This is a genomic window from Paucibacter sp. DJ2R-2, from assembly GCF_025717675.1.
Taxonomy (GTDB): Bacteria; Pseudomonadota; Gammaproteobacteria; order Burkholderiales; family Burkholderiaceae_C; genus Paucibacter_A.
Window position 1 is genome coordinate 1 of sequence record NZ_JAJIRT010000007.1, and the last position, 115,343, is coordinate 115,343.

A 115,343-nucleotide genomic window follows, 5' to 3' on the forward strand; every position below is an offset into this window, starting at 1 on the left:
GATTGATGACTTCGAGAACCACCAATCTTGGCGCATTGACGCCGTTTGCCCGAAGGTGGGAAGTCCCTTCGTATTCGTTCGAGCCGACTCGCAACGGCTGGTCACTTCAGGCCCCCATTTCATTCTGGGCCTTCCGTGCCCAGCCGTCGCTCGCGGCTCAGCTTCAACGTTGATATGGCTTCTCTCTGTCAAGAGGCAAGACCTGACCCTCTGCGATGCAGATGATGAACGGTTGAACCCGTTGCCGGACGGGGAACGTGGCGGAGCCCGTTGAGTGCCACCCGATGTGGATGCGCGACGGTTGCTCATGCTGATATGCGAGGGTTGGGTACCTCAAGACAAGTGTTCGTCGCAGGGCTGCCTTCGGTCTAGGGGCTGAGGTCGCGATGGCTTTCGCCGTGCGCTCAATAACGTTGCCGAGGATTCCCTTGATGGCCGTGGCTGCGCCACGTTCCCGATCCGGCCGCTGGTTGGTATTGGTTTGACTGTCCTTCTTGCTCGCGTGTACGAATGTCGAGACCAGTTCAGTGCTCGGCGGGTGTGGTCTTCAAGCCTTGCCAGCCCGAGAGCTGCACCTCGCGACCGATGGCCCACACAAAGCCAGCCAGTTCTCGCGCCACAGCGACCACCACCTTGGTCTTCATCACCCGGCGGGCGCTCAGGCGCTTGACTTGTTGCTCAGACGCAGCTGTGCTTTCCAGGCGATGTCCGTGACGGCTTTGGGCAGGCCATCCTGACGCACCGCGATCACGGGGCTGACTCTGGCGTCGAAGCGATAGTGCCAGGCGACCTCGACGAGCATGCGTCGAGCCGCGCTGTTGCCGGCCTTGGTGATGGCGCCTTGCCGTCGCTTAGGGCCGGAGGAATGCTCGGTGGGAACCAAGCCCAGATAGGCCATCAGTTGACGCGGGGAGTCAAAGCGCAGGAAATCCTGAAGCTCGGCCACCAGGGTCATGGCCGCGATCAACTGCACACCCCTCATCGCCTGAAGAGCTTGCACGATCGGCATCAAGCCCCAATCAGGCAGGGCATCACGCAAAGCTTGCTCCAAGCGGGCAATGCGAGCGCCGGCCTCGGTGATGGAATGCAGGTACTCCTGGAAGGCGATTTGCTGGGCCGCGTAGGCCAGCTTGACCTTGGCCAGCCAGCGCAGGTGGGCGGCCGTCCAGGAGGTCTTGCCGGTGTACGCAATGCCATTGCGCAGCAGCAAGGCCTTCAGACGGTGGCGGCCGTTGCGCTGCTCGCGCACAGCGTCCTCGCGGGCGCGCACCAGGTCGCGCACCGCCTCATCCACGCCGTCGGGCACACGCACGACCGAAAGGTCATCCGAGCGGGCCAACTTGGCCAGCAGCATCGCGTCGCGGAGGTCGGTCTTGATGCGGTCGCCACTGGGCCGCGCAATCGACGACGGGGCAACCACCTCGCAGTGCAAGCCTTGGGCTGTGAGGTGGCGCCAGATGACAAAGCCACAAGGTCCTGCCTCGTAGACGATGTGCAGGGGATGCCCGCGGCTGAGGAGTTTGCGCAGCGCCTTGTCCAGCGCAGCCAGGTCGCCGCCAATGCTGCCGATGTGGCGGATCTCGCCGTCACGCGGCGCATCCGCCACGGCGATGTCGATACTGTCCTTGTGGACGTCCAATCCGACGAACAAGGTGCTAGATTTGCTCATGGCCCGACTCCTCACTAACTTGCAACGCCCCGGCAGCCCGTCCGCCGGGTGCATTGGTGTAGCTCTACAGGCCTTGTGCCTGCAACCTACGGCATCGCAGGAGTCGGGCCGCCCGAGTTCGCGAAGCCATCTTGTCTAGCCCGCATGTAAGACGACCGATAGACTGCGACGATCAAACTCAAAACAATAGCGGGAGGAAAAGACAATGAATTTGAGCCCAGGAATACTTTTCTCGCTGGCAGGCTCCGTTTTTCTGCTGATCATTGCGCTCTTGCTGCTCCGGTCATTGTTGGTCGCATTTCGGCCTGAGCCAGGTGAGGTTGAGTGCTCTTGGAAGTTCCGTACTGTCGTCTACGTGGCGCTTAGCTTGGCGGTGCCGCTTTGGCCGCTTACCTTCCCCCTCTTTCTTCTGCTTGCGCATCGCTCATACCTTGCTGGTGCGCCGCGAGTCGGCATCGTTTCCTAGGTTCCGACATCATGCGGGCTAACCAGTCTAGAAGGACTTCCCACTGCTTCAAGCCCCAATAGCAAGACCTGACCCTTCGGGGCCTTTTCCATTTCTAGACCTGTGTTCTGAACAGCGGCAACGCAACGAGGAGCAGACTGAACATCTACAAACGGGCGTGATGCGGACCATGCCGCTACCCCAGATACGAACCGCTCAGCAAAACCCCATTCGTTCGTCGTTGTTGGATCAGCGCACCGAGCGTGCAACGGACGGGTTATCGGGTTCACCTGCTGCCGGTCTGCCTTGCAGGCCGCATCGAGCCGGAGTCTCGTCCCTTCACCAGACACAAGCCGTCCTCAGGACGCCTTGTGTCCGGGTTCAGCCTGTGCTTCGCTTCTAAGCACGTGAGTCTGTGATTCAGTGAGTGCGTGATGGGCCTCAGGCTGGCTGCGGCTCCTTGATCGCCGGCAATTTACACTGAGGAACAGGCGGCACATGCTCGGGGTCGAAGTCGATCTCCCGCGTCAGCACCGCCCACAGAATGCGGGCGTTCTTGTTGGCCAGCGCCACAAGTGCCTTCTGCCATCCGATACGGTCGCGCAACTGCAGCAGCCACTGCGAGATGCGGTCATTGCGTTTGGGCGCTGCCAGCAGTGCGGACTTCGCGCCCTGGATCAGCAAGGTGCGCAAGTAGTCATCGCCGCGCTTGGTGATGCGGTCCAGCCGGTTCTTGCCGCCACTGCAGTTCTGGCTCGACACCAAGCCCCCCCCAGGCACGTGTATTGGAACTTGCTCGGTCAAAAAGTGATGGGCTTGATCGAGCACACGCAATGCGACAGGAAAGCTGCTTGGCACTTCGGACGGAGGCTCAAGAGATTGCTCGGGAATTGCGCTTCCTCGCGCGGTTGCCTCCGCCCAGTTGGCTTCTGGTGAGCAAACTTTTAACAGAGGCTGCGTTTGAAAATATCAGGAAACCAATGGAGGAACGGAGGAAAGTTCCTGACGACAAACGAGTCGACAAGCGGGGTCGCCGAGTTCATTACAAAGACTACAAAAAACCCATGGTGAGCTGGGCGAAGGGCGATCAGCAAACGCTCTTGGGGTTACGACCCCAGTGCCGTCATGCGGCGTCTTCCTTGCAGTTTGTTGTCGAGGGCCACAGGGGAAACAGCCTTCCCGTCATTGCCCACCTCAGCGCGTAGAACAGCAGGGTGAGCGCGATAGCGCCTAGGGTCGAAAAGAAGTACCAGGACTTGGCGCTTTCGGCGCTGCTGTAGACATCAAACTTGTGCAAGTCGTTGTCCGTCACATCGAGCACGCTTCGAGAGCTTTCTATTGGCCTGCTGCGGATGCAAGCCGCTTGGTCGCCCGCAATGCATTCCTTCTCGGCTCGCTGCTTGGCCGCCACTTCTGCCTGCATTTCATCAGATGCAGCCTCTGAGTCGTGCGAGTAGTACGCCCCTGTTCCCCAACCAATGAATAGCGTCGCAGAAAGGGCCAAGAGAAAGAGCCTGAACAACCGAATTTCAGTCATATGCATCCCTATCAATGCTCTCGTATCAGGACTTCCACCAAAGGACAATTGGCCATACTCGCTGCCAGTTTCCGTCGAGACTCATTACTGAAGCTAATTCAGATCGATGGGCACCGCGCTTGACCAAGCGGCTGACCGAACTTGCTATGGGCTCTTTGTTCCGCCAGCACTGCACTGGTTGGACAACGCCAACGCGATGTAGGCAGCCATGGTGCCTCGGTCCTTCGCGGCTGATTTGGTTGTTTCTGAAATTTTCGGCTGCTCAGTAAGAATCCGAACGATCTGCCCTGCCCGATCGCGTGGTTGGACTAGGGCGCCTTGAAAACAAGGATCTGGTATGGGTGTCTAGGTCTGCTTCTTGGACACAGCAGCCAAGATTCCGTCGAGCACGCCGAGGCAGTAGGCAGCGTGAATTGCATCCGCTGGCGTGGCGTCCTTTTGCATGGCCGCAATGACCTTGCAACCACGAATCAGATCAGGGGCGAAGGCAGAGGCTGCCGGTGTGAAACAGAGAATTGCGGTAGCGGACAGGCCTGCGAACAGAGTTGATTTCAAAAGAGATCCTCGCAAAGGGCAGATGTTGATTCAGCAGTTGCCAAGTAGGCCTGGACACTCGCAACGCGAGTTCAACGCTCACCCTGACTTCGTCGTACAGCGTCGCCGCCCCTCCAAGCACTGAGTTCAGTGGGTTGTCTCGACAGTACTTGTCGAGGTTGGACAGAACGTCAGCGGCCTGAAGGTTCACAATCTCCGCCCTCTTCGCTCGTTAGTTGACTGCTGAGAAATACCCGCGGCCCCAGGTGTAGGTGAGGTGTTCCATAGTCTAGTTCCGCTCCGCGCGTCACTCGAGGTACTGTCCGCAACTCAGGGTTGCCTTCCACCATGACGGAGAACGCGCTCTTTGCTACCTTTGCCTGCACGCGTGATGGCCCAGTTCGGCAATGTCGAAACTTCGCACTTGCGGACCGCTATGCAGCGGTTGCGGTCGGTCGGTGTCGTCCTTCGTCTGCCTAGTGATAGCCAAATTGCGGACATCGGAGCGTGAGCAGGGCGGAAGGTGGAGTGACCGGTTTGCAGGCTCCTGCTGCCGTTCGCTGCACCTCACACATACATATTCAACCTCAGCATCAGCTGTCGGATGGTTTCTATCACGGGACGCTAGCAACGCGGTGACTGGTTAGCATATCTGAGGGCCCATATAACCCCGCGTCATCGTTGTGTGCGATGATTTCGTCGCCCAGTCGTGATTCTGGCGCACGGTAGGCCCGAGGATGCAGAACTACGGGAGCAGGCACTAGTCGCCATCAGTACATGGTGATCGTCGGCTTATTGAAGTAAGCGGCGCAGCCAGCCCAGAGCAGATGAAGGTGCCTTCTTAGACGGCGACGCTTCCTCGCGTGCAGGAGCCACCTCTTCGCTCGTTAGCCTCCCCGCGGACGACGGGCTCTTAGCGAAGTGCGCCGCTTTTGAGGCGCGATCCCTAAGCCGTCCCCGTTGAATCGCAGCATCAGACATGCTCGCGGCCCACTGAACCTTGCTGCCCCTGATGAAGTAGTGTGAGCGGCAAGGAAACGACCAATTGCCGATGGACGGATCGAGGGACACGTTCTCGCCATCAAAAATCAGCTTCCAATCCGTCGGCGACAGTGGCGTCACCACCTCTCGGCCGCATCCGCAAGCGCATCGGTGCGCGGCAACGGCGTATGACATCGACACATACAAGATACCAGGACCGATGTCGTCTGGCAGGAACTCAACGAACTGTGGTGCAAAACGGGCCTGACTCATAGCCTGACCTCGCTGTTCACGATCCTGTTGAGACTGCTGGTGAAAGTGCAGTCATGGTCGCCGCTGTCATCCAGCAGATAACCACACATCCTCTTCCAGCGCAGCACTGCCAGGACGGCATTCATGGCATTTAGCTCGGCGATCTGAATGTTGCTGCGATACAGATCATCGCCCTCCCGATCCGCCATGGACACTCTGGATGCGACGTGATCCCGTGTCTCTGCTGTGCTAGCAGTCACTCTGCATGTGCCCCACAGCTGTCCGGTTCCGTCAACCGCCTGGACATCCATGCCCACATCGATGAACGGCACCGCCGTCGAGCGCAGGAAGTTAAGGATAGCTCGCCGCGCAGAGCCGCTGTCAACGCAGACGAAGACGAAGCTGAACTGTGCAAGTTGGGCGACGTTGGCCTCCGTGACGAATTCTTCGTGCCCGATGATGCCGCGCCGCATCGGCGCGTATTTCTCGACCAGATAGCCGACCTTGGAAAGGCCTCGCTCCAGGTCTGCGCGTGACGCCGCGCCGGGCGCGCGGAACGCGTTGTGCTGCCTGAACTTGTCGCCGTCAAACAGATGAACTTCGCTGACGTGTGTCTTGGCAACGAGGTCAAGGATGTAGGCGCCGGTCCCGCCCAGGCCGACGATCGCAATTTTCTGCCCTCTAAGCCTTTGCGCGAGCACCTGGATGCCTGCGCGGCTTGACGCCGTGTCCTCGTACTGAAAGGCCGAGTCGGACTCGAAGGAGTCGACCAACCTGAACGTCTTCGGATCACACGCCGGATGGCGTGCCTTTGCCTGATGCCAGATGACGTTGATATAGCTGACCATCTTGTCGTAATAGTCAGTGAATCCGCCGGAGCGCGGCTTGTTCGAGAACGAGAAGTTAGGCGCCAGGCCTTCGGCCCACTGGTAGGGACCGGTGCCATGCTCGATCGCGGTGATCCGGGTTCCGTCGACGTTGTGCGGAAAGTCACCCACGAAGTAGGCAACATGCGTTCCCGGCGCGGCGGTCTTCTCTGGCGACTCCAGCGTGAGTTCGCTGGCCAACGTGCCAAGGTGCAGGCCGCCGGCCGGGTCCAGATACGGCACGGAATGCACCAGCAGGTAGCCGGCTCGAACCTCCACCTCGTAGCCGGCGTCATGCAGCCGCTTCAGATCCGGACTACGACTTATCAGTAACCGTGACATAGAACGTCATCCCGTTTTTCACCAAGACTTGCTGGCCTTCGACCATTGACCCTTCAGGATTGCTGTCGGGGCCGCGTGCGTAGGTAATGGAGTACACCGTGTTCGGCGCCGGTGCGGCGTCGGGGAACGCAAGCTTCACCACATCCCAGTACGCGAGCAACCGCTTGTGCACCTCGCGCGGCCGCGCGTTGACGATCACACGGATGGAGATCGGCTTGACCACGAAGCGTTCGACGCCAGGCGTTGACAGGTCAACAAAGTGGTCGTCTGTCACGAGAATATCCTCGCCAGACGGCAGCACCTGCCAGACATCGTGCGTGAAGGTCTTGATGCCCACCAAGCGCTTGATAGTTCCGCCCGTGATCCGAACGGCGCCCCAGTCGACCGTTCGGTCGTCGACAAGGATCCGGAAGATCCTGTCGCTGCGAAAGACAACGAACTTCTCGGCGCCCGCTGATCGAAGGTCCACGCTCTCTTCGGGTCTCAGGCTCTCCAACTGGCCGCCCTGCAGGACTTGAAACGCGACATGCTCGATCGAGCCGCCCACGCCCGCGGCCGCGAGAATCTGTGCACCGGAAACCATCGCAGAGTGCACGACCTCGGCGCGATAGTTGAGCCGCTCGTCACCGATCAAGATGCCGTAGGGCCCATCGTCCCTGACCCTACGACCGTTCCCGATGGCCATCGCCACGTCTTCAATCCCGTTTTCAAACTTGTGTTGCATCTGCCACCTCGATCACTCGTCCTGCCGCCACGCCGCTCTGTCTTTCCACGCTGGCTTTAGGCGCCAGCAGGTTCAATGTAGAGGCGAGTGCTAAGAATGTCAAGCATGCTGCATGAGAGTTATCTGATGGTCGCGCCATCCGCACGCCTCCTCTGGGGGGCGACCCAATCCTGCCTTACCGCCACGGCAGGTTCGTCGGCCGCCTTGGCCATTTCCCAATACGAGTATGGATACGTGCTTAGTGGATTAAATTCATGCTTGATAAACTTAGCGCCAGGATTCATACTTCACCCATGGCCGAAACAAAAGAAGATACCGCTCGCGCGTCGAGTCTGTTGGGAACGCATCTGGCCGCCGTCCGCAAGGACCGCGGCTTCTCGCTTCGGCACGTCGAGGAACTGACGAAGAAGGCAGTGTCGAACGCATACCTGAGCCAGGTCGAGAGCGGCAAGATTCAGCAGCCTTCGCCGAACATCCTTCACGCTTTGTCGGCGGCCTACAAGATCAGCTACGAACAGCTCATGGCGATGGCTGGATACATCTCGGCGGGCAAGAAGCGGGGCGCCGATGCTCCCAAGCCAAGTGCGCTGACCGAGCTGAACCTGACCACCGAGGAAGAAATAGAACTGCTGGAGTACCTGCAGTTCCGGCGTGCGCAGAAGGAAAAGTCCAGCAAGTAGACCCGCTAGATGGCGGTTGTGGAGGAAAAGAAGATGAGTGCTGTCCCCGCATCCAACGACAACGCGGCATTCGACCTGGTGGGTCAGGTCGTTGCCGACGGTTGGAAGATCACGCAAAGACTGCCCCGGAAGAACGAGCCGGGAGGTGAACACCTCACGGGCGGTCACTTCTCGATCGGCTACATCGCCGAGAAGGGCAGCAAGAAGGCCTTCGTCAAGGCGATCGACGTGCAAGGCGTTATCGAAGATCGCGACAGCGGCTTGAAGCTGATTCCGCGGCTCAAGCGCATGACGGACAGCCATTCTTTTGAGAGCACGATTCTGGATGTCTGTAAGAAGGCCAAGCTGGATCGCGTGGTGGAAGTCATCGCGAGCGACGAAATCGAAGTGCCGAGTTCGCGTCACGGGATCCCGGTGCCGTACATCATGTTTGAACTGGCGAACGGCGATATCCGCAAAGCGATCGACGCCAGTGAGAAGATTGACGCAGCTTGGAAGCTCAGGGTCCTGCACAACGCTGCGGTTGGCATCCAGCAGCTTCACCGCAATAACATTTCCCATCAGGATTTGAAGCCATCCAACGTGCTGCTGTTCGGGCAGGATTCCGCGGTGGCAAAGATTGGCGACATGGGACGGGCATCACGGCGCGGCCTGGCTGCTGAGCACGATGAGTACGATGTACCTGGGGCGGTGGCCTATGCGCCACCGGAGCAGATTTTCGGCGTCCGGCCGGAGCGCTGGGAGGACAGGCGTGAGGGGTGCGACATCTATCACCTGGGCGCGATGGCCGCATTCCTCTTCACCGGCGTGACGTTGTCCGCGCGACTGTCTCAAGCGCTGCCGCCCGAGATGCTGCCTCATTTGTGGGGAGGCCAGTCTGGCTGCGACTACGACATGGCCTTGCCGATCCTGAAGAGGGCGCTGGCCGAGTTCGTCGCGGACAGCCAGTCCTGTTTCCCCGTCTGGATCGCTGAAGAGCTGAGTCAGATCATCATGACAGCCTGCGAGCCTGATTGGCGGACTCGCGGCGACGCGAAGGCTCGTCAGGCGCTCGGCAACAAGGTTGGCATTGACGCCTATGTGTCTCGCTTTGACCGACTGGCCAAGGCTGCATCCGTGAAGACGAGGAGCTAGGGTGCTGCGCGACAAGAACCAGCCACGTCGGATCGTCCCTCGGTGGCGGCCGTCGGCGGTGGCAGCGTCCTCCGCTGGATTCGCGTCCTTGAAGAAGAGCGAGGCGCGTAATGCTCGAGCTGCAGAGGGCAATGGCACGGCATTCTTGGCCTTCAGTGAAGATCGAAGCCTGGGATCGGCGTCCGAAGCCCTGTCTGAAGCGATCCTTGAGCGCAACGCCGAGGCTGCCAAGCATGTGGCCAACTACGTTCTTCAGAATAAGTCCAACGCGCCGGCGCCGTTGGTTCGCCTGGCCAGCGATACGTTGGCGGGCGACTCGTCAGCCGCCGGAGTGCTGCCGCCTCCAGGTATCGGCGACGTCGCCCACTGGCGCTCGTTGCTAAAGCTGGCACCCAACAACCCGGCTGTGTGGGCGGACATGGCCAGGCACTACTCCAGCCTGGGGGACAAGAAGCAGGCGCTCAGGTGCATGAAGTCCGCGCTGCAGCTAGCGCCGGACCATCGATGGATGCTGCGCACCGCGTCGCGGTTGCTGGTTCATCAGGAAGACGCAGCTGCTGCGCACAAGCTGCTGGCCAACCATCCTCGGACCAGGGTCGACCCCTGGCTGATGGCGGCCGAACTTGCCTGTGCCCACATCGCGGGCAAAGCGCCGAAGTCCTGGAAAGCTGCCAACGACGCTCTCAGGTTTGATCGGTTCCCTGCTGCTCACATCTCTGAATTGGCGACCGCCGTCGGCATGATGGAGTTGGAGGGCGGGCAACGCAAGCAGGCGCGCAAGTTGGTGCAGCGGGCGCTGATTGCGCCGACCGAGAACACCCTGGCCCAGGTCCTTTGGGCAAAGGAGGCCAAGCATCTGGGCGATGGTATCCAAAGTCTAGACAAGCTCATCGGTGCTCGCCGAGACGCCTATGAAGCCGCCTACAGGGTCCGGCTCAGGCGCGGTGATATCCAGGATGCCCTCAAGGCATGCCAGCAATGGGGCAGCGACGAACCGTTCGCTGCGAGGCCAAGAGTCGAGGCAACCTTCGTGGCTTCACTACTGGATGACCACTCGCTGGTCATCAGGACCGCGGATGAGGCGTTGCGGATTGATGGCAAGCTCTCTTACCCCCTTGAGCTGAACCAACTGTTTGCCCGACTCAGCTCGGGCCAGTTCCCAGTTCACGATGCGGACGCCGGGCAGAAGACGGAGGCGCGGCTGCTCGCACTAATCGAGCTGGGTGGGCCGGTCGCGATGCACGCCACTGCAAATCTTGCACTGCTTCGATACCGCAGCGGCAAGGTTGAACCTGGCAAGGAGCTCTACCGCAAGGCCATTGACATGGCTCGCAAGATCGAGGGCTTCGAGAGTGCCGCAATGGCTGCGACCTTCGCGGCACGAGAGGCGATCCTGGCTGGCGCCCCTGGTTCAGACATCTTGCTCGCAGAAGCCCTCCATTTGGCCGAGCGATCAGGCAGCGAGTCCGCGAGCTTCTACAACAGGAAGTTGCAGGCGCTTGCAGCGGCGCCGGACCGGGCCTCTCTCATCCTTTCGCCGAGCGCAACATCCCAGTTCTTGAAGCCGATGAAGATCATCGGTGTATCCAAAGATCAGGGCGGTTTCGTGCTCACGGTTGGTCGCAGCGAACCCCCCACAGTTTTTCAATGCAAAAGTTGATCGTGAACCTTGAGTCACCGCGGACGCCGGGCCGCTCAAGCTAAGTTCACCGGCCAATCACGGTCGCGCAGTGCAGCCGCGGTCGCTCGGTAGTCGATGTACTGTTGCGGGCAGCGGGCGGCTGCTATCTGACGCAAAGCTGCCGGCTAAGTCGCCTTTGTTCAGTGGTCGGAACTAGCCGAAGCGGACGCTCACGCGCTGCGCCACGAACGACTCACATCAGCCTATTGCTGAAATTCGACGGACTTCCGCTCCGGGCACATTGCTGACAGCCCAATCCGCAGAGCGAGCGGCAGCAATCGCTGCGTAGCACAGGCACGGCCACCTTCAGGAGTCGGCTGGCTCCTACCATTTGCTTCAGGCCAGAGCGCTGGCCGCAATGCCCAATACCAACCGAGCGAGTTGAGACACCCGTGCTCAGGCTGCACCATTGCTTCGCAGCGGCACCACGTCCGCACCTTTGCGGATCTTGTCCAGATAGTTCGCCCACGACTGCATCATCTTCCTCCGCTGATCAAGGAACTGCGTGCGGTTGTAGGCGCGACCTAGAGAGTCAGCTACGGCGTGCGCGAGTTGAGCCTCGATGATCTCAGCGGCCACATTGAGTCGCTCGGCGATCATCGTCCGCGCCGTTGCCCTGAAGCCATGCGCCGTCATCTCATCGTTGCCGTAGCCCAGCCTACGGAGGGCACTGCGCACCGTGTTGTCACTCATGCATCGCTGCCGCGTCGTCAGCGCCGGAAACACGAATCGGCCTGCTCCCGTGATCTGATGCAGTTCCCGTAGGATTCGCAAGGACTGCGCTGCCAAAGGAACGATGTGAGGCGGCCCACCCGCCTTGTCTGCCTTGCTGCGCTTCATCGTCACGGCGGGCACTGTCACAGTCGCACTTTCAAAGTCGATCCACGCCCACTCCATGTGTCGCAGCTCGCCGGGACGCAACAACAGCAATGGCGACAAGAGCAAGGCTGCGCGGGTGACGGGCTGCCCGGCATACGCGTCAATGTCGCGCATCAGCTTTCCGACCAACTTCGGCTCCGTGATCGCTGCATGGTGGCTGACCTGAACCGGTTTCAGCGCATCCTGCAGGTCGGCCGCCGGGTTCCGTCGGCATACCCCCGTCGCGATTCCATAACGAAAGACTTGACCGCAGGCATGCTTGATTCGGTGCGCTGTCTCGATCGCGCCGCGGGCCTCGACCCGACGGAGGCACTGAAGGAGTTCCGGTGGCTCGATCTCCCCTATCGGGCGCTTGCCGATCCATGGAAAGGCATCCTGCTCAAGACGAATCTGGGTGCGCTTGGCATGGCCCTCACTGACCTTGGCCTGGTGGACGGTAGCGAGCCATTCTCGGGCGACGGCCTCGAACGATCCGATTGCAGGCAAACCGGCATCGCCACGCAACTCCGCATCGCGCTGACGTGAGGCCTCGACCTTAGCCTCCATCCGTGCCTCACTGGGGTCCACGCCCTGCGCCACCAGGCGCCGCGCTTCGTCAGCCTTCTGCCGAGCCAACGCCAAACCGGTATCCGGATACGTGCCCAGGCTCAGCGTTTTGCGACGCCCCTGGAAGCTGTAGTCCAGGCGCCAGCCATGCGAGCCGCCGCGAACAAAAAGAAGCAGATACAGGCTGTCACCATCGCCCAGACGCTTGCGGGGATCGCCCGGCTTGATGGTCCGGATCGACAGATCAGAGGGGATCAGGTTGCGAGCCATACAGTAACTCCTGACGCACATCGCGTGCTCTTTTCAGGTTACTGTAAAAGTTACTGTATTGCCAATCGGAGGTTGAGGGACATCACGAGATGCCTTGGGCAAAAGAAAAAGTCCTAAGTGCTTGATTCACTTGGGCCTTTTGGTACTTTCGGGACCGTCTTGCACGTCCTGAAATCGTTAAATGGTGGAGCCGGGGGGAATTGAACCCCCGTCCGCAAGCCATCACCGGGCAGTTCTACATGCGTAGCCGTCTGATTTGAATCTCACGGTCAGTTCGCGCAGCGGCACGCTAACTTTCCCGCCAGTCACTGAATCTTGTTGCCTGCCGAGTGACCCGGCGGACAACCAGCCAATGTGAATGACTTCTCAGCTTTCAGCCTTGCGGCTTAAACCCGGCCCATTGGCCAACCGTTGAGAAGCTCACGCGCAATTAAGCGGCGAGTGCGAACGTAGAGTCGTTTGCAGTTACTTTGTTTCCAGTGGTTTTACGAGCGGACTGGTGCTCGGCATGCCCTACTCCGGATCCGCACCCACGTCGAAACCTGGTCGGCCCCAGAGCTTGCTATTTTAGGCCAGGCCAAGCACTTGCAAGAGCTCGATCGGCGAATTTAGAACAATATCTGCATTCCAGGCCTCGACCGGCTCGCCCTGACCGAGATAGCCCCAGGCTGCAGCCACCGTACGCATGCCTGCAGCGCGCCCCGCCACGATGTCTCGCTCGTCGTCGCCCACATAGATACAAGCCTCGGCAGCAATGCCACCGCGGCGCGCCGCTTCGAGCAAAGGCGCAGGGTGAGGCTTGGCGTGAGGCGTGCTGTCTCCACCCACCACCGCCAGTGCGCGCTGCTTCAAGCCCAGAGCTTCGGTCAAAGGCAGCGCGAATCGCTCGGCCTTGTTGGTCACCACACCCCATGCGAAACCGGCCGCCGACAGGCTTTGCAGCAACTCATTCACCTGATCAAACAAGGCAGTTTCCTGCGTCAGCCGTGCCTGATATCGATCCAGAAACTCAACCTTCAGCGCTTCAAAATCAGCATCTTGCGGAGAAACACTCAAGCCCACCGCCAACATGCCTCGAGCGCCAGACCCCACCATGGGCCGCAAAGCCGTCAATGGCAGTGGCGCCATGTGCCGAGCCAGACGCATTTCATTGAGCGCCCCAGCGAGATCCGGCGCACTGTCGACCAAAGTGCCGTCGAGATCAAACAAGACTGCCTTCGCTCCCAACCAAGGAATGCCCGGACGAAGATCCACCATGCAGGAACTCATGAAGACTTGCGGCAGGCCAACATGTAGTTGACGCTGGTGTCCGCGCTCAGGCTGTATCGCTGATTGAGCGGGTTGTAAGCCAGCCCGCGACTGGCCTGAAGGTCCAAACCGGCATCACGGCAAAACTGCGCCAACTCCGAGGGCCGTAAAAAGCGTGCGTACTCATGCGTGCCGGCAGGAAGCATCTTGAGGACGTACTCCGCCCCAACGATGGCCTGGACAAAAGCTTTGGCATTGCGACTCAGGGTGGACAGGAACACCCAGCCGCCCGGCTTGACCAAATCCGCACAGGCCTGAACCACGGAAGCCGGATCGGGTACGTGCTCGAGCATTTCCATGCACGTCACCACGTCGAAACTAGCCGGTCGCTCCAGGGCTAGCGCTTCCACTGCGATCTCGCGATAGTCAACACCTTCAGTTCCAGCCTCCATCGCATGCAACTGCGCCACTTTGAGGGCTTTGGTGGCCAGATCGATACCGAGCGCCTTGGCGCCCCGGCGAGCCATGGAATCGGTCAGGATGCCGCCGCCGCAACCCACATCCAGCACCTGCTTGCCAGCCAAGGGGCAATAGGAAGAAATCCAATCCAATCGCAGCGGGTTGATCTGGTGAAGCGGCTTGAATTCACTTTCGGTATCCCACCAGTGATGGGCGAGGTCGCCAAACTTCGCGAGCTCTTGAGGGTCAGCATTGATCATGACGCAGATGGTAGCAACAAAGAATTACCGGCAGCCTGGCGGGCACGAACCAAGCCGGCATAAAAAAACCCCGCAGAGGCCATAGCGCTGCGGGGTTGATTTGAGGGGCGCAGAAAGCGCCCAGCTCAGGACTTACTTGTTGCGCGTACCGACAACTTCGATTTCCACACGGCGGTTCTTGGAACGGCCTTCAGCGGTCTTGTTGTCAGCCACAGGCGACTTCTCGCCCTTACCTTCGGTGTAAACGCGGTTCTTTTCAGCGCCCTTGCTCACCAGATAGGCCTTGACGGCTTCAGCACGAGCCACAGACAGCTTCTGGTTGTAGGCATCCGAACCCACCGAGTCGGTGTGGCCGACAGCGATGATGACTTCCAGGTTCACACCGTTGGTCTTGCCATACAGATCATCCAACTTGGCCTTGGCTTCGGGCTTCAGAACAGCCTTGTCGAAGTCAAAGAAAGCATCAGCAGCGTAAGTGACCTTCTCGCTGACCGGCTTTGGAGGCACAACGACGGGCTTCGGTGCCGGGGGAGCGACCACAGGCTCAGCGGGCTTAGGAGCAGGCGGCGGCTCAACCTTAGGTGCGGGCTTCAGTGCGCCATCGCAGTCCTTGGCGGCAGTAGCCGGGGTCCAGTTGGCATCGCGCCAGCAGTGTTCATTGCTACCGTTCTTCCACACGGTGCCATCGGTGGCGCGCCAGTTGTCGACGGTCTGCGCCATTGCGCCAGACGCAGCAAAAGCGGCGACGGCGAAGAGCGATGCCACGCGGTTCAATTTCTTCATGAATTCTCCTCTCAAGGAATGCCGCAGTTGCACTGCGAGTGCCCAGTACTTGAACAAAAACCTCAAAGATACCCGAATACGGGTTTCTCCTAGGGACTCATCGATTGTGCCATAGGGCACCGATAGCGCCGTATTGTGGCGGGCTCCTATGCAGTGTCAGTGACGAATGTTGCAAAGCTACGACATCGCCCATGCCTTTAGAATCCACCGCTTCTGTCCTCAACGATGCAGGCCCATCTGATGGGTGAGCCAAGCACAAGCGCATGACCCAGTTCGCCAAGGAAACACTGCCGATCAGCCTCGAAGAGGAGATGCGGCGCTCATACCTCGACTACGCCATGAGCGTGATCGTCGGCCGCGCTCTGCCCGACGCTCGTGACGGCTTGAAGCCCGTGCATCGGCGCGTCTTGTTCGCGATGCACGAGCTCAACAACGACTGGAACCGGCCGTACAAAAAATCGGCCCGTATCGTTGGCGATGTGATCGGTAAATACCACCCGCACGGCGACACCGCGGTGTACGACACCATTGTCCGCCTGGCGCAAGATTTTTCCATGCGCCATATGTTGGTCGATGGCCAAGGCAATTTCGGTTCGGTGGACGGCGACAACGCCGCAGCCATGCGATACACAGAAATTCGCCTGGACAAAATCGCCCACGAAATGCTGGCAGATATTGACAAAGAAACTGTCGATTTCGGACCCAACTACGACGGCTCGGAAAAGGAACCGCTGGTTCTGCCCAACCGTATTCCAAATCTGCTGGTCAACGGATCCACCGGCATTGCCGTGGGCATGGCCACCAATATTCCGCCGCACAACCTCAATGAGGTGGTGGATGCCTGCTTGCACACGCTGAAGAACCCGGACACCAGCATCGATGAGCTGATGGAAATCATCCCGGCACCGGATTTCCCGACCGCCGGCATCATCTACGGCCTGTCCGGCGCACGCGATGGCTACCGCACCGGCCGCGGCAAGGTGGTGATGCGCGCCAAGGTCCACTTTGAGGACATTGACCGCGGCAACCGCCAGTCCATCATCGTTGACGAGATCCCCTATCAGGTCAACAAGAAGACGCTGCTCGAGCGCATTGCCGAACTGGTGCACGAGAAAAAGATCGAAGGCATCAGCCACATCCAGGACGAGAGCGACAAGTCTGGCATGCGCGTCGTGATCGAGCTCAAGCGCGGCGAAGTGCCCGAGGTGGTACTGAACAATCTGTACAAGCAGACTCAGCTGCAAGACACCTTCGGCATGAATATGGTGGCGCTGATCGACGGTCAGCCCAAGCTGTGCAACCTGAAGGACCTGATCGTCGTCTTCCTGGAGCACCGCCGCGAAGTGGTGACACGCCGCACCGTCTATGGACTGCGCAAGGCACGCGAACGTGGTCATGTGCTCGAAGGCCTGGCCGTGGCCTTGGCCAATATCGATGAGTTCATCGAGACCATCAAGACCTCGCCCACCCCGCCCGTGGCCAAGGCCGCACTGATGGCCAAGAGCTGGGACTCGTCCCTGGTGCGGGAGATGTTGTCGCGCGCTGAAGGCGATACGCCCGGCGGCCGCAATGCCTTCCGTCCGGACGGTCTGCCCGCCATGTTCGGGATGCAGGATGACGGTCTCTACCGCCTGTCGGAAGACCAGGCCGGCGAAATTCTGCAGATGCGTCTGCAGCGCCTGACCGGGCTGGAGCAGGACAAGATCGTCGGCGAGTACAAGGAAGTGATGGCCCAGATTGCCGATCTGCTGGACATCCTGGCCAAGCCGGCTCGCGTCACCGCCATCATCAGCGAAGAGCTGGTGCAGGTTCGTCAGGAGTTCGGCCAGACCAAGCTCGGCGCCCGTCGCAGCGCCATCGAGCACAACGCACAGGAACTGGGCACGGAAGACCTGATCACGCCCACCGATATGGTCGTGACCTTGTCCCACACGGGTTACATCAAGAGCCAGGCCTTGAGCGAGTACCGGGCGCAAAAGCGCGGCGGGCGCGGCAAGCAGGCCACGCAGACCAAGGAAGACGACTGGGTCGACCAGCTCTTCATTGCCAACACCCACGACTGGATCCTGTGCTTCAGCAATCGCGGTCGTGTCTACTGGCTGAAGGTGTGGGAAGTGCCGCAGGGCTCACGCAATTCGCGTGGCAAGCCCATCGTCAATATGTTCCCCTTGCAACAAGACGAGAAAGTCACCGTCGTGCTGCCGCTGACCGGTGATTTCCGAACCTTCCCGGAAGGCCACTTCATCTTCATGGCCACCGCCCTGGGCACGGTCAAGAAGACCTCGCTGGAAGACTTCTCCAATCCGCGCAAGGCCGGCATCATCGCTATCGCGCTCGACGAGGGCGACCACCTGATCGGCGCCGCGCTGACCGACGGCAAGCACGACGTGATGCTGTTCAGTGATGGCGGCAAGGCCGTGCGTTTCGACGAAGACGATGTGCGCTCGCTGGGCCGCACCGCTCGCGGTGTGCGCGGCATGATGCTGGAACCCGAGCAGCGTCTGATCGCCATGCTGGTGGCCGAGGATGAATCGCAAAGCGTGCTCACCGCCACCGAGAACGGCTACGGCAAACGCACCAACATCCTTGAGTACACCCGCCATGGCCGCGGCACCAAGGGCATGATTGCAATCCAGCAGAGCGAACGCAACGGCCGTGTCGTTGCCGCCACCCTGGTCCGCCCGGACGACGAAATCATGCTGATCACCGACCGCGGGGTGCTGGTGCGCACCCGCGTTTCGGAGATCCGTGAACTGGGCCGCGCCACCCAAGGCGTGACCCTGATTGCCCTGGACGACGGCAGCAAGCTCTCCGGTTTGCAGCGCATCGTGGAAAACGATGCGGTTGACAACAGCAACGCCGACGCCAGCTCCAACCCCGAAGACGGCGAATCCACCGGCGCCGACGACGCCGCCGCCAGCGACGACACCAACAAGGAATAAGCTTGAACTCCAAGTCCATCAAGGCCCTGAAGGCCATCCAGGCCGTGGCTGCTGCAGCCACTCTGCTCGTCGGTGTCAGCGTGAGCCACGCCCAAAGCGCGCCAGCGGCCGCTTCTTCGCCCGCCAAGAAAGAGCTGATCGCCAAGCTGCTGCAAGTACAGCAGCCCGGCATCGAAAACCTGTCGCGCGCCGTGCTCCAAGGCCCGCTGGGCAATCTGATGCAAGGCGCAAGTGCCGCCTTGCAACAACTCCCGCCTGAGAAGCGCGAAGCCACTGCCAAGTCCATTGAGGCCGAAGTCAAGAAGTTCGCCGAAGAGAACGCACCGATGCTGCGCGACCGCGCCATCAAGCTGGCCCCCAGTACCGTGGGCGCCATGCTTGACGAGCGTTTCAATGAAGAAGAGCTCAAGCAATTGCTCGCATGGCTGGAATCGCCAGTGAACAAGAAGTTCAGCCAGATGGGCGGCGAAATGCAAAAGGCGCTGACCGAAAAGCTGATGGCCGATACCGGCAACACGTTGGACACCCGCTTCAAGGTTCTGCAGCAAAGCGTGGCCAAGCAGTTGGGCATTCCGGCCAAGCCCGCCTCGGCGACGGCTGCCCCGGCGCCTAAGAAGTAAGCATTCAATCAAAGAACGGCGGGCGCATCGCACGACTCACCGTGCCCTGCGCCCAGCCATGATTGACGACCGATGTGGCGACTTTTTCGCCCACATCGGCACCATGAACTCGCTGTTGACCCGACCAGGCCCGATCCGATGAGCTCCCGCCCGTTCAATTTTTCCGCCGGCCCGGCCGCCTTGCCCGAAGCTGTGCTGCAGCAAGTGGCCGGCGAGATGCTGGACTGGCACGGCTCCGGCATGAGCGTGATGGAGATGAGCCATCGCGGCCGCGAGTTCACCGAAATCGCCGAGGCTGCCGAACGTGACCTGCGCGAGTTGCTGCAAGTCCCCAGCCATTTCCGAATCTTGTTCATGCAGGGCGGCGGCCTGGCAGAAAACGCCATCGTGCCCATGAATCTGGCGGGTCGCCAGGGTCTGGGCAAGGTGGATGTGGTGATCAGCGGCTCCTGGTCCAAGAAAAGCGCCCAGGAAGCACGGCGTTATGCCGATGTGCAGATTGCCGCCGACAGCGGCCCAGGCGGCTACCGCAGCCTGTCTTCGCCCAGCAACTGGCAGCTGCGCCGCGATGCGGCCTATGTGCACATTTGTTCCAACGAGACGATTGACGGGCTGGAGTTCCACGAGCTGCCCGATCTGCGTGCGCTCGGCAGCGAGGCGCCGCTGGTGGTCGATTGCTCCTCCCATGTGCTTTCGCGCGCCATCGACTGGTCGCGCGTGGGCCTGGCCTTTGCCGGTGCGCAGAAGAACATCGGCCCGGCCGGCCTGACCCTGGTATTCGTGCGCGAGGATCTGCTGGGTCACGCCATGGCCATCTGCCCCTCGGCCTTCGATTACAAGACCGTGGCTGAGGCCAAGTCCATGTACAACACGCCGCCAACTTTTGGCATCTATGTGGCCGGCCTGGTGTTTCAGTGGCTCAAGGATTTCCGGCGCGGCGATCTCAACGGCGTGGCCGCCATCGAACAGCGCAATATCGAGAAGGCGGCCCTGCTCTACGCAGCGCTCGATGCCTCTTCGGTGTTTGAAAACCGCGTGGCGGCCGCCTGCCGCTCGCGCATGAATGTCCCGTTTTACTTGCGCGGCGCGTACGACACGCCGCAGCTGAACGAATCCTTCCTGAACGGTGCGAAGGCGCGAAACCTGCTGCAACTCAAAGGCCACAAGTCTGTGGGCGGCATGCGGGCATCGATCTACAACGCCATGCCCCTGGAGGGCGTGCAAGCCCTGGTGGCATACCTGAAGGATTTCGAGGCTCAATATGGCTGATACGGACGGCAGCACCCCGCTGCCCGAACTGGGAACACTGCGTCAACAGATCGACGCACTGGACCAGCAACTGCTGGACCTGTTGAACCGCCGCGCCCATGTGGCCGAGCAGGTCGGCGAGGTCAAGCGCCGCGAGGGTTCGCCCTTTTTCCGCCCCGACCGCGTGGCGCAGGTGATCGAGAAGATCCGACAAGCCAACCGCGGTCCACTGAAGGACGAACACGTCAGCGCCATCTGGCGTGAAATCATGTCGGCCTGCTTGGCCCTGGAGTCGCCACAGCGTGTGGCCGTGCTGGGCCCCTTTGGCACCTTCTGTGAGCAAGCGGCCATCGAGTATTTCGGTGGTGCGGCCGACCTGATTTACTGCAACAGCTTCGACGAAGTCTTCCATGCCACCGCCTCGGGCAGCGCTCAATATGGCGTGGTCGGCGTGGAGAACATGACCGAAGGCGTTGTCACCCGCTCGCTGGACCTGTTCCTGCACACCCCCACCCACGTGGTCGGCGAAGTCAGCTTGCTGATCCGCCACAACCTGCTGCGCAAGGACAACAGCCTGCAGGACATCGAGGCCGTGCTGGCCCACCCGCAAGCCCTGGCCCAATGCCAGAACTGGCTGAACAAGCACCTGCCGAACGCCGAGCGCCGCGCCGTCTCGAGTAACGCCGAGGGTGCTCGCCTCGCGGCTGCCAACCCGGCTTATGCCGCCATCGCCAGCGAGCGCGCCTCCACCCTGTTTGGCCTGCACATCGTGGCGCACGCAGTGCAGGACGAGGCCTACAACCGCACCCGCTTTGCCGTCATCACCCTGCCGCAGACCATGGCCATGCCACCGGCCACCGGCCGCGACTGCACCAGCCTGATCGTGTCTGTGCCCAACCGGCCGGGCGCCATGCACGACCTGCTGGTGCCGCTGAAGACCCACGGCGTGTCAATGACGCGCCTGGAATCACGCCCGGCCCGCACCGGTCAGTGGGACTATTACTTCTACATCGACCTGGACGGCCACCCGTCCGAACCCCATGTGGAGGCCGCACTGGCCGAGCTTCGTGAATCCTGCGCCTTCTTCAAGGTCATCGGCGCCTACCCCTTGAAAGCCTGAGGGAGCCAGCACCCATGTTCAACCAACTCGGCGTGATCGGTTGCGGCCTGATGGGCGGCTCGTTTGCCCTGGCCATGAAAAAAGCCGGCCTGGTCAAGCATGTGGTGGGCTACAGCAAATCGCCCTCCACCACCGAAATGGCTAAGCGCCTTGGCGTGATAGACCAGGTGGCCGAGTCGGCTCTGTTGGCCGTCTCGGGCGCCGACATCGTGCTACTGGCCGTGCCAGTCTCGGCCACCGAAACCACACTCAAGGCCATCCGCCATCTGATCAGCCCCAAGGTCTTGCTGATGGATGTGGGATCGACCAAATGCGATGTGGTCAGCGCCGCGCAGCAGGCCCTGGGCAAGCACATTGACTCCTTTGTGCCGGCCCACCCGATCACCGGCAAGGAATCGGGCGGCGTGCAGAACGCCGACGCCAACCTGTACCAAGACTGCCAGGTCATCCTGACCCCCCTGCCCCAGACCCGACCGGCCCTGGTGCAAAAAGCCACCGATGTCTGGTCGGCCCTGGGCGCACAGGTGCTCAAGATGACGCCGCAGAACCACGACGCGGCCTTTGCCGCCGTCAGCCATCTGCCGCATCTGCTGGCATTCGCCTTTTTCCAGTCGGTGGCAGCCCAACCGGCCGGCCGCGACTACCTCAGCCTGGCTGGCCCAGGCTTCCGTGATTTCACCCGCATCGCCGCCAGCGAACCCACGGTCTGGCGCGACATCCTCATGGCCAACAAGGCCGAGGTGCTGGTGCAGTCGCAGCGCTTCCGTCAGGCGCTCGACGCGCTGGAAGCACTGCTCAAGAATGACGACGCCGCCGCGCTGGAGGCCCGCATCCGCCTGATTTCGGATGCCCGCAGCCAGTGGCAATTGGCCGCGCCGCGCCCTCCTAAGTAATCGGCTGGCCCGCGTCGCGGGCGGCCCCACCGCTTTTCTCGTCCGTCCGCCATGTACAAGATCCCTTTCCTCGACCTGCCGCCGCTGCGCAGCGCAGCGGGCACCGTGCGCCTGCCCGGCTCCAAGAGCATTTCCAACCGCGTGCTGCTGCTCGCCGGTCTGTCCGAGGGCACGACCGAAGTCCACGACCTGCTGGACAGCGACGACACCGCCGTCATGCTCGATTCGCTCAAGGCCCTGGGTTGCCGGCTGGAGACCTCGGACCACGGCGTGCTGCAGGTCACCGGCATCGGTGGCCAGTTGAAGGTCGACGCCGCCCAGCTCTTCCTCGGCAATGCCGGCACGGCCATGCGGCCGCTTACGGCCGCCCTGGCCCTGCTGGCCGCCACCCAAGGCGGCAGCTTCGAGCTGAGCGGCGTGGCGCGCATGCACGAGCGCCCGATCGGCGACCTGGTCGTTGCCCTGCGCGCGCGCGGCTGCCAGATCGACTGCCTGGGCCAGGAAGGCTACCCGCCGCTGCGCCTGAGCGGGCCTTCGGCCCTGGACTTCAGCGCCCCGGTGCAGGTGCGCGGCGATGTCTCCAGCCAGTTCCTGACCGCCCTGCTGCTGGCCCTGCCCCTGGTGGCACAGCAGCAGCCCATCGTCATCGAAGTGCTGGGCGAGCTGATCTCCAAGCCCTACATCCACATCACCCTGGAATTGCTCAAGCGCTTTGGCATCGCGGTCGAGCGCGAGGGCTGGCAGCGATTCACGATTCCCGCCGGCAGCCGCTACCGCTCGCCCGGCGCGGTTCATGTCGAGGGCGACGCGTCCTCGGCCTCCTATTTCGTGGCCCTGGGCGCGCTCGCCGCCACCGAAGCACCGTTGCGCATCGAAGGCGTGGGCAGTGCCTCGCTGCAAGGCGATGTGCGCTTTGTTGAAGCTGCGCAAGCCATGGGCGCACGGGTCGAGGCCGGCCCCAACTGGCTGGAGGTTCGCCGTGGCAGTTGGCCGCTGCGCGGCATCGAGCTCGATTGCAATCACATCCCCGACGCGGCCATGACCTTGGCCGTGATGGCGCTCTACGCCGACTCGCCGACCACCCTGCGCAATATCGCCAGCTGGCGGGTCAAGGAAACCGACCGCATCGCCGCCATGGCCACCGAGCTGCGCAAGCTGGGCGCCACAGTCGAAGAAGGCCCCGACTGGCTGCGCGTGCACCCGCTGCAGAGCTGGCAGGCCGCCGCCATCCACACCTACGACGACCACCGCGTGGCCATGTGTTTCTCGCTGGCGGCATTCAATGGCCTGGTGGCGGGCAAGACCACGCCCTCGGTGCCGGTGCGCATTCTTGAGCCGCACTGTGTGGCCAAGACTTTTCCGGACTATTTCGAAGCCCTGTTCAGCGTCGCCAAGGCACGCAGCAAGGACATCCCGGTCATCTGCATCGATGGCCCCACCGCCTCAGGCAAGGGCACGCTGGCCGATGAAGTGGCGCAGGCCCTGGGCTATGTGGTGCTTGACTCCGGCATGCTTTACCGCGCCAGCGGCCTGGCCGCCCAGCGGGCCGGCGCGGATCTGGACGATGGCCAGACCGTGGCGGCCATCGCCGCGCGCCTGGACCTGCATTTCAGCCGCGGCCGCGTGCTGCTGGGCGACGACGACATCACCGACGCCCTGCGCCTGGAAACCACCGGTCTGCTCGCCTCCAAGGTGGCGGCGCATTCCGAGGTGCGCCACGCCCTGCATCAGCTGCAGCTGGATTACCGCCGTCTGCCCGGCCTGGTGGCCGATGGCCGCGACATGGGCACGGCCATCTTCCCCGACGCGCCGCTCAAGGTTTTCCTCACCGCCAGCGCCGCCACACGGGCCGAGCGGCGCTACAAGCAATTGATTTCCAAGGGAATTTCGGCTAGTATCGCGGGCTTGCGTCAAGATTTGGAGGCGCGTGACTTGCAGGACAAATCCCGCAAGGCATCGCCTCTGAGTGCTGCCGCAGATGCGCGCGAGCTCGACAACTCGGCCCTGTCCATTGAGCAATCAAAGGATCTGGTGCTGGCTTGGTGGGCCCAAGCGGGGCCGTTTTCAGACCAGCGTTGATCTGCAAGCGACTCAATTCCAAGCCGGACCGGTCTTCCCTTCCGAACGTCAGTTCATCGAGACCGGTCTTGTCCACAACCTAACCCGCGAAGCCGCAAGGCCCAGCACCCATCGTCCGCTGGTCAAACGCCTTGACCCGCCGGCACAGGAAACACCATGTCCCAAACCCAAACCGCAGCCTTCGCTCCCGACTCTTTTGCCGCCATGTTCGAGGAGTCGCTGCAGCGCTCCGACCTGCGCGCCGGTGAAGTCATCTCGGCCGAAGTCGTGCGCGTTGAGCACAGCTTTGTGGTTGTGAACGCAGGCCTGAAGTCCGAAGCCTACGTGCCAATCGAAGAATTCAAGAACGACCAGGGCGAGCTGGAAGTTCAAATCGGCGACTTCGTTTCCGTGGCGATCGACGCCATCGAAAACGGCTACGGCGACACCATCCTGTCGCGCGACAAGGCCAAGCGTCTGGCCTCGTGGCTGTCGCTGGAAACCGCACTGGAGTCGGGCGACTTCGTGACCGGTACCGTGTCGGGCAAGGTCAAGGGCGGCCTGACCGTTCTGGTCAACGGCATCCGCGCCTTCCTGCCGGGTTCCCTGCTGGACACACGTCCGGTCAAGGACATGAGCCCGTACGAAGGCAAGACCATGGAGTTCAAGGTCATCAAGCTGGACCGCAAGCGCAACAACGTCGTGTTGTCGCGCCGTGCTGTGGTCGAAGCTTCGATGGGCGAAGAGCGCGCCAAGCTGCTGGAAACGCTGGCCGAAGGCGCCATCGTTCAAGGCGTGGTCAAGAACATCACCGAATACGGTGCCTTCGTGGACCTGGGCGGTATCGACGGCCTGCTGCACATCACCGACATGGCATGGCGCCGTGTCCGTCACCCGAGCGAAGTGGTCACCGTCGGTCAGGAACTGACCGCCAAGATCCTGAAGTTCGATGCTGAGAAGAACCGCGTTTCGCTGGGTCTGAAGCAGCTGGGCGACGATCCGTGGTTCGGCGTTGCTCGCCGCTACCCGACCAGCACCCGCCTGTTCGGCAAGATCACCAACATCGCTGACTACGGCGCGTTCGTTGAAATCGAGCCGGGCATCGAAGGTCTGGTGCACGTGTCCGAAATGGACTGGACCAACAAGAACATTGCTCCTTCGAAGCTGGTCACCCTGGGTGACGAAGTCGAAGTCATGGTCCTGGAAATCGACGAAGACAAGCGTCGCATCTCCCTGGGCATGAAGCAGTGCAAGGCCAATCCTTGGGAAGATTTCGCTGAAACCGTCAAGCGCGGCGACCGCGTCAAGGGTCCGGTCAAGTCGATCACCGATTTCGGCGTGTTCGTGGGCCTGGCCCAAGGCATCGACGGTCTGGTGCACCTGTCCGACCTGTCGTGGAACGAAACCGGCGAAGCTGCTGTGCGCAACTTCAAGAAGGGCCAGGAAGTCGAAGCCCTGGTGCTGGCCGTGGACGTCGAGCGCGAGCGTATCTCCCTGGGCATCAAGCAGCTGGACAGCGACCCGTTCACGACCTACACCACGGTCAATGACCGCGGCATGATCGTGACCGGCAAGGTCAAGACTGTGGACGCCCGTGGCGCCGAGATCGAGCTGGCCGACGAAGTGCTGGGCTATCTGCGCGCTTCCGAAATCAGCCGCGACCGCGTCGAAGACGCACGCAATGTGCTGAAGGAAGGCGACGAAGTCTCCGCTCTGATCGTCAATGTGGATCGCAAGACCCGCAACATCCAGCTGTCGGTCAAGGCCAAGGACAACGCCGACAACCAGGAAGCCATGCAGCGCCTGTCGGCCACGTCTGAGCGTGAAAACGCCGGCACGACCAGCCTGGGTGCCCTGCTGCGCGCCAAGCTGGACAACCAGGGCTGAGCGAGCACACAAACTCCGGAAGGAGTTTGTGGCTAGCGAAGGCCAAGTCGCGATACCAGCGACTTGGCTGAGACCGCAAAGCCTCAATGCCCAAAAGGCCCGCCTCCGCAAGGAGCGCGGGCCTTTTTTATGAGAACCCCTGAGCCCACTGGACCAAGCATCCCATGACCCGATCCGACCTCGTTGCACTGCTGGCCGACCGCTTTGGCCAGCTGACACAGCGCGACACCGAGTTCGCCGTCAAGACCATCCTGGACGCCATGTCCGACGCCCTGGCGCGCGGCCACCGCATCGAGATCCGCGGCTTCGGCAGCTTCCAGGTCAACCGCCGCCCGCCGCGCATGGGTCGCAACCCACGCAGCGGCGAACAGGTGCTGATCCCCGAGAAGCTGGTGCCGCACTTCAAGCCCGGCAAGGCCTTGCGCGAGGCCGTCGATGCCAACAGCACGGCCGAAGCCGACTACGACGCGGCGGCTGGCCGCTGAACTGAGCGCGGCGCCACACAGCCTGCGTTTCTGCGGCGTTTGCCCCTCGGCCACACCGTAGAATCGCGGCTCCATGCGAATCCTTGTCTGGCTCCTGCGGGCCTTCCTCTTCTTCACGCTTTTCGCCTTCGCGCTGAACAACAGCCAGGAGGGTGTGGTGCGCTGGTTCTTCGGCCACGAATGGCGTGCACCCCTGGTCATCATCGTGCTGCTGGCCTTTGGACTCGGCTGCGCGGTCGGCGTGCTGGCCATGGTGCCGGCCTGGTGGAAGCACCGCCGCGTGGCCAAGCGCATCGCCCCCACGGCCGACGGCAACCCAGCACCCGGCACAGCCCCCAACGACCCCTTGAACGGCCCTGCCCTGCACGATGGAATTTGAATTTCGCTGGCTGCTTCTGGTCCTGCCGATCGCCTTCGCCTTGGGGTGGCTGGCGTCCAAGCTGGACACCCGCCAGTGGAAGCGCGAGCAGCGCGATGCCCCCAAGGCCTACTTCAAAGGCCTGAACCTCTTGCTGAACGAGCAGCAGGACAAGGCCATCGACGCCTTCATCGAGGCGGTCCAGAACGACCCCGACACCACCGAACTGCATTTCGCGCTGGGCAATCTGTTCCGTCGCCGCGGCGAGTACGAGCGTGCCGTGCGCGTGCACCAGCATCTGTTGCAGCGCGGCGACCTGCCCCGCTCCGAACGCGAACGCGCCCAATCGGCCCTGGCACAGGATTTCTTCAAGGCCGGCCTGTTCGACCGTGCCGAAGCCGCCTACCTTGAGCTGCGCGGCACGCCTTACGAGAACGAGGCACAGCTGGCTTTGCTGTCGCTGTTCGAGCGTTCGCGCGACTGGCGCCGCGCGGTCGAGGTGGCCCGCGAGTTGGAGCGCAGCGGCACGGCTTCCTTCTCTGCCCGCATCGCTCACTACCTTTGCGAGTTGGCCCTGGCCGCACAAGCCCGACAGGCGCTTGACGAGGCCACAGGTCTGCTCGACGAGGCACGGAAGCAGTCGCCACAATCGGCGCGCGCCCATGTCTTGCGCGGCCAGATGCTGGCCCGCGCCGGCCAGCAAGAAGCCGCGATGGCCGCCTATGCCGAGTTGCTGACACTCAACCCCGAGGCCTTCAACCTGGTCGCACGCGACTACGCCGATGCGGCCCTGGCTCAGGGGCAGCCCGAGGCACGCGCCCGCGCCCTGTCCACGCTGAGCGCTCAGTACCAGCGCTCGCCGGGCATGCACTTGCTGGCAGCCATCGCCAAGCTGGAGCCTGAAGGCCCGGCTCAGCGGCAGCGCCTGCAGGAACACCTGCGCGAACAAGGCAATCTCTCGGCCGCGCGCGGCCTGCTGCAGCAGTCACACAGCCAGCTCAGCGAGGACGAAGTCCAGCTCGTCAACACCGCGCTGGAGCGCGCCGCCCGCCCCTTGCAGCGCTACCGCTGTGCCGCCTGCGGCTTTGAAGCCCAGCACTACTTCTGGCAATGCCCGGGCTGTCTCAATTGGGACACCTACCCGCCACGCCACGTGGAAGAGCTGTGACGGCCGCAATCAACCCACACGCACAAGGAAACCAGACTCGAATGCGCCACATCCTGTGCATGAAATGGGGCACCAAGTACGGCCCCGAATACGTCAACCGGCTCTATGCCATGGTGCGGCGCCACCTCAAGGGCGAGTTCAACTTCGTCTGCCTGACGGACCGCAGCGAAGGCATTCGCGCCGAAGTGCAGTGCCTGCCCATCCCCGAGCTGACCCTGCCTAACGGCGAGCCCGAGCGCGGCTGGAAGAAGCTGACCACCTTTGAAGCCGATCTGCACGGACTCAAAGGCACGGCCCTGTTCCTGGACCTCGATGTGGTGATCGTCGACGACATCACGCCCTTCTTCGAAGTGCCTGGCGAGTTCCTGATCATTCATGACTGGAAGCGCCCCTGGCGCATCACCGGCAATTCCTCGGTCTACCGTTTCGAGCTGGGCGCGCATGCCGATGTGCTGCAACAGTTCCGCGAGAACCAGGCGCAAGCCAAGGCCGATTTCCGCAATGAGCAGGCGTATCTGACCGCAGTGCTGCACAAGCAGGGCAAGGTCAGCTACTGGGACGCCAGCTGGTGCGCCAGCTACAAGTACCACTGCATTCCGGCCTGGCCGAGCAGTTACTGGCGCGAGCCCTTCATTCCCAAGCATGCGCGCATCCTGATCTTCCATGGCGTGATGAACCCGCCCGATGCACTGGAAGGCCGCACCAATGGCAACTGGCGGCATGCCCGGCCAGCGCCCTGGATCGCGGACCATTGGTGCGAGTGAGCCGCCGCTAGCAGACGACCTACCCACACCCTGGCCCCAAGCCAGCTCCAAGCGAAGCTCTATGCCCATGACCACGACGAATTCGCCTTGGCTCAGCATCCTCATCCCCGTCTACAACGTCGCGCCCTACCTGAAGGCCTGCGTGGAATCGATCCTGAGTCAAGACACGCAGGGCGTCGAAGTCTTGCTCCTCGACGATGTTTCGACCGATGAATCCCCGGCCCTGATGCAGGCACTCCAGGCCGCTTCACCGGGCCGTTTGCAACTGCTCAAGCACGAACGCAATGGCGGCCTCAGTGCGGCGCGCAACAGCTTGCTGCAGGCGGCACATGGCCGCTACATCTGGTTCGTCGATTCCGATGATCTGTTGATGCCGGGTGCGATCGACAGCTTGCGCCGCATCGTCGGCAGGCACGAGCCGGACTTGGTGCTTTGCGATTTCCGCACCGTGCGCGAACCCATGAAGCTGAAGCACAAGCTGCGCGGCGAGCTGCATCGGCGCACCTTTGCCGGTCCGGCTGAGCAACTGAGCGAAGACAAGAACGCGCTGCTGAATGGGATCTTCGCGCTCGGCCATCTGCACAGCTGGAGCAAGATTGCTCGGCGTCATCTCTGGGGCGACGACCTGCGTTTCCCTGCGGGCCATTTCTTCGAGGACATGGCCACCACGCCCGAGTTGGCCATGCGCGCAAAGAATTTCTACTACGTTCCCGAGGTCTGGCTGGGTTACCGCCAGCGCAGCGGCAGCATCCTGGCCAGCATGAACTTCAAGAAGGTCGATGACATGCTGCTGGCACTACAAGGCCTGGGTCAGCGCCTGCGCGCTCAAAAAGCCGTGTATTCGGCAGACACGCAGTTCACCGCCGCCTTCTATGTCGCCAAGGCATTCATCTGCGCCGGTCGCTTTGCTGCCAAGCATGCTGAACCCGAGCGTCTGCCCGACTACCTGCGCGCATTCCAGCAATGCTCACCGCTGAGCCCGCAGGAACTGATGTCAGCCTACCTGGCACGCGGCTGGTGCCTGCGCGCTTTGCGTTTTCGCTACTGGTGGCGCCGCAGCCTGAGCCAAGCCTGAGCCCTCACAGGCTGCGGAGAATTTGCTCGTAGCGCGCCCGCATCAGCGGTAAACCATGCTCCTGAACGGCTCGCTGCCGGGCCGCGCTGGCCAGGCCCTGAGCGAAATCAGGCTCGGCCAGCAAGCGCTGCAGGGCGTCGGCCAGGGCTGAGGCATCGCCTTCAGGTACCAGCAAGCCATTGCGCTCCGGCTCGATCACACCTTGCACGCCTGGCACCGCCGATGCCACACAAGCACAGCCCGCCGCCATCCCTTCCACCAAGGCCAGAGGCATGCCCTCGTAGTGGGTGGCCAGCACGCAAATCGCATGCCCCATCAGCAGCTGTGGCATCGCCGCATGGTGGCCCAGAAACTGCACCTGGCCCTGCAAGCCCAGGCGAACAACTTCCGCCTCTGCCTCGCGCCGGTAGGAGTCCTTCCCTGCGCCTGCAAAAAACAAAGGCGGGCGCAGGCCGCGACCCTTGAGCTCGGCCAAGGCCCGGATCAAGCTCAGATGGTCTTTCTGGCGCGAGAAGCGTGCCGACATGACGATGCCAGGGACTCGCGAGACCAAGGGCAGCACCTGCTCCGCAGGGAAACGATCCAGATCGATCCCATTGGGAACCGCCTGAATCAAGCCAGCGCTGAACCCACGGGCGATCAGACTCTCACGCACCCCTTCTGAAACCGCAATGACGCGCGCCGTTCGCGCCTCCAGGCGGTGGGCGCGCCACAAGGACCAAACTCCGTAGCGTTCACGACTGTTGTGCTCCACTTGGACCAGCCGGGCCACACCGGCCCAGACGCCGGCCTGACGCCCGAGCAAATGCTCGGGGAAGCCATGGGCCACCAGCACATCGGGTCGCCAAGCCCGGCACAGACGCCACAACGCCCATAGCGTGGCCAGATGCGACCAACCGGGCAGCACTTCGACCTGCAAGCCACGCGCACGCAAGGCCTGCACCCGCGCCGCATCGGTCGTGCGTTTGCGCCGCAGCACCAACAAGGTCTGCATGCCCTGCTGCTGTGCGCCCGCCAGAGCCAGGTCTACCGCCACCTGAGTGGCGCCCGAAAAGCCCCCGGTCACAAAGTGAAGAATGCGCTGCTCGGATCGGGCTGTGGTGGATGCGGAACGGGGGCGGTCTGTCATGGTCAGCAGTATAGGAACAGCGGCGACAATCCCGCTCCATGACAGCCCCCGCACCTGCACCTGATTCAGGACCCGACGCCACACCGATTGCCCGGCGACTGTTCCAGTTCGTCAAGCCTCACCGCGGCGGTCTTGCGTTGACCATCCTGGCCTATATCGGCGCCGCAGCCACCGAGCCGCTGATTCCGCAGTTGATCAAGACCGTCTTTGGCGACGGCTTCGCCAAGAACGCCTTCAGCGTCTGGTGGGTGCCGGTCGCGCTGATCGGCCTGTTTGCCGTGCGCGGCCTGTTCGGTTTCCTCGGCCAGTACCTGTTTCACTGGACGCTGAGCCGCAGCGTCATGGACTTCCGCGCCGCCCTGCTGGAAGCCTTGCTCAAGGCCGACGCGCGCGTCTTCACCAGCCTGCAGCCGGGCACGGCGGTGACCAAGGTGGTCAATGACCCGCAGCAAATCCTCTCTCTGCTCGGCGGCACCCTGATCACCGTGCTACGCGACGGCCTGCCGGCCCTGGCCATGCTGGTCATGCTGCTGGTCATGAACTGGCAGCTCACCTTGCTGGCCATGGTGGTCACACCGCTGATGGCCTTGGTGGTCAAGGCCGTCAACAAGCGGGTGCGCGCCATGTCCAGCCGCAGCTATGAGGCGCAGCTGCAGCTGGTCAACAAGGTCGACGACATCACCCGCGCCTGGCGCGTGGTGCGCAGCTTTGATGCCGTGGACCATGAGCGGCGCAGCTTCGCCGAGCGTGCGAGCGAACTGCAGCGCAGCAGCCTGAAAGCGGTCGCGGCCGGCGCCCTGAGCCAGCCGCTGTCACAGCTGATCGCCAGCGTCGGCCTGTCCTTGATCATCTGCGTCGCCCTGCTGCAGGCGCGCCAGGCGCAAACCGGGGTGGGCGAGTTCGCCGCCTTCGTCACCGCCCTGCTGCTGCTGACCTCGCGCCTGCGCCACCTCAGCGATCTGGCCCAACCCATCACCAATGCCTTGGTGGTCGCTCGCGGTTGCCTGGAGCTGCTGGACATGCCAGCCGAACCCGACCGCGGCCAGCGCGAACTCCAGCAATGCCGCGGCGAGCTGCAGCTGCGCGATGTGCGCCTGCAATACCCCGGCAGCGAACGCCCAGCGCTGGATGGCTTGAACCTCGATTTCGCACCTGGCCAGACCACAGCCTTGGTTGGCTCGTCCGGCGCGGGCAAAAGCTCCATCATCCACTTGCTGCTGGGTTTCGGAACGCCCGATCAGGGTCAGGTCTTGCTGGACGGTGTGGACATCAGCGAACTCAAGCGCGCCAATCTGCGCCGCCAGTTTGCGGTCGTGTCACAGGACATCGTGCTCTTTGATGCCTCGGTGGCCGAGAACATCGCCTACGCCCAGCCCCGAGACGAGGCCCGTCTGGAACAGGCCTTGCGGGCCGCCCACCTCTGGGACTTTGTCCAGCAACTGCCGCAAGGCCTGGAAACCCCGGTCGGTGCCAACGGCAGCAAGCTCTCGGGCGGCCAGCGGCAGCGTCTGGCAATTGCTCGCGCGCTTTACCGCGACGCGCCGATTTGGGTCTTTGACGAGGCCACCTCGGCTTTGGACACCGAGAGCGAACGTGCCGTGCAGCAGGCGCTGGAGATGTGGCAGGGCCGCAAGACCCTGATCGTCATCGCCCACCGCTTGTCCACCATCCGAAGCGCCGACCAGATCCATGTCATGAGCGGAGGCCGGGTCAGCGAATCGGGCAGCCATGCCGAACTGCTGGGGCGCGACGGTAGCTACGCCGCCATGGTGCGGGCGCAGAACGGAGACTGAGCCGTGTTGGCCTTGTCCCGGCGGACTGCTCTGATCTGGGCGCTGCTGCTGGCCACGGACGGGCGCGCACAAGCCTCAGCGCTGGAGCTGAATACGGCCAGTCGCGCGCAACTCGAATCTTTGGCTGGCCTGGGCCCAGGACTGGTCGAGCGCATGTTGCAAGCGCGGGCAGAGAAGCCCTTTGAAGGCTGGCAGGACCTGCGGCAGCGCGTCCGCGGAGTAGGCCCGGCTCTGGCGCTCAAGCTCTCGACACAGGGGCTGCGAGTGGCCGGGCAAACCTGGACAGCGGCACCGCCACATTTGCCGTGATGATCTGAAGGAATAAAAGAGGTTGCCCGCGCTTTTACCCTGGGCACACTCAGACCACGCTCGGCTGCTCGGCCTGCTGCGCAAAGCCCGCCTGACGCCGGCGCATCGCGGCCGGATCAAAAGCAGGCGCCTGTGTCGACCAGCCGAAAAACTTCTGCACCTCGACGCGCCGCGCCAGCGTGTCGCTCATGCCCAGATTGATCAGCTCGCCGGTGAAGGACGGTTCGAACAGCAAGTAGCTGGTCAGGGCCGAACCGCTCGCGCCCTTGCCTTCGCCGGCCACACCGACGCTGCGCAACAAGCCCTTGATGGCAGGCGGCAGGCTGCCCTGGTGCTCGGCGGCCAGCTCGTCCAAACGCCGACTGGGCGCGATCACCAGCACGTCAATGGGCCGCAGCGGCGTGGCCTGGCGCACATCGGGCGACAGCAGCGACAAGGTATTGTTGATGCGCTGCAGGCGCTCGACATCGACCGCCAGTGCATCCAGGAAGATGTTCGACAGCGCATGGCCGGCAATCTGCGCCATGCTTGGATGGCCGCTGACCAGGGTCTGGCGGCGCCCGGGCGGCTCATGCATGCGGCCGGCGCCAATCACCAGCACCCGTTCGGCCCCCAGGTGTACGGCCGGTGAAATCGGCGCACTTTGGCGCATGGAGCCGTCACCGAACCACTCCAGCTGGCCGTCAAGGTCCAGCTGCTGGGCGGGGAAGATGAAAGGAATGGCCGAGGAGGCCATCAGGTGCTCGATGCTCAGCTGGGCCTTGACGGCAATGCGCTGGGAGCGCAACCAGGGCTCGAAAGGCAGGTGGGTCTGATAAAAGGTGACGTGCTGCCCTGAGGTGTAACTGGAGCCGCTGATGGCCAGGGCCTGCATATGGCCCGCGGCCAGCATCTGGTCGAGGCGCTCCATGCGCACCCAGCGGCGCAGCAAGCGTCCCAAGGGCGAGTTGTCGAGCAGGCTGTTGGGCCGGGTGCGGCGCCAGCGCGCCACTGCCCAGCCCAGGCTCATCATGGTCATCCAGCGGGCGCCGGTGCGGATCACGCCAAAGGCATCGGCCGCATAGACCTGGTCCACATGAAGGTTCTGCCAAAGGTGCACCAGGCCATCGACCGCCGCGTCGAAGTCGTCGGCATTGCAGGCCAGCGTGGCCGCATTGATGGCACCGGCCGAGGTGCCGGCAACGATGGGAAAAGGCGTGGGCACCTGGTTGCCGCCCAGGCCGGCATCGCGCCGCAGCTGCGCAATGGCGGCCAGCACCCCGACCTGGTAGGCGGCGCGGGCGCCGCCACCCGTGAGGATCAGGCCGATGCGTGAGGAGGGCAGGATGGGCTCGCTCATGGTGTGATTTGCGTCACATCATCGCCGAATTCCCGGCCATGCAAAGCAGGAAGAGCGCGGCAAAAACAGCCGCTTGAGGCGCGGCCGCCATAGACAAAGCTCAGCCCGCGTCGTAGATGATCTGAGCCTGGGGCAAGGGCTTGGCGCCGACCTTGCCACTACCGATCTGGCTCAGTCGCGCCAGCGCTTCGTCGCAGGGCCAGAAACGACTGTCCTCGCCCAATTCCAGACGGAACTCGGCACCTTCGTGCTCGCCCTGCAGGAAATGATGGGTCTGCATGCGCAAGCCCTGGGGCACCATGCCCTGATCGGTCTGCAGCTGCCGCGCCGGCCAGAGCTTGACCACCTCCTGCAGCGCCGGCAAGGTGCTGCCCACAGGCAGGTAAAAATATCGGCCGAAGCGCGAACGTGCCCCGGCCAAGTCCCAGACCGCCTGCACATTGAAACGGTAGCCGCCGGCAAAGCGGTCCAACTGGACCTTGCCTTGCAGGATCAGCAGCTCGTCGTCCACCAGCAGTTCCTTGTGGAGATTGAGCAGCTCCTCGTTGGCCACGGCTTCGATGACATCGCTCTTGTCATCGAGCTTGAAGATGGCAACACGGCCACGGTTGCCGTTGATCACGCGCAGATCGCTGACGATGCCGGCCAGCATGACCACCTCCCGGTTCATCGCCGCGTCCTCGACATTGGCGATGCGGCGCTTAACCATGCGCCGCACTTCGTCGCCACTTTGGTCGAAGAGGTGGCCGCTGAGGTAGTAGCCGATGGCCGTCTTCTCCAGCGTCAGCCGCTCCTTGATGCTCCAGCCGGGCACATCCACCAGATCGGGTTCGGCGGTGGAAGAGCCGTGGGTGTCGCCAAAGTCGAACAGGCCGCCCTGGTCGGCATTGGCCTCCTGGGTTTCGGCATGGGTGTAGCCACGTGCCACGCTGGCCAGCAGGCGGGCACGGTCGGGCTCCAGGCTGTCGAAGGCGCCGGCCTTGATCAGCGCTTCAACCACCCGTTTGTTGCAGGCCTTGCGGTCGATGCGGCAGCAGAAGTCGTAGAAGCTCTTGAAGGGGCCGCCCTTCTCACGCACCGCGACAATGGAATCGATCGCACCCTTGCCCGTGCCCTTGATCGCGCCCAGGCCGTAGTTGATGCGCTTGGGGCGGCCGCCCGGCGTACCCGGTGCCACCCAGTTCGGGAACACACCGTCACCCGGCATGATGGGTTCGAAGCGGTGCACACCGAGGTTGACGTTAGGCGGCTCGAAGTCGATGCCGAAGAGCTTGGCGTCATTCAACAAGACCTTGAGCTTGTCGGTGTCATCCATTTCAATCGTCATGTTCGCGGCGAAGAACTCGGCCGTGAAATGAACCTTGAGCCAGCCCGTGTGATAAGCCAGCAGGGAGTAGGCGGCGGCGTGCGACTTGTTGAAGCCGTAGCCCGCGAACTTCTCCATCAGGTCGAACACTTCGTCGGCCTGTTTTTCATCCAGGCCGTTGACGGCCGCGCCCTTGCGGAAGATGGCACGGTGCTCGGCCATCTCCTCAGCCTTCTTCTTGCCCATGGCCCGGCGCAGCATGTCGGCGCCGCCAAGGCTGTAGCCGCCCAGCACCTGGGCGGTCTGCATCACCTGCTCCTGGTAGACCATGATGCCGTAGGTCTCGGCCAGCACAGGCTCGGTCAGCGGGTGCGGGTACTCAACCACTTCCTTGCCGTGCTTGCGCGCCACAAAGGTCGGAATCAGGTCCATGGGACCGGGTCGGTAGAGCGCGTTCAGGGCGATCAGGTCTTCCAGGCGCGAGGGCTTCGCGTCCTTCAACATGCGCTGCATGCCGGTCGATTCAAACTGGAACACGCTCTCCGTCAGGCCATCAGAGAAGAGCTTGTAGGTGCGCCGGTCGTCGAGCGGGATGGTCTCGAAGGCAAAGTTCTGGTGGTCTGGGTAACGGGCCAGGATGAAGTCCTTGGCCAGTTCCAGAATCGTCAACGTGGCCAGGCCCAAGAAGTCGAACTTCACCAGGCCGATGGCCTCGACGTCATCCTTGTCGTACTGGCTGACGGCCGAGTTGGAGCCCGGCTGCTGGTACTGCGGGCAGAAGTCAGTGATCTTGCCTGGCGCGATCAGCACACCCCCGGCATGCATGCCGATATTGCGCACCATGCCTTCCACGCGCGCAGCCAGCTTGAGCAGCTCGGCCACTTCCTCTTCCTGGGCCTCGCGTTCGTTCAGCTCCGGCGCCTCGTGCCGGGCGTAGATCATCTTCTCCTTTTCAGGGTCGAAGTTCTCCGGCAGTTTGGCCAGGGTCACGGTCTTGCCCGGCGGCGCCGGGATCAGCTTGGCGATGGAGTCCACCTGGCCATAGCCCATGCCCAGCACCCGGCCGATGTCGCGCAAGGCCGCCTTGGCGGCCATGGTGCCGAAGGTGGCGATCTGGCTCACGGCCGGGCGGCCGTATTTGTCCTTGACGTAGTCGATGACCCGGTCGCGGTTGCCCTGGCAGAAGTCGATGTCGAAGTCGGGCATGGACACCCGCTCCGGGTTCAGGAAGCGCTCGAACAGCAGGTTGTACTGCAGCGGATCCAGGTCGGTGATCAAGAGCACATAGGCCACCAGGGAGCCGGCGCCCGAGCCCCGGCCCGGGCCGACCGGGCAGCCATGGGTTTTGGCCCACTTGATGAAGTCACCCACGATCAAAAAGTAACCCGGGAAGCCCATCTTGATGATGGTGTTCAGCTCGAACTCCAGGCGCTCCACATAACGCGGACGCTCGGCGTCACGCTTGGCCTCGTCGGGGTACAAGAGCTTGAGCCGGTCCTCCAGCCCTTCGAAGGACAGCTGGCGGAAGTACTGTTCCATCGGCATGGGCGTGCCGTCTTCCAGCAGCGGCGTCGGGAAGTTGGGCAGCTGCGGCTTTCCCAGCACCAGGCTGATGGAGCAGCGGCGGGCAATTTCCACCGTGTTGGCGATCGCGGACGGGATGTCGGCGAACAGCGCCTCCATATCGGCCTGCGGGCGGAAATACTGGCCCGGCAGGAAACGTTTGATGCGCTTGGGGTTGGTCAGGGTCTCGCCCTCGGCCACGCAGACGCGCGCCTCGTGGGCATCGAAGTCGTCTTCGCCCAGGAACTGGATCGGGTGGGTGGCCACCACCGGCAGACCCAGCTCAGCCGCAAAAGGCACGCTGGCCTGGACCAGGGCTTCCTGGCCGGCGAGACCGGCGCGCTGGAGCTCGATGTAGAAGCGGTTCGGAAAGATCGCGGCAAAGCGCTGCGCCCAATCGCGCGCGCGCACCTTGTCGCCACTGAGCAATGCCTGACCCAATCCACCAAACTGCGCGCCCGAGAGGCAGATCAGGCCTTCGTTCAGTTCCTGCAACCACTCCCATTTGAGGCAGGCTTGGTTGCGCTGCACGTTTTGAATCCAGGCGCGCGACAGCAGCTCGCAGATGTTCAGATAGCCCTGGGTGTTCTGCACCAGCAGCAGCATGCGAGTGGGGTTCTTGTCCGAGCCCTCCGGCTCCAGCCAGCAATCGGCGCCCAGCACCGGCTTGACACCTTTTTTGCGGCAAGCGTTGTAGAACTTGATGCCGCCAAACATATTGGCCAGGTCGGTGATGGCCAGGGCGATCTGCCCATCTTTGGCGGCCGCAGCGGCCGCGTCATCGGTTCTGAGGGTGCCGTCGACGACGGAAAATTCGGTGTGGGTGCGCAGATGAACAAAAGCCATGGCGGCATTGTAGGCAGGGGCATGGTTCTCCCCAGCCGCCGGCGCGCTGCCGGCGGCTATGCTGCCGGCCAGATTGCAACCGCATCCCCACGGAGGAGCCCCCCATGCGCAAGACCTTGCCCGCCCTGGCCACAAGCCTTGTCACCAACCTTGTGGTCACTCTGCTGATGAGCCCTGGCGCGCAGGCCGCCGGCCAGCCCGACCCGGGCAAACGCCCCAGCAGCGCCGATGTGCTCGCCGCCGCCCAGCCCAGCGATTGGCGCGAGGTCAAGGCCGATGACGCTCTGCTGATGGATCTGGCCAGCGGCCCGGTGGTGATTGAGCTGGCGCGCGAGTTCGCGCCCGTGCATGCCAGCAATATCGTGCGCCTGGCCCGCAGCGGCTACTTCGACGGCCTGGCCATCATCCGCGTGCAGGACAACTACGTCACCCAATGGGGCGACGCCGACGACGAAGCTCCGACGGCCCGCGCCAAGCCGGCTGACTTGGCCAAAGCGCCGGTCGAGTTCGCGCGTGCCCTGAAAGGCCTGGACTTCCGCGCCCTGCCCGAGCGCGATGCTTGGGCGCCTCAGGTCGGCTTCGTCAATGGTTGGCCGGTGGCGGCCGACCCCAAGAAGGGCCGCGCCTGGTTGACCCATTGCAACAGCATGGTCGGCGCCGCGCGCGGCAATGACCCCGACTCCAGCGACGGCAGCGGCCTCTACACCGTGATCGGCCATGCCCCGCGCGCGCTGGACCTCAACATCACCAGCGTCGGCCGCGTGCTGCAAGGCATGGAGCGCCTGAGCGCCCTGCCCCGCGGCGCCGGCGCCCTGGGCTTCTACGAAAAGGCCGAGCAACGCACGCCGATCCAGCGCGTGCGCGTGCTGGCCGATGTACCCGAGGCCGAACGACCCAAGCTGCAGGTGCTGCGCACCGACACCGCCACCTGGAAGCGCTGGCTCGATTCGCGCCGCTACCGCAGCGGCTGGTTCGTCCACAGCCCCGATCGGGTGGAGCTGTGCAGCGCACTGCCCCCGGTACGCCCGGCGCCCTGAGAGCCGCCGCGCGGCCTACAAGTCCTGCACGCGCAGAAAGGTGGCGAAACGCGGCAGGCCCGAGCCGGTCAGCCCGCGGTAGCGGTAGCTGACCGTGCTGCCCAGCGGCGGCGGCGCGCGGCGCTGGGCCTCGCTGAAGCCGCTGCCAAGATTGAATTCCTGACCGGCGGCATTGCGCACCCGCAACGCGCCCAGCAAGCCACTCAAGCGCCCCTGGCCCGGCAGATGGGCGATGACCACCGCGGCCTCATCGTCATGCGCTTTGAGTTTGAGCAGGGCCTCGTGGCGGCCGCTGATGTAGGGCGCATCGGCTTCATGCAGCATCAGGCCCTCACCACCGGCGCGCAGCACGGCCTGTAAACGCTGGCGCAGCTCGGCCAGGCTGCCGACCTGTTCTTGCGGCACGACGCGCAGCATCGGCGTGTCGACCGCGGTGGCGATCTCCCGCAGCTGCACCACGCGCCTTGAGAAAGGACCGGCCCCACCTGGCAGCTCAAACAGCAGGTACTGGATCTGCAGCCACTCCTCTTCGCGCGGCTGGCTGCGCTGCAAGGCGGCCGAGCACGCCTCGAAACGCCCGCGCCCCATCCACAGCTCGCCGTCCAAGGGCTGCTGCAACGGCAGCCGCTCGAGCACGCTCGCCGGTGCAGCCAAGGCCAGGCCCTGGCGGCTGAGCAAGCGGTCCCCCGTCCAGTAGGCCCGCACGCCATCGAATTTCTCGCTGACCAGATAGCGGCTCAGGTCCAGGCCTTCCAGCCCCCCGCGCGGCGTTTGCGCCAGCAGCAAAGGGGGCTTGGCCACAGCGGCAGTCGCCAGGGCGGCGGCGCCGAGCGCCCCGGCTGAAAACAAGGCCGAACCGAGCTGCAAGAGGCGGCGGCGAGGCAAAGAAGCTTGAAGATCTGCGGCCGCTGGCCTGTCGCTCAAAAGGCCTGTTTGACCCTGCGCAGTGGAAAGTGGACCCATGTGCATCTCCTTGAACAGGTCACTTGCGGCCGACATCACAGCACTGGCCGCGCAAGCGAGCGTGTGTGAGACTACGCGCGCCCACCGCAGCCCTCAAGCCGCGTATGCTCTGACTCACGCATCCATGGCCAGCTTGCGCCGGATTTCATCCTTCGAATCGAGGATCCAGCACGTGCCCGACATGCCCAACCGCCGCCACGCCCTGGCACTCCTGGCCGCGCCCGCACTCGCGCAGGCTGTGCCGTCGATGGCCCCCGCGAACCTGGGAAGCGACGACGTCTTGCGCATCGTGGCCACCGAATTCCCGCCCTACACCACCCAAGAGAGCAGCGACGGCGGCCCCGCCATCGCGATTGCCCGCGCCGCCTTGGCACGAACCGGGCAGACCATGGAGATGGATTTCCGCCCCTGGTCTCGCCTGATCGCCGAGCTGCAACGCGGGCTCTGGGACGGCGTCATCGGCGTCTGGCGCAATCCGGAGCGCGAAAGCTACCTCAGCTTTCCGCAATCCCTGGGCATTGCCAACCGGATCGGTTTCATGGCGCGCAGCGAGCGCCGCATCGATGTGCGCGACCTCAGCCGCCTGAAAAGCCTCCGCATTGGCATCGTGCGCGGCTACGCCAACCCACCCGCGTTCGAGCAGGCCAGCTTGCAATGCGACGAAGCGCTCGATGACCTGGGCAATCTTCGCAAGCTACATGCTGGCCGTATCGACCTGGCCCTGGTGGACAAGGGCGTGGCGGCCTACCTGCTGCGCCGCCAGCTGTCCGAGGCGGCGGCGTCTCTGGTCTGGCTCGAGCCCTCGGTGGCAGACATGCCGCTCTATATGGCCTTCAACCGCGCCCAAGCCGCCCACGGACAGCGTGTGGCGGCCTTCAACAAAGGCATGACGGAGATCCAGAGCAGCGGGCAGCTGGCCCGCTTGCTGATGCGCAATGCCGAGTTGCTGTAAGTCGACCCGCGGGCACGGCCAGGCTCAAGCCTCCGGCGCAATCTGCTCCGCGTACTCGTAGAGCGCGCCCAGGATGTCCTGACCACGCTCGTCGGCAGCCTCGCTGAGCTCATCCACACGCTCGAAGAACGCAGACAAGGTCTGCGCGCCACCGGCACCCTGGTGCAAGCGGGCGGCGCAATGAGCCTGCCAGCGCTGAGCCTCGGGCTCGCTGAGGCTGGCAGGGAAGTTGCGCGCGCGGTAGCGGAACACCAGCTCGGCCAGGCGCTCGTCGGCAAACACCAGCTTGCCTTCGGCCGCGCGCTGAGCAATTTGCTCGGGCGTCTGGCTGCGCAGGCGCTGCAAAGCGCGGCGGTCATCAGGGCCGATGAAACCGCCGTAGAGGTCCTCGTCCACATCGACCGGGCCCGGCGTCGCTTCACGCTTGAACACATCGCCCCAGAGCCCGTCGAGCAAGCGTCCCTTCTCCACCAAGGTCTGGGCATGGGCCAGGCCTTGGGCCATGTCCAGTCCCCAGCTTTCGGCCATGGCCGGGCTCAGGGTCTTGAGGTTGCCAATGACGATGGGAGACTTGTTGATATGGATGGTCTTGATCGGCAGCCGGGTCTGGCCCTCGGGCAGATCCTCCTGCTTGACGAACATGCGGCCGCGAATGTCGGCGGCGTTCAGGGTCAGCAGCTCGCTCGGGTCGCTGGCCAGGTCCCAGACGATCAGCTCATTCTTGTTCGTCGGGTGCGGCGCCAGCGGCCAGACCAGGGCGATGCAGCCGCGCTCCGGGCCGTACATGCCCGAGATGTGCAGGAAGGGCCGGCCCACGCCGATCTCGGCCCAGACGGCATCTTTCTTGCGCAGACGCAGGCAGAAGTCGAACAGCTTGGGCTGTGTGGTTTTCAGCAGGCGCGCCAGGGCGATGGTGGCGCGCACATCGCTGAGCGCGTCGTGCGCCGCCTCATGCACCAAGCCATTGGCCACGGTCAAATGTTCGAGCTTGAAGGACGGCCGGCCATCCTCATGGCGAGGCCACTCGATACCCTCGGGGCGCAAAGCGTAAGCGCAGCGCACCACATCGAGAATGTCCCAGCGCCCGCACTCGTTCTGCCATTCGCGCGCGTAGGGGTCGATCAGATTGCGCCAGAACAAATGGCGCGTCACCTCGTCGTCAAAACGGATGGTGTTGTAGCCCACGCCCACCGTACCGGGCTCGGCCAGCGCCGCCTCGATGGCGGCCGCAAACTCATGCTCCGGCACACCGCGTTCCAGGCAGGTCTGCGGCAGGATGCCGGTCAGCAGGCAGGACTCCGGGTCCGGCAGGCTGTCCGGGCTGGGCTGGCAGTACAGCATCAGCGGCTCGCCCACTTCGTTCAGATCGGCGTCGGTGCGTATGCCTGCAAACTGAGCCGGTCGGTCCCGGCGCGGCACGCGGCCAAAAGTTTCGTAGTCGTGCCACAAGAAGCTGAATTCACTCATGGGCGGCACGATACATCAAGCGCCCGCCGGGCTTGAATGGTGGCACTTTGTCGCTGCCGGATGTGACGAGCGGGCCGCTGAGCCCAGCTGGTGATAATCGCGGCCATTGCACACCGCTGCGCTCACCTCCTGCACCTTGAACAAAAAACTGCTGATCGTCGGCGCCGCACTGCTGGCTCTGATCACCCTGCTGCTCGGTGTTGCGGCAGCGCTGATCTATCCGACTCTGCCGGATCTGGCCGAGCTCAACGACTACCAGCCCAAGCAATCGCTGAGGGTCTTCACCAGCGACGAGGTGCTGATCGGCGAATTCGGTACCGAGCGGCGCAAATACCTGCCGCTGGACCAGATCCCCAAACAGATGCAAGACGCCTTGCTGGCCATCGAGGACAGCAATTTCTACGAGCACAGCGGCATCTATCTGCCGGGCATCTTGCGCGCCATCGTGGCCAACACCACCCAAGGCCGCAGCCAGGGCGCCTCCACCATCACCCAGCAGCTGGCGCGCACGCTCTACCTGACCAAGAAAAAGGTCTACTCGCGAAAATTCGTCGAGGCCTTGCTGGCCATGAAGCTGGAAAGCGAGCTGAGCAAGCAAAAGATCCTCGAGGTCTATATGAACCAGATCTATCTGGGTCAGCGGGCATATGGTTTCGAGGCCGCCGCCGGCGCCTACTACGGCAAGACGCTCAAGGACCTCTCCATCGCCGAGACCGCCATGCTGGCCGGCCTGCCGCAAAACCCCGCCTATGCCAACCCGGCCGTGAACCCGGAGCGCGCACGCCGCCGCCAGCATCTGGTGATCAACCGCATGGTCGACACCGGCGTCATCACGGCCGAGCAGGCCGAGAGCGCCAAGGCCGAAAAGCTGCACATCCGCTCGCCCCAGGACGCGCGCGTCCATGCAGAATTCGCCGCCGAAATGGCGCGTGACGTGGTCTTTGAGCAGTACGGCGAGGAGGCCTACACCAAGGGCTTGCGGGTCTACACCACCCTGGTTTCGCAAGAGCAGGCCGCCGCCTACCGGGCCCTGCGTCGCAGCTTGCTGGAGCTGGAGAAGCGCAAGCCCTACCGCGGCCCGGAGGGCTTTGTCGCCCTGCCCGAAGACGAGGGCGAGCGCGACACGGCCATCACCCAGGCCCTGGCCGAACACCCGGACCAGGACGATCTGCGCGCCGCGGTGCTGCTGCAAACCTCGGCGCAAAAAGTACGGGCCGTGATGCAGAGCGGCGAGGAGCTGACGCTCAGCGGCGAGGCCTTGCGCGGCGTGCAATCGGCCCTGTCCGACAAGGCACGCGAAGCCAGCCGCTTGCGGCCCGGCGCCATCGTGCGCGTGATGCGCGGCGCGCCCAGCAAGGCCGAGCCGCAAGGCGCTTGGTCCATCGTCCAGCCGCCCGAGGCCGAAGGCGCATTGGTGGCGCTGGAGCCGGGCACCGGCCGCGTCCATGCCCTGGTCGGCGGCTTTGACTTCAATCGCAAGCAGTACAACCACGTCACCCAGGCCAAGCGCCAGCCGGGCTCCAGCTTCAAGCCCATCGTCTACTCGGCGGCGCTGGAACAAGGCGTCAGCCCCAGCACCGTGGTGCCTGACGAACCGCTGGCTTTCGGCGACTGGGAGCCCAAGAACTCGGACGGCAAGTTCGACGGCCTGATGAGCGTGCGCCAGGCCCTGGCCCGCTCCAAGAACATGGTGACCATCCGCATCACCCAGCTGATCGGGCCAGCACGGGTGCGGGAATGGGCCTCACGCTTTGGCATCGAGATCGACGCCGGCCGCGAAAACCTCACCCTGGCCCTGGGCACCAGCGAAGTCACGCCCTTGCAGATGGCCAGCGCCTACGCGGTGTTTGCCAACGGTGGCTACCGCCTGCCGCCCGTCATCATCCAGCGCATCACCGACAGCAAGGGTCAGGTCTTGTTCGAGGCCCCCCAGGCCAAATTGGGCGAGGAACAGCGGGCCATCTCCGAGCGCAATGCCTTCCTGACCAGCAGCCTGCTGCAGGAAGTGACGCGCAGCGGCACGGCCGCACGCGCCCAGGGCACTCTGCGCCGCCCTGACATTTACGGCAAGACCGGCACCACCAACGATGCGGTCGATGCCTGGTTCGCCGGCTTCCAGCCGAGTCTGGCCACTGTGGTCTGGATCGGTTACGACCAGCCGCGCTCGCTGGGCGACCGCGAGTCGGGCGGCGGCCTGGCCCTGCCCGTCTGGATCGACTTCATGAGCGTGGCCCTGCGCAACAAGCCGGTGCAGGAAATCGCGCCGCCGGCCGAAGGCCTGCTGCGTGCCGCCAACGGCGACTGGAGCTTTGAAGAATTCGCCGGCGAGGCGGGCATTCGAGCGATCGGCCTCGATGGCACGGCGAGCCTGAGTCCGCCGTCAGCGGCCAGCGAGGCCGCCTCCGCACCCTTGCCCTGAACGGCCAGCGGCGCTGGGGCGTGCCGCGGGCTCAGCGCTTCTTGACGATCACGCTGCCGATGGAATAGCCGGCGCCGAAAGAGCAGATCACGCCCAGATCGCCGGCCTTCAGGTCGGCGCGGTGTTCGTGGAAGGCAATGATGGAGCCGGCCGAGGCGGTGTTGGCGTAGGTGTCGAGAATCAACGGCGCCACGTCCGAACCGGAGGCGCCCATGCTCTCGCCGATCAGCTTCTTGATGATGAGCTGATTCATGCCCAGATTGGCTTGGTGCAGCCAGAAGCGGCGCACCGTGGCCGGCACGGTGTCCAGCGTGCCCAGATGGGCCTCGATGTGGGCGGCGGCCATGGGCACGACTTCCTTGAAGACCTTGCGGCCTTCTTGCTTGAAGGTCTTGTCGCGCGCATTCGGGTCGCTGTCTTCGGCGCGGTTCATGAAACCGAAGTTGTTGCGGATGGCGTTGGAGAACTGGGTCACCAGCTTGGTGCCCAGGATCTCCCATTGGTCGGCCGAGGTGGCCGTGTCGGCGCGCTCGATGATCAGGGCGGTGCAGACATCGCCGAAGATGAAATGGCAGTCGCGGTCTTTCCACTCCAAGTGGGCGGACGTGATCTCGGGGTTGACCACCAGCACGCATTTCGAGGCGCCCGAGCGCACGGCGTTGTAGGCCTGCTCGATGGCGAAGGTGGCCGAGGAGCAAGCGACGTTCATGTCAAAGCCATAGCCGCTGGCGCCCAGGGCCTGCTGAATCTCGACCGCCATGGCCGGATAGGGCCTCTGCATATTGGCGCTGGCGCAGAAGATGGCGTCCACATCGGCCGGCTGCTTGCCCGCAGCGGCAATGGCTTTGCGGGCTGCATCCACAGCGATCTCGGCCATCAGCGAGAGCTGGTCGTCGCTGCGCTCCTGGAAGCGCGGATACATGCGCGTGGGATCGAGCACGCCGTCTTTCTCGATCACATAACGCTGTTTGATACCGGATGCTTTTTCGATGAACTCGACGCTGGAATGCGTCAGCGGCGCGCGCGTGCCGGCCGCGATTTCATCGGCATGCTGGGCGTTCTGAAGATCGGCGTAGGCGTTGAAGGCAGCGACCAGTTCGGCGTTGCTGATGATGTGGGGCGGCTGGTAGAGACCGGTGCCGCTGATGACGACGGAATGCATGGGATGGAACCTTTGGGTGTCGCGGAGCCTGGATGGCCCGGGTGTGGCAGGCAGTGTAGCCAGACTACATGGTGTGAGAACTGAGGGCCAGCTCCAGCTTTTCGCCGAGTTTGTGGAGCGAAGGCGGGCAAGATCAGCGTAGAATCGCTCACCGGGCCCAAATTTTGGCGTCCGGTTTTTTTCGTCCGTACCACCCTTGCTGGTGGCCTCGCGGATGCAAAGCAGGCGTGCCTCTTTCCTGAGACGCCACGCCGGCCGGATCTCCAAGTCAAGTGCTCGCAGCCCAGGGCCTGCACTGCATGAACGCAGCCCGAAACTTGCGAACGATTCGACTCATGGAAATCTTTGACTACGACAACATCCTGCTCCTGCCACGCAAATGCCGTGTGGAAAGCCGCAGCGAATGTGACACCTCGGTCCAGTTCGGACCCCAGCGCTTCAAGCTGCCGGTCGTACCGGCCAATATGAAGACGGTGGTGGACGAAAACATCACCGAGCACCTGGCCGCCAACGGCTACTTCTACGTCATGCACCGCTTCGACCTGGACACGGTGGCCTACGCCAAGTCCATGCGCAGCAAGGGCTTGCTGGTCTCGGTCAGCTCCGGCGTGCAGGCCGCCGACTATGCCGTCATCGACCGCCTAGCGGCTGAAGGCGTGGGTGCCGACTACATCACCATCGACATCGCCCACGGCCATGCCGAGAGCGTGCAGCGCATGATTGCCCATATCAAGCAGCGCCTGCCCGATGCCTTTGTGATCGCCGGCAATGTCGGCACGCCGGAGGGCGTGATCGACCTCGAGAACTGGGGCGCAGACGCGACCAAGGTCGGCATCGGCCCGGGCAAGGTCTGCATCACCCGGCTCAAGACCGGCTTCGGAACCGGCGGCTGGCAGCTCTCGGCCCTGAAATGGTGTGCCCGTGTAGCGACCAAGCCCATCGTCGCCGACGGCGGCATCCGCCACCATGGCGACATCGCCAAGAGCATGCGCTTCGGCGCCTCCATGGTCATGATCGGCTCGCTGTTCGCTGGCCATGAGGAGTCCCCCGGCAACACAGTGGAAGTCGACGGCAAGCTCTACAAGGAGTACTACGGCTCGGCCAGCGACTTCAACAAGGGCGAGTACAAGCACGTAGAAGGCAAGCGCATCCTGGAGCCTGTGAAGGGCAAGCTGGCCGACACCTTGCGCGAGATGCGCGAGGACCTGCAAAGCTCCATCTCCTACGCCGGCGGCCGCAGCCTGGCGGACCTGCGCAAGGTCAACTATGTGGTCCTCGGAGGGGAGAACGCGGGGGAACATTTGTTCATGTGATGGACGGGCGCAGCCCGCATCACTAGAGCGCGTCAGCGCGAAGCCCCGCGTTCCGGCGCAGCCACAACGCGGGGGAACATTTGTTCATGTGAGTGAGCAAGGCTGTCGAACCCGCGCAATACGGGTTTTGTTCACCCTCAGACACAGGCTCCCTCGGCGAGCGCTCGCATAGACTGCGAGCCGCCGCCCTGCGGGGCTTTGTTTGCTTGAGCGAAGACGCGCTGACACTGCCTACCCATGAACCGCCCTGCCTCAAACCCCTGGCGCCGCGCGCACAGGTCATTGCTGGTCTGCCTGATCCTGCTGTCGCTGTGCTTGGGTCTCTTCGCTCACGCCCTGGTTCGGGTGGAGCGGGAGCGCCAGGCCTTGGCGGTGGGCCTGTGCATGCTGGACCCCGCGGGACGCAGTTCCCTGATTCCTTGCCAGGACCGCTTTGCGCCACCCAGCAGCTGGGCCGAGCACCTGCTCGAAGCGCTGTTTCCCTGAGGCGCTGCCTCCAGGCGCGAAGGCACGCGCATGGTGGACAATCGCACCATCCCTTTTTGTGCTTTTCCTTTCAAATTTCGGCCGAACAGGGGCTCGGGTGCTGGCCGAACGCTGGCGCACCGGCCCCTTTGCCGTTTCAGCAGCGACCCTTGTGCCATGACCGAACTTGCCAAATCGTTTGAGCCCGCCGCCCTCGAAGCCCATTGGGGCCCTTTGTGGGAGCAAAAAGGCTTGTACAAGCCCACCCTGGATGCGAGCCGCGAGTCCTTCAGCATCCAGCTGCCGCCGCCCAATGTGACCGGCACCTTGCACATGGGCCACGCCTTCAACCAGACCATCATGGACTCGTTGACGCGCTACCACCGCATGCTGGGACACAACACCCTGTGGGTGCCGGGCACCGACCATGCCGGCATCGCCACCCAGATCGTGGTGGAGCGCCAGCTGGCCGACAAGGGCGCGGAGGGCGCCAAGACCCGCCACGACCTGGGCCGCAAGAACTTCGTCGCCCGCGTCTGGGAATGGAAGCAGGAGTCCGGCAACACCATCACCGGCCAGATGCGCCGCATGGGCGACTCGGTCTCCTGGGACCATGAATACTTCACCATGGACGAGAAGCTCTCGCACGTGGTGCGCGACACCTTCGTCAAGCTCTTCGACGAAGGCCTGATCTACCGCGGCAAGCGCCTGGTCAACTGGGACCCGGTGCTCAAGTCCGCTGTGTCGGACCTGGAAGTCAGCAGCGAAGAGGAAGACGGCTTCCTGTGGCATATTCGCTACCCCTTGGCCGATGGTTCCGGCGATCTGACCGTCGCCACCACCCGCCCCGAGACCATGCTCGGCGACGTGGCCGTGATGGTGCACCCGGAAGATGAGCGTTATGCCGCCCTGATCGGCAAGCAGGTGACCCTGCCGCTGTGCGGCCGCAGCATCCCCGTGATTGCCGACGACTACGTGGACCGCGAGTTCGGCACCGGCGTCGTCAAGGTCACGCCCGCGCACGACACCAATGACTACGCCGTCGGCCAGCGCCACGGTCTGGCCATGATCTGCGTGCTGACCCTGGACGCCAAGATCAACGACGAAGCGCCCGAGGCCTACCGCGGCCTGGACCGATTCGTCGCCCGCAAAAAAGTCGTTGCCGACCTGGAGGCCCAGGGCTTCCTGGTTGAGGTCAAGAAGCACAAGCTGATGGTGCCGCGCTGCGAGCGCACCGGCCAGGTGATCGAGCCCATGCTGACGGACCAATGGTTTGTGGCTGTCAACAAGGTCAGCGCCAGCACCGGCCGCAGCATTGCCCAAGGCGCGGTCGACGCCGTCGAGAGCGGTGCGGTCAAGTTCTTCCCCGAGCAGTGGATCAACACCTACAACCACTGGATGGGCAATATCCAGGACTGGTGCATCTCGCGCCAACTCTGGTGGGGCCACCAGATCCCGGCCTGGTACGGCGAGAGCGGTGAACTCTTCGTCGCCCGCGACGAGGACGAAGCCCGCGCCAAGGCCACAGCGGCCGGTTACAGCGGCGCACTGACGCGCGACGAGGACGTGCTGGACACCTGGTACTCCTCCGCCCTGGTGCCCTTCTCCACCCTGGGCTGGCCCGAGAAGACGCTGGAGCAGGACCTGTTCCTGCCCTCCACCGTGCTGGTGACGGGTTACGACATCATCTTCTTCTGGGTCGCCCGGATGATCATGATGACCCAGCATTTCACCGGCAAGGTGCCCTTCAAGCATGTCTACATCCACGGCCTGGTGCGTGATTCGCAAGGCCAGAAAATGAGCAAGAGCGAAGGCAATGTGCTGGACCCGGTGGACCTGATCCAGGGCGTGGATCTGGACACCTTGGTGGCCAAGTCCACCGTCGGCCTGCGCCGCCCCGAGACCGCACCCAAGGTGGCGGCTCGAGTGAAGAAGGAGTTCCCTGAGGGCATGCCGACCTACGGCGCCGACGCCCTGCGCTTCACCATGGCCTCCTACGCCAGCCTGGGTCGCAACATCAACTTCGACACCAAGCGCTGCGAGGGCTACCGCAATTTCTGCAACAAGCTCTGGAACGCCACCCGCTTCGTGCTGATGAACACCGAAGGCCAGGACTGCGGTCTGCTGGAGCACACGAAAGAGCAATGCGCCCCTGGCGGTTCCGCGCACGGCTACTTGGACTTCAGCCGCGCCGACCGCTGGATCAGCAGCGAGCTGCAAAAGGTCGAGCTGGCCGTCGCTCAAGGCTTTGCCGAGTACCGCCTGGACAACGTCGCCAACGCTGTCTACTCCTTCGTCTGGGACGAGTACTGCGACTGGTACCTGGAAATCGCCAAGGTGCAGATCCAGAACGGCAACGAGGCTCAGCAACGCGCGACCCGCCGCACCCTGATTCGTGTGCTGGAGACCACGCTGCGCCTGCTGCACCCGATCGCCCCCTTCATCACCGAAGAGCTGTGGCAAACCGTGGCGCCGATCGCCGGTCGGAAGAACAGCGACTACCTCGTCAGCGCGGCGTACCCGATTGCCCAGCCCGAGCGCATCGATGAAGCCGCCTGCGCCTGGGTCAACAACCTCAAGGCCGTGGTCGGCACCTGCCGCAGCCTGCGCAGCGAGATGAGCCTCTCGCCCAGCACCCGCGTGCCCCTGCTGGTCGGTGGCGACACCGGTTTCATCGCCGAAGCCGCCGCCCTGCTGCAAGCGCTGGCCAAGCTCAGCGGCGTGCAGATCTTCAGCGATGAAGCCGCCTTCCAAGCCGCCAGTGCCACCTCACCGGTGCTGGTCCATGGCGCCGCTCGCCTGGCCCTGCATGTGGAAATCGATGTGGCCGCCGAGACGGCTCGCTTGGCCAAGGAAATCAACCGCCTGGACGGCGAAATCGCCAAGATTGAAGCCAAGCTCGGCAACGAGGGCTTTGTGGCGCGCGCGCCGGCGGCGGTGGTCGAACAGGAGCGTCAGCGCCTGAACGACTTCAGCGCCACCGTCTCTCGCTTGCGGGATCAGGCAGCTCGGCTGGTGAAGTAGAGCGGAACTCCGCCACCTCGGGTGGCGTGGCCAGCAACTCATCCATGCGCCGCGCCACGCCCCAGGCGGCGCGCGTGCGCGATTCACGCGTGGTGCTGGCCAGGCGCGGCGTCACCTGCAGGCTGTCCACGCCGTGCAAGGGCTGGCCTGGCTCCTGCAAGCCGGGCTCCAAGCTGTCGAACCAGGCAGCCAGCAGGCGGCCGCTGCGCAAGGCCTCGGCCAGAGCCACGTCATCAAAGATGGCGGAATGGGCAATGCTGACCAGCACCTGACCCGGCTTGGAAAAACCCAGCACGCGCTCGCCAACCAAGCCGCGGTAGCGCGGGAAATAGTTCAGCTGTACGCAAACCCCTTCACTGTGCTCCATCAGCTCGCGCAAGGGAACCGGCTCGATGCCCCACTGCGCCCAGATCGGGTCACTCTGATGCAAGCTGGGGTCATAGCCGACCACACGGGTGCCAAAAGCGGGCAGCAGCTGCGCCAGCATGCGCGCCGCTGGCGTCAGGCCGATCAGGCCCACCGTCACACAGCCCAGCTCGCGGCCCACCCACATGCCGTCCGAACCCTGCACCGGCACGCGGCGCAGCAAGGCCAGCAAGGCGCCCACCATGAACTCAGCCTCGGCACTGGCCGTGGCGGTCAGGCTGCGGATCACTTCCACATGGGCGTTGCGACAGGCCGCCAGGTCGATGTTCTCCCCGCCCGAACTCATGCGCCCGACCACACGCAAGCGCGGCGCGGCACGCAGCAGGGCCGCATCGACGGACACATTGGGCGGCAGGATCAGGCCTTGAATCTGGTGCAAGGCCTCCAGCAAACGCGCGGGCTCGCCTGCCAGCTCGGGCGCGAACTGCACCGAATGGCGCTCGCTGAGCCACTGCATGACTTCCATTTCCAGCGGTTCAACGATCAGCAAAGTCATGTTTCAAGTCGGTCGTGTGCACAACGAAGAGTCGTCATTTGCCCATGCAACAATGCGCTCAAGCAAATCGAGGAGTGTACTTTTATGGCCAGCAAGCCGAACTCTGTCATCACCAAGGCCATCTTTCCTGTCGCCGGTCTGGGCACCCGTTTTCTGCCGGCCACCAAGGCGCAGCCCAAGGAAATGCTGCCGGTGGTTGACAAGCCGCTGATCCAGTACGCCGTCGAGGAAGCCTATGCCGCCGGTGTGCGGGAAATGATCTTTGTGACCGGCCGCCACAAGCGCCCGATCGAAGACCACTTTGACATGACTTTCGAGCTCGAGATAGCCCTCGAACAAGCGGGTAAGCAAGAGCTGCTGGAGGTGGTGCGCAGCGTCAAGCCTGACGATATGGAATGCGTCTACGTGCGCCAGGCCCAGGCCTTGGGGCTCGGCCATGCGGTGCTCTGCGGCCAGCGCCTGGTCGGCAACGAGCCCTTTGCGGTGCTGCTGGCCGATGACTTGATGGTCGGCCCCAGCGGCGGCTCCCCGGTGCTCAAGCAGATGGTGGAGCAGTTCTCCGAATGGCGGGCCAGCATTCTGGCGGTGCAGGAAGTGCCTGCCGAGCACACTCGCCGTTACGGCATCGTCGCAGGCACCGCGGTCAACGACCATCTGGTCGACGTCACTCGCATCGTCGAGAAGCCGGCGCCGGAAGATGCACCCTCGCGCCTGGCCGTGGCCGGCCGCTACATCCTGACGCCCGGCGTCTTTCACGAGATCGCCAACCAACCGCGCGGTGTCGGCGGCGAGATCCAGCTGACCGACGGCATTGCCGGTCTGCTGCGCCGCGAAAAGGTGTTTGCCTACCGCTACGAAGGCAAGCGCTACGACTGCGGCAGCAAGGAAGGCTTTCTGCAAGCCAATGTGGAGCTGGCCCTGGCGCATCCGCAGCTGGGTGCGGGCTTCCGCGACTATTTGCGCTCCATCGAAATCTGATCGAGCGCTATTTCGCGCCATCGCTCAAGCCGCCTTGCTCGCATTGAACATCGCGGCGGCGATCAAATCCATGTCCTCGGCGGTGATGGCCAGCAGGCCGAAGCGCAGGGCATAGCCCCAATGAGCCCGGCCGGCGCTGAAGCTCAAGTGAGGCAGCAAGGGCTGAATGCCCGCCTCGCTCGCCTCGGCCCGCCAAGCCACATCGCGCCGGTGCGGCACGAATCCGCCACCCATGTCGAAGGCATAGGGCTCGCCGGGCAAGACCTGACCCAAGGCCGTGAAAGCTTGCAGCCGATCGCCCCCACCAAAGCGGGTGCTGGGCGAGTAGTACACCACCTGGTCGCCGGCGCGCAGCCGGCGCAGCGGCGCCACCTTGCCGTGACAGACCTGCATGAAGCCCTGGGCTCGGCCCAAGCGCACATGCTCGGCGCTGGCCACGGCCAGCCAGTTGCCTGCCGGGCATGCCAGGGAGACAGGAGGCTCGAAGCCGGGTAACGGCATCGTTGCCATGAGGCTCATTGGCCGCCCGGCGCGAACACGCGCAGACGGTGGCCGTCGGGATCGCTGGCCGTGAAGGTGTAGCCGAAGTCCAAGGCGGTAGGCGTTTGCAGAACCGCCACGCCGCGTGCGGCCCAGGCCGCGTGCACCGCATCGACGGCGGCTGCGCTGTCCTGCACAAAGGCCAGCTCACTGCTGCCGCCCTGCCCCGCCGCGGCCGGCAACACCGTGTCACGAGCCCAAAGACCCAGCATCAGGCCCGAGGCCAGGGCAAACATGGCGAAGGTGGGCGAAGCTTCCACCGGCTCTGCACCGAGGATCTGACGATAGAAGGCCACACTAGCTGCCGGGCTCTGCACATGGAGCAGCACAAAATGGGCCTGGCTGTGGAGCTTGAAATTCGTAGGATTCATGGTTGAGCCGGCTGTTGGCCGAAAGTTGAAAGAGCTGCCATGCTAGGAAGCAGCCCTGTCAATTTCTGGCAGCAGCAGGCAGCTCAAGCCGAGCGCCGTTCAGCTCACTGCGCTGCAATGCCCTCAGCTTCTCGCCAGGCCTTGAGCAAGACCTGGCGCCGCTGGGGATAGCGCTCCTCCAGCACCTCCAAAGCCTCGATCTGGTCGCAGCGAAAACTGCGCCGCTCACCGCGCAGCTCGCACCAGGCCACCAGCACGCGGGCTTGGTCGAAGAAGCCCAAGGCAAAAGGCCAGACCACGCGCTCGCTGCTGCGACCCTTCAAATCGCAGTAGTGCAAGCGGACCTTGCACTCCTTGCGCATGGCCGCACGCAATCGGGCCAGCACCTGGTCCAGGCGCGGCAGCGGCTCGCCCGGCCCCACCAACAAGGCCGTGCTGTCCATCTCGTGGCGCAACTCGGCCGGCAGCACGGCCGAGATTTTGGCGAGAGCATGGCGCGCGGCAGCGGCCAGTTGCTCATCGTCGGCGCGACCAGCCACCCAACGCGAGCCCAGCACCAAGGCCTCAACTTCGTCGGCCGAGAACATCAGCGGCGGCAAGGTGAAGCCCGGCTTGAGCACATAGCCCAGGCCCGCCTCGCCCTCGATTTGCGCGCCCTGCGCCTGCAGGGTGGCGATGTCGCGGTAGAGGCTGCGCAGGCTGATGCCCAGCTGCGCCGCCAGGCTGGCGCCGGCCACCGGATGGCGGTGCCGACGCAGCAACTCCATCAGGTCCAGCAGGCGGGCGGCGCGGGACATCGCAACAGCGCGCTCAGTCGTAAATCGACTTTTCCGGCCGCCGTGCCAGCACCGCAATCGGCGGCGCCCAGCGTTCGCCACGCGGCTTCTTGCTGGTGACCAGGGTGATCTCGCTGGGCTCAAAGACCTCGACGTTGTGCGTGATCGGCGTGGTCAGCAGGTACTGCGCGCGGGTCGAGCGCAGGAAGTGGCCGACCAGCTGGATGTTGCGCACGTCCAGGTGGGCAAAAGGCTCGTCAATGAAAACAAAACCGCCCGGCGAGTCGTCGTCCTTCATCAGGCCCACCAGCAGGATCAGGCTCTTGAGCACCTGCTGGCCGCCCGAGGCCTCGCCGTCGTTCAGTCCCACCTCACCCTTGCCGTCGAAGTTGAACTTGACCTGCAGCCCCGCCTGGGCGAGCACCATATCGTCGTTGTCGAGGTGCGGCAGTTCTGCTTGCGCCATCACGCCGGCCAACTCACCCAGCTCCTGCACGTTCTTCTTGTAGCGACGCACCGTGGCGCGCAGCACGTCGATGTAGCGTTCGCGCGCGTTGAAGGCGGCGATGCGGGCCATCTCATTGCTGGCACGGCGGTCGTCGAGCTGGGCGGTCTGCTCCAGCACCGACACACTCATGCGCGCATGGCGGTCCTGCACCTGCGGGTCGGTCTCCCAGACGCCGTTCTCCAGCTCCGCCTGCACATGGCGGCCGGCAATCTCGGCCTGCTTGGCGTTCTCGAACTCGTCGCGCAAGGCCTGCACGGTCGCGGGCGTGACCCAGGCGGCCGGGAAGCGCGCCTTGGCCGCGCGGGACTCGCGCGCCTGGGCCAGCAGCTCGCGCTTGCGGCCCTCATGCTCGCGCTGCGCGCGGCCCACGTTCTCTTCGCTGGCCTTGAGGCTGGCCTGGGCCGACTCGTAATCGCGCTCGCTGCGGCTGTGTTGGGTCAGGGCGCGGTCGTGCTCGGCGTCGAGCGCGGTCATGCGGCCCGAAGCCTCGACGCGGGCCTGGCGCAGGGCCGGCAGACGCTCGCGTACGGCCGCAAAGTCCTCGGCCTTCTCAGCCAGTTCTTGCGCGGCCTTGTGGCCCTGGGCCGCGCGCTGCGCGTCCTTGAACTGGCGTTCGACCTCGGCCTGCTCCTTGGCGATGCGGCTCAGCTCCGCGTCGTAGCGGTTGAGCTCGCTCTCCAAGGCCTTGCGGCGCGACTCCAGGGCCGACACACCGAATTGGAAGTCACGTGGCTCGACCCAAAGGCTGCGGCCACCACGACCGTCCTTGTAATAGGCATCGGGCGTGATCCATTCGCCGCCGACTTTGGCGCCTGCCTCCGTGTCCTTGACGCGGCGGATACCGCCGAGCTGGCGGATCAGCCAGCCAGGAGCCTTGGCATTGAAACGCAGGGCCGCGAGCAGGGAATCGGGCGGCACGCTGGCCGGCACGTTCTCAGCCTCGGCCACCACGTAATGGCGATAGCGCTCACGCGAAGCCAGAGCAAAAGCATGGGCCTCGTCGCCGCTGCGCTGCAACACCACCACCCAGCGCGAGGGCCGCAACATGCCTTCGGCCGCGGCACGCCAGGCCTCATCGGCGATGTCGATGCAATCGGCCAGCACATGGTGGGCAATGCCGGCATCGTCCAGCGCACGGCGGAAGCGCGTCACCTCGGCCGGCGGCGGCGGCAGGCGCTGGCCGCTCAAAGCCTCCAGCGCGGCCTGGGCCTTGCGGCTCTGGTCATTGGCGCGGGTGAAGCCCTCGCGCAGGCGGTGCTGCTCACCGCTGAGCTGCTCCACGCGCTGCGCCAGCTCTTGCGCATCGGTCTCAACTGCGGCCAGGGTGCGCAGCTCTTCCTCGCGCTTGGCCAAGAGCTCCAGCGGACGTTCGGCCTCGCGTGCGGCGTCAAACGCGGCGCGGGTCTGGCGGCGCTCGGTCTCCAGCTCCACCAGGCGCTGCTTGGCGCGCTCCTGCGCTTCAAACAGGCCATGCAGCTCGGCCCGCCGGGCGGCCTGCTGGCGCGCATCGGCGCCGGCAAACAGGCGCTGGCGGTGCAGCTCGCGCAGGCCCTGGGCCGTGCGTGCGCGGGCCTCGCTCCACTGCAGCACGGGCAGCACCTCGGTGGCCAGGCGCTCGCGCTCTTTCTGGCGCAGCTGGTACTGCTGGAAGCTGTTGACGCGGTTGGCCAAGTCGGAGAGCTGGGCCTGGGTGTGCGAGAGCTCGTGCGTCGCCTGCTCGACTTCTTTGAGCAAATGCTGCTGATGGCTGCGCGCTTGGTCGTAGCGGTCGAGCACCTCTTGATCCCCGAAGACTTCGAACACCAAGCGCAGCAACTCCTTGGGGCTGAGCTCGCACAGGCGGTCGGTCTGGCCTTGCTCCAGGGCCAGCACGCGGCCGATGGCGCGGGTCAGGCCGGCGGCTTCCAGGCGGCGGCGCCAGGCTTCGATGCCCATCCAGTCCTTGTCGCCGCGCTCGGCCAAAGCCTCGATCTCATGGACGCCGTCCATCATCATGTAGCGGCGCTGCCAGTCGCCACCGTGGCGCTCAATGCGGCAGACCAGGGTCACCTGGTCGGCATAGAGCAGCGAGCTGGCAAAAGGCCGCGAACTGTTCTGGCGACCGCGCGGGCGGTTGTCCACCAGGGCGCGCAGCCAGGCGCTCTCGGCGTTGGCGTGGCGGGCATAGGTCTTGTAGGTGCGGCCGCCCGAGCACTCCAGGCCCAGCAAGGTGCGCATGGCATCGAGCAAGGTGGTCTTGCCCGAACCATTGGGGCCGGCGATGGTGATGATGGCGCCGTCCAGCGGCATGCTGACCCGCCGGCAGTAGTCCCAGTGCAGCAGTTCCAGCGATTGCAGGTGAAACATCAGGTCTCGCTCTTCTTCTGTTCTTGTTCGGGCAGGGCTTCCGCTTCCAGTTCTGGATCGGCCTCCGGCACTTCGGGCTGGCGCGCCTTGGCAATGGCCGCAGCAATCTCGGGGTCGGTCGTGCGGGCCAGCACATCACCCAGGGCGCCGTCGAGGATGCGCGGCGCCAGGGTGTCGTAGTCCAGCAGCAGGTCCAGCAGCGGGCCCTCGGCGATGTCCTCGCCGCGCCGCGTGATGAAGCCATTGCGTTCGAGCAGCTTGAGGTTGCTGTCCAGGCGCATCTTTTTGCCCAGCTGGTTGCCGAAATCGGCCAAGAGGCTGCGGTAGCTCAGGGTCGGGCTGACGCTGGCCGCCGTGGGCAGGGGCTTGTCGGTGGCGAACATCTCGTTCTGGCCCAGCTCCTTGGCGTCGGCACGGGCGACCTGGCGCTGGCGCTTGGGCAGCACGATCAAGGACCACAGCACCACCAGCAGGGCAACACCGTCGCGCGGCAGATCGAGGTTGTTGTTGGCGGCCAGGCCGGTCTCGCCAAACACCGCCGCTTCGGCCGGGCGCAGCATGGCCAGGCTGATGTGGTCGGCGTACAGGTTGTCGATGACGCGCAGGCCGACGGCGGCCAAGCGCTGGCCCAGGGCCGTCCAGACCTCGGTGTCGATCAGGGCGCGGCGCACCAGCGGATGGCTGCGTGGCAGCCAGCGCCGGGCCAGCAGCTGCGCAGCCAAGGCGGCCGCGTCGTCAAGAGCAGCGCTCATGCTTGGTCTTCCTTCGGATCTTGTTGTTGTACTTGTTGTTCTTCTTCACTGCCTTCGGCCGCCGGGCGGCGCAGCACGCCACGGCTCATCCAGCGGATGTGCTCATCGTCGCTGGCCGCTTGCTCGGCCGACCAGTGCACGCGCCAGGGCTGGCGCGCCATATCGCCGGTGGCACCGTTCAGATGCTGGGCTTCACGGTCGCCCAGCAAGGGCAGCAGCTGCGCGCGGTAGCTGGCCAGGGCATAACTGCCTCCCAGCACGGCCGGGGCCAGGTCTTGCTCGACCTCGCCCGCCTCGCTCCAGCGCGTCAGCAAGGCCTGCATGATGCCCATTTCTGGCGGCAGACTCATCACCGCCAGCTGGCCTTCGGGGGCGGCCTGGGCGCTGGGCAGGGCCTCGGGCGCGGGCGCGGCCGGGCGGTCGCGCTCGAACTCGGCCTCGGCCGTGTCCAGCAGCTCATGCTGGGCCACCAACACCGGATGCACCGGGCGCGACAGCGCGCCCAGCGACAGGTTCTCCAGAAAATGTACGTTCTGCAGCCAGCGCCGGACATCGGTGGTGGTGATGCCGGTGGAGCCGAGCGTCACGCGCTGGCGGTCGGCCTGCTGCAGGGCGCGGTTGAACTGGCTGGCCATGGACAGCAGGCGGGCCTGTGCCAAGCCCAGCTCGCGCGCCAGACGCTCCAGCCGGGCATTGCCCTGCTCCTGGGCCTGCACCATGATGGCCGAGAGCGCCTCGCTGGCCTTCTCGACCAGGCTGAGCGCCCGGCCGAAGCGTTGGCGGGCGCGGCGCAAGTGAAACTCCGAGCCGCTGGCAATCGCGTCGGCGAACTCGTCGTAGAGGCGCGAGAGCTGGGCCTGCAAATGCTGCAGCTGGGCCGGGTCCAAGGTGCCCAATTGGTGGGCACCGGCCACATTGGCCAGCAAGGCGCTGAGGTCGGCGTCCTGCTGCACGCTGCTGTTGAGCAGGGGCTGCAAGAGGCCCAAGAGCTGCTGAGCCAGGGGCGTGACGCCGTAATGCTGATTCGAGCCGTCCCAGGCCAGCAAGTCCGCTTCGCGCAGGCGCTTGAGCACCAGCTCCAGCGGCTCGTCGCGCAGCATGTGGAAATGCTGGTTGAGCGCTTCACGACTGATGCGCGAGGCCGGCATGGCCATCACTTCCAAGAACACCCAGACGCGCAGCTTGACCAGGCTGGCCGGGCCATGGAAGAGCGCGCGCAGGCCGGCCATCAGGCCTTCCTGGCGCTCCATCTGCCACAAGAGCTGCGCCTCACCGGGGGCAGCCGCGTCGCGAAAAAAATCTTCAAAGCGAGCTTCGTCTTCGCTCGCTGGGTTTGGGGTCTCCCGCATGGGGGCGATTATCCCCGCTGGAGCGCCCTTTTCCGGCCAGCCGTAGGCCAGAAGTTCAGAGCTGATCCAGGTCCTGCGTGTCGCCGAACAAGGAGGCGCGGAAGGCCGGCGCCGAATTCTTGTCGTCGGTGGCCCAGAGCAAAATCGCCTGGGCCGACATGGGCCGGGCAAACAGATAGCCCTGCAGCTCATCGCAGCCCATGCTCACCAGCACCTGCTGCTGGCCCTGCGTTTCCACCCCTTCGGCCACCACCCGCAGGCCCAGAGCATGGGCGAGCTTGATGACGGCATCGACCACGGCGCGCGCATCGGCGCTGCTCACCAGATCGGTGACGAAGGCGCGGTCGACCTTGAGCTCTTGCGCCGGCAGCTGGCGCAGATAGCTGAGCGAGGAATAGCCGGTGCCGAAATCATCGATGGACAGATGCACGCCCAGCTCACCGAGGCGGCGGAAGGTGTCCTGGATGGCCTGGGTGTTCTCCATCACCACCGACTCGGTGATTTCGCAGGTCAACAAGGTCGGGTGCATGCCCGAGGCCTGCAAGGCGCTTTGAATGCGTTCGACGATGTCGGCCTGGCGCATCTGCTGGGCCGAGAGGTTGATGGCCACACGCATGCGCAGGCCGCTCTCGCGCCAGATCTGGGCCTGACGGCAGGCCGCATCGATGACCCAGTTGCCCAGCTCGCGCATGAAGCCGAAGCGCTCAGCGATCGGGATGAAGATCACCGGCGACACCATGCCGCGGCTCGGGTGGTGCCAGCGCAGCAAGGCCTCTGCCGCAGTCACCTCGCCGCTGCGCGCATCGATCTTGGGCTGGAAGTACAGCTCCAGCTGATCGCGCTCGACGGCATGGCGCAGATCGCGCAGCAGATCCAACTGCTCGCGGCTGTCGCCGTCCATGCCGGCGGCATAAAAACAGTAGCAAGCACCGCCGAGGCGCTTGGCCGCGCTCTTGGCCGCGTCGGCACAGGCCAGCATGCGGGCCTTGCCGCCATCCAGCGGGTAGCGGGCGATGCCGGCGGAACAGGAAATGGCCAGCTCGCGGCGATCGAGCACATAGGGCCGCGCCAGCTCCGCCAGCACGCGCGCGGTGAAACTGGCCACCGCCTCCTTGCTGCGGGCATCGATCAGCAGGACGGCGAACTCGTCACCGCCGATGCGCGCCGCCACATCGCCAGTGCCCAGGCAGGCGCGCAAGCGCTCGCCGGCCAGGCGCAGCAAGGCGTCCCCCTTGTCATGACCGAAACTGCTGTTGACCGGATTGAAGCCGTCCAGATCAAACAGCAGCAAGGCCAGCGGCCGCTCATGGGCATCGCTGTTCACCACAGCCAGAGCCAGCTGCCGCTCCAGGCCCAGACGCGTGGCCAGGCCAGTCAAGGGATCGATGAAATGCGCCTCGCCCTCCTTGTCAGCCGCGAGTTGCAACTCACTGACATGACGCAGCAAAGCCGGCAGACCCTGGGTCGCCAGCAGCAGGAACAGAAGCAGCACCGCTTCGCGGGCACCAAGACCCCAGGCCGGCCAGGCCTCCAGCGCCGCCCGCAAGCCCGGATCGCTGGCGCTCTGAAGCAAGCGCCAAACCAGGGGCAGCCCTGCGACTGCAAACATCAGCAGGCAGCGCAGCGCGCGCGCCAGATGCGTTCCACCGTTGATCCACAAGAGCCCGGCTGCCGCGAACGAGCTCGCGACACCGAAGAGCGCAGCACCCAAGCTGCCCTGGGTGCACCAAGCCTGCAGTGCGGCCAGGATGACGGTGGCCAGCAGTGCCAGGCCGCGAAAACTGGAGGTCAGGGCGCGGCGCGGCTGCAAGCCGGCCAGCAGGGCCAGGGCCGCGCAGAAAGCCAGGACAAAGCTGGCCAGAACGGCCTCGGTGCTGGTGAGCTCGCCAAGCCAAGGCCACCACAAGGCCGCAGCAAACAAAAGCGCGCCAAGCCATCGACTGCGCGGCACCCCGCGTGGTCGGACATGCAGGGAGGCCTGCACGCGCGCCTGCGCGCCGGCCAGCAAAGCGGAAGCGCTGCTCAACAGCAACAGGCTCGGCACGAGCGCAAAGAGAAGCAGCTCCACCAAGCCTCGGGCCAGAGGCCAGCCCGAGGGCAGCGCCTGTGCCAACCAAGCAGTCAAGCCTGCGCTCAAAGCTTCCATGGCGGGACTCGGCGGCAAACGAATCTGAACTTTCCCATGAGGCCGTAGCCTAGCTGCAACGCCAGAAAAAGGCAGCGCCAAAGTGGGCCCAAATGCCGGACCAGTTTTCCCAGATTGATCGTGTCGCTTCAGTTCGAGCCGAAACCCAGCGCAGCCCAGAGCAGCGAGCGCAGCGGGGTGAAGATCAGGGCGAAGGCAAAGCAGTTGCCCCACACCGTGAGCCAGAAGCGGCGCCGGAACGGGGCCTTGCTGCTCTTGTGCCGCAGGACGGATTGCGCCAGCAAGGCACCGGGCCAGCCGCCCGCCAAGGCCAGACCATGCAAGGTGCTTTCCTTGACCCGCCACTGCCCCAGGCGGGCGGCGCGCTTGTCACCGGCGTAGACGATAAAGCTGGCCAGGCTCAGGGCCATATAGCCACCCCAGAGCGCCGGCGGCAGGCCCCAGAGCAAGTGACAGGCCAGGTAGACCGCCGCAAAGGCCGGGATCAAGAGCAGCCCGGCCGTGCCCGCCGAATTTCTAGGACGAACAGAGATGGGCGCGCGCGGCCGGCGCACGCGCTGGGCGCGGCGCCGGCCCTGGCCATCAAGGCCAGGCTCGAAGCTGAAGCGTTCGCCCTGCCGCGGGCGCTCGGTCAAGAGTTCGAAATCACGCAGCCTGACGAAGAGACGACTCGGCTCTGAATCGCCGCGCAGAAAGCCACAGCCCTTGGCGTCATCCCATTGGATCAAGGTGGCGGTTTCACGGGGCGCGGCCATGGCGAACTCAAAAAGGGAATGCTGAAAACAAAAAAGGCCCGCTGAGCGGGCCTTTCCATCTTAGAGCAGCGCTGTGGCTGCTCTGGGCTCAGCGGCCGAAGCCACCGTTATTTGGCTCAGCGGCCAAAGCCACTTCGGCGCGGGCCGGCCGGGCCGCCACGCTTGGCAGCCGGGCCGCCAGGGCCGCGGGAGTCGAAGCCACCCGGGCGACGGTCAGCACCAAAGCTGGGCTTGCCACCGAAGGAAGGCTTGTCGCCGAAGCTCGGACGGTCGCCACGCGGGGCGAACGCGGGCTTGTCACCACGCGGGGCGAAGCCGGCATTGCCGCGGTCGAAACCGCCGCCAGCGGGGGCACGGTCAAAACCACGATCGAAGCCACGGTCGGCCGGGGCACGGTCGAAAGGACGGGCATCGGGGCGGAAGTCACCACCGCGCGGCTCGAAGCCTTGCGGACGGGCGCCGCCATCACGGTTGTCGCGCACAAAGGGGCGGCCGCCGTCACGGTTGAAAGGCTTGGCGCCACCGCCGAAGCTCTTGCCGCCAAAGCCGGGCTTGCCGCCCCAGCTCGGACGTGCACCTCGGTCTTCAAAACCACCGGCGCCAGCAGGCCGGGGCGGGAAGATGCGCGGCTCTTGCGACTTCGGCTCCAGGCCTTCGATCTGAGCCGAAGGAATGGTCTGGGTCGTGAACTGCTGGATGCGGCGGATCATGGACACATCGTCACGCGTGGCCAGGGTGACGGCCAGACCTTCGCGACCGGCACGGCCGGTACGGCCGATGCGGTGCACATAATCCTCGGCCTTCATGGGCAGGCCGTAGTTGATCACGTGGGTGATGGTGGGCACGTCGATGCCGCGGGCGGCGACGTCGGTGGCCACCAACACGCGCACTTCACGACGGCGCAGAGCCATCAGCACGCGGTTGCGACGGCCTTGCGGCATGCCGCCGTGCAAAGGAGCCACGGCATGACCCAGCTCTTGCAGGCGTTCGGCCAACCAGTCGGCGTCGCGCTGAGTGCTGGTGAAGACCAGGGCTTGGTCGACATCCTTGTCGGCCAGCAGATGCTCGAGCAGCTGGTCCTTGTGGTTGTTGTTGTCAGCCCAGTGCAGACGCTGGGTGATGTTCTCATGGGTGTCGGTGTGCGAAGCCACGTCGATGCGCTGCGGCTCGCGCAGCAGCTCGTTGGCCAGGCGGCCGACGTGACCGGCGAAGGTCGCGCTGAACATCACGGTCTGGCGGGTGGCCGGGATGCGGTCAGCGATGAACTTGATGTCATCGATGAAGCCCATGTCCAGCATGCGGTCGGCTTCGTCCAGCACCAGCATCTCGACATTGTCCAGCACGGCCTTGCCGGACTGGATGTGGTCCATCAGACGGCCGGGAGTGGCGATCAGGATGTCCAAGGGGCCGCTCAGCTGACGCAGCTGCAGGGCATAGGGCATGCCGCCCAGCACGGTCGACAGCTTCAGGCCCTGGATGTGGCGGCCGTAGGTCTGTGCGGCCTTGGCCACTTGCATGGCCAGCTCACGGGTGGGGCACAGGACCAGGACGCGCGGGCCCAGAACCTTGCCTTTTTCGCGGCGGGTGTTCTCGCCACCGGCGGCAGCGGCCGCAGCGGTGCGAGCGTCCAGCACCTTTTGCAGGGCCGGCAGGATGAAGGAAGCGGTCTTGCCGCTGCCGGTGCGCGAGGACACCATCAGATCCAGGCCCTTGAGGCCGGCGGGGATCGCCAGGGCTTGCACTTCAGTGGCGGTTTCGTAACCGGAATCTTTCACGGCACGCAACAGGGACTCGTGCAAACCTAGATTTTCAAAGCTCATATCTTCTTTCAACAAAGCCATGCCCCGCCTCGCAAAAACGAGACGAAAACACGCGCCTGCCACGCAGCAAAAGAATGCGTGTCAAGCCAGTAAAGTCGCTGGGAGAAAGCTCGCGTCGTGCACCGGGACTTGAGAGACGGCAAAGCAAAGCCGTGAGGTGCCAGGTGCGGCGCCGGGGGAACAGTCAAAGCGACGGCATCGCCGCCGACCGAACCCGAAGGGTGTCCAGCACACCATCCCGGAAGGGATGTTCACGAAGCCAGGGCGTAGCCCGGGGATTCGTGTCACTGAGCGCAACATGCTCGAAAACGCCTTGCGGAGCTTCGACTGTGGTCAGCGGCCTGAACGAGGTCAGAGGAGACGAACGAATTGCAGAGCAGCTTCAGCTGCAAGCAAGTCCATGACTATAGCACACTAGGGTTTTCACGGAAGCTTCATCAAGCCGTCAAAGACAGAAATATCTGCATTTGCGAAATGAAATCGCCGGAATGCAGAGCGGGCGTGTGGAATTCACGCCCGCTGCTGCTACCCGGAAGCTGAATCCAAGCCGGATCAGTCGGCCGGCCACAAAGCCAGGAGATCGACCAGGGCCTGCATGAAGGCAGCCAAGGCCTGACCTTGCAGCACCTGCAGGCCAACATCACCATCCAGGCTGCAAGCGGGCAAGGCTTCGCTGCCGTCCTGGAGCTGCAGCAAGGCAGACTCGAAGCCACCTTGCGCTTGCAACTGCACCAGCGGCAGGCCGCGTGCATCGTCATCGGCCACGCTGGCCAGGCGCTGTTCCAGCACGTCCTCGCCCCAGGCCAGCTCGAGGTTGAGCAGGCCGCAACGCGGCAGCTGCAGATCCAAACCTTGGGCGGCCGCGTCGCTGCACAGCAGCACGGTCGCACGCGTCTCTTGGCGCCAGCGCTCGGCCAGCGCACGGCGCTGGGCCAAGGGTTGCGCCGCCTGGATTTGCACACAAGCAATGCCGGCCGACTGGAGCACCGGCGGCAGCAAGTTCAAGGCATCGTCCCACTGGCTGCACACACGCAGGCGTTCCAGCGCCCTGCCCTGCAGCTCGCGCGCCACGGCTGCCACGGCGATCAGCTTGGGTGCATCGCTGAGGCGCCCCGCATCGGCCTGTCCGGCCAGCAGCTGCGGGCTGATGGCCAGACGGCGCAGGTCTTGCAGCAGACGCAGCAGTTGCAGCTGCTCGGCGCCCGAGACAAAGCCGCTGCGCTGCCATCGGCTGACGCTGCGGCGCAGTTCATTCAGCAGCGGTGCCTGCAAGGCCAGTTGGGCTTCGCTCAAGGGCAGCGCCCGCAATTGAACCAGGGCCAAGGGCAGATTGGGCAGCAGCTCGGACTTGGCCCGGCTGAACACCAGGCGCTCCAGCGTCTCATCGACATCACCCAGGGCCATAAAGCCCGAGACACGGCCCGCGGCATCGCGGTGCACATGCTCGGCCAGGAAGTCCGCCAGAGCGCCTTGGCGGTGGCAATCCAGCATCTCGACCAAGGGCAACAAGATTTGCGGCTGGGCATTGAGCAGCTGGCTGCTCAGCATCAACACAAAACCGCCGCGATCCAGCTGCTGCAAGCGCGCCAGTGTGGCCGCATCCAGGCGCTGGGCCTCGTCAATGATGATGAGCTCTGGGGCGTAGGCCTGCAGCAGAGTCAGGTCCTGCTGCAAGGTGTTGAGCGCAGCGATCTTGATCTCACCGGCCGCATCCAATTGCTCGCGACGCGTCGACGCATCACCCCAGATCAAGCCGGCACGGCGTGCGCTCAGGCTCTGGGTCTCACTGAGCCAACGGGTCTGCGAAGACTCGGCGCACAGCACCAGCACCCGCTCGACACCGAAATGGCGCAGCATCAACTCGGCCGCGCCCAGCGCTTGCGCGTACAGGCCCAGGCCCAGGTCATCGGCCACCAGGCTGCGGCCGGCGCAGACCGCAAACAAGGCAGCCTCCAACTGGTAATGCGGCAAGGGCAGCTTGAGCAAATTGCGCAGGCCCGGGCTGTCAAACAGCTGCGGGTAGGCTTCACCCAGCAGACGCACGCGCTCGGCGGCGTCGCCGGCCAAAGCCAGCTGCTCCCACACGGCCGCATCCACGCGCAGCTCATGACCCAGCTCAGCCGCATGCTGCAGCAACTGGGTCAGGACATGAACACCCTGGCGCTTGCCTTGATGGATGGCACGCAGGCCAGCCTGCACCTCGTCTGCCAGCTCCGCCGGGCAAGCCGGCGACTGGCGCCACAAGAGCTGACGACGCGCACCGCCGCTCAGCCCCAGTTCGCTGTACTCGGCCTGCCAGCCCGCAGCCAGATCGGCGCGCAACTGATTCAACAGGAACTGGCTGTGTTCGCAGCTGCCGTTCTCACTCAGGGCAAAAGCCTGGCAGCTGCACAGCACATCACGCGGACGAGGCCCCCGCAACTGCAAGCTCCAGGGCTCGCCGCCCTCGATGGGGCTGACCAGGTAGCGGCCAAACAGCGCTGCATCCTGTGCTTGCAAGGTGAAGCGAACCGGCGCGGGCGGAGGGACGGGAGCCGGTTTGGCTGCAGGCTTGGGGGCCGCCGCTGGCGCAGGGGCCGCCACAAGCGGGGCGGCAACAGCCGCCGTCGCAGGTGCGAGCTTTGGCAGCTTGCCGGTCTTGCCCTTCTTCTTGCTGGCCGTGGCCAGCACCTCAGGCACTGCAGCCTCCTCAGCCGCCGCGGCCTTGGCCTTTGTCGAACGAGCTGCCGGGCTGCGCACTTCCTTGGCGACGGGCTTGGCGGCCTCCGCCACTGGCGACTTCGCAGCAAGCTTTTTCTTGGGCTCGCTCAGCACGACTGGCTCTGCCGGCGCGGGCATCGCCGCGGCTGGGGCTGCGGACGGTTTCTTCTTGGCTGAAGCCTTTGCAGCAACTTTGGGGGCGGCCTTTTCCGAAGACTTTGCAGCGGACTTGGTCACTGGCTTGCTAGCAACGGGGACCGGCGCTACCACTTGCGCAAGCTCCGCAGCTTTGCCGACCGCCCGGGTTGACTTGGCCGGCCGCGTCTTCTTGGCGGCAGCCGGTGCGGGCAGCTCGGTCACGACTTCGGCTTTCGCCTTGGACTTGGGCTTGGCCTCGACTCGGGCAGGCTTCTTCGCCGCGGCCTTCTTGGCTGCAGCGGGAGCGGGGGCGGGCATCGATGCCGCTGCGGGCTTGGCTGTTGCAGCGGCCTTCTTGGCGGCTGCTTTCACCGGGGCTGCTTTCACGGCTGCTTTCACGGCTGCTTTGGGCGCCGCCTTTGCTGCCGCCTTTACTGCTGCCTTCGCTGCCACCTGAGCTGCGACTTTGGCTGAAGGCATTGCTGCGGTCTTCACGGGCGCCTGTGCCACAGTTTTTGCCGCAGTTTTTGCAGCTGCCTTTACGGCGACTTTTGCCGCCACAGCAGTCGGCGCCTTCTTGGCCACGACCTTGCTTGGCTTCTCGGCCGCAGTTTTGACGGCGGCCGGAGCCGCGCTCTTGGCCTTGGTTTTTGCAGGCGCTTTGGGTGCGACGGGAGCAGCTTCGGCCGCAGCGCGCGGTTTGGATTTGGTAGCCATGGGAGATTGTTTGGTTTCGCGAAAGACGAGGCGGGGCTCTGGTCTCAGAGCAGCGCTTCGTCTGGGTTCAGCAAGCGGGCAGGACACCAGCCACGCAAGCTGTTGAAAAAGGCAAGGGCTTGGGCGCGTTGCAGATCGCTCTTCATCAGCCGCGCTTCACGCAGCCGCCCTTCTTGCAGCAGTTGTTCTCGGTAAACACCGGGCAGCAGCCCGGCTTGCAGGCCTGGCGTCAGCCACTGCCCCTCAATTTGTACGGCGATATTGCCAAAGCTGCACTCGGTCAGTTCACCGGCCGGGTTCCACAGCAAGACATCGAAAGCCTCGGCAGGCTTGCTTGCGACGAAGGCCTCATAGATCTCGCGCCGCGTGGTCTTGTGCTGGATGAACTCGGCCGCCGCCCCTTGCGAAGCGATGGCCCGTGCAGCCAGCGCGAGTATCACGCAATTTGGTGTCGGCTCCAGCGGCGTGGCCCGCAATTGCAGGCCCAGTTGCGCGCAAAAGCTCAGGCGCACACGCCAATCGCCCACCGCATGATCGGCCGCCAACTGCTGCAAGGCGGCGCGAACTTCGGGCAGGCGAGGCTTGAGCCCGAAATGCTGGCAGCTGCGTTGCAGGCGGCTCAGGTGGCCGCTCAGGCGAACGAACTCTCCACCGGACAAGCGCAGTGTTTCCAGCGCCGCCACGGGCGCCTGCGCGCGCAAAAGAAAGCGTGCCTTGGCCCGCCACTCGGCCACTTCCGCGCCCGCCTCGGAATCGAGCGTGATGGCGCTGCCCACACCGGCCTGCAGCTCCAGCCCACCCGTCTGCTCGACGGTCCGGATCGGCACATTGAAGGTCGCCACGCCACCGGGCTGCAGTAGACCCAGGGCACCGCAATACCAGCCGCGCGCCTGCCCCTCCAGCTCGGCAATGATTTCCATGGCCCGGATCTTGGGGGCGCCGGTGACCGAGCCGCAAGGGAACAGGGCCGCGAACAACTCCGACAGGCGCAGGCGCGGCCGGCTGACCGCCGTGATGGTCGAGGTCATCTGCCAGACCGTCGGCAAGGCCAGCAGCTCGAACAAGCGAGGCACGCGCACGCTGCCCAGTTGGGCGACCCGGCCGATGTCATTGCGCAGCAGGTCGACGATCATCAGGTTCTCGGCCCGCTCCTTCTCACTCGTGCGCAGATGGGCCTGCGCCGCCTCGTCTTCGGCCGCGTCGCGGCCGCGCGCGGCCGTGCCCTTCATGGGCTGGGCCGCCAGCAACCAACTGCTCTGGGCGTCGGGCACCGGGCGCCAATCGAAGAACAGCTCGGGGGAGACGCTGGCCACCTGGGCCTCGCGCAAAAACAGAGAAAAGCCGCCGGGCTGGCTGCGGTGCAAGGCCAGGAAGAACTGGGCCAGATCCACATCGGCGCTCAAGCGGGAATGCAGGCGCGTGGTCAGATTGACTTGGTAGCAATCACCGCTGCGAATCCATTCGCGGATGCGCTCGATTTGCCCGGCCTCGTCCGCTTCGTCCTGCGCGTCCAGCCAGTCATCCGTCAGCAGGCCGGGCGAAGCTGCAAGAGCGGGCCACTCGGAAGGCGCGCTGTCATAGACGGCAAACTCGGCCAAAGGGCCGCTGCCCGCTTGGGCACACAAGGCCGGGTCCAGCGCAACGGCCGCCTCGTAGCGCAAACCTCCCAGCACCCAGGCGCCGGCCCGGCTGGCCTCATGGGCGGCGTCGAGTACGGCGACCACCTCTTCAGGGCGGTGCGCGCGCAGCCAGCGCGAGGGTGGCTGATAGAAGGCTCCGCGCACCCGCTCGCCGTCTTCCCGAGCCAGCGGATGGCGGGGGAAATCAAAAGCCGCCCACAGTTCGGCGGCAGCCGGTTCAGCCACAGGCAGTCACCCTCGCCGAAAACGCTGAAGAGGTCACAGCGACGGGGTCACAGCGACAGAAAGTGCTCGCGGTAGTAAGCGAGCTCGTCGATGGACTCGTGAATGTCGGCCATGGCGGTGTGCGCCTGGGCCTTCTTGAAGCCATCCAAGATGCCCGGCTTCCAGCGCCGCGCCAGTTCCTTGAGTGTGGAGACATCAAGGTTTCGGTAGTGGAAGAACGCTTCCAGCTTGGGCATGTAGTTGGCCAGAAAGCGGCGGTCCTGGCAGATGCTGTTGCCGCACATCGGCGATTTGCCGGCGGGCACATATTGCTTGAGGAAGGCGATGGTCTGGGCGACGGCCTCATCCTCGCTGATGGTCGAGGCCTTGACTCGGTCGATCAAGCCGCTACGGCCATGGGTGCCCTTGTTCCAGGCATCCATCTTGTCCAGGGTTTCGTCGCTCTGGTGGATGGCGAAGACCGGGCCTTCGACGCGCACATTGAGCTGCGCATCAGTGACCACCACCGCGATCTCGATGATGCGGTCGGTCTCGGGGTAGAGGCCGGTCATTTCCAAATCGATCCAGATCAGGTTCTGGTCGTTGACGGGCAGCTCGGGCGCGGCATCGGCCGGCACGGAAGGGGTCAGGTCGCTCATGGGCAGGGCTTTCTATGCAATCAGTGCGCCGCATTGTCGCAGCCCTACACTTGCCACCCATGTTTGCAAGCCTATCCCCGACCCTCCACCCCACCGTGCTGAGCCTGGCCTTCGCCCTGGCCCTGCTGCTGTCCCTGGGCCTGAAGCTCTGGCTGAGCAGCCGCCAGGTGCGCCATGTCATGCAGCACCGCGGCGCTGTGCCGCCCACTTTTGCTGCCACCGTGCCGCTGGCCGCCCATCAGAAAGCGGCCGACTACACCGTGGCGCGCAGCCGCTTCGGCCTGCTCAGCCTGGCCTTCGACAGCGCCCTGCTGCTCGGCTGGACCCTGCTCGGCGGCCTCGATCTGCTCAACCATTGGGTGCATGCCGCAACGGCCGAACGCTTCGGCCCCATGGGCTACCAGCTGAGTCTGCTGGTGGCCTTCACCTTGGTGGGCAGCCTGCTGGACCTGCCCTGGGAGCTGTACAACACCTTCCGCATCGAGCAGCGCTTCGGCTTCAACCGCATGACGCTCAAGCTCTATGTCGCCGACGCGCTCAAGGGCGCCCTGGTCGGGGCCCTGATCGGCCTGCCGATTGCGGCCCTGATTCTGTGGCTGATGGGCACGGCCGGCCAGGCCTGGTGGCTCTGGGCCTGGGGCAGCTGGATGGGCTTCAACCTATTGATTCTGGTGCTCTACCCGACGGTCATCGCTCCGCTGTTCAACAAGTTCACACCCCTGCCGGACGAGGCTCTGAAGGCGCGCGTCGAAGGACTGATGCAGCGCTGCGGCTTTGCCTCGCAAGGCCTTTTCGTGATGGACGGCAGCCGCCGCTCGGCCCATGGCAATGCATATTTCACCGGCTTCGGCCCCGCCAAGCGGGTGGTGTTCTTTGACACCTTGCTGCAGCGCCTCAACGGCAGCGAGGTCGAGGCGGTGCTGGCCCATGAACTGGGCCACTTCAAACACCGCCATGTGCTCAAACGCATGCTGACGATGTTCGCGCTCAGCCTGGCCGGTTTCGCCCTGCTGGGATGGTTGTCCAGCCAGGCAGGTTTCTACATCGCCTTCAATGTGCAGCCCAATATGGCGGCGCCCAACGATGCCCTGGCTCTGCTTCTCTTCATGCTGGTCGTGCCGGTCTTCGCTTTCTTTTTCACACCGCTGGGCAGCCTGATGTCGCGCCGCGACGAGTTCCAGGCCGATGCATACGCCTGCGCCCATGCCAGCGGCTCGGAGCTGTCCTCGGCCTTGCTCAAACTCCATGAAGACAATGCCGGCACCTTGACGCCAGATCCGGTCTACGCGGCGTTCTACTATTCGCACCCGCCGGCCAGCGAACGCTTGGCGGCCATTGCGCAGCACCCCTCCTCTGCCGCGGGTCTGCAGGGCGCCGCGTCGTGAGCGGCAAGTTTTCGCAGCTGGACCTGGGCCTGGTGGTGCGCGGCCATGGCCGCCACTACATCGTCGAAGACGCCGAAGGGCAGCGCCGGGTCTGCCACCCGCGCGGCAAGAAAAGCGATTGCGTGGTCGGCGACCAGGTGCGCTGGGCGCCCTCGGGTTCGGACGAAGGCGTGATCGAGGCGGTGGAGCCGCGCCGCAATCTGCTGTTCCGCCAGGACGAGTGGAAGACCAAGAGCTTTGCTTCGAACCTCGACCAACTGCTGATCCTGGTGGCGGTGGAGCCGGTGTTCAGCGAAAGCCAGCTCTGCCGCGCCATGATTGCGGCCGAAAGCGCCGGCATCGCCACCACCATCGCCCTGAACAAGACCGACCTGCCCGGCACGGCCCATGCCCGTGAACGCCTGGCCCCCTATCGCGCCATGGGCCTGCCCATGATGGAGCTGGCCATGAAGGCCGACCCCGAAGACGCGCGCGCCCAGCTGACGCCCTGGCTCAGCGGCAAGCGCAGCTTTGTGCTGGGCCCCAGCGGCACGGGCAAGAGCACGCTGATCAATCTCCTGATTCCTGACGCCAAGGCCCAGGTCGGCGATATCTCGGTTGCGCTCAACTCGGGCCGGCATACGACCACGACCACGCAGTGGTACTGGGTCGACGCGGCGCGCGAGAGCGCCCTGATCGACTCACCCGGCTTCCAGGAGTTCGGCCTGCACCAGATCGACCCGGCCACCTTGGCGCGGCTGATGCCCGACATGAGCGCCCACGCCGACCACTGCCGTTTCTACAACTGCAGCCACCAGCACGAACCCGGCTGCGGCGTCCGCGACGCCGTGGCCGCCGGCCAGATCAGCGCTTCACGCTACCGCATCTACGGCGAGATCCTGGCCGAACTGTCCAACAAGCGCTACTGAGTCAGCGGCTGGCTTAACTTGAGCGATGACAGCTCCCGGCACTGAACCGTCGTTCGCGAAGAAGTTCCAGCACGCAGAGCTCGCTGAGGACCGCAGAGGACGCTGAGACTAGAAATCCTGCTCTCTTCTCCGCGACCTCTGCGGTCCTCCGCGCACTCTGCGTTTGTATTCAAATCTCAGCGAACGACGGCTCTGTGCCGCTTGGAGCAACTTCCGCACCGACTCCCGCCCGAATTGAGCTGCGGCTCAAGGCAGGCGCGGGCTCCCAGGGCTGACCTCGCGGGCCTCGACATCGACCACCTCGCCCATGGGCTGGCTGGTGCGACGGGCAGCAAAACCGGGTCGTGCCTGGCGGGCGCGCTGGAAGCGCCCCATGTCAATGACCGGCTTGCGGCCGCGCAAGAGGCTCCAGATCAGCAGGCCGATCACGGTCAGCACCGCCACCGCCATCAGGCTCAGCACCAGCACGACAGTGGCCACAGCCAGGACCAGGCGGAAGATCAGGGAAATGAGGGCGGAGAACAAGGTCAGACCTTCGTGGTGATTGAAACGGCAAAACGAAATTCAGATCGGGGCATTGAAGCGCAATTCAACCCCGGCCGACAAAAGGCATGGTCGTGGCCATGACGGTCAAGCTTTGCACATTGGCCGACAAGGGCAAGCTGGCCATATAGAGCACGGCGCTGGCGACATGGGCGACATCCATGGTCGCCTCCACAGCCACAGCGCCATGGGCCTGCGGCACCCCGCGGGTCATGGGAAGCGCCATCTCGGTCAGGGCGTTGCCAATGTCGATCTGGCCGCAGGCGATGTCAAAAGCCCGGCCATCCAGGGACAAGGACTTGGTCAAGCCGGTGATGGCATGCTTGCTGGCGGTGTAAGGGGCTGAGTTGGGGCGCGGCGCATGGGCGGAAATCGAGCCGTTGTTGATGATGCGGCCGCCTCGCGGCTGTTGCTGCTTCATCATCCGGACGGCTGCCTGGGCGCACAGAAAAGCGCCACTGACATTGACATCAAGCACCGCACGCCATTGTTCAAAGCTCAACTCATCGATGGGCAGCGCGGCGGCACTGACCCCGGCGTTGTTGAACAGCAGATCGAGCCGGCCCCATTGCTGACCCAGTCGCTCAAAGGCGGCAGCGACCTCGGCCGGCTGGGTGACATCCGCCACCAGCAGCAGGAAGCTCCGGCCGCCCTCGCCGGCCAGGCTCGCGGTCTGCTCCAGCGTCTGCAGGCGCCGGCCCAGCAAGCCAACCCGGTAGCCGGCCGCCAACAAGGCCAGCGCTACGGCCCGGCCGATGCCCGAGCCTGCACCGGTGACCAGGGCCACCGGGGACGTTTCAGCCGGCGCAGTCGGGCTGCTGCTTTCAGAAGTACGGGGACTCATGGCAGTGGAATTCAAAGTTATGGAACGAAGGCCCGCGGGACTGTCAAGCCTTGTCGCGGAGCGTGGCAGCATTTCAACATGCGCGACGCTTGTCGCAGGGGCTGTCACAGAGGCGCCGTAGACTGTAACGATATGTTCTCGCTCTCCAGTCAGAGCCCGGAATTCCTCAGCGGAATCCACGCGGCCCCCAAGCAAGTGCACAGCCACCGGCAGGGCAACACCGATGCCCGGCTGGCTCGGCCTGACTCAGAGCTGGACAGACCCGAGACCCAAGCCCGCCTCCTTTACATTGAAGACAACCTCGTCAATCAGTTGCTGGTCGAGGAACTGACGGCCATGCGCCCTGCATGGCGCCTGGAACTGGCCGGCGACGGCGCCCAGGGCCTGAATCGGGCAGCCAGCTATTTGCCGGATCTGATCCTCTTGGACCTGGAGTTGCCGGACATGAACGGCTTCCAGGTCTTGCAGGCCTTGCGCGCATCGGCCGCCACAGCCCACATCCCCTGCATTGCCCTCTCGGCCAACGCCATGCCGGAAGACATGCGCCGCGCCAAGGCCGCCGGTTTTTCCGACTACTGGACCAAGCCGGTGGATTTCAAAGCCTTCCACGCCGGCCTGGACCAGTTCCTGGCCGAACTGGCCCAGCGGGCCGAACGCATCAAGCCGGCAGCAAGCCCCGGCTCTTGAGCATGGGCTGAACCACCGGGTCGCGGCCGCGGAAGGCGCGGAAAGCCGCACCCGGCTCCTGGCTGTTGCCGCTGGAAAGAATGCTGCGGCGCAGGCGCTCGGCGGTGGCCGCATCGAAGGCACTGCCGGCTTCAACAAAAGCCTCATAGCCGTCGCAGTCCAGCACTTCCGCCCACATATAGACGTAGTAGCCGGCGGCATAGCTGGCGCCCGAGAACAGATGCTGGAAATGCGTCAGCCGGTGGTTCAGGCCGACGGCAGCCGGCAGCCCGTAAGCGGCCAGGCAATCGGCTTCGAAAGCCACCACATCCGGCCCCTCGGATTCGCTGCGCGAATGCACGGCCAGGTCGACCAGAGCGCTGGCCGTGTAGCGCACGGTCTCATAGCCCTGATTGAACAGCTCGGCCGCCTTGAGTTTGGCGAGAAGGCTGTCGGGAATGGGCTCGCCGCTTTGGTAGTGGCGGGCGTGCTTCTTGAGCACCTCGGGCTCGCTCATCCAATGCTCGAAGATCTGCGAAGGCAGTTCGACGAAATCGCGCAGCACCTGGGTGCCAGACAGGCGCTCGAACTCCACCTCGGACAGCAGGCCGTGCAAGCCATGGCCGAACTCGTGGAACAGGGTGCGAGCGTCGTCGAAGCTCAGGAGCGTGGGCTCACCGGGCGCGCCCTTGGCGAAGTTGTTGTTGTTCAGGATGATGGGCACGCAGTCCATGCCATTGCGCGCCTGCCAGCGCATGGCATTCATCCAGGCGCCGCTGCGCTTGGTGCTGCGAGCGAAGTTGTCATGCAGGAAGACGCCGCGCAGGCTGTCGTCGGCATTGCGGACCTCGTAGACCTGCACATCAGCGTGGTAGCCGGCCACCTCGGGGCGATGCACAAAGCGCAGGCCGAACAGGCGCTGGGCGCAATCGAACAAGGCTTGAACCATGGCATCGAGCGGGAAGTAAGGCTTGACCTCCGCTTCTTCCAAGTCATATCGGGCCTTGCGAACCTTCTCGGCGTAGAAGCGCCAGTCCCAGGCCTTCAGCGGGAAGTGGTGATCCAGCGAGGCCATCATGCCCTCCAGGGCCTGGCGCTCACCCTCGGCGGCCGCCTTGGCCGGCTCCCAGACCTGGTTGAGCAGACCCAGCACCGCCTCGCGCGAACCGGCCATGGTGTCGGCCAGGGCGAAGTCGGCGTAGCAGGCATGGCCATGCAGGCGCGCCTGTTCCTGGCGCAGGCTCAGGATCTCTTGCGCAATGGCGCGGTTGTCGCTCGGGCCGGCGTTCTCGCCGCGGCCCACCCAGGCACGCCAGGCTTGCTCACGCAGATCGCGCCGCTCGCTGAAGGTCAGGAAGGGCACGATGTGGGAGCGCGACAAGGTGATCACATGCGCGCCCGCCTCCAGGCCGCGCTCGGCCGCAGCCTGGGCCGCCGCTGCACGCACAAAGCCGGGCAAGCCGGCCAGTTCGTCCTCGCTGCGCAGCTCCAGGCGGAAACCGGTTTCGTCGGCCAGCACGTTCTGGCCGAATTGGGTGTTGAGCTCGGCCAGGCGCTCCATGACCTGGGCATAACGCGCTTGCGCGGCGGGCTCCAGTTGGGCGCCAGCGCGCACGAAATCCAGATGCACACGCTCCAGCAAGCGCAGCGGCTCAGCAGCCAGGCCCAATGCGCTTCGCTGCTCGTAGATCGAATGCACGCGCTGAAACAGGCCGGCATGCATGTAAACCGCATTGCTGTGCGCCGCCAGCGGCGCAGCCAGAGCGCGCTGCACCGCCTGGATCTCGGGGGAAGAGGCCGACGCCGCCAGGGAATAGAAGAGATGCTCCAGTCGGGTCAACAGGCGGCCGCTGCGGTCGAAGGCGGCCAAGGTGTTGGCGAAAGTGGGCGCCTCGGCTTGCCCGGCAATGGCATCCAGCTCACTGCGGTGCTGCGCCAAGGCCTGCTCGAAGGCGGGCTGGAAATGAGCCGCTTCGATGGCCGCAAAGGGCGGCAAACCAAAGGGGCCGGTCCAGTCTTGCAAAAGGGGATTGAAGGACGTTGAGGACACAGGGGAACTCCAAAAAGCAAAGAAAAAGACAAAGAAAAAGGCGCCAAGCCGGTGAGCCTGGCGCCTCATGCGCAGCGCGAAAAACTCAGCAGGCGGGCATCACTTGCCGGCAGCCGCACGCTCTTTCTTGATGGCTTTTTCGTCTTCTTCGTCGTACTGCTTGTTGCCGCATTCCTGCTTCCAGGTGTCGACCTTGTCCAGATGGTTTTCCTGGCGCTCTTCCAGGGCCTTGAAGCTGGCATTCAATGCATCGACCTTGACGCCGAAGGCCTTGCGGGCCTCGTTGCTCTTGGCGTTGTTCTCGTTGATGCTGTTCACGCGCGTATCGAAAGCCTTGGCGCGCTCCTGGTAAGCCTTGTTGCGGGCGGCCAGCACTTCCGGATCGGGACGCGGGTCTTTGTTGTCGGCATAGGCCTTGATGTTCTCGAACTCTTTCAAGATGCCTTCACGCTCGGCCTTCATTTCAGCCAAGGCCACACCGGCGGCCTCGTCGGCCTTCTGCAGCGCATCGCGCTCAGCCTTCAGGGCACTGGCGGTGTCCTTGTACGTGTTTTGATCGGCCTTGACGGCATCTGCTTCAAGGCTATTGGCCTCGCTCATTTCGATGCAGCTGCGCAGCTGATCGCGGCTCAGCAACTTGGCCTTGGGCTTTTCCACGACGGGCTTGCCGACCTTGTTGTTCTTGGGGTCGACCTTGGCGCCGGGGTTGGCGGTCTGAGCAAACGCGGGCATCAGGGCCGCAGCGGCCAGAGAGATGAGGAGACGTTTCATGGCAATGACTCTTTTTCGATGACGGGACTGCCGCCCGGAGTTCGCTGGCGGCGGCATCCGGGCGCATACAAAAAAAGCTGTGATGCGCAGGCTTGAGCCAGCGCACAACGGCGGCCATCATGCCATGGCTGAAGCGGCATGAGGGCTGGCGTCTTCCCGGCCTCAGGCCAGGGATTTCTGCAGCAGCTCGGCCACCAGACCGTTGATGCCGCCGGCGTGCGTGGCCGCGCGCTCGCGCAGCTGCTGAGTCAGCTCGGCCGGCAGCTTGCAGGCGAAGGGCACGAGACCGGCGGCCGCGTCGAGCCGGCGCTGCTCCTTGCGGTCCGGCAGCTGGGCTGCCTGCTTGCCAAAGCGACCGGGGATGGCCGCGCCGCGCATCTGGCTGTCGAGTTTGATGCCGGCAAGGCGGTCGAGGTCGGTCTTCTTCATGCTCATCGGAGGGGCGCCGGCAAAGGCTTTGGGGGAAACAAGGGCCTGATTGTCCCCTACGTTGATAATCCGGCGCCGGCTCGCACCGAGCCCGCACCGTCCAGCCGCAAGAATCCGAGAGTAGCCACGCCCTATGGCCATCAAAGCCACCATCCACAAAGCCCAGTTGCAAATCGCTGACATGGACCGTCATGTCTACGGCGAGCACAACCTGACCATCGCGCGCCAGCCCTCGGAGACGGACGAACGCATGATGATCCGCATCCTGGCCTTCGCCCTGAACGTGCCCGCCGACGAGTTGCGCGGCAAGCTGGAACTGAGCAAGGGCCTGGCCGACGCCGAGGAACCCGAGCTCTGGCAGCGCGACTTGACCGGCGACATCTTGCACTGGATCGACCTCGGCCAGCCCGATGACCGCCGCTTGCTCAAGGCCCATGGTCGCTCGGAGCGGGTGTCGGTCTATGGCTTCGCCTACAGCACGCCGATCTGGTGGGCCGGCATCGAAGCCAAGCTGCAGCGCTGCCCGCGCCTGGCCGTCTGGCAGATTCCGGCCGAGCAGTCGCAGGCTCTGGCCGCCCTGGCGCAACGCAGCATGCAGCTGCAGGTCACGGTTCAGGATGGTGGCATTTATGTATCCACCGCGGATACCTCGGTAGAGATCAACCCGGTGGCACTCAAAACGCCGGCCTGAGCGCAGGCACCACGTCTGTTCTGACGCATGAATACCAGGATGCCTTGTATGCCCTCGATGAGCCGGATTTCCTTCAGCGCCTGCGCGCTGGCCTTCACCGCACTGATGAGCACAAGCCCGATGAGCCTCGCACAGCCTTCCACCGATGCGCCAAGCGCCGACCCCCGCCAGTGGCTGGAAGAGGTGCAAGGCGAGCGCGCCCTGGCCTGGGTCAAGGAACGCAACCAGCTGACCCTCGCTGAGTTGCAAGCCCGCCCCGAATACCCGGGTCTGCGCCGCGAAATGCTGGACCTGCTCAACGCCAGCGACCGCATCCCGCAGATCAGCCGCAAGGGCGCCTGGGTTTACAACCTTTGGCAAGACCAAAACCACAAGCGAGGCCTGTGGCGCCGCAGCAGCCTGGCCGAGTACAAGAAAGCCAGCCCAGCCTGGGAAACCGTGCTGGACCTGGACGCACTCGGTGCCGCCGAGGGCGAGAGCTGGGTGTTTGCCGGCGCCCATTGCCTGGCGCCCGAGTACCGCCGTTGCCTGATCTCGCTGTCGCGCGGAGGCTCGGACGCCCATGTGCTGCGCGAATTCGATACCGTCAGCAAGCAATTCGTTAGCGACGGCTTCGTCCTGCCCGAGGCCAAGAGCGAGGTCAGCTGGATCGATGCCGACCACATTTATGTGGCCAGCGATTTCGGCCCCGGCAGCCTGACCGATTCGGGCTACCCGCGGGTGATCAAGCGCTGGCAGCGCGGCACGCCGCTGGCCCAGGCCCGCACGGTGTTCGAGGGCCAGGCCCAGGATGTGGCGGTGTCGGTGCTGGTGGACCGCACGCCCGGCCATGAGCGCACCGTGTTCAGCCGCGCGCTGGACTTTTACAACCAGCGCTATTTCCTGCTGCAGGGCGACAAGCTCCGGGCCCTCGACGTGCCCACCGATCTGCAACTGAGCTTCTGGGGCGCCCGCGTGCTGATGCAGCCGCGCAAGGACTGGCGTGTCGGCGGCATGCGGCATGCCGCCGGCAGCTTGCTGAGCGCACCGGCGGCCGCCTTCATCCGCGGCGAGCGCAAGTTCAGCACCTTGTTCAAGCCCAGCGCCACCCGCTCGCTGGACAGCTTCATCACCACCCGCCAGCACCTGGTGCTCAATATCAACGACCAGGTGGCCAGCAAGTTGGAAGAATGGAGTTTTGCGCCCGGCCGCCCGGCCCGCCACCGCCAGATCCAGGCGCCCTTCCCCGGCACCCTGCATCTTCAGGCCCTGCATGACAGCGAGCTGGCCCAGGACGAGCTGGCCGAGCACTACCTGGTCAATTACGCGGACTTTCTGACCCCCGACAGTCTCTTCCTCGCTCGCGCAGGCAGCGACGCGCGCGAGCTGCTGAAGGCGCGCGAAGCCAAGTTCGAGGCCCGCGGCCTCAAGGCCGAGCAACACTTCGCCACCAGCAAGGACGGCACCCGCGTGCCCTACTTTGTGGTGCGCCCGGAAGGTGCTGCCCTGGATGGCCAGAACCCCACCCTGCTCTACGGCTACGGCGGCTTTGAGGCGTCCATGCAGCCCTTCTACTCGGGTGGCTTCGGCCGCGCCTGGTACAGCCGCGGCGGCGTGTTCGTGCTGGCCAATATCCGTGGCGGCGGCGAGTTCGGCCCGGCCTGGCACCAGTCGGCCGTCAAGGCCAACAAGCAGCGCAGCTACGACGATTTCATCGCCGTGGCCGAGGACCTGATCGCCCGCAAGATCAGCTCGCCCAGGCATCTGGGCATCATGGGTGGCAGCAACGGCGGCCTGCTGGTCGGCGCCACGCTCACACAGCGCCCCGATCTGTTCAACGCCGTGGTCTGCCAGGTGCCCCTGCTGGACATGCGCCGCTACCACCAGCTGCTGGCCGGTGCCTCCTGGATGGCCGAGTACGGCGACCCGGATCGCGCCGAGGAGTGGAGCTTCATCTCCAAGTACAGCCCCTACCAGAACGTCAAGCCCGGCGTGAAATACCCCAAGGTGCTCTTCACCACTTCGACCCGCGACGATCGCGTCCACCCCGGCCATGCCCGCAAGATGGCGGCGCTGATGCTGGAGCAAGGCCACCCGCTGTACTACTTCGAGAACACCGAGGGCGGACACGGCGGCGCGGCCGACAACGAGCAGCGCGCCACGCTGCAAGCGCTGGAGTACAGCTACCTCTGGCAACAACTGGGACGCTGAAGTCATGAGTACCCTCGACATCCAACACCACAGCGAGAGCGGCGCCGGCGGCGCGATTCAAGGCCGTTTTTGGGCCCTGGTCGACGGCCAGCAAATCGAGCTGGATTACCAGCTCAGCGGCCGCGACCTGGTCTTCACTCACACGGGAACGGCGCCAGCCCTGCAAGGCCGCGGCCTGGCCGGCCAGCTGGTGGCGCACGGCTTGCGCTGGGCTGCAGGCCTCGGCCTGCCCCTGCTGCCCGGCTGCAGCTATGTCGAGGCCTATCTGCAGCGCCACCCACAGTGGCAGCGCCTGCGCCTGCCGGCGGAGGCCCAGGCGGTGCTCAACTACTGGTTCGGCACGCTGGGCAGCGCAGAGGATGGCCAGGTGCGCCCGCTTTGGTTCACCAAGAGCGCGGCCACCGATGCAGAGATCCGCAGCCGCTTTGGCGCCCTGGTCGAACAGGCCTTGCAACAAGGCCTGAGCCATTGGGGCGACAGCGCGCAAGCGCGCCTGGCGCGCATCCTGCTGCTGGACCAGTTCACCCGCAACATCTACCGCGACAGCGCCCGCGCCTTTGCAGGCGATCCACTGGCGCTGCAGCTGGCTCTGAGCCTGATGGACGAACCCGAGGCCCGTGAGCTCTCCGCCTTGCAGCGCTGGTTCATGCTCATGCCGCTCGAACATACCGAAGACCTGGGCCTGCAAAACCGCTGCGTGCAGGCCTTCGAATCCTTGGCCGCGGAAGACCCACGCCTGGCCGGCGCGGCCGACTACGCACACCGCCACCAGCAGGTGATCGCGCAGTTCGGCCGTTTCCCTCATCGCAATGCCCTGCTGGGCCGGGCCTCCACCGAGGCCGAACAGCAGTACCTCGCCCAACCGGGCGCCGGCTTCTAAACCGCCAGGCGGCGCTCGCTGTCAGCCCGACGCGACGATGCGCCGGGCCGCTCGTGAAAATTGACAGAAAATGCGACGCGTCCGCCCTTTGTTGTCCACCTGCTGAGCCTGGCTCCCGAACGTTTCGCTCGAACCCACTCAGCCCCCTCGAGTTCCACATGTCCAGCATTCTTCAGAACATCCCCGTCGGCCAGAAGGTCGGTATCGCTTTCTCCGGTGGCCTGGACACCAGCGCCGCCCTGCACTGGATGCGCAACAAGGGCGCCATCCCCTACGCCTACACCGCCAATCTGGGCCAGCCCGACGAGCCGGACTACGACGAGATCCCGCGCAAGGCCATGCAATACGGCGCCGAGAAAGCCGTGCTGGTGGACTGCCGCGCTCAGCTGGTGCACGAAGGCATTGCCGCCCTGCAGGCCGGCGCCTTCCACATCAGCACCGCCGGTGTGACCTACTTCAACACCACGCCCATCGGCCGCGCCGTGACCGGCACCATGCTGGTGGCGGCCATGAAGGAAGATGACGTCAACATCTGGGGTGACGGCTCGACCTTCAAGGGCAATGACATCGAGCGTTTCTATCGCTACGGCCTGCTCACCAACCCGGCGCTGAAGATCTACAAGCCCTGGCTGGACCAGGCCTTCATCGACGAGCTGGGCGGCCGTGCCGAGATGTCGGCCTTCATGAGCAAGGCTGGCTTTGGCTACAAGATGTCGGCCGAGAAGGCCTACTCCACGGACTCCAACCTGCTGGGCGCGACCCATGAAGCCAAGGACCTGGAGCACCTGAACAGCGGCATCAAGATCGTCAACCCCATCATGGGCGTCGCCTTCTGGCGCGATGACGTGGTGGTCAAGGCCGAAGAAGTCACCGTGCGCTTTGAAGAAGGCATGCCGGTGGCGCTGAACGGTGTCGAGTACAGCGACCCAGTCGCCCTGCTGCTGGAAGCCAACCGCATCGGCGGCCGCCATGGCCTGGGCATGAGTGACCAGATCGAAAACCGCATCATCGAAGCCAAGAGCCGCGGCATCTACGAGGCCCCGGGCCTGGCGCTGCTGCACATCGCCTACGAGCGTTTGGTCACCGGCATCCACAACGAAGACACCATCGAGCAGTACCGCATGAACGGTCTCAAGCTCGGACGCCTGCTGTACCAAGGCCGCTGGTTCGACCCGCAAGCCATCATGCTGCGCGAAACCGCCCAGCGCTGGGTGGCCCGCGCCGTGACCGGCGAGGTGGCGATCGAGCTGCGCCGCGGCAATGACTACTCGCTGCTGGACACCAAGAGCCCCAACCTGACCTACAAGCCCGAGCGCCTGTCCATGGAGAAGGTCGAGGACGCGCCCTTCTCGCCGCAAGACCGCATCGGCCAGCTGACCATGCGCAATTTGGACATCGTCGACACGCGCGCCAAGCTGATGACCTACACCCAGGCCGGCCTGCTGACCGCGGGCCAGAGCGGCAGTTTGCTCCAGCTCGCCAACGACAAGAGCGACGAAGCGCGCTGACCCTCAGCGACCGCACGACCATGAAGCTCCGCTGCGCAGGGGCCAGACGCCGGGCCTGGCTGGCCTGGCTGTTCTTGGCTGCCGCCGGAACCCGGCCCGCCCTGGCCCAAGACGCCGCTGCGGCCGCGCGCGGGCCTGTGGTCCTGACCGTCAGCGGCAAGCTCGCTGGTGGGCAGGACCAGGTGGTCCAGTTTGACCTGGCCCAGCTCAGCGCCCTGCCCCAGCACAGCATCCACACGCAGACCCCCTGGTACCCCGGCCCGCGCACCTTCAGCGGCCCCTTGCTGCGGGATGTGCTGAGCCGCGCAGGCGCTCAGGGACAACGCTTGGAGGCGCGCGCCATCAATGACTACAAGGTCAGCATCCCCGTCAGTGACGCCGAACGCTTCAAGCCGGTGCTAGCGCTGCAGATCGACGGCAAGCCCATCGCCTTACGCGACAAGGGCCCCATCTTCATCGTCTACCCCTATGACCATGACCCACAGCTACGCAGCACCATCTACTACAGCCGCTCGATCTGGCAGCTGAAGGCGCTGGAGGTCCGGTGAGCGGCGAAGCGCGGCCTCAGGCTGGCGGCGGGCAGATGCGCCGTTGGCGCGTGCTCCTGCTGGTCATGGGCGGCATGCTGGTGTTGGCTCTGGGGTCGGTGGGCTTTCTGCAGATCCGCCAATACCAGCTGCTCAATGCCACGCGCAGCTACCAAGACGACTACATGATCTGGAGCTTGTTCCAGTTCGAGGTGGAATCGCTGCGTCTGCGCCTGGCCTTGGATGAAGCCACGCATGCGGCCGGCCCCATTGACGCCGAACAGATCGAGCAGCGCTATGAGATCTTCGTCAGCCGCCTCGGTCTGATCGAAGGCGAACATGCCACCCTGGTGCTGCGTGAACACCCCGACTATCTCCAGACCCTGGACCGCAGCAAGCGCTTCGTCGCCTGGGCCGATGCCCTGCCGCTGAAGGCGGAATGGCTGCGCCAGCAAACCGAGCAGGGACACGGCAGCGCCCAGCTGCTGTCGGCCTTGCAACAGCTGGAAGGCTTGTCCAGCTCGGTGCGCGAGCTGTCGCTGACCGCCTCGCACCATGTCGCCGAGCAGGTCGACGAACGCAACCACCTGGTGCGTGAACAAGCCCGCATGAGCTTGTGGCTGACTGTGCTGTTGTGCGCCCTGACACTGAGCTTCGCCACCCTGGTGCTGCGCCAATTCCGCCGGCTCAAACAGTACGGCCAAGAGCAGCATGAGCTGGCCGAACGCCTGCAGCAGGCCCAGACCGAAGCCGAAGCGGGCAGCCGGGCCAAGAGCGTGTTCCTGGCCAATATGAGCCATGAACTGCGCACGCCCATGCACGGTTTGCTGGGCATGCTGGACCTGCTCCAAGACACCGCGCTGACGCCCTCGCAGAAAAGCCAGCTGCGCGCCGCGCATGACTCCAGCCGCCACCTCCTGAGCGTGCTGAACGACATCCTCGACGTTTCCAAGATGGAGGCAGGCGGGATTCACATCCAGCCCGAACCCGTCTACCTGCCGCGCCTGCTGCAGGAACTCGACGAACTGAGCCGCCCGCAAGCCCTGAGCAAGGCGCTGACCCTGCGCCTGCATGCCGATGACGATGTGCCCGAATGGATCAGCGCTGACCCGACCCGGCTGCGCCAGATCCTGCTCAATTTGCTCGGCAATGCACTCAAGTTTTCCGAGCAGGGTCAGGTCATGCTGCACCTGAGCCGCCAACAGTCTGCCCTGGGTCAGACCCTGCTGCGTTGTGACGTCAGCGACACCGGCCTGGGCATGGATGCCGACACCCAAGGCAAGCTGTTTCAGCGCTTCAGCCAAGGCGACAGCACGCGCATGCGGCGCTTCGGCGGCACCGGTCTGGGCCTGGAAATTTCGCGCAATCTGGCGCGCGCCATGGGCGGAGACATTTCGGTGGTCAGCAGCCCGGGCCAAGGTTCCACCTTCACGGTCGACCTGCCTTTGCTGAGCTGTGCGGCACCACCCGTCAGCCCTTCCTCAGCCAGCGAAGAAGCGCCCAGCAGCGCGCCGCCACGGCTGCGCATCCTGGTTTCGGAAGACCACGCCACCAATCGCAGCTATCTGCAGGCTGTGCTGGAACGTCTGGGCCATACCGCTTTCTTCTGCGAAAACGGCCACGAAGCCTTGCAGGCCCTGGCCCAGCAGGACTTCGACCTGGTGCTGATGGACTTGCACACCCCGGTGATGGATGGCTTTGATGCCGCCCGAGCCATGCGCCGCCTGCCCATGCCCAAATGCCAGGTGCGCATCATTGCGCTGTCGGCCGATGCCTTTGCCGAATCACGGCAGCGCGCCCTGCAAGCCGGCATGGACGACTTCCTACCCAAACCGATCGGCGTGGAAGCATTGTCCCGAGCCTTGAACCATCTGGCGATGCAACTGCGCCCTTTGCCTCGCGACGTGGCGGAGGTGGACGAGGACGCATCAGGGTTGGCGCATGCCGAGAGCCAGGTCGCGGAGACCGCGCTGGACATGAAGGCGCTGGCCGAATTGCGCGAGATGCTGCCGGCCGCAACCGTGCGTCAGCTCTACAGAAGCTATCTGGACAGCCTGGCGAACACCGGAGATGCCATCCTGGCCAGCCTGGAGGCGCAGGACACCCGCCAGCTGAGCGAGGCCGCCCATGGCGTCAAGGGTGCAGCGGCCAACCTGGGGCTGAGCTCGGTCGCGAGGTCGGCACAAGCCGTGGAGCTGCGAATCAAACTTCTGCCGGCCACGCCGAGCGATGCCGACTGGGCCGAGCTGCAAGCATTGAGCCTGGCCTTGCAGGCCGAACTGACCCACAGCGCAAAGCTCTGCCAGCAGCATCAGCTGGTCTGAGCCAGGCTCTCAGATCAAAACCGGCTCGGGTTCCAGGCGAATGCCAAAGCGGCCATAGACGCTTTCCTGAATCGCCCGGGCCAGCGTGATCACCTCGGCGCCACGCGCCTCTCCACGGTTCACCAAAACCAGGGCCTGCTTCTCGTAAACCGCGGCGCCGCCGACGGCCTTGCCCTTCCAGCCGCAGGCGTCAATCATCCAGCCTGCCGCCAGCTTGATGCTGCCGTCGGGCATGGGGTAATGAACGATGCCGGGGTCGCGGCCGATGATGTCGCGGCATTGCTCGGGGGTGACCACAGGATTCTTGAAGAAACTGCCCGCATTGCCAATGACGGCCGGGTCAGGCAGCTTGGCACGGCGCACAGCGCAGACCCAGTCGAAGATCTGCCGGGCACTGGGCTCGCTGATGCCGGTTTCAGCCATCTTGCGCTCCAGCTCCAGGTAGCCGAGCACCGGTCGCCAGGGCTTGGGCAGACGCAGGCGCACCCGGGTGATCACGCATTTGCCAGCCAGGCCACCATCGGCGCTGTGCTTGAAAACGCTGTCCCGGTAGCCCAGCTTGCAGACCTCGGCCGGCAGCAGCACCGGGCGGCCGGTGACCAGGTCGACCACTTCAACGCTGTCCAGTCGGTCTTTCATCTCCAGGCCATAGGCGCCGATGTTCTGAACCGGCGCTGCACCCACAGTGCCGGGGATCAGGGCCAGGTTCTCGAGGCCTGGAAAGCCGTGGTCCATCGTCCATTGCACCAACTCATGCCAGGGCACCCCAGCGCCTGCCTCGATAATCCAGGCGTCCGCTCGTTCTTCCAGCAGGCGCAGGCCGGGAATCTCCATCTTCAAAACCACCGCATCGAGGTCCTTGCTGAGCACCAGATTGCTGCCGCCACCCAGGACAAACTTGGGTGCCCGGCCCAATTCAGGGTGATCAAGGACCCGGCGCACATCAGCGGCTTCGCGGATGCGCACCAGTCGGCGTGCCGTCGCGGGCAGCGCAAAGGTGTTGTAGGGCTTCAGATTGACCTCGCGCTCCAGGAGCAGCGATGGCGCAGTCAGCTCATTCGGGGGATTTACAGCTTGTTCCGGCATGGCAGAATTTTCCCAGATCAAGGCGGCATCTCCCGCCGTCCAACAGAAATAAGAAACCCACACTTATGCCCAGCTTTGACACCACCCTTGAAGCCGATATGGTCAAGATCCGCAATGGGGTCGACAACAGCATCAAGGAAATCAGCACCCGCTTCGACTTCAAAGGCACGGCCGCTGAAGTCACGCTGAAGGAAAAAGAAAAGGAAATTCACTCGGTCGGCGAAAGTGACTTCCAACTGGAGCAGATCGAAGCCGTGCTGTACGCAAAGCTGGTCAAGCAAGGCGTGGTGATCAGCTTCCTCGACAAGCAAGACAAGGTCGAGAAGATGGGCGGCGACAAGGTGCGCCAGGTCTACAAGATCAAGAACGGCATTGAGTCTGATCTGGCCAAGAAGATCGTTGCTGCGGTCAAGAACAGCAAGCTCAAGGTGCAGGCCTCCATCCAAGGCGACACCGTGCGCATCACCGGCAAGAACCGCGATGACCTGCAAGTGGCCATCAATATGCTGAAAAAAGAGATGGCCGATGTGCCTCTCGACTACGGCAATTTCCGTGAGTAAGACCCTGCGGTCGGGCCTGATGGTGATGGCTGTGGCCCTGTGGGGCTCGGCGGCAGTGGCCCAGGTCGTCAGCTTCAACGGCAGCCTGGGCAGCAAGGCGGCCCTGCTGCTGATCGACGGTGAGCCGCGCACCGTGCCTGTGGGCGAACGCGTGCGTGGCGTCAAGCTGCTGTCACTGGACGACTCCCAGGCCGTTGTGGAGGTCGCTGGGCGACGTCAAAGCCTGCTGCTCGGCGCATCACCGGGCCGCGTCGGCAACGCCAGCGCGGCCCCCAACACTGGGCGCCAGATCGTCTTGGCCTCGGGGCATGGGGGTCACTTCACCACGGGCGGCACCATCAATGGCGGCACCACCCAGTTCTTGGTCGACACGGGCGCCACAGCCATCTCGATCAGCCAGGCCGAGGCCGAACGCCTGAACCTGAGATTCCGGGATGGCCGCCGCCTGCAAACCCACACCGCCAACGGCATCGTGCCGGCCCACGCGCTCTACCTTGACACCGTGCGCATTGGCGACGTCGAAGTGCGCAACGTCGAGGCCATCGTGGTTCCAGGCCAGATGAGCCACGTCCTGCTGGGCAACAGCTTCCTGACTCGCTTCCAGATGCGGCGCGACAATGATGTGCTAACGCTGGACTTACGCTACTGATAGGCGCGAAGCGCTGCGTCTGCAAAGTCACTCAGGAACAGGCTTGCTTGCCTCAGGCGGGTCGACCCACACTGCACAATTGCGCTTCTGCCCGGTATAAATTCCGCCCGCCGCTCATGGCGCTTGACGATACTTCGCCCATGCGATCAAAACAAACGCCCGCCTCTTCAACTGCGCCTCATTCGAGCTTCTCATCTGCTCCTCGCCTGCTGCGCCCGCTGGTGCTGGGTATGCTCTTGCTGGGCGGCTCAAACTGGAGCTTGGCCGCTGCCGACAAGGCCTCAACGTATTACGAAGACGGCCAGCGGCGATTCGAACGCGGCGACCTTCCGGGCGCCATCATCCAACTGAAGAACTCCATCCAGGAGGATCAGAAGATGCTTGCGGCCCACTTGCTACTGGGCAAGGTGCTCTTGGGTCAAGGCGAGCTGAAAGCCGCAGAAGCTGCGCTGGAAGAGGCACTGAAGCAGGGGGTCAGCCGCAGCGAAGTGGCCATTCCCTTGGCGCAAATCTATTTGCTGCTGGGCGACCGGAAAAAGCTGCTCGATCAAATCAACACCAGCGGCCTGCCGACCAACGCACAGGCCGAGGTCTTGACGCTACGCGGTTCGGCCTACGCCATGTCAGGCAATGTGACCTTGGCGGCCAAGAGCTTCGCTGATGCCAAGGCATTGAACCCTCGCTCCGGTAGCCCATGGACCGCGGAAGCGCCCATGCTGCTGCGCCAGGGTGAGCGTGACAAGGCCAAAGCATCAGCCACAAAAGGAACAGAACTGTCACCGGGCGAAGCCGGTGCCTGGTACACCCTAGGAACGATTCTGCAGGGTCAGCAAGATTTGAAAGGCGCCCTCGCGGCCCAGGAACGTGCACTCAAGCTGAACCCAAAACAGGTCGACGCCCGCGTTGCTCGAGCCTCCATCTTGATCGGTTTGAACCAGGAAGCCGAAGCCAGCAAAGACTTAGCGCAATTGCTGGAATGGGAGCTCGAAGACCCTCGCGCATCATTTTTGCGCGGTTTTCTGGCCAATCGCAAAGGCGACCTCGCGGCTGCGAAGACCGCCTTTGCCAACGCGGTCGACCTGATTGACGCGATAGCGCCTGAGGTGCTGGCGGGCAATGACCCCTTGCTGCTGGCTGGAGCCATGTCTCACCGAGCCTTGGGCAATCCTGAGAAGGCTCGAGGCTACCTCGATCTCCTACTGGGTCTCAACAGCAAGAACTACGCCGCCCAGGTGATGCTGGCTTCCATCCTGGTTGACACCCGCGACTACGGCCGGGCCATGATCCTGCTGGAGGGCGCTCAGCGCATCAACCCGGACGACCCGCAGGTACTGTTCCTTCTGGGCACGGTAAACATGGCGCGTAAACGCTATGTCCAGGCCAGTGAATTCTTTGAAAAGTCGGCCGCACGTGGTGGCTCGGCCTCGGCCATCCGTGAACTGGGCTTCAGTCAACTCAGCCTCGGCCAGGACAAGCTGGGCCTGGCGAACTTGGAAAAGGCCTTCGCCGCCGCACCCGGCGATGGTCGCGCCGGCGTTCAACTGGCCAATGTCTACTTGAGCCAAGGCCAAACGGCCAAGGCCTTGCAGACCGCGCTCGCCATCGTCAAGCGGGAGCCCGAAAACCTGACCATGCTCAACTTCCTGGGCAATATCAAGGGCCGTTCCGGTGACAAAAAGGGCGCGCGCGAGGCCTTTCAGCAACTGCTGCAGAAGGATCCAAATTTCCGGCCCGCCGCGATCAATTTATCCTGGCTGGACATGGAGGAGAGCAAGTTCGAACCGGCGCGCAAGCGCCTGGAAAAACTGCTGGAAGGCGGCAACAAGGACGACGCCGAATTACTCTACCAGTTGGCCATTCTCGAACTGCGCGCCAAACGCCTCAATGAGGCCATTGCTCATCTGAAGCAGGCTCACGAGGTGCAACGTGTTGACGCGCGCCCTGGCCTGATGCTGGTCGACCTCTATATGGAGCAACGCCAAGTGGACCTGGCGCTGCCCCTGGCCAAGGCCTTGGCTGCAAACTACTCCAGCAAGTTACCTGCCCTGCTGGCCTTGGGCCGCGTCTATTTGGCCTTGAACGATGGGGCCAGCGCCCGCCAGGTATTCCAGGAAGCGACTCGCGTGGCTGACTTCGACGCCCAGCAACAGGTGCAGATTGGTCGCATGCAACTGGCAGCCGGCAACATCGATGGCGCCAGTTACAACGTGCAGAAAGCCCTGCAATCCCAGACAGGGGATCTCGGAGCCTTGCTGCTCCAAGTTGAGGTGGAAGCTCGCCGCGGTGATCCAGCCAAAGTTGATGCCGCGCTCAAGACTTTGAACAGCACCCACCCTGGCAAGGTACAAGTTGCCTTGGTCGGCGCTCATGTGGCCATGTCACGCGGCCAGTTTGCTGCGGCCCAGTCGGGCTACCGCACCGTCTTTGAAAAAGAGCCCAGTACACCCAATGCCATTCTGCTGGCCCGTGCCATGGTTGCAGCCGGCGAACTGGACAAGGCCTTGGCCATGCTGGAAGCCTGGGCCAAAAAATCACCAAGTGACATCACCGCACTCAAAGCCGTGGCTGGCGTGCAAATGCAGGCCGGCCGAAATGAGGCTGCCAAGAAAAACTACCAACAGATTCTGGCCCTGCAGCCCGCCGACATCGGGATTCAGCTGAACTACGCCCAGTTGCTGCAGCGCATGGGTGACGCTGGTGCGGTCGCCGTCGCAGAAAAAGCCTTGAAACAAGCCCCAGGAAATGCTGATGCAGCTGACACCTTGGGCTGGATCCTCGTCCAGCGCGGCAATATCGAAGGCGGTTTGCGACATTTGCGCGAAGCCCGGCTTCGCAGCCCCAACAGCGGAGAAATCCGTTACCACCTCGCGTTTGCGCTGGCGAAACTGAATCGCAAAGCAGAGGCAAAGGAAGAGCTAAGCGCGGCCCTCAACAGCCAGCCCAAGCTGCCGATGACGCCCGAACTGAATCGCCTGAAAATCGAATTGGGCCTGTAATCAAAGACTCGATTTTTGTTTCGTGACTAAAGTATGGCGCGCCAAATTAAAAGGAATCTTCCGAATGGCTCATACGAATATTCACGTTCACCTTGAATTCAACTGAGACTTTACTCACGACCCTCGAAATCGGGGGTTCACATGTCAGGTATTGAGCAGGCAGAATCCAAACAAGAACTGAGATTGCATCCTCGTTTGGCCAGCAGAATCAAGCTGTGAATTTTTACGCTTTCCATGCACCCCCCGGTTCGCGGGATTGCTCGGAATCACCGTAGACGTAGGATGCTATCCAAGATTTCCGTAACACCATCTACGCCGACAGGGCCCACACCATGAACTACGCTGCTACAGCGACAACTACCACCGGTCGATTTGCGTCTTTCGCCGCGTCGGCTCTGCTCGTGGTGGCCGCAGGCTCCGCTTACGCTCAAGGCGCGACGACCGTGACCAAGGCAACCGGCACGGGGTCCTCCTTGTTGGAGTCTCACTCTCTGGTGTTTGGCAACACAGCGGCGCGTAACGTCAACATGGGCGCGTGGAAGGTCAATGAGGGCACCAGCAGCACCCTCGGCGCTAGCAGCTTTTGGGTCTATTGCCTGGACCCCCTGAACAACTACATCTCCCCGGACACCTACGACAAGGTCGACCTGAGCAATTTTGTCAATGGTTACCAGGCGACGCCAGGCGGCGCGACCTTGGGCTACGCCTCGATCTTTGCTGGCGCCAACTACCAGGCTGCAGGCATCACGGGCGTGTATGACGACTCGACGACGACGAAGACCCGGGTCCTGAGTGACCTGACAAACCTGTTCCAGCACGCTTACGCTGACAGCATCACCTCCTCCGTCAAATCGGCTGCCTTCCAGTTCGCCATCTGGGAAATCCTCGGCGATGGTGCAGGTCAATCAGCCAACAAGAAGTATTACAGCGAGGCTTACACCAACAGCGGCTTGGATGCAAACGAAACCGGTACCACGTTCAAGAATCAAGTCGATACCTATTTGGCTGGCCTGAATGGCACTTGGGCCGCTGGCCTGACCGGCACCACCAACTACACCTTCTCGGTCTATAACCCGAACCCGAGCGGCAGCGGCCAAGCCCTGATCCGCGCCACGGCAAACGCCGTACCGGAGCCGGGTTCGCTGGCCTTGGTCAGCTTGGCTGTGTTCGGCGTGGTGTACACGCGTCGTAAGGGAAAGAACAGCTGATTTCGGCTCATCCGGATCCAGACAAAAAAGCGGCCTTTGGCCGCTTTTTTCTTGCCCGAGTCACTCGCTCGGTTTACGCCTTGTGTATCTGGGTGCAAGGCCACCGAACACAGAGACTCATTCCGAGCGATACACCGCGACCACAGGCCGAGCAGCACCTGCACGGGCGTATCCACGATACATGCCTTCAGAATTGAACGGTAGGCAGACATCGCCATTGGCAGCCACAGCGATCAAGCCTCCGGCATCGGCTGGCAGTTTCTGCATCACCACACGATCGCAAGCCTCTTCGAGCGACATGCCGGCATAAGCCATCAGAGCGGAAACATCGTGCGCGGCACAGGCACGAATGAACAACTCTCCTGTGCCAGTGCAGGACACTGCCACCGTGGCATCGTTGGCGTAGGTTCCCGCACCGACCAAGGGCGTGTCGCCGACACGGCCGATTTGCTTGTTGGTCATGCCGCCTGTCGAAGTGGCAGCCGCCAAATGGCCGGCAGCATCAAGTGCCACGGCACCGACGGTTCCGAACTTCGTTTCCTCATCAATCGGCCCTGATGCTTCGCTAGGTGTCGTCTGGCGCAGAAGATCCTGCCCATCATGATCACGCAATGCGCCCGCCTGCAAACGCTGCGCGCGCCGCAACTGCTCCAGCCGATGCGGCGTGCCGAACCAAGTGGGAGCCACCTGCTCCAAGCCGTGGCGCGCCGCCAGATCATCGGCAGCGGCACCAACAAAGAGCAGATGGGCGCTGTGATCCATCACCGCGCGCGCCGCCAAAATCGGGTTGCGCGTACGACTGACACCCGCCACCGCCCCGGCACGGCAGTCGCGCCCATCCATCACGCAGGCATCCAGTTCATGTGTGCCAGCCGAGGTGTACACCGCGCCTTTGCCAGCATTGAAGAGCTCGCACTCTTCCAGCAGACGAACGGCCTCCACCACCACATCGACCGCACTGGCGCCGGCCGCCAACTGCTCCTGCCCGGCCATCAAAATACGACTCAGTGCGTCGCGGTACAGAGCCTCCTGATCCGCGCTCATGGTGCCACGCGTCAAGGTGCCAGCGCCTCCGTGAATGGCCAAAACGGGCAAAGGATGAGGAATTGGGGTGATAGACATCTTGGGGGCTTCCTCGCTAGCGTAAGGAGAATGTTCGACATGAACACGTCGCGACGAGCCAACTGCAGGCCTTGCGACATGGCAAGCACTTCCACAGGGGAACAGCGGTACCGCGCAACAGTCGGCTCATGATAGCCAGCGCCGCCCTCCACATGAGCGGACGCGTGCGGACAGCGCAGCGTCCTCGTGGACAATAGACCCATGAAAATGCGCCTCTCCAACATCCTCTTTTCGCAAGGCTTCGGCACGCGTCGCCTCTGTGCCGGCCTGATCTACAACGGCGAAGTTCGCATCGCTGGCGAAGAGGTCGACGACGCCGATGCCGAATTCGAGACCGAGGGCTTCAGCTTTGAGGTCGGCGGCAAGACCTGGCCCTTCTATGAGAAGGCGCTGATCCTGTTAAACAAGCCGGCCGGCTACGAGTGCTCTCAAAAGCCCAAGCACCACCCCAGTGTCATGAGCCTGTTGCCCGCGCCGCTGCGCGAACGCAATGTCCAGCCCGTGGGGCGACTGGACGAAGACACCACCGGCCTGCTGCTGCTGACCGACGACGGCACCCTGATTCACAAGCTGACCAGCCCCAAGCACCATGTGCCCAAGGTCTACGAAGCACAGTGCAAGCACCCCGTCACCGCCGAGATGGTGGCCCAGTTGCTGGCCGGTGTGGAGTTGCGCGAACCTGCGGAATCCAAACTGCCGCCGGAGTTGGCAGCCCGGCGCGCCAGTGAAGCCCGCAAGCCCGAAAAGTCGAGCAAGCCAAGCCCCAGCGATCGCCCGGGTTTCACGCCCGAAATGGTCAAGGCCGAGGGCGCCGAAGCCTTTGGCAGCCACGGTCTGCGCCTGACATTGACGGAAGGCAAGTACCACCAAGTCAAACGCATGGTGGCCGCCGTGGGCAACCGCGTGGAAAGCCTGCACCGATCGGAGTTCGGCGCTTTGGTCCTGCCCAGCGATCTGAAACCCGGCGAGTGGCAGTGGGTCAGCAGCCCCTCCTTGATCACGCCTTGAGCTGCGCTGCGGATAGCGACTCCAGCGTCGACTCACCCAGGGAATTCCCTGGGATTTCCTGCCTGCATCTGTTTTTCGAGGGTTGACCCCGTTCAGTTTGTCATCAAGCCCCTGTAGAAAGTCGACCGAGAGAGTGAGCGAAGGTCGCAGCCGCAGAGCTGTGCATTACGAGCGGCCCATCAAGTGGCAGCCGGGACGTCGAGGGGTATCCAGATGACTTCAGAGTCGGCTTCATGGGCCGCGAACCAGGCGGGCGCCAGCATGGCCTCGGTGTGGCCCCAGGACATGGGGCTGACGCGAGAGGAGCGCCAGAGCCCCGATATTTCGGCCCAGGTTCAGGCCGAACAAATACTCGGGCTCTTTGAGGGCACCGTCAAACGCACCCTGTTGGGCTTGGCTTTTTGTGCCTTGCCGGTCTATCTGCTCTGGCCCCACCTCTCTCACGAACTCCTGTTGGGCTGGTTCGCAGTGCGCGCCGCTATGACCGTGTGGCGCTGTGCCCAAGCCCTGCACTTTCAGCGCCAGTTCCTAGGCAAGGGCAGCCAGGAAAGCCCGGCACTTGAGGCCCTGCTGCCCTGGCGCCGCCGAGCCTTGCGCTTGCTGGCTCTGGATGCGCTGAGCTGGGGGGCCATGGGCTGGTTCTTCCATACACCGCAAGCACCCGAGCTTGAAGGCGTGATGCTGGCATCGATGCTGGGCTTGAGCGCCATGGGCCTGTTCGTGCTGGGAGGCCGCTTCCAAGCCAATCTGGTCTTTTCCACCCTGGCCCTCGCACCCTTGATGGCCTACCAACTGAGCCTCGGCACGCAGACCGGCGCTGTCATTGCCATCGGCCTGGGATTCTTTCTCGGCCTGGGTTTGAGCGAGTCGCGCCGGATCGAGCAGCGCCTGACCGAGCTGCTGCGCCTGCGCTTTGCCAATGCCTGGGTGGCCGAGCAAAGACAGCAAGCACTGCAATCGGCCGAACACCAAAGCACCAGCAAGAGCCGCTTTGTTGCCGTCATGAGCCACGAGATCCGCACACCGCTGAACGGCATCCTGGGCATGACCCAATTGCTGGAGCGCAGTGAACTGAACCCGGAACAACGCGAACAGATCGACATCGTGCGACGCTCTGGCCGCCATCTGCTGGCCCTGGTCAACGACATCCTGGATCTGGCGCGCATCGAATCGGGCAAGCTGGCGGTCGACGCCGGACCGGTCAGCCTGCGAGAGGTCGTGGACGATGTCTGCCAGTTGCTGGTGCAGACTGCGCGCGACAAAGGCCTGGCGTTCGAATTGCAGTTCAGCCCCGCCCTGCCCAGCCATGCACTCGGTGACGCCTCCCGCATCAAGCAGGTGCTGCACAACCTGATCGGCAACGCCATCAAGTTCACCGAACACGGCAGCGTTCAAGTGGAAGTCAGCGCCACCCTGGACATGCGCGCTGGCACCCTGCTGCGCTTCGCGGTCCGCGACAGCGGTGAAGGCATTGCCGCCGACCAGATGGAGCGCATCTTCGCCCCCTTCGAGCAAGCCACACAGCAGGCACAGGCTGTGCGCCAGGACGGCAGCGGCCTGGGATTGACCATCTCGCGCGAACTGGCACGCGCCATGGGCGGAGACTTGCGTTGCAGCTCCGTGCCGGGCCAGGGCTCGCTGTTCGAATTCACCTTGCCTTTGCAAGCCTGCCAGCCCGCTGCGGCACGCACGCCAGTGGCCAGCGACTATCGCAAGCTCGGTGCTGCAACGGCGGCCAGCGAACTGGCGCCACAGCTCAGCGGCCGCGTGCTGCTGGTCGACGACAGCCTGGTCAATGTGCTGGTGGCCTCCTCCATGCTGGAGTGTTGTGGCCTGCAGGTGGACACCGCCGAGAACGGGGTCGAAGCGCTGGCCTGCCTGAATCAACAGGACTACCAGCTTGTGCTGATGGACTGCCAGATGCCGCGCATGGATGGCTTCGAGGCCACGCGCCGCTGGCGCAGCCAGGAGCGTCAGAAGTTCCTGACGCCCGTGCCCATCGTCGCCCTGACCGCCAGCGCGGTGAACGGCGACCGCGAACGCTGCATCCAGTGTGGCATGGACGATTACCTGGTCAAACCCTTCGAAATGGACGACCTCGTGGCCGTGGTGCAGCGCCATATGCAGGTCGCGCAGCTGAGCCGCTCGGCCGCCCTGGTCTGAAGGGCAAATCCGGCCGCTGCGCCGGCGCACGATAATCGGCGCCATGCAGGTTTTTCGCGGTTTTCATCATCCCGGCATTGCCAGCGCCTGTGCGCTGACGATTGGCAATTTCGACGGCGTCCATCGCGGCCACCAGGCCATGCTGGCCTTGCTCAAGTCCGAGGCTTCTCACCGCGGCTTGCCCAGCTGCGTGATGACCTTCGAACCCCACCCACGCGACTTTTTCGCCCAGCTCGCCGGCAAGCCCCAGCTGGCACCGGCACGCATTGCCACCTTGCGCGACAAGCTCAGCGAGCTCGAGCGCTGTGGCATCGACCAGGTCATCGTGCTGCGCTTCGATGCCGCTCTGGCTGCATTGAGCGCACAAGCTTTCGTCGAGCAAGTACTGATGCAGGGCCTGGGGGCTCGCTACATCCTGGTCGGCGATGACTTCCGCTTTGGAGCCAAGCGCCAGGGCGACTACGCCACTTTAGACGCGACCGGACGGCAGCGCGGCTTTGATGTCGCTCGCATGATGAGTTATGAGGTCCATGGCCTGCGCGTCAGCAGCTCGGCCGTGCGCGAGGCCCTGGCCGCTGGCGACATGGCAGCGGCCACCCGCTTGCTCGGCCGGCCCTATGCCATCTCGGGCCATGTCGTTCATGGTCAGAAGCTGGGCCGCAGCCTCGGTGAATCCAGCCCTGGTGCGCTGGACGGCTTCCGCACCCTGAACCTGCGCTTCAGCCACGACAAGCCGGCCGCCCACGGCATCTTCGCCGTGCGCACCCATGGCCTGGCCGCAGAGCCGCTCGACGGCGTGGCCAGCCTGGGTGTGCGGCCCACGGTGGAAGACGCCGGCCGGGTGCTGCTCGAGGTGCATTGCTTCGACTGGCCCGCTCCTCTGGGGCGTGAGGAGGCCTACGGTAAACTCGTGCGCGTGGAACTCCTGCACAAACTTCGCGACGAAGCCCGCTACGACGGGCTCGATGCCTTGACGGCCGCCATCCGGCAGGATGCCGAGCAGGCACGCGCCTTTTTGGCCACCCATGCCGCCCAGCGCCGGCAGACCACCCGCGATCGAATTTGATCGGCGCGGGGGTCGGGTGAGCAGCACCGACCTGCCGCAGCTCCCCAAGCGGGCTCTATCGCCCGCTCGCACGCTCCGCCCGCGCCCTGCTGCGCGGCGCCCCACCTGAACGGGCTCACGCCTGAAAGCCATCGCTTCACCATGACAGCCGCCAAAGACACCCCCGCCGATTACCGCGCCACGCTGAACCTGCCCGACACCCCATTTCCCATGCGGGGCGATCTGCCCAAGCGCGAGCCGGGCTGGATCAAGGCCTGGGAAGAGCAAGGCACCTACCAGCGTCTGCGCGAGGCGCGCCGCGGCGCGCCCAAGTTCGTGCTGCATGACGGCCCGCCGTATGCGAATGGCCAGATCCACATCGGCCACGCCGCCAACAAAATCCTCAAGGACATGATCGTCAAGGCCCGCCAGCTGGAAGGCCTTGACGCGGCCTACATCCCCGGCTGGGACTGCCACGGCCTGCCGATCGAGAACCAGATCGAGAAAACCCACGGCCGCGGCCTGCCGCGCGACGAGGTGCAGGCCAAGAGCCGCGCCTATGCCGGCGAGCAGATCGACGCCCAGCGCGCCGATTTCAAGCGCCTGGGCGTGCTCGGCGAGTGGGACCGCCCCTACCGCACCATGGACTTCAAGAACGAGGCCGGTGAGATCCGCGTCTTGAAGCGCATGTTCGAGCGCGGCTTCGTCTACCGCGGCCTCAAACCCGTGTACTGGTGCTTTGACTGCGGCTCCTCGCTCGCCGAGTTCGAAATCGAGTACCAGGACAAGAAGAGCCCGGCCGTGGACGTGGCTTTCCTGAGCGCCGAACCGGTGCGCCTGGCCGCGGCCTTTGGCCTGAGCTCGCTGGACAAGGATGCCTTCACCGTCATCTGGACCACCACGCCCTGGACCATCCCGGCCAACCAGGCGCTCAACCTCAACCCCGAGCTGAGCTACGCCCTGGTGGACACGCCGCGCGGCCTGTATGTCGTGGCCGAGGCCCTGGTCGAGAAGTGCCTGGCGCGCTGGAAGCTCGAGGGCTCGGTATTGGCCACCACGGTTGGCAAGAACCTGGCCGGCCTGGAATTCAAGCATCCGCTGGCCCATGTCGATGCGGGCTACAACCGCAACAGCCCCGTCTATTTGGCCGAGTACGCCACCGCCGAGGACGGCACCGGCGTCGTGCATTCGGCGCCCGCCTACGGCCTGGATGACTTCCAGTCCTGCATCTCGCATGGCATGGCCTTCAAGGACATCCTGAACCCGGTCACCGGCAACGGCACTTACGAAGCCAGCCTGCCCCTGTTCGGCGGCCAGCACATCTGGAAGGCCAATGCCGTCATCGCCCAGACGCTGGAAGACGCTGGCCGACTGCTCTCGCATGTGCAGATCACCCACAGCTACCCGCACTGCTGGCGCCACAAGACGCCGGTGATCTACCGGGCGGCCGCGCAATGGTTTGTACGCATGGATGAGGGTGAAGGTTTGTTCGCTGTCGACCCGGCCGCCAAGACCCTGCGCCAGACCGCGCTGGAAGCCATCGACGCCACCAGCTTCTACCCCGAGAACGGCCGCGCCCGCCTGCGCGACATGATCGCTGGCCGGCCCGATTGGTGCATCTCGCGCCAGCGCAGCTGGGGCGTGCCCCTGCCCATCTTCCTGCACAAGGACAGCGGCCTGGCCCACCCCAAGACCCTGGAGTTCATCGAGCGCGCCGCGCAGCTGGTGGAAGCCGGCGGCGTCGAGGCCTGGGCCAAGCTGGACCCGGCCGAGTGGCTGGGTGAAGAAGCAGCGCAGTACAGCAAGGGCAGCGACATCCTGGACGTCTGGTTCGACTCCGGTTCGACCTTCCAGCATGTGCTCAAGGGCAGCCATGCCGGCGCCGCCCACGACAGCGGCCCCGAGGCCGACCTCTACCTGGAAGGCCACGACCAGCACCGCGGCTGGTTCCACAGCTCGCTGCTGATCGGCTGCGCACTCTACGGCCGCGCGCCCTACAAGGGCTTGCTGACCCACGGCTTCGTCGTCGACGGCAAGGGCCGCAAGATGAGCAAGTCGGAAGGCAATGTGGTGGCGCCGCAAGCCGTCAGCGAGAAGATGGGCGCCGAGATCATCCGCCTCTGGTGCGCCTCCACCGACTACTCGGGCGACCTGGGCCTGGACGACAAGATCCTGGCTCGCGTGGTGGACGCTTACCGTCGCATCCGCAACACCCTGCGCTTCTTGCTGGCCAATGTCTCGGACTTCGATGCCAAGACCGATGCCGTGCCGCTGGATCAGCTGCTGGAGGTGGACCGCTTCGCCCTGGCCCGCGCGTCGCAGCTGCAGGCCGACATCCTGGCGCACTACCAGCGCTATGAGTTCCACCCGGTGGTGGCCAAGCTGCAGGTCTATTGCTCGGAAGACCTGGGCGCCTTCTACCTGGACGTGCTCAAGGACCGGCTCTACACCACCGCACCCAAAAGCCTGGCGCGCCGCTCGGCGCAAACCGCGCTCTGGCACATCACCCAGGCCATGCTGCGCTGGATGGCGCCCTTCCTGAGCTTCACTGCCGAGGAAGCCTGGGCCATCTTAGACGGCGGCCATGGCGACGAGAGCATCTTTGTCGAGACCTACTGGAAGTTCGCCGCACCCGACGAGACCTTGCTGGCCAAATGGGCCCGCATCCGCGAGATCCGCGAGGCGGTCAACAAGGCCATCGAGGATGTGCGCACAGCCGGCAGCGTCGGCGCTTCCCTGCAGGCCGAGGTGGCCTTGGGCGTCAATGCGCAAGACCTGACCCTGCTGCAATCGCTGGGTGCGGACCTGAAGTTCGTCTTCATCACCTCAGCCGCCAGCCTGATAGCTGCGGAGGAGCTGAGCGTCTCGGTCACACCGTCGGCTCATCAGAAATGTGAGCGTTGCTGGCACTACAGCGCCGACGTGGGCCTCAGCGCGAGCCACCCGACCCTGTGCGGCCGCTGCGACAGCAATTTGCACGGCAGCGGCGAAACCCGGACGGTGGCCTGAGCGATGGCAAATACGATCAAAAAAATCAGCGGCAGCAGCGGCGGCAACAAGCTGCCCTTATGGCTGGCAATCGCCTTGCTGATCATCGTCCTGGATCAGTTCACCAAGGTGCTGATCCTGGGCAATTTCCAGCTCGGCGACAGCCGTTTCGTGACCAGCTTCTTCAACGTTGTGCGATGGCACAACACCGGCGCAGCTTTCAGCTTTCTGGCCGGGGCGGCCGGCTGGCAGCGCTGGTTCTTTGTCGGCCTGGGCGCCGCGGCCACGGTCTTCATCCTTGTCATGCTCAAGCGCCATGGCCAACAGACGCTGTTTGCCACCGCTTTGAGCCTGATCTTGGGCGGCGCCCTCGGCAATGTCATCGACCGCCTGCTGCACGGCTATGTGGTGGATTTCATCCAGCTGCACTGGAACGGCCGAGCTTTCCCCTCCTTCAATGTGGCCGACAGTGCCATCTCGGTTGGCGCGGTACTGCTGATCTGGGACGAGCTCCGCCGGGTGCGCAAAGGCTGAAGTCTGCGGCGCTACCGCTGAAGCTCGAAGGCAGCGCAAGGCCAGCTGCGAGGCCGGCAGCGCGCCCCGTCTGCTGGAAAGCCCGCTGGTGCGCGGGCCGCCTGGGCGCCTAAGCTGCGCCCATGAAACCCGCCGACCTGCCTTCGCCCGACGCGGCTGCGCCGCCCACACCTCCGGCTGACTCAAGCAGCCCGAGCGATGAGATCCCCGCAGACAGCGCCTTCGCCATCGAGCTGAGGCCCTTGAGCTTTGCCGACCCGTTTCGCTGGCTGGCCGCGGGCTGGCAAGACTTTCGGCGCGCGCCCCTGATCGGCCTGTTCTTCGGCGCCTGCTTCATGCTCATGGGCTGGTGCCTGCTCGGTGTCTACGAGCACGCGCCCATCTACACACTGGCTCTGTCCGCAAGTTTCCTGCTGATGGGGCCTTTTCTGTGCCTGGGCCTGTACCAGGTCAGCCGTCGGCTGCAACAGGGTTTCCAGCCGCGACTGCTGGACTGCCTGACCGCCTGGCGCAAGCGCATGTCGCAGATCGCCATCTTCGGCACCGTGCTGCTGATCCTGGAGATGATCTGGGGCCGCGCGGCGCTGGTCGTGTTCGCGGTCAGCTTTGACGGCATGCCCGATCTGGCCGGCTCACTGGGCAAGTTGCTGAACCCGGAGAACCTGGGCTTCATCACCGCTTACCTCGGCATCGGCGGCTTCTTTGCCGGCCTGATCTACTCCGTCAGCGTGGTCTCCATCCCCATGCTGCTGGACCGGCCCACCGACGCGGTCACGGCCGGTTTGACCAGCCTGCGTCTGGTGTTGACGCAGACGGGTGTCATGCTGTTCTGGGGCGCACTGATCACCGTGCTGGTGGTGCTGGCATTGTTGCCTGGGTTTGCCGGCTTGCTGGTGGTGGGGCCGGTGCTGGGGCATGCCAGCTGGCACGCCTACCGAGCAGCCGTGGTCGAGTGAAGCGCAAGGCTCTCCTCATACCGACACAGCCAGGCATGCATGCCTTGTTTGCGCAAATTTTTGCGTGAACCTGCGCCCAGGCCAGCCCGAGCATGGGGTCGCGCAAGCGACAATGCGCAGCATTCCGCGCCCTACCGCCTACGGACCGGCAGCTCACTGGCCCCACTGATCCTCCATGCTCGACTTCGCCTGCCTGACCCACTACGACTGGCTTGATGTGCCGATGTGGGTTTTCGATCCCGAACGCCAGCGCAATCTCTGGGCCAACGCGGCCGCCTTGAACTTCTGGCGCGCCAGCAGTGCCGAGGAGTTCCTCTCACGTGATTTTTCGGACACCAGCGAAGCCGTGCGCGAACGACTGGCAGTGACCGCCGCCGACCATGCCCAGGGCAAGATCGTGCGCGAGCAATGGACCCTCTACCCCAAGGGCCAACCGGCCACCGTCATGCTGGTCTCGCGCGGCATCCTCACCCCCGACCGCCGCCAGGTCATGCTGTTTGCGGCCGACTCCCTGGCCAGCGGCAGTGACAAAGCCATGCTGCGCGGCGTCGAAGCCTTGCAGCACACCAGTGTGCGCATCGCCGTCTTCAGCTTGCAAGATGGCAACACCCTGATGCGCAACCCGGCCGCTGCGCTGGCCTTCGACAGCCGCAAACCCGCCAGCGACGGCCATCGCATCAGCGATTTCGAAGCCCTGTTTGCCGACCGCGCCGATGCGATCAAAGTGTTCAACCAGGTGCGGGCGGGGCACAGCTTCAAGGCCGACCTGGAATTGCTCAGCGACGGCGGGCGCTGCTGGCATGGGGTCAACGCACGCCCCATGCGCGACCCGGTGACCGGGGAGCAAGTGCTGCTGCTCAACGCGCGCGACATCGCCGATCTCAAGGCCAGCCAGGCCGCTCTGGAGGCCGCGCGCGAAGTGGCCGAAGCCGCCAGCCAGGCCAAGAGCAGCTTCCTGGCCAATATGAGCCACGAAATCCGCACGCCCATGAACGGCGTGCTCGGCCTGACCGAGCTGGTGCTGCAAACTGAGTTGAGCGACAAGCAGCGCAAGTTCATCGAGCTGGCGCACAGCTCGGCCAAGGGCTTGATGGTCATCATCAACGACCTGCTCGACGTGGCCAAGATCGAATCGGGCCGGGTGCTCATCGAACAAGCCCATTTCTCCCTGCACGACTGCCTGCGCGAAGCCCTGCACCCGCTGCTGCTGCAGGCTCATGAAAAAGGCCTGCATTTGCATGCACGCGTGCAGCCCGGTGTGCCCCAACACGCGATCGGCGATGCCCTACGCCTCCGCCAGGTGCTGGTCAATCTGGTCGGCAACGCGCTCAAGTTCACCGAGAAAGGCGAGGTCCGCGTCGAGGTGGAACGCATCGAGCCCGATGCCAATGATCAGGTGCCCGCAAGCGCCACCGCAGGGGCGCTGCGCCTGCGCTTCAGTGTCCATGACACTGGCATTGGCATGACTCGCGATCAGATCCAGCAGATCTTCGAACCCTTCAGCCAGGCCGATGGCAGCATCACCCGCCGTTACGGCGGCACGGGTTTGGGTCTGACCATCGTGCAGCGCCTGGTCGACCTCATGGGCGGCCAGGTGCAGGTCGAAAGCCAACCCGGTACGGGCTCCTGCTTCAGCTTTGAAGTGGCGCTAGACGGTTCGACAGCCGCCGCAGACAGCCACGCGACGCAGCCCGCCACCACAGCTTGATCCTCTGCCTGCCATGGACATGAACCTCACGAGCCAGGCTCGCTACCGCCGCCTTGCCTGGGGCTTGCTGTTGGCGGGGGCCCTGGCCTTGCTTTCGCTCGCCCTGATCGGTGGCCTGTTCGCCTGGCTGATGGACTCCGTCAGCACGCTGGGCTCAGCACAAACCGGCCAGGCCCGCTCGGCCCTGCCTCTGCTGACCGGCCTGGCGGTGGCTGTGGGCTTGCTGCTGCGCTGGCGCCTGCGCAGCGGCAGCAAGAACAACAAACGCCGCGAAGCCGCCAAGCGCTCGGACACCGGCCTTTGAACCCGCGCCTGGCCCTGTTGCTGACCCTGCCGCCCTTGATGTGGGCGGGCAATGCGGTGCTGGGCCGGCTGATGGTGGACAGCATCAGCCCCCTGGCCCTCAACGGCCTGCGCTGGACCTTGGCGGCCCTGCTCTTGCTGCCACTGTCTTGGCGGCTGCTGAGGCAAACCGAATTGCTGCGCCAGCGCTGGGCCTATCTGGCTTTGACCGGTTTCCTGGGCATGGGCTGCTACAACGCTCTGCAATACCAGGCCTTGCGCAGCTCGAGCGCACTCAACGTTACCCTGATCGCCGCCAGCCTGCCGGTCTGGATGCTGGCGATTGGCGCCTTGCTGTTCGGCGTGCGGCCGCAGCGGCGACAGCTGCTGGGCGCCCTGCTCTCGCTGGCCGGCGTTGCCCTGGTGATCGCGCGCGGGCAACTGGCCAGCCTGGCCCAGGTGCACTTCGTCAGCGGCGATCTGCTGATGCTTTTGGCGATTCTGTCCTGGGCCCTGTACAGCTGGCTGCTGGCACGACCGCCCGCCTCGATGCGCGGCGAGCAACGCCCCAACTGGGACTGGGCCGAGACCCTGATGGCCCAACTGCTCTTCGGCCTGGTCTTTGCCGGCGGCATGGCGGGCGCCGAGCAGGCGCTGGGCAAGCCAACACCCATCGCCTGGGGGCCAGGTCTTGCCCTAACCCTGATCTACGTGGCGGTGGGGCCTTCGCTGATCGCCTACCGCTGCTGGGGCCTGGGCGTTGCTCAGGCCGGACCGGCGGTTGCGGCCTTCTTCGGCAACCTCACGCCGGTGTTTGCTGGTCTGATGTCGGCCGCCCTGCTGGGCGAATGGCCGCAGTGGTACCACGGCGTGGCCCTGGGCCTGATTGCGGCCGGAATCTGGGTTTCGTCGAAAAAGGCCTGAAGCCGCGGGGCTGAGCACAACTCAGCTACGCCCTCAGCTGCGCTGGCCGTTGAAGCTGCCGCCGCCCTTCATGCCGCCGCCATAGCTCCAGGTGCCGCTGACCAGGCCGCTGACGGGGTCCACGCCACCCTGGTAATGGGCTGAGCCGGCCGAGCCGGAAGCCACCATGGTCAAACGACCGTTGGGCGCCACCGCGCCGCTGACGTTGAAGGCGCCGCTTTGGTTGGAAACACCGCTGCCGGTGACTGTGCCGCTGCCATTCAGGCCCGGCAGGATGCTGACGGTGAAGCTGCCCTGCTCGTAGCCGCTGAAGCTGCCGGAGAAGTTGCCGAAGATGCCGCCGGCCACCACCTGAGTGACCGGCTGGGCCTGCGGCGCGCTGGAGACCATGCCGCAAGCGCCGACCAAGGTGCGCTGCACCCAGCCGCTGAAGTTGGCGGCGTCCACAAAGACAAAGCCGTTGCTCAGCTCGCCCGAGGCGATCAGCTCGTCGTTCTTGGTCAAGGTGGCGACGACCTTGCCCTCGCGCGAGGCGGTGGCATAGGCCTTCACATTGGCGATCTTGGGGCACAGGGTCTGGCCAGGCTTTTGCGGCGCTTCAGCCTTTTGCGAGGCAGAGGCATTGGCATCGCCCGAAGCGCTGTTGGTACGGATCAGTTGGGGCTGGTCACGGACGGTCTGGACAATCTTGTTGTAGTTGTCCAGCAGGCTGGCGGCCACCATCTTGCCTTCCGGCGTCTTGGTGTAGCCACCCAGGGCGCCCAGCATGCCGTTGCCATAGGCCCAGCCGCCAATGCCGAAGTCGGTTTTGGTGGCTTTGCCTTCGGCGGCAGCCACTTGAATGCTCGAGCGAACATCAGCGATCAAGAGGCTGGTGGACGCTTCCTTGAACTTGAGGCCGCCGGCAATCGCGCCGAGCACGCCCAGTCGACCCATCAACGCACCACCGATGCCGCCGGTATCCGATGCGGCCACCTGCACATTGGGCGTCATCACGAAATCGGCGGCCTGCATCTGGCCCTTGCCGACATTGGATTCCTGGCGCAGCTCGCCGCTCTGGCCCAAGGCGCGCTCTTGCTGCAGGTTCTGCATGGCCACGCCGCGTTCGACCACGTCGAAGCAACCCGACTGCTGGATCATCATGCGCAGCAAGGCCTCGGGCGAACCCAGGCCGTAGCGCGACAGGTGGTGCCAGCCAGTCTGCGGCTCGGCCACGGCGATCACGCCCAGCTTCTTCGAGCACTTCTCGACATTGGAGCCCTGCTCCTCGGCGCGGACAGCACCTGCCAGCATCATCACGGCCGCAGCCACCACGCCGGTCTGCACGAAGACCTTCTGCTTCATCATCAAGATGCACTCCAATTCAGGCATAGCCACACGAAGCCGGGCATTGTGCCCAAGTGTGGCCCGCTCACCCATCCCCCAAAAGGGCCCAGATCGGTAACAAATTGCGACCGAGTTGTGCCCCGCCTGGCTCACTCAAAACACGCCGGCATAAGCCCCACCGTCGAGCAGGATGTTCTGCCCCGTCAGGTAGCCGGCCTGTGCGCTGCACAGCATGGCGCAGATGGCGCCAAACTCGGCGGCCGTGCCGAAGCGCTGGGCCGGAATGCCTTGCTTGCGGCGCTGCGCAAACTCCTCGGTCGCCAGGCCGTTCTTGCTGGCACCGGCCACCAGGGTCTTGTGCAGGCGCTCGGTGTCAAAAGCGCCGGGCAGCAGGTTGTTGAGGGTGACATTGCGGCCGGCCAGCTGCGGCTGGCGCGCCAGGCCGGCGACAAAGCCGGTCAGGCCCGAACGCGCGCCGTTGGACAGGCCCAGCACATCGATGGGCGCCTTGACCGCGCCCGAGGTGATGTTGACCACGCGACCGAAGCCACGCGCCGCCATGCCATCCACCGTCGCCTTGATCAGCTCGATCGGGGTCAGCATATTGGCGTCGATGGCGGCCAGCCAGGTAGCGCGGTCCCAGTCGCGAAAATCACCGGGCGGCGGGCCGCCGGCGTTGTTGACCAGCACATCAACCTGCGGGCAGGCCGCCAGGGCGGCAGCACGGCCCTCGGGCGTGGTGATGTCACCGGCCACGGCGCGCACCAGCACGGCAGGGTTCAGCGCCCGCAGCTCCAGAGCCGTGGCCTCGAGTGCCTCGGCACTGCGCGCCGTGATCACCACATGCGCGCCCTCTTTCACCAAGGCCTCGGCACAGCCTCGACCCAGGCCCTTGCTGGCCGCACACACCAAGGCCCAACGGCCCGACAGTCCCAGATCCATCGTCATCACCTCCAACGCGTCAACAACCACACCCCACCCAGGACCAACAAGGTGCCCAACAGCACCCAGACGGTGAAGGGTTCATCGAGAATCAGCGCGCCCAGCACGATGGTGGACATGGGCCCCACCATGCCGGTCTGCGCCGCCAAGCTCGCTCCCAAGCGCTCGATCGCCAGCATCACCATCAGCACCGGCGCAAACGTGCAAGCCGTGGCGTTGAGCAGGGACAGCCACAGCACTTCGGGCGCCAGCTGGGCCAGGCCACCGAGCGGGCGCAGCAAGAGAAACTGAACAATACACAGCAGGCAGGCCACGCTGGTGGCCAGGCCGGTCAGGCGCATCGCGCCCAGGCGCTGCACCTCCTCGCCGCTGAACAGCAAATAGCAGGCATAGCTGAGCGCACTGCCGAAAACCAATGCGGCACCCAGGCCGACATCGGGGCCCTGCACGGACAACTCCTGACCGAACACCAAGAGCACGCCGCTGTAGCTGATGGCCAAAGCCATCAACTGCCGGCCGGTGACCCTGCGTTTGAAGAACACCCAGCCCAGCAAGAGCACCAAGGTCGGGTTGAGGTAGAGGATCAGGCGCTCAAAACTGGCACTGACGTAGGCCAGCCCTGCGAAGTCCAGAAAGCTGGCCAGGTAGTAACCGCTGAACCCCAGGCCCAGCACCACGCGCACATCACGCCGGCTCAGCGCCGGCTTGCCCCGACCGGCCCACCAAGCCAGCAAGAGAAACATCGGCAGCGCCATCAGCATGCGCAGCATCAGCAGCGTCACCGCATCGACACCGTGCCGATAGGCCAGTTTGACAATGATGGCCTTGCCCGAGAAAGCAACAGCCCCGGCCGTCGCCAAGACAAAACCCGGCCACAGGCGTGCGGGCGCGGGGGAACACTCACTCGGTACAGGGGAAGACATCGCCGGCCATCATAGAAGCCGGGCTCTGCCCGTGGGCGAGCTGGGCCTTCTCTCCTCGGCGAGGCTGCCGCGCAGGGGGCAGAGGCTCAGCGCCAGAACTTGCCGTCAGGACCGATGATGGAGATGTCGACGAAATCGAGGCCGCTGCGGTCCTTGGGGCCGTAATGCAGCTCGACGCCGCCAAGGTCCAAGCGCTGCACACCTTCCAATGCCTTGAGCAAGCCGGCGCGGTTGATGTCCTTGACACAGCGCTTCAGCCCTTCGACCAGCAGTTTGGCGGCCGCGAAACCTTCGATCTGCGCCGGGCTCAGCTCGTTGCGGCCGCGCGCCTTGGCCATGCCCAGGGCTTCGCGCACCAGAGGGTTGTTGCTGGAGCGTTCATACGGAAAGACTTGAGTAACGATCACGCCATGGGCGTTCTCCCCCAAGGCCTTGACGAAGTCCGTGGACGCATTGTTCGACAGGGTGGCGATATGGGCCTTGGAGCCCGTGGCGCGCAGGGCATTGACACCCTGCACCACGGCATAGCTGGGGCCGATGAACAGCACCGCCTCGACGCCCGCCTTGGCCACCTGCTCCATCAAAGGAGCGAGCTCGGGCTTGTCGCGATCGAAGCGCAGGATCGCCGAGGCCTTCATGCCCTGGGCCTCCAGGCCCTTGATCGCACCAACACCAGCGTCGTTGCCGAAGGCGTCATTGACCTGCACCACGGTCACCCGCTTGACGCCGATGGTGGCCAGATGTTGGACCGCCCGCGCCGCCTCGCGCTGAAAGGTGGCCCGCACATTGAAAACCTGGGGGATGAAGGGCTGGTGCAAGACCATGGCGCCGCTGGACGGCGCCACCAGGGCCACCTGATACTTGCTGAGCAAGGGCAGCAGGGCCTGACTCTGGGCTGTACCGCGGCTCAGGAACAAGGCCACCACGCCTTGCTCGATCAATCGCTCGGCATTGGCGGCGCTGAGCTGTGGCTCGTACTTGTCGTCCAGCGAGATCAGTTCGATCGACTGCCCCTTGATGCCGCCCTGGGCATTGATGGCATCGAAATACAGGCGCGCGCCATCGGTGATCTCCTGCACCCCGGCTGCCGCGGGTCCGCTGAAACCAGCCGTTTGGCCGATCTTGATCTGGGCATGTGCCAGGCCTGTCGCACACAGGCAGGCCAGCAGGGCTGCACGAGCAGCCCTGCTCCACACGGGCACCACGGTGCCCTGCTGCCGGGCCGCCACGGCAGCCCTTCCTCCAGCGTCACGCATGACTCTCCCCCTCACCCTCGTCTCTTGTCTTTCGCCGGCCACGAAGGAGCCGTCAGCGAAAATTCAAGGCGCGATTGTGGCGCAGGGCAAGGCCTGCCGGGTGACCATCGGCACCCGGAAAAACCCGTGAAACGAAGGCACGAGCGGCGCTCCGCTTACGGACTCATTACCCGCCTCACACGCCCTGCGCGGCCCGTCCACCGCCGGGGCTCAAGAGGCACTGCATCAGATCGGCGACGCTGCGAATCTGGCTGCCGAAAGGCAAGGCGCCCACGCCGCGAAAGAACAGCCCATGCTTGGCGTCGCCGCGCAGGGCAGCCGCCAGTTGGTTGTCGATGCAGAACTGACCGGCCTCCTTGAGTCCGTCACGCAGGCCGCATTGCGCCAGACAGTCAAACGCCTTGGTGCAGCGGCTCTTCACTTGAGCCATGGCCTGCAACTTGGGAGCTGCACGCAGATAGTTGCGCAACCATGGCGTGGCCACAGCGCGCGCAGGCAGGCCGGCCACACTGATGAACTCCACCAGATCGGCATCGCTGGCCTCGGCCAAGACCCGTTTGAATTCAGGATGGGCATCCCCTTCCACCGTGACGGCAAAGGGCGTGCCCAGTTGCACGGCCGCCGCGCCCAGGGCCTGCAGGCGTTGGATGTCTTCAAACGAGCGCACGCCACCGGCCGCGATCAGAGGAATCTTGCCGGCGATACCGGCTTTCTCGAAATACTCCAGGCACTCGGGAATGACACGCTCGAAGTCGAAGCGAGCATCATTGACATCACTGACCTTGGCTGCGCCGAGGTGGCCGCCGGCCAGGCGCGGGTGCTCGATCACGATGGCATCGGGCAGGCGTTGCTTGCGCTCCCACTTGCGCACGATCAACTGCACACCGCGAGCGTCGCTGAGGATGGGAATCAGGGCCACCCGTGGGTAGGCCGCCGCCAGATCAGGCAAGTCCAAAGGCAGGCCGGCACCGACCACCACCGCTTCGATGCCGCACTCGAGCGCCCGCCGCACCTGCGGCGCGTACTCAGCAACAGCACGCATGACATTGAGCGCCACCAGGCCACGCCCCTGGGCGCGCTGCTTGGCTCCCTCGATCTCGCGTTCCAGCGCGATCAGATTGACTTCATTGATCAAGCGCTTGGCCTCCTCGCCCGCGTTGTGGCCTTCGGTGCGGGCCATCAGATCGGGATGCTGCCGGCGCAGATCGACCGAACTCAAGGTCCCAACCCCACCGAGCGAGGCCACCGTGCCGGCCAGTTGCTGGGCACTGACACCCACACCCATGCCGCCTTGCACAATGGGCAATAGACGACGCCCCTGCAACTCCAGGGCACGCAAGCCGCTGCGTTCGAAAGCCGTTTGCAGCTGCTGCTGAGGACTGAGGTTTGCGGTCATGGGCATGGCATGGCGCTGTCGGCGCCTTGAAAAGAAGATCAGGGCGCAGACTAAGGCCTAGAGAGGCGGTACTAATTGACGAAAGTCAGCAGCGCTGCGATCACAGCCTGCCGCCCCTCTTGAGTTAGCCAGCCACATGCCGAAAGCGCTGCAAGCCAGGAGGACGGGGCCGCAAGAGCGAGGCGGCAGCATCCGAGGCGGCACAGCAGTTCTGCCTCCGCCGCGACGAACTTGGCCACAACCGCGCCAGGAACACGGAAGGCAAGCCCGATGAGATACCAGGATTCGATGTCACGCAGCGCCGAGCATTTGCGCGCCGCCCTGCCCTTGATGACCCGGCAGCGCGCGGCGCTGCATCCGGTCAGCTACGCGGTCTGGTACGAGCATGTCAGCGGCATCAACCCCCCCTTGAGTCGCGCCTTGAAGAAGCTCACGCAAGAAGGCCGCAGCCTGGACGAAACCCAGACCTGGCAGCTCTACGACACTCATGTCAGCGACTTCAACCCCAAGACCGCTCAGACCATAGGCGACGGCATGGCTCGGGTGCTTGACGGCTTGTCGGCTTCGACCGCGCAGGCCGGCCAGCACACGGCCGGCTTCGAAGCCTCGCTGCAGCGCTGGGTCCAAGAGGTGCTCGCCGACGCCGCGCTTCGCCCTCAATCCGCCGAACAGGACCCTGCAGGCGTGGTCCGAGAACTGCTCGACAGCACCCGGGAAGTGCGCGCCAGTCTGCAGCAATTGCAGGGACGTCTTGACAGCAGCCAGAACGAGATCCGTCTCCTGCGTGCCGAAGTGCAGAAAGCCCGTGCAGATGCCTTGGTGGACGCGCTGACCGGCTTGGCCAACCGGCGCGCCTTCGAGCAGCAACTGAGCCAGTGCACGGCAAGCCATCGCGGGCCGGGCACCGCGGCAGGCGCGGGACAGCCGGCGCCCTGTCTGGTGCTCGGCGACATCGACTTCTTCAAGCGTGTCAACGACAGCTTCGGCCACCTGTTCGGAGACCATGTATTGCGCGCCGTGGCACAAACGCTAAAAGGCGTGGCCGCCCATGACAGCCTGCCGGCGCGCGTGGGCGGGGAAGAATTCGCCTTGCTGCTGCCGCGGGCTCAGCTTGCCGAAGCGGAGAGCGTGGCCGAGCAGATGCGAGCCTCGGTGGCAGCCAGTCGCATCCGCCCCGCGCAGACTCAGGCTGCGCTGGAGCGCATCACCATTTCCATGGGTGTCACCCAGATGCACCCCGGCGAGAGTGCCAACGACTTCTTCGCGCGGGCGGACCGGGCGCTTTACGCCTCCAAGCGCTGCGGCCGTAACTGCGTCACGGTGCTGAGTGCACAAGCGGCTTGATGGCTACCGCCCAAGACAGCACCGCCCTGCGACGCGCGCGCACGACGCCGGGCCCGCGCGCCGCTTGACCCGCGAGAAACTGCTCATACACTCGGTGCACCTCGGCCCCTGTTGACGTGATGACGCACCGCTTCTTGCCCCTGCCGACCCTGGTTTGCATCGCCGCCCTCAATTGGCCCGGGCTCGATGATGTTTGAACGCGCGTCACTTCGTTACGCGGTCATCGTCGCCCTGCTGATCGGACTGCTGGTGCCGACGGCCTTGGTCCTGCTCTATGACGCGCAAAAGACCCGGCGCACGGCGCTGGACGATCTCAAGCGCGACCTGGTGCGCACCACAGAAGTGATGGCCCTGTCTCTGGCCGAGCCAGTCTGGCAAGTCTCGCCGGACCTGGCCGAACCCATGATCAAGGCCCAGTTCGATGACCCGCGCTTTGTTTCGGTCGTGGTACGCGAGCCCTCCTCCGTCGCCCCGTTCCAGGAGCTGCGCCGCAAGCAAGAAGCGGCAACCGAACCGGACCTGACCCTGAGCGAAAGCCGGGCCGTCATGCGCGATGGGCGCAAGATTGCCGAGCTGACGGTGGAAATGAGCGCCGCGCCCTTGCTCGAGGCCAAGCAGGCCGAAATGCTGCGCACCTTGTGGCGCAGCTTCCTGACCCTGACCTTGTCCTCGGCCCTGATCCTGTGGGTGATGCAACGCCGCGTGCTGCAACCCATGACCCAACTGACGCAAGCCGCCGAAGCCCTGGCCGCAGGCCAGCTGCAGCAGCCGCTGAAACTGGGTGGTAGCGATGAGATTGCCCGAGTCGGGCTTTCCATGGAGCGCATGCGCCAGTCCTTGCTACAAGCCTTCGACGCCTTGCGCGAACACGCCAACACCCTGGAGGAACAGGTGGAACAACGCACGGCTGAACTGACCACCAGCAATGGCGATCTCACCCAGGCTTTGGCCAACCTGAAGACGGCCCAGCATGAGTTGGTTGAATCTGAGAAGCTGGCATCCCTGGGGCGCTTGGTGGCGGGCGTGGCCCATGAACTGAACACACCCTTGGGCAACTCGCTCACAGTGGTGTCATCGCTGGAGGACCGCTACCGACAACTCGACGAGATGCTGAGCAACAACACACCGATGCGACGTAGCGTGCTTGAGGACCTGGTACGGGACACCCGTCGTGGTCAGGACATTCTGCAGCGAAATGTTCAGAAGGCCGCCGACTTGGTGCGTGACTTCAAGCGCGTGGCCATCGACCAGACCACCGACTCGCGTCGTGACTTCGAGCTCGACCGGGTGATCGAAGACGTGCTGGTCATGGTCGAGCCCAGTTTCAAGCACACGCCCTTTTTGATCCGAACCGAGTTGGTGCGGGGCATCGAAATGAGCAGCTACCCAGGTTCGCTGGGCCAGGTGCTGACCAATTTGCTGATCAATGCACTGGTGCATGGCTTCGAAGGCCGCGAGCAGGGTCAAGTCCTGGTGCGCTGCAGTCTGCCCAGTGCCGATGAAGTCGAATTGAGCGTCGAAGACGACGGCCGGGGCATGGATGAGTCGGTGCGGCGCCGCATCTTCGACCCTTTCTTCACCACCAAGTTGGGCACCGGCGGCTCCGGTCTGGGCATGCACATCGTGCACAACATCGTCACCCATGTGCTGGGCGGGCAGATCGAAGTGTTCAGCGCTGTCGGCCAGGGCACCCGCATGGTGATGCATCTGCCTGTCGTGGCACCGCAACGCGGCAGCGGAAGCGAAGAAGCCTTGCACTAAAGCACTGCGCTGGATCGCTTCCAAGCAGCGCTAAGGGGCTGCCTCAGCAGCCCAGGGTCAACACCTCAGTTGGAGGCAGCGGAAGCCGGCGCAGAGGCGGCCACGGCAGCTGCTGGCTCAGAGGCAGCCGCAGGCGCTTCGGCATGGCCCGCCGTCACATCATGCTTTTCGCCGCTCATGTCGATGTCGCCACCCTTGCTCATGATGAAGATGGCCAGGGCTGCGAACAAAAAGAATCCGACGAGCAATTTCCACATGATTGTTTTCCCGAATCAAAAGTTTGGATGATGAATTCTTGCGGACCAAGCTGACAGCAGGCTGAGCAAACGACGCACAAGGGCTCGCACCAGGCCGCCCGTCGGGCGAAGCCGAAAGCTGTCAGATCCGGTACCGGGGCCTGGAACCGAGCTAATCACGCATTTCAGTGGCAGGCATCACCGCGATGCAGCGCCACGCCCTGCACTCGCCGGCGCGATGCATGACAAGCTACCCGAACAGCTCTTGGGCCGCGGCCACAAAAAAAGGGAGGCCGGCGGCCTCCCTTTCATCGACGATTTCAGTGGCCCTACCCGGCTACGCGCCTTGCGCAATACCGGGCAAGACCCGTGTAGCGTCAGTCCTTGGCGTAGATGTCCACGTCCTTGGTTTCACGCACGAACAGCAGGCCGATGACCAGGGTCATGGCGGCAACGCCGATCGGGTACCAGAGGCCGTGATAGATGTTGCCGTTCTGCGCCACCATCGCAAAGGTGATGGAAGGCAACAGGCCACCGAACCAGCCATTGCCGATGTGGTACGGCAAGCTCATCGACGTGTAGCGGATGCGGGTCGGGAACATTTCCACCAACATGGCGGCAATCGGACCGTAGACCATGGTCACGTACAGCACCAGGACGAAGAGGATGGCCACGACCATGGGCTGGTTGACCTTGGCCGGGTCGGCCTTGGCGGGATAGCCGGCAGCCTTCAGGCCTTCAGCCAATTCCTTCTTGAAGGCGGCAATGCCTTTGACCGTCGCTTCATCGAACTTGTAGTCGTTCAGCTTGGTGGCGTTCAAGCCATTGATGACCTTCTCGCCGACCTTGATGACGGCCAACGAACCAGCGGGGCCCGACAGAGTTTCATAGCTGGCCG

General features: G+C 64.4%; 90 protein-coding genes, 1 other RNA gene and 2 pseudogenes (1 of these 93 running past the window's edge). 48 read left to right on the forward strand and 45 right to left on the reverse strand.

Translation table 11 applies throughout. The features are described 5' to 3' along the window. Positions 1–524: 524 nt before the first annotated feature. The 7 genes and pseudogenes from LNV28_RS16325 to LNV28_RS16350 form a co-directional block, all read right to left on the reverse strand. Positions 525–1,669 (reverse strand): annotated as a pseudogene (locus tag LNV28_RS16325) (IS110 family RNA-guided transposase). Positions 1,670–2,555: 886 nt separating this feature from the next. Continuing rightward, positions 2,556–2,882: pseudogene (locus tag LNV28_RS16330) on the reverse strand (transposase); the annotation flags it as partial. A 355-nt stretch (positions 2,883–3,237) separates the two neighbouring features. Beyond that, a complete protein-coding gene (locus LNV28_RS16335; RefSeq protein WP_263569012.1) occupies positions 3,238–3,651 on the reverse strand; it encodes a hypothetical protein in 414 nt (137 codons plus the stop codon). 345 nt (positions 3,652–3,996) lie between these two features. Continuing rightward, positions 3,997–4,206 (reverse strand): hypothetical protein, encoded by a 210-nt coding sequence (locus tag LNV28_RS16340; protein ID WP_263569013.1) that lies wholly within the window; start codon positions 4,204–4,206, stop codon positions 3,997–3,999. A 771-nt stretch (positions 4,207–4,977) separates the two neighbouring features. Next, entirely contained in the window at positions 4,978–5,439 is a 462-nt protein-coding gene (locus LNV28_RS25230; RefSeq protein ID WP_411969987.1) for a ubiquitination-like system serine protease family protein, read from the reverse strand. Continuing rightward, positions 5,436–6,626 carry a ThiF family adenylyltransferase gene (locus LNV28_RS16345; RefSeq protein ID WP_263569014.1) on the reverse strand — a complete coding sequence of 397 codons (1,191 nt, stop codon included), beginning with the start codon at positions 6,624–6,626 and terminating at the stop codon, positions 5,436–5,438. The genes LNV28_RS25230 and LNV28_RS16345 overlap by 4 nt, the downstream gene beginning before the upstream one ends. Continuing rightward, complete coding sequence (locus tag LNV28_RS16350; protein WP_263569015.1) at positions 6,601–7,350, reverse strand: multiubiquitin domain-containing protein; 750 nt, start codon at positions 7,348–7,350, stop codon at positions 6,601–6,603. Before LNV28_RS16350 ends, LNV28_RS16345 begins: the two co-directional genes overlap by 26 nt. A gap of 293 nt (positions 7,351–7,643) precedes the next feature. Here LNV28_RS16350 and LNV28_RS16355 point away from each other — a divergent pair, with 293 nt between their 5' ends. From LNV28_RS16355 to LNV28_RS16365, 3 genes are all read left to right on the forward strand, one after another. Further along, positions 7,644–8,030 carry a helix-turn-helix domain-containing protein gene (locus LNV28_RS16355; protein WP_263569016.1) on the forward strand — a complete coding sequence of 129 codons (387 nt, stop codon included), beginning with the start codon at positions 7,644–7,646 and terminating at the stop codon, positions 8,028–8,030. Positions 8,031–8,063: 33 nt separating this feature from the next. Continuing rightward, positions 8,064–9,164 (forward strand): protein kinase domain-containing protein, encoded by a 1,101-nt coding sequence (locus LNV28_RS16360; protein WP_263569017.1) that lies wholly within the window; start codon positions 8,064–8,066, stop codon positions 9,162–9,164. 88 nt (positions 9,165–9,252) lie between these two features. After that, entirely contained in the window at positions 9,253–10,824 is a 1,572-nt protein-coding gene (locus LNV28_RS16365) for a tetratricopeptide repeat protein (RefSeq protein ID WP_263569018.1), read from the forward strand. 417 nt (positions 10,825–11,241) lie between these two features. On the opposite strand, the gene LNV28_RS16370 is transcribed toward LNV28_RS16365, so the two are convergent. From LNV28_RS16370 to ompA, 5 genes are all read right to left on the reverse strand, one after another. Next, positions 11,242–12,540: a tyrosine-type recombinase/integrase gene (locus LNV28_RS16370; protein ID WP_263569019.1), complete on the reverse strand. Its 1,299-nt coding sequence runs from the start codon at positions 12,538–12,540 to the stop codon at positions 11,242–11,244. A gap of 182 nt (positions 12,541–12,722) precedes the next feature. Then, positions 12,723–13,094: a transfer-messenger RNA gene (gene ssrA, locus LNV28_RS16375) on the reverse strand. 13 nt (positions 13,095–13,107) lie between these two features. After that, positions 13,108–13,797: a phosphoglycolate phosphatase gene (gene gph, locus LNV28_RS16380; protein WP_263517412.1), complete on the reverse strand. Its 690-nt coding sequence runs from the start codon at positions 13,795–13,797 to the stop codon at positions 13,108–13,110. 8 nt (positions 13,798–13,805) lie between these two features. Continuing rightward, positions 13,806–14,507, reverse strand: coding sequence for a bifunctional 2-polyprenyl-6-hydroxyphenol methylase/3-demethylubiquinol 3-O-methyltransferase UbiG (gene ubiG, locus LNV28_RS16385; RefSeq protein ID WP_411969988.1), 702 nt, complete (start codon positions 14,505–14,507; stop codon positions 13,806–13,808). Positions 14,508–14,639: 132 nt separating this feature from the next. Continuing rightward, complete coding sequence (gene ompA / locus LNV28_RS16390; RefSeq protein ID WP_263517657.1) at positions 14,640–15,290, reverse strand: outer membrane protein OmpA; 651 nt, start codon at positions 15,288–15,290, stop codon at positions 14,640–14,642. Positions 15,291–15,553: 263 nt separating this feature from the next. Here ompA and gyrA point away from each other — a divergent pair, with 263 nt between their 5' ends. The 12 genes from gyrA to LNV28_RS16450 all read left to right on the forward strand — a co-directional run bounded on the left by gyrA (position 15,554) and on the right by LNV28_RS16450 (position 29,908). Continuing rightward, positions 15,554–18,232 (forward strand): DNA gyrase subunit A, encoded by a 2,679-nt coding sequence (gene gyrA, locus LNV28_RS16395; RefSeq protein ID WP_263517413.1) that lies wholly within the window; start codon positions 15,554–15,556, stop codon positions 18,230–18,232. A 2-nt stretch (positions 18,233–18,234) separates the two neighbouring features. Next, positions 18,235–18,852, forward strand: a complete 618-nt coding sequence (locus LNV28_RS16400) for a DUF2059 domain-containing protein (RefSeq protein ID WP_263517414.1) — start codon at positions 18,235–18,237, stop codon at positions 18,850–18,852. 138 nt (positions 18,853–18,990) lie between these two features. Further along, positions 18,991–20,121 (forward strand): 3-phosphoserine/phosphohydroxythreonine transaminase, encoded by a 1,131-nt coding sequence (gene serC / locus LNV28_RS16405; protein ID WP_263517415.1) that lies wholly within the window; start codon positions 18,991–18,993, stop codon positions 20,119–20,121. Beyond that, a complete protein-coding gene (gene pheA, locus LNV28_RS16410; protein WP_263517416.1) occupies positions 20,114–21,220 on the forward strand; it encodes a prephenate dehydratase in 1,107 nt (368 codons plus the stop codon). The genes serC and pheA overlap by 8 nt, the downstream gene beginning before the upstream one ends. 14 nt (positions 21,221–21,234) lie before the next feature. Beyond that, positions 21,235–22,113, forward strand: a complete 879-nt coding sequence (locus LNV28_RS16415) for a prephenate dehydrogenase (protein WP_102770223.1) — start codon at positions 21,235–21,237, stop codon at positions 22,111–22,113. Positions 22,114–22,164: 51 nt separating this feature from the next. Next, positions 22,165–24,192 (forward strand): bifunctional 3-phosphoshikimate 1-carboxyvinyltransferase/cytidylate kinase, encoded by a 2,028-nt coding sequence (locus LNV28_RS16420; RefSeq protein ID WP_263517417.1) that lies wholly within the window; start codon positions 22,165–22,167, stop codon positions 24,190–24,192. Between the two features lie 156 nt (positions 24,193–24,348). Beyond that, positions 24,349–26,058, forward strand: a complete 1,710-nt coding sequence (gene rpsA / locus LNV28_RS16425; RefSeq protein WP_263517418.1) for a 30S ribosomal protein S1 — start codon at positions 24,349–24,351, stop codon at positions 26,056–26,058. Positions 26,059–26,222: 164 nt separating this feature from the next. Continuing rightward, positions 26,223–26,543, forward strand: coding sequence for an integration host factor subunit beta (locus tag LNV28_RS16430; RefSeq protein WP_263517419.1), 321 nt, complete (start codon positions 26,223–26,225; stop codon positions 26,541–26,543). Between the two features lie 73 nt (positions 26,544–26,616). Then, the gene (locus tag LNV28_RS16435; protein ID WP_263517420.1) at positions 26,617–26,922 is read left to right on the forward strand and encodes a LapA family protein; all 306 of its coding nucleotides are present in this window, start codon (positions 26,617–26,619) and stop codon (positions 26,920–26,922) included. After that, the gene (gene lapB / locus LNV28_RS16440; RefSeq protein ID WP_263517421.1) at positions 26,912–28,069 is read left to right on the forward strand and encodes a lipopolysaccharide assembly protein LapB; all 1,158 of its coding nucleotides are present in this window, start codon (positions 26,912–26,914) and stop codon (positions 28,067–28,069) included. The genes LNV28_RS16435 and lapB overlap by 11 nt, the downstream gene beginning before the upstream one ends. 41 nt (positions 28,070–28,110) lie before the next feature. Next, a complete protein-coding gene (locus tag LNV28_RS16445; protein ID WP_263517422.1) occupies positions 28,111–28,833 on the forward strand; it encodes a glycosyltransferase in 723 nt (240 codons plus the stop codon). Positions 28,834–28,900: 67 nt separating this feature from the next. Beyond that, positions 28,901–29,908: a glycosyltransferase family 2 protein gene (locus LNV28_RS16450; RefSeq protein ID WP_263517423.1), complete on the forward strand. Its 1,008-nt coding sequence runs from the start codon at positions 28,901–28,903 to the stop codon at positions 29,906–29,908. A gap of 4 nt (positions 29,909–29,912) precedes the next feature. Here LNV28_RS16450 and LNV28_RS16455 read toward each other — a convergent pair whose 3' ends face one another. Beyond that, positions 29,913–31,037, reverse strand: coding sequence for a glycosyltransferase family 4 protein (locus LNV28_RS16455; protein WP_263517424.1), 1,125 nt, complete (start codon positions 31,035–31,037; stop codon positions 29,913–29,915). 38 nt (positions 31,038–31,075) lie between these two features. Between LNV28_RS16455 and msbA the strand changes: the two genes are divergently transcribed. Next, positions 31,076–32,830 (forward strand): lipid A export permease/ATP-binding protein MsbA, encoded by a 1,755-nt coding sequence (msbA, locus tag LNV28_RS16460; RefSeq protein WP_263517425.1) that lies wholly within the window; start codon positions 31,076–31,078, stop codon positions 32,828–32,830. 3 nt (positions 32,831–32,833) lie between these two features. Further along, on the forward strand, positions 32,834–33,139 hold the full coding sequence (locus LNV28_RS16465; RefSeq protein ID WP_263517426.1) for a ComEA family DNA-binding protein: 306 nt from the start codon (positions 32,834–32,836) through the stop codon (positions 33,137–33,139). Between the two features lie 49 nt (positions 33,140–33,188). Here the strand turns inward: LNV28_RS16465 and LNV28_RS16470 are convergent, their stop codons facing one another. Further along, positions 33,189–34,478: a patatin-like phospholipase family protein gene (locus LNV28_RS16470; protein ID WP_263517427.1), complete on the reverse strand. Its 1,290-nt coding sequence runs from the start codon at positions 34,476–34,478 to the stop codon at positions 33,189–33,191. Between the two features lie 100 nt (positions 34,479–34,578). Further along, the gene (dnaE, locus tag LNV28_RS16475) at positions 34,579–38,193 is read right to left on the reverse strand and encodes a DNA polymerase III subunit alpha (protein ID WP_263517428.1); all 3,615 of its coding nucleotides are present in this window, start codon (positions 38,191–38,193) and stop codon (positions 34,579–34,581) included. Positions 38,194–38,297: 104 nt separating this feature from the next. Here dnaE and LNV28_RS16480 point away from each other — a divergent pair, with 104 nt between their 5' ends. Beyond that, the gene (locus LNV28_RS16480) at positions 38,298–39,230 is read left to right on the forward strand and encodes a peptidylprolyl isomerase (RefSeq protein WP_263517429.1); all 933 of its coding nucleotides are present in this window, start codon (positions 38,298–38,300) and stop codon (positions 39,228–39,230) included. 15 nt (positions 39,231–39,245) lie between these two features. On the opposite strand, the gene LNV28_RS16485 is transcribed toward LNV28_RS16480, so the two are convergent. Next, positions 39,246–40,115, reverse strand: coding sequence for a DNA ligase (locus LNV28_RS16485; protein ID WP_263517430.1), 870 nt, complete (start codon positions 40,113–40,115; stop codon positions 39,246–39,248). Between the two features lie 259 nt (positions 40,116–40,374). Here LNV28_RS16485 and LNV28_RS16490 point away from each other — a divergent pair, with 259 nt between their 5' ends. After that, the gene (locus LNV28_RS16490) at positions 40,375–41,145 is read left to right on the forward strand and encodes a substrate-binding periplasmic protein (protein ID WP_263517658.1); all 771 of its coding nucleotides are present in this window, start codon (positions 40,375–40,377) and stop codon (positions 41,143–41,145) included. 24 nt (positions 41,146–41,169) lie between these two features. On the opposite strand, the gene sbcB is transcribed toward LNV28_RS16490, so the two are convergent. Then, complete coding sequence (gene sbcB / locus LNV28_RS16495; RefSeq protein WP_263517431.1) at positions 41,170–42,612, reverse strand: exodeoxyribonuclease I; 1,443 nt, start codon at positions 42,610–42,612, stop codon at positions 41,170–41,172. A gap of 136 nt (positions 42,613–42,748) precedes the next feature. On the opposite strand from sbcB, the gene LNV28_RS16500 reads away from it, so the two are divergent. Continuing rightward, the gene (locus tag LNV28_RS16500; protein ID WP_263517432.1) at positions 42,749–45,031 is read left to right on the forward strand and encodes a penicillin-binding protein 1A; all 2,283 of its coding nucleotides are present in this window, start codon (positions 42,749–42,751) and stop codon (positions 45,029–45,031) included. A gap of 31 nt (positions 45,032–45,062) precedes the next feature. Here the strand turns inward: LNV28_RS16500 and LNV28_RS16505 are convergent, their stop codons facing one another. Continuing rightward, positions 45,063–46,193, reverse strand: coding sequence for a beta-ketoacyl-ACP synthase III (locus LNV28_RS16505; RefSeq protein ID WP_263517433.1), 1,131 nt, complete (start codon positions 46,191–46,193; stop codon positions 45,063–45,065). 335 nt (positions 46,194–46,528) lie between these two features. On the opposite strand from LNV28_RS16505, the gene LNV28_RS16510 reads away from it, so the two are divergent. The 3 genes from LNV28_RS16510 to LNV28_RS16520 all read left to right on the forward strand — a co-directional run bounded on the left by LNV28_RS16510 (position 46,529) and on the right by LNV28_RS16520 (position 50,995). Then, complete coding sequence (locus LNV28_RS16510) at positions 46,529–47,506, forward strand: GMP reductase (RefSeq protein ID WP_263517434.1); 978 nt, start codon at positions 46,529–46,531, stop codon at positions 47,504–47,506. 237 nt (positions 47,507–47,743) lie between these two features. Then, positions 47,744–47,992: a hypothetical protein gene (locus tag LNV28_RS16515; protein ID WP_263517435.1), complete on the forward strand. Its 249-nt coding sequence runs from the start codon at positions 47,744–47,746 to the stop codon at positions 47,990–47,992. Between the two features lie 156 nt (positions 47,993–48,148). Further along, entirely contained in the window at positions 48,149–50,995 is a 2,847-nt protein-coding gene (locus LNV28_RS16520) for a valine--tRNA ligase (protein WP_263517436.1), read from the forward strand. Here LNV28_RS16520 and LNV28_RS16525 read toward each other — a convergent pair. Then, positions 50,943–51,917, reverse strand: a complete 975-nt coding sequence (locus tag LNV28_RS16525; RefSeq protein ID WP_263517437.1) for an NAD(P)-dependent oxidoreductase — start codon at positions 51,915–51,917, stop codon at positions 50,943–50,945. The two genes, LNV28_RS16520 and LNV28_RS16525, sit on opposite strands and share 53 nt — an antisense overlap. Positions 51,918–52,001: 84 nt before the next feature. Between LNV28_RS16525 and galU the strand changes: the two genes are divergently transcribed. Next, a complete protein-coding gene (galU, locus tag LNV28_RS16530; RefSeq protein WP_263517438.1) occupies positions 52,002–52,895 on the forward strand; it encodes a UTP--glucose-1-phosphate uridylyltransferase GalU in 894 nt (297 codons plus the stop codon). A 24-nt stretch (positions 52,896–52,919) separates the two neighbouring features. On the opposite strand, the gene LNV28_RS16535 is transcribed toward galU, so the two are convergent. The 12 genes from LNV28_RS16535 to orn all read right to left on the reverse strand — a co-directional run bounded on the left by LNV28_RS16535 (position 52,920) and on the right by orn (position 70,316). Further along, positions 52,920–53,405 (reverse strand): EVE domain-containing protein, encoded by a 486-nt coding sequence (locus tag LNV28_RS16535; protein WP_263517439.1) that lies wholly within the window; start codon positions 53,403–53,405, stop codon positions 52,920–52,922. Positions 53,406–53,410: 5 nt separating this feature from the next. Then, positions 53,411–53,806, reverse strand: a complete 396-nt coding sequence (locus LNV28_RS16540; protein ID WP_263517440.1) for a VOC family protein — start codon at positions 53,804–53,806, stop codon at positions 53,411–53,413. A gap of 104 nt (positions 53,807–53,910) precedes the next feature. Beyond that, positions 53,911–54,603, reverse strand: coding sequence for a helix-turn-helix transcriptional regulator (locus tag LNV28_RS16545; protein WP_263517441.1), 693 nt, complete (start codon positions 54,601–54,603; stop codon positions 53,911–53,913). Positions 54,604–54,616: 13 nt separating this feature from the next. Then, on the reverse strand, positions 54,617–57,436 hold the full coding sequence (locus LNV28_RS16550; RefSeq protein WP_263517442.1) for an ATP-binding protein: 2,820 nt from the start codon (positions 57,434–57,436) through the stop codon (positions 54,617–54,619). Beyond that, entirely contained in the window at positions 57,436–58,188 is a 753-nt protein-coding gene (locus tag LNV28_RS16555) for a hypothetical protein (protein ID WP_263517443.1), read from the reverse strand. Before LNV28_RS16555 ends, LNV28_RS16550 begins: the two co-directional genes overlap by 1 nt. Continuing rightward, positions 58,185–59,537 (reverse strand): hypothetical protein, encoded by a 1,353-nt coding sequence (locus LNV28_RS16560; RefSeq protein ID WP_263517444.1) that lies wholly within the window; start codon positions 59,535–59,537, stop codon positions 58,185–58,187. The genes LNV28_RS16555 and LNV28_RS16560 overlap by 4 nt, the downstream gene beginning before the upstream one ends. Before the next feature lie 55 nt (positions 59,538–59,592). Further along, entirely contained in the window at positions 59,593–61,683 is a 2,091-nt protein-coding gene (locus tag LNV28_RS16565; RefSeq protein ID WP_263517445.1) for a putative bifunctional diguanylate cyclase/phosphodiesterase, read from the reverse strand. A gap of 128 nt (positions 61,684–61,811) precedes the next feature. Beyond that, positions 61,812–62,438: a DUF1294 domain-containing protein gene (locus tag LNV28_RS16570; protein WP_263517446.1), complete on the reverse strand. Its 627-nt coding sequence runs from the start codon at positions 62,436–62,438 to the stop codon at positions 61,812–61,814. 116 nt (positions 62,439–62,554) lie between these two features. Then, a complete protein-coding gene (locus LNV28_RS16575; protein ID WP_263517447.1) occupies positions 62,555–64,258 on the reverse strand; it encodes a DEAD/DEAH box helicase in 1,704 nt (567 codons plus the stop codon). Between the two features lie 552 nt (positions 64,259–64,810). Continuing rightward, on the reverse strand, positions 64,811–67,096 hold the full coding sequence (locus LNV28_RS16580) for an SNF2-related protein (protein WP_263569020.1): 2,286 nt from the start codon (positions 67,094–67,096) through the stop codon (positions 64,811–64,813). A 761-nt stretch (positions 67,097–67,857) separates the two neighbouring features. Next, entirely contained in the window at positions 67,858–69,678 is a 1,821-nt protein-coding gene (locus tag LNV28_RS16585; RefSeq protein WP_263517449.1) for a chorismate-binding protein, read from the reverse strand. A gap of 47 nt (positions 69,679–69,725) precedes the next feature. After that, positions 69,726–70,316 carry an oligoribonuclease gene (gene orn, locus LNV28_RS16590; RefSeq protein ID WP_263517450.1) on the reverse strand — a complete coding sequence of 197 codons (591 nt, stop codon included), beginning with the start codon at positions 70,314–70,316 and terminating at the stop codon, positions 69,726–69,728. A 59-nt stretch (positions 70,317–70,375) separates the two neighbouring features. Here orn and LNV28_RS16595 point away from each other — a divergent pair, with 59 nt between their 5' ends. Both LNV28_RS16595 and rsgA read left to right on the forward strand, forming a co-directional pair. Beyond that, entirely contained in the window at positions 70,376–71,701 is a 1,326-nt protein-coding gene (locus LNV28_RS16595) for a M48 family metallopeptidase (protein WP_263517451.1), read from the forward strand. After that, complete coding sequence (rsgA, locus tag LNV28_RS16600) at positions 71,698–72,609, forward strand: ribosome small subunit-dependent GTPase A (RefSeq protein WP_263517452.1); 912 nt, start codon at positions 71,698–71,700, stop codon at positions 72,607–72,609. Before LNV28_RS16595 ends, rsgA begins: the two co-directional genes overlap by 4 nt. Before the next feature lie 246 nt (positions 72,610–72,855). Here rsgA and LNV28_RS16605 read toward each other — a convergent pair whose 3' ends face one another. Together LNV28_RS16605 and LNV28_RS16610 are read right to left on the reverse strand one after the other, a co-directional pair. Next, positions 72,856–73,134 (reverse strand): hypothetical protein, encoded by a 279-nt coding sequence (locus tag LNV28_RS16605; protein ID WP_263517453.1) that lies wholly within the window; start codon positions 73,132–73,134, stop codon positions 72,856–72,858. A 64-nt stretch (positions 73,135–73,198) separates the two neighbouring features. Then, positions 73,199–73,996 carry an SDR family oxidoreductase gene (locus LNV28_RS16610; protein WP_263517454.1) on the reverse strand — a complete coding sequence of 266 codons (798 nt, stop codon included), beginning with the start codon at positions 73,994–73,996 and terminating at the stop codon, positions 73,199–73,201. Positions 73,997–74,128: 132 nt separating this feature from the next. Here LNV28_RS16610 and LNV28_RS16615 point away from each other — a divergent pair, with 132 nt between their 5' ends. Continuing rightward, entirely contained in the window at positions 74,129–74,683 is a 555-nt protein-coding gene (locus tag LNV28_RS16615; protein ID WP_263517455.1) for a response regulator, read from the forward strand. Here the strand turns inward: LNV28_RS16615 and LNV28_RS16620 are convergent. From LNV28_RS16620 to LNV28_RS16630, 3 genes are all read right to left on the reverse strand, one after another. After that, the gene (locus tag LNV28_RS16620; RefSeq protein ID WP_263517456.1) at positions 74,655–76,712 is read right to left on the reverse strand and encodes a M3 family metallopeptidase; all 2,058 of its coding nucleotides are present in this window, start codon (positions 76,710–76,712) and stop codon (positions 74,655–74,657) included. The two genes, LNV28_RS16615 and LNV28_RS16620, sit on opposite strands and share 29 nt — an antisense overlap. A gap of 99 nt (positions 76,713–76,811) precedes the next feature. Continuing rightward, positions 76,812–77,483: a hypothetical protein gene (locus LNV28_RS16625; RefSeq protein WP_263517457.1), complete on the reverse strand. Its 672-nt coding sequence runs from the start codon at positions 77,481–77,483 to the stop codon at positions 76,812–76,814. Positions 77,484–77,645: 162 nt separating this feature from the next. Continuing rightward, on the reverse strand, positions 77,646–77,918 hold the full coding sequence (locus LNV28_RS16630) for a hypothetical protein (protein ID WP_263517458.1): 273 nt from the start codon (positions 77,916–77,918) through the stop codon (positions 77,646–77,648). Positions 77,919–78,045: 127 nt separating this feature from the next. Here LNV28_RS16630 and LNV28_RS16635 point away from each other — a divergent pair, with 127 nt between their 5' ends. The 6 genes from LNV28_RS16635 to LNV28_RS16660 all read left to right on the forward strand — a co-directional run bounded on the left by LNV28_RS16635 (position 78,046) and on the right by LNV28_RS16660 (position 86,032). Next, positions 78,046–78,603: a YaeQ family protein gene (locus LNV28_RS16635; RefSeq protein ID WP_263517459.1), complete on the forward strand. Its 558-nt coding sequence runs from the start codon at positions 78,046–78,048 to the stop codon at positions 78,601–78,603. A gap of 48 nt (positions 78,604–78,651) precedes the next feature. Continuing rightward, a complete protein-coding gene (locus tag LNV28_RS16640) occupies positions 78,652–80,793 on the forward strand; it encodes a prolyl oligopeptidase family serine peptidase (RefSeq protein ID WP_318013870.1) in 2,142 nt (713 codons plus the stop codon). Positions 80,794–80,797: 4 nt separating this feature from the next. Next, the gene (locus LNV28_RS16645) at positions 80,798–81,673 is read left to right on the forward strand and encodes a DUF924 family protein (protein WP_263517460.1); all 876 of its coding nucleotides are present in this window, start codon (positions 80,798–80,800) and stop codon (positions 81,671–81,673) included. A gap of 158 nt (positions 81,674–81,831) precedes the next feature. Beyond that, complete coding sequence (argG, locus tag LNV28_RS16650; RefSeq protein ID WP_263517461.1) at positions 81,832–83,181, forward strand: argininosuccinate synthase; 1,350 nt, start codon at positions 81,832–81,834, stop codon at positions 83,179–83,181. Positions 83,182–83,201: 20 nt separating this feature from the next. Further along, on the forward strand, positions 83,202–83,729 hold the full coding sequence (locus LNV28_RS16655; protein ID WP_263517462.1) for a putative pterin-binding protein: 528 nt from the start codon (positions 83,202–83,204) through the stop codon (positions 83,727–83,729). Positions 83,730–83,764: 35 nt separating this feature from the next. After that, on the forward strand, positions 83,765–86,032 hold the full coding sequence (locus LNV28_RS16660; protein ID WP_263517463.1) for an ATP-binding protein: 2,268 nt from the start codon (positions 83,765–83,767) through the stop codon (positions 86,030–86,032). A 9-nt stretch (positions 86,033–86,041) separates the two neighbouring features. Here LNV28_RS16660 and murB read toward each other — a convergent pair whose 3' ends face one another. Beyond that, entirely contained in the window at positions 86,042–87,070 is a 1,029-nt protein-coding gene (gene murB / locus LNV28_RS16665) for a UDP-N-acetylmuramate dehydrogenase (RefSeq protein WP_263517660.1), read from the reverse strand. A gap of 113 nt (positions 87,071–87,183) precedes the next feature. On the opposite strand from murB, the gene LNV28_RS16670 reads away from it, so the two are divergent. The 4 genes from LNV28_RS16670 (at position 87,184) to LNV28_RS16685 (ending at position 92,531) form a co-directional block, all read left to right on the forward strand. Then, a complete protein-coding gene (locus tag LNV28_RS16670; protein WP_263517464.1) occupies positions 87,184–87,678 on the forward strand; it encodes a YajQ family cyclic di-GMP-binding protein in 495 nt (164 codons plus the stop codon). Beyond that, complete coding sequence (locus LNV28_RS16675; RefSeq protein WP_263517465.1) at positions 87,671–88,327, forward strand: retropepsin-like aspartic protease family protein; 657 nt, start codon at positions 87,671–87,673, stop codon at positions 88,325–88,327. The genes LNV28_RS16670 and LNV28_RS16675 overlap by 8 nt, the downstream gene beginning before the upstream one ends. Before the next feature lie 140 nt (positions 88,328–88,467). Further along, positions 88,468–91,323 carry an XrtA/PEP-CTERM system TPR-repeat protein PrsT gene (gene prsT / locus LNV28_RS16680; RefSeq protein WP_263517466.1) on the forward strand — a complete coding sequence of 952 codons (2,856 nt, stop codon included), beginning with the start codon at positions 88,468–88,470 and terminating at the stop codon, positions 91,321–91,323. Between the two features lie 332 nt (positions 91,324–91,655). Then, positions 91,656–92,531, forward strand: a complete 876-nt coding sequence (locus LNV28_RS16685) for a PEP-CTERM sorting domain-containing protein (protein ID WP_263517467.1) — start codon at positions 91,656–91,658, stop codon at positions 92,529–92,531. A 117-nt stretch (positions 92,532–92,648) separates the two neighbouring features. On the opposite strand, the gene LNV28_RS16690 is transcribed toward LNV28_RS16685, so the two are convergent. Further along, positions 92,649–93,653: an isoaspartyl peptidase/L-asparaginase family protein gene (locus tag LNV28_RS16690; protein WP_263517468.1), complete on the reverse strand. Its 1,005-nt coding sequence runs from the start codon at positions 93,651–93,653 to the stop codon at positions 92,649–92,651. A 207-nt stretch (positions 93,654–93,860) separates the two neighbouring features. Between LNV28_RS16690 and LNV28_RS16695 the strand changes: the two genes are divergently transcribed. The 9 genes from LNV28_RS16695 to LNV28_RS16735 all read left to right on the forward strand — a co-directional run bounded on the left by LNV28_RS16695 (position 93,861) and on the right by LNV28_RS16735 (position 105,261). Next, positions 93,861–94,661 (forward strand): pseudouridine synthase, encoded by an 801-nt coding sequence (locus tag LNV28_RS16695; protein WP_263517661.1) that lies wholly within the window; start codon positions 93,861–93,863, stop codon positions 94,659–94,661. A gap of 261 nt (positions 94,662–94,922) precedes the next feature. Next, complete coding sequence (locus LNV28_RS16700; protein ID WP_263517469.1) at positions 94,923–96,824, forward strand: ATP-binding protein; 1,902 nt, start codon at positions 94,923–94,925, stop codon at positions 96,822–96,824. 43 nt (positions 96,825–96,867) lie between these two features. Then, the gene (locus LNV28_RS16705; RefSeq protein ID WP_263517470.1) at positions 96,868–97,890 is read left to right on the forward strand and encodes a bifunctional riboflavin kinase/FAD synthetase; all 1,023 of its coding nucleotides are present in this window, start codon (positions 96,868–96,870) and stop codon (positions 97,888–97,890) included. A gap of 141 nt (positions 97,891–98,031) precedes the next feature. Further along, positions 98,032–100,878, forward strand: coding sequence for an isoleucine--tRNA ligase (gene ileS / locus LNV28_RS16710; RefSeq protein ID WP_263517471.1), 2,847 nt, complete (start codon positions 98,032–98,034; stop codon positions 100,876–100,878). Positions 100,879–100,881: 3 nt separating this feature from the next. After that, complete coding sequence (lspA, locus tag LNV28_RS16715) at positions 100,882–101,391, forward strand: signal peptidase II (RefSeq protein WP_263517472.1); 510 nt, start codon at positions 100,882–100,884, stop codon at positions 101,389–101,391. Positions 101,392–101,513: 122 nt separating this feature from the next. Then, complete coding sequence (locus LNV28_RS16720; protein WP_263517473.1) at positions 101,514–102,347, forward strand: DUF2189 domain-containing protein; 834 nt, start codon at positions 101,514–101,516, stop codon at positions 102,345–102,347. 175 nt (positions 102,348–102,522) lie between these two features. After that, positions 102,523–104,055, forward strand: coding sequence for a hybrid sensor histidine kinase/response regulator (locus LNV28_RS16725; protein ID WP_263517474.1), 1,533 nt, complete (start codon positions 102,523–102,525; stop codon positions 104,053–104,055). Between the two features lie 13 nt (positions 104,056–104,068). Then, positions 104,069–104,359 carry a hypothetical protein gene (locus LNV28_RS16730; RefSeq protein WP_263517475.1) on the forward strand — a complete coding sequence of 97 codons (291 nt, stop codon included), beginning with the start codon at positions 104,069–104,071 and terminating at the stop codon, positions 104,357–104,359. After that, positions 104,356–105,261: a DMT family transporter gene (locus LNV28_RS16735; RefSeq protein WP_263517476.1), complete on the forward strand. Its 906-nt coding sequence runs from the start codon at positions 104,356–104,358 to the stop codon at positions 105,259–105,261. Before LNV28_RS16730 ends, LNV28_RS16735 begins: the two co-directional genes overlap by 4 nt. Positions 105,262–105,294: 33 nt before the next feature. Here LNV28_RS16735 and LNV28_RS16740 read toward each other — a convergent pair whose 3' ends face one another. From LNV28_RS16740 to LNV28_RS16760, 5 genes are all read right to left on the reverse strand, one after another. Continuing rightward, positions 105,295–106,608 carry a CsgG/HfaB family protein gene (locus tag LNV28_RS16740; protein ID WP_263517477.1) on the reverse strand — a complete coding sequence of 438 codons (1,314 nt, stop codon included), beginning with the start codon at positions 106,606–106,608 and terminating at the stop codon, positions 105,295–105,297. Positions 106,609–106,740: 132 nt separating this feature from the next. After that, a complete protein-coding gene (locus LNV28_RS16745) occupies positions 106,741–107,529 on the reverse strand; it encodes an SDR family oxidoreductase (protein WP_263517478.1) in 789 nt (262 codons plus the stop codon). A gap of 5 nt (positions 107,530–107,534) precedes the next feature. Then, positions 107,535–108,452, reverse strand: a complete 918-nt coding sequence (locus LNV28_RS16750) for a DMT family transporter (RefSeq protein ID WP_263517479.1) — start codon at positions 108,450–108,452, stop codon at positions 107,535–107,537. A gap of 86 nt (positions 108,453–108,538) precedes the next feature. Then, a complete protein-coding gene (locus LNV28_RS16755; RefSeq protein WP_263517480.1) occupies positions 108,539–109,708 on the reverse strand; it encodes an ABC transporter substrate-binding protein in 1,170 nt (389 codons plus the stop codon). A 175-nt stretch (positions 109,709–109,883) separates the two neighbouring features. Continuing rightward, the gene (locus tag LNV28_RS16760; protein ID WP_263517481.1) at positions 109,884–111,104 is read right to left on the reverse strand and encodes an NAD(P)H-dependent flavin oxidoreductase; all 1,221 of its coding nucleotides are present in this window, start codon (positions 111,102–111,104) and stop codon (positions 109,884–109,886) included. A 270-nt stretch (positions 111,105–111,374) separates the two neighbouring features. Between LNV28_RS16760 and LNV28_RS16765 the strand changes: the two genes are divergently transcribed. Continuing rightward, entirely contained in the window at positions 111,375–112,448 is a 1,074-nt protein-coding gene (locus LNV28_RS16765) for a GGDEF domain-containing protein (protein WP_263517482.1), read from the forward strand. Between the two features lie 186 nt (positions 112,449–112,634). Then, positions 112,635–114,209 (forward strand): sensor histidine kinase, encoded by a 1,575-nt coding sequence (locus tag LNV28_RS16770; RefSeq protein WP_263517483.1) that lies wholly within the window; start codon positions 112,635–112,637, stop codon positions 114,207–114,209. A gap of 65 nt (positions 114,210–114,274) precedes the next feature. On the opposite strand, the gene LNV28_RS16775 is transcribed toward LNV28_RS16770, so the two are convergent. Both LNV28_RS16775 and LNV28_RS16780 read right to left on the reverse strand, forming a co-directional pair. Beyond that, on the reverse strand, positions 114,275–114,466 hold the full coding sequence (locus LNV28_RS16775; protein WP_263517484.1) for a hypothetical protein: 192 nt from the start codon (positions 114,464–114,466) through the stop codon (positions 114,275–114,277). Between the two features lie 356 nt (positions 114,467–114,822). Continuing rightward, a protein-coding gene (locus LNV28_RS16780) for an MFS transporter (protein WP_263517485.1) crosses the window boundary here: on the reverse strand, positions 114,823–115,343 show its end. Its footprint extends 1,162 nt past the window's final position; only the last 521 of its 1,683 coding nucleotides appear in the window; its start codon lies off the right edge, out of view; its stop codon occupies positions 114,823–114,825.

What these genes read in the sequence shown, in the direction of transcription:
- LNV28_RS16335 (WP_263569012.1), bottom strand. Translation starts at nt 3,651, where the DNA reads ATGACTGAAATTCGGTTGTTCAGGCTCTTTCTCTTGGCCCTTTCTGCG.
- LNV28_RS25230 (WP_411969987.1), bottom strand. Translation starts at nt 5,439, where the DNA reads ATGAGTCAGGCCCGTTTTGCACCACAGTTCGTTGAGTTCCTGCCAGAC.
- LNV28_RS16345 (WP_263569014.1), bottom strand. Translation starts at nt 6,626, where the DNA reads ATGTCACGGTTACTGATAAGTCGTAGTCCGGATCTGAAGCGGCTGCAT.
- LNV28_RS16350 (WP_263569015.1), bottom strand. Translation starts at nt 7,350, where the DNA reads ATGCAACACAAGTTTGAAAACGGGATTGAAGACGTGGCGATGGCCATC.
- LNV28_RS16355 (WP_263569016.1), top strand. Translation starts at nt 7,644, where the DNA reads ATGGCCGAAACAAAAGAAGATACCGCTCGCGCGTCGAGTCTGTTGGGA.
- LNV28_RS16360 (WP_263569017.1), top strand. Translation starts at nt 8,064, where the DNA reads ATGAGTGCTGTCCCCGCATCCAACGACAACGCGGCATTCGACCTGGTG.
- LNV28_RS16370 (WP_263569019.1), bottom strand. Translation starts at nt 12,540, where the DNA reads ATGGCTCGCAACCTGATCCCCTCTGATCTGTCGATCCGGACCATCAAG.
- gph (WP_263517412.1), bottom strand. Translation starts at nt 13,797, where the DNA reads ATGGTGGATCTTCGTCCGGGCATTCCTTGGTTGGGAGCGAAGGCAGTC.
- ubiG (WP_411969988.1), bottom strand. Translation starts at nt 14,507, where the DNA reads ATGATCAATGCTGACCCTCAAGAGCTCGCGAAGTTTGGCGACCTCGCC.
- ompA (WP_263517657.1), bottom strand. Translation starts at nt 15,290, where the DNA reads ATGAAGAAATTGAACCGCGTGGCATCGCTCTTCGCCGTCGCCGCTTTT.
- gyrA (WP_263517413.1), top strand. Translation starts at nt 15,554, where the DNA reads ATGACCCAGTTCGCCAAGGAAACACTGCCGATCAGCCTCGAAGAGGAG.
- serC (WP_263517415.1), top strand. Translation starts at nt 18,991, where the DNA reads ATGAGCTCCCGCCCGTTCAATTTTTCCGCCGGCCCGGCCGCCTTGCCC.
- pheA (WP_263517416.1), top strand. Translation starts at nt 20,114, where the DNA reads ATGGCTGATACGGACGGCAGCACCCCGCTGCCCGAACTGGGAACACTG.
- LNV28_RS16415 (WP_102770223.1), top strand. Translation starts at nt 21,235, where the DNA reads ATGTTCAACCAACTCGGCGTGATCGGTTGCGGCCTGATGGGCGGCTCG.
- LNV28_RS16420 (WP_263517417.1), top strand. Translation starts at nt 22,165, where the DNA reads ATGTACAAGATCCCTTTCCTCGACCTGCCGCCGCTGCGCAGCGCAGCG.
- rpsA (WP_263517418.1), top strand. Translation starts at nt 24,349, where the DNA reads ATGTCCCAAACCCAAACCGCAGCCTTCGCTCCCGACTCTTTTGCCGCC.
- LNV28_RS16430 (WP_263517419.1), top strand. Translation starts at nt 26,223, where the DNA reads ATGACCCGATCCGACCTCGTTGCACTGCTGGCCGACCGCTTTGGCCAG.
- LNV28_RS16435 (WP_263517420.1), top strand. Translation starts at nt 26,617, where the DNA reads ATGCGAATCCTTGTCTGGCTCCTGCGGGCCTTCCTCTTCTTCACGCTT.
- lapB (WP_263517421.1), top strand. Translation starts at nt 26,912, where the DNA reads ATGGAATTTGAATTTCGCTGGCTGCTTCTGGTCCTGCCGATCGCCTTC.
- LNV28_RS16445 (WP_263517422.1), top strand. Translation starts at nt 28,111, where the DNA reads ATGCGCCACATCCTGTGCATGAAATGGGGCACCAAGTACGGCCCCGAA.
- LNV28_RS16450 (WP_263517423.1), top strand. Translation starts at nt 28,901, where the DNA reads ATGACCACGACGAATTCGCCTTGGCTCAGCATCCTCATCCCCGTCTAC.
- LNV28_RS16455 (WP_263517424.1), bottom strand. Translation starts at nt 31,037, where the DNA reads ATGACAGACCGCCCCCGTTCCGCATCCACCACAGCCCGATCCGAGCAG.
- msbA (WP_263517425.1), top strand. Translation starts at nt 31,076, where the DNA reads ATGACAGCCCCCGCACCTGCACCTGATTCAGGACCCGACGCCACACCG.
- LNV28_RS16470 (WP_263517427.1), bottom strand. Translation starts at nt 34,478, where the DNA reads ATGAGCGAGCCCATCCTGCCCTCCTCACGCATCGGCCTGATCCTCACG.
- dnaE (WP_263517428.1), bottom strand. Translation starts at nt 38,193, where the DNA reads ATGGCTTTTGTTCATCTGCGCACCCACACCGAATTTTCCGTCGTCGAC.
- LNV28_RS16480 (WP_263517429.1), top strand. Translation starts at nt 38,298, where the DNA reads ATGCGCAAGACCTTGCCCGCCCTGGCCACAAGCCTTGTCACCAACCTT.
- LNV28_RS16490 (WP_263517658.1), top strand. Translation starts at nt 40,375, where the DNA reads ATGCCCAACCGCCGCCACGCCCTGGCACTCCTGGCCGCGCCCGCACTC.
- sbcB (WP_263517431.1), bottom strand. Translation starts at nt 42,612, where the DNA reads ATGAGTGAATTCAGCTTCTTGTGGCACGACTACGAAACTTTTGGCCGC.
- LNV28_RS16505 (WP_263517433.1), bottom strand. Translation starts at nt 46,193, where the DNA reads ATGCATTCCGTCGTCATCAGCGGCACCGGTCTCTACCAGCCGCCCCAC.
- LNV28_RS16510 (WP_263517434.1), top strand. Translation starts at nt 46,529, where the DNA reads ATGGAAATCTTTGACTACGACAACATCCTGCTCCTGCCACGCAAATGC.
- LNV28_RS16515 (WP_263517435.1), top strand. Translation starts at nt 47,744, where the DNA reads ATGAACCGCCCTGCCTCAAACCCCTGGCGCCGCGCGCACAGGTCATTG.
- LNV28_RS16520 (WP_263517436.1), top strand. Translation starts at nt 48,149, where the DNA reads ATGACCGAACTTGCCAAATCGTTTGAGCCCGCCGCCCTCGAAGCCCAT.
- LNV28_RS16525 (WP_263517437.1), bottom strand. Translation starts at nt 51,917, where the DNA reads ATGACTTTGCTGATCGTTGAACCGCTGGAAATGGAAGTCATGCAGTGG.
- galU (WP_263517438.1), top strand. Translation starts at nt 52,002, where the DNA reads ATGGCCAGCAAGCCGAACTCTGTCATCACCAAGGCCATCTTTCCTGTC.
- LNV28_RS16535 (WP_263517439.1), bottom strand. Translation starts at nt 53,405, where the DNA reads ATGGCAACGATGCCGTTACCCGGCTTCGAGCCTCCTGTCTCCCTGGCA.
- LNV28_RS16540 (WP_263517440.1), bottom strand. Translation starts at nt 53,806, where the DNA reads ATGAATCCTACGAATTTCAAGCTCCACAGCCAGGCCCATTTTGTGCTG.
- LNV28_RS16545 (WP_263517441.1), bottom strand. Translation starts at nt 54,603, where the DNA reads ATGTCCCGCGCCGCCCGCCTGCTGGACCTGATGGAGTTGCTGCGTCGG.
- LNV28_RS16550 (WP_263517442.1), bottom strand. Translation starts at nt 57,436, where the DNA reads ATGTTTCACCTGCAATCGCTGGAACTGCTGCACTGGGACTACTGCCGG.
- LNV28_RS16555 (WP_263517443.1), bottom strand. Translation starts at nt 58,188, where the DNA reads ATGAGCGCTGCTCTTGACGACGCGGCCGCCTTGGCTGCGCAGCTGCTG.
- LNV28_RS16560 (WP_263517444.1), bottom strand. Translation starts at nt 59,537, where the DNA reads ATGCGGGAGACCCCAAACCCAGCGAGCGAAGACGAAGCTCGCTTTGAA.
- LNV28_RS16565 (WP_263517445.1), bottom strand. Translation starts at nt 61,683, where the DNA reads ATGGAAGCTTTGAGCGCAGGCTTGACTGCTTGGTTGGCACAGGCGCTG.
- LNV28_RS16570 (WP_263517446.1), bottom strand. Translation starts at nt 62,438, where the DNA reads ATGGCCGCGCCCCGTGAAACCGCCACCTTGATCCAATGGGATGACGCC.
- LNV28_RS16575 (WP_263517447.1), bottom strand. Translation starts at nt 64,258, where the DNA reads ATGAGCTTTGAAAATCTAGGTTTGCACGAGTCCCTGTTGCGTGCCGTG.
- LNV28_RS16580 (WP_263569020.1), bottom strand. Translation starts at nt 67,096, where the DNA reads ATGCCCGCGCCGGCAGAGCCAGTCGTGCTGAGCGAGCCCAAGAAAAAG.
- orn (WP_263517450.1), bottom strand. Translation starts at nt 70,316, where the DNA reads ATGAGCGACCTGACCCCTTCCGTGCCGGCCGATGCCGCGCCCGAGCTG.
- LNV28_RS16595 (WP_263517451.1), top strand. Translation starts at nt 70,376, where the DNA reads ATGTTTGCAAGCCTATCCCCGACCCTCCACCCCACCGTGCTGAGCCTG.
- LNV28_RS16610 (WP_263517454.1), bottom strand. Translation starts at nt 73,996, where the DNA reads ATGAGTCCCCGTACTTCTGAAAGCAGCAGCCCGACTGCGCCGGCTGAA.
- LNV28_RS16615 (WP_263517455.1), top strand. Translation starts at nt 74,129, where the DNA reads ATGTTCTCGCTCTCCAGTCAGAGCCCGGAATTCCTCAGCGGAATCCAC.
- LNV28_RS16625 (WP_263517457.1), bottom strand. Translation starts at nt 77,483, where the DNA reads ATGAAACGTCTCCTCATCTCTCTGGCCGCTGCGGCCCTGATGCCCGCG.
- LNV28_RS16630 (WP_263517458.1), bottom strand. Translation starts at nt 77,918, where the DNA reads ATGAGCATGAAGAAGACCGACCTCGACCGCCTTGCCGGCATCAAACTC.
- LNV28_RS16635 (WP_263517459.1), top strand. Translation starts at nt 78,046, where the DNA reads ATGGCCATCAAAGCCACCATCCACAAAGCCCAGTTGCAAATCGCTGAC.
- LNV28_RS16640 (WP_318013870.1), top strand. Translation starts at nt 78,652, where the DNA reads ATGCCCTCGATGAGCCGGATTTCCTTCAGCGCCTGCGCGCTGGCCTTC.
- LNV28_RS16645 (WP_263517460.1), top strand. Translation starts at nt 80,798, where the DNA reads ATGAGTACCCTCGACATCCAACACCACAGCGAGAGCGGCGCCGGCGGC.
- argG (WP_263517461.1), top strand. Translation starts at nt 81,832, where the DNA reads ATGTCCAGCATTCTTCAGAACATCCCCGTCGGCCAGAAGGTCGGTATC.
- LNV28_RS16655 (WP_263517462.1), top strand. Translation starts at nt 83,202, where the DNA reads ATGAAGCTCCGCTGCGCAGGGGCCAGACGCCGGGCCTGGCTGGCCTGG.
- LNV28_RS16660 (WP_263517463.1), top strand. Translation starts at nt 83,765, where the DNA reads ATGCGCCGTTGGCGCGTGCTCCTGCTGGTCATGGGCGGCATGCTGGTG.
- LNV28_RS16670 (WP_263517464.1), top strand. Translation starts at nt 87,184, where the DNA reads ATGCCCAGCTTTGACACCACCCTTGAAGCCGATATGGTCAAGATCCGC.
- prsT (WP_263517466.1), top strand. Translation starts at nt 88,468, where the DNA reads ATGCGATCAAAACAAACGCCCGCCTCTTCAACTGCGCCTCATTCGAGC.
- LNV28_RS16685 (WP_263517467.1), top strand. Translation starts at nt 91,656, where the DNA reads ATGAACTACGCTGCTACAGCGACAACTACCACCGGTCGATTTGCGTCT.
- LNV28_RS16690 (WP_263517468.1), bottom strand. Translation starts at nt 93,653, where the DNA reads ATGTCTATCACCCCAATTCCTCATCCTTTGCCCGTTTTGGCCATTCAC.
- LNV28_RS16695 (WP_263517661.1), top strand. Translation starts at nt 93,861, where the DNA reads ATGCGCCTCTCCAACATCCTCTTTTCGCAAGGCTTCGGCACGCGTCGC.
- LNV28_RS16700 (WP_263517469.1), top strand. Translation starts at nt 94,923, where the DNA reads ATGGCCTCGGTGTGGCCCCAGGACATGGGGCTGACGCGAGAGGAGCGC.
- LNV28_RS16705 (WP_263517470.1), top strand. Translation starts at nt 96,868, where the DNA reads ATGCAGGTTTTTCGCGGTTTTCATCATCCCGGCATTGCCAGCGCCTGT.
- ileS (WP_263517471.1), top strand. Translation starts at nt 98,032, where the DNA reads ATGACAGCCGCCAAAGACACCCCCGCCGATTACCGCGCCACGCTGAAC.
- lspA (WP_263517472.1), top strand. Translation starts at nt 100,882, where the DNA reads ATGGCAAATACGATCAAAAAAATCAGCGGCAGCAGCGGCGGCAACAAG.
- LNV28_RS16720 (WP_263517473.1), top strand. Translation starts at nt 101,514, where the DNA reads ATGAAACCCGCCGACCTGCCTTCGCCCGACGCGGCTGCGCCGCCCACA.
- LNV28_RS16725 (WP_263517474.1), top strand. Translation starts at nt 102,523, where the DNA reads ATGCTCGACTTCGCCTGCCTGACCCACTACGACTGGCTTGATGTGCCG.
- LNV28_RS16730 (WP_263517475.1), top strand. Translation starts at nt 104,069, where the DNA reads ATGGACATGAACCTCACGAGCCAGGCTCGCTACCGCCGCCTTGCCTGG.
- LNV28_RS16740 (WP_263517477.1), bottom strand. Translation starts at nt 106,608, where the DNA reads ATGATGAAGCAGAAGGTCTTCGTGCAGACCGGCGTGGTGGCTGCGGCC.
- LNV28_RS16745 (WP_263517478.1), bottom strand. Translation starts at nt 107,529, where the DNA reads ATGGATCTGGGACTGTCGGGCCGTTGGGCCTTGGTGTGTGCGGCCAGC.
- LNV28_RS16750 (WP_263517479.1), bottom strand. Translation starts at nt 108,452, where the DNA reads ATGTCTTCCCCTGTACCGAGTGAGTGTTCCCCCGCGCCCGCACGCCTG.
- LNV28_RS16755 (WP_263517480.1), bottom strand. Translation starts at nt 109,708, where the DNA reads ATGCGTGACGCTGGAGGAAGGGCTGCCGTGGCGGCCCGGCAGCAGGGC.
- LNV28_RS16760 (WP_263517481.1), bottom strand. Translation starts at nt 111,104, where the DNA reads ATGACCGCAAACCTCAGTCCTCAGCAGCAGCTGCAAACGGCTTTCGAA.
- LNV28_RS16765 (WP_263517482.1), top strand. Translation starts at nt 111,375, where the DNA reads ATGAGATACCAGGATTCGATGTCACGCAGCGCCGAGCATTTGCGCGCC.
- LNV28_RS16770 (WP_263517483.1), top strand. Translation starts at nt 112,635, where the DNA reads ATGATGTTTGAACGCGCGTCACTTCGTTACGCGGTCATCGTCGCCCTG.
- LNV28_RS16775 (WP_263517484.1), bottom strand. Translation starts at nt 114,466, where the DNA reads ATGTGGAAATTGCTCGTCGGATTCTTTTTGTTCGCAGCCCTGGCCATC.